At 70.3% G+C, this 84,380-nt stretch carries 94 protein-coding genes and 3 tRNA genes (1 of these 97 cut by a window edge); 12 read left to right on the plus strand and 85 right to left on the minus strand.

Features of this window, described 5'->3' with window-relative positions:
* The 6 genes from ABZ806_RS12375 to infA all read right to left on the minus strand — a co-directional run.
* Window positions 1-189 carry the start of a DNA-directed RNA polymerase subunit alpha gene (locus ABZ806_RS12375; RefSeq protein WP_131741171.1) on the minus strand. 825 nt of this gene lie to the left of the window's left edge, so the window shows 189 of its 1,014 coding nt (coding positions 1-189); the start codon lies at window positions 187-189; its stop codon lies beyond the left edge, outside the window.
* A gap of 107 nt (window positions 190-296) precedes the next feature.
* Entirely contained in the window at window positions 297-923 is a 627-nt protein-coding gene (gene rpsD, locus ABZ806_RS12380; RefSeq protein WP_500216971.1) for a 30S ribosomal protein S4, read from the minus strand.
* Between the two features lie 20 nt (window positions 924-943).
* On the minus strand, window positions 944-1,345 hold the full coding sequence (rpsK, locus tag ABZ806_RS12385) for a 30S ribosomal protein S11 (RefSeq protein ID WP_021596710.1): 402 nt from the start codon (window positions 1,343-1,345) through the stop codon (window positions 944-946).
* A gap of 53 nt (window positions 1,346-1,398) precedes the next feature.
* Window positions 1,399-1,779 (minus strand): 30S ribosomal protein S13, encoded by a 381-nt coding sequence (gene rpsM / locus ABZ806_RS12390; RefSeq protein ID WP_500216972.1) that lies wholly within the window; start codon window positions 1,777-1,779, stop codon window positions 1,399-1,401.
* A gap of 201 nt (window positions 1,780-1,980) precedes the next feature.
* The gene (rpmJ, locus tag ABZ806_RS12395; protein WP_021596712.1) at window positions 1,981-2,094 is read right to left on the minus strand and encodes a 50S ribosomal protein L36; all 114 of its coding nucleotides are present in this window, start codon (window positions 2,092-2,094) and stop codon (window positions 1,981-1,983) included.
* Window positions 2,095-2,159: 65 nt separating this feature from the next.
* Window positions 2,160-2,381 (minus strand): translation initiation factor IF-1, encoded by a 222-nt coding sequence (infA, locus tag ABZ806_RS12400; protein ID WP_371954366.1) that lies wholly within the window; start codon window positions 2,379-2,381, stop codon window positions 2,160-2,162.
* 260 nt (window positions 2,382-2,641) lie between these two features.
* Between infA and ABZ806_RS12405 the strand changes: the two genes are divergently transcribed.
* A complete protein-coding gene (locus tag ABZ806_RS12405) occupies window positions 2,642-3,199 on the plus strand; it encodes a hypothetical protein (RefSeq protein ID WP_500216973.1) in 558 nt (185 codons plus the stop codon).
* Window positions 3,200-3,213: 14 nt separating this feature from the next.
* Here the strand turns inward: ABZ806_RS12405 and ABZ806_RS12410 are convergent, their stop codons facing one another.
* Complete coding sequence (locus ABZ806_RS12410) at window positions 3,214-3,837, minus strand: GNAT family N-acetyltransferase (RefSeq protein WP_500216974.1); 624 nt, start codon at window positions 3,835-3,837, stop codon at window positions 3,214-3,216.
* Between the two features lie 200 nt (window positions 3,838-4,037).
* Here ABZ806_RS12410 and ABZ806_RS12415 point away from each other — a divergent pair, with 200 nt between their 5' ends.
* Window positions 4,038-4,853, plus strand: a complete 816-nt coding sequence (locus ABZ806_RS12415) for a phosphodiesterase (protein WP_500216975.1) — start codon at window positions 4,038-4,040, stop codon at window positions 4,851-4,853.
* Window positions 4,854-4,884: 31 nt separating this feature from the next.
* On the opposite strand, the gene ABZ806_RS12420 is transcribed toward ABZ806_RS12415, so the two are convergent.
* The 31 genes from ABZ806_RS12420 to ABZ806_RS12570 all read right to left on the minus strand — a co-directional run bounded on the left by ABZ806_RS12420 (window position 4,885) and on the right by ABZ806_RS12570 (window position 25,934).
* Window positions 4,885-5,328, minus strand: a complete 444-nt coding sequence (locus tag ABZ806_RS12420; protein WP_500216976.1) for a DUF1707 SHOCT-like domain-containing protein — start codon at window positions 5,326-5,328, stop codon at window positions 4,885-4,887.
* Between the two features lie 15 nt (window positions 5,329-5,343).
* The gene (map, locus tag ABZ806_RS12425) at window positions 5,344-6,183 is read right to left on the minus strand and encodes a type I methionyl aminopeptidase (protein WP_500216977.1); all 840 of its coding nucleotides are present in this window, start codon (window positions 6,181-6,183) and stop codon (window positions 5,344-5,346) included.
* Window positions 6,184-6,246: 63 nt separating this feature from the next.
* The gene (locus ABZ806_RS12430; protein WP_500216978.1) at window positions 6,247-6,897 is read right to left on the minus strand and encodes an adenylate kinase; all 651 of its coding nucleotides are present in this window, start codon (window positions 6,895-6,897) and stop codon (window positions 6,247-6,249) included.
* Window positions 6,897-8,192 (minus strand): preprotein translocase subunit SecY, encoded by a 1,296-nt coding sequence (gene secY / locus ABZ806_RS12435; RefSeq protein ID WP_500216979.1) that lies wholly within the window; start codon window positions 8,190-8,192, stop codon window positions 6,897-6,899. Before secY ends, ABZ806_RS12430 begins: the two co-directional genes overlap by 1 nt.
* A gap of 232 nt (window positions 8,193-8,424) precedes the next feature.
* Window positions 8,425-8,901 carry a 50S ribosomal protein L15 gene (gene rplO, locus ABZ806_RS12440; RefSeq protein ID WP_500216980.1) on the minus strand — a complete coding sequence of 159 codons (477 nt, stop codon included), beginning with the start codon at window positions 8,899-8,901 and terminating at the stop codon, window positions 8,425-8,427.
* A gap of 1 nt (window position 8,902) precedes the next feature.
* Window positions 8,903-9,085, minus strand: a complete 183-nt coding sequence (gene rpmD / locus ABZ806_RS12445) for a 50S ribosomal protein L30 (protein ID WP_021596720.1) — start codon at window positions 9,083-9,085, stop codon at window positions 8,903-8,905.
* Window positions 9,082-9,702 (minus strand): 30S ribosomal protein S5, encoded by a 621-nt coding sequence (gene rpsE, locus ABZ806_RS12450; protein WP_386874519.1) that lies wholly within the window; start codon window positions 9,700-9,702, stop codon window positions 9,082-9,084. Before rpsE ends, rpmD begins: the two co-directional genes overlap by 4 nt.
* A gap of 31 nt (window positions 9,703-9,733) precedes the next feature.
* Complete coding sequence (gene rplR / locus ABZ806_RS12455) at window positions 9,734-10,120, minus strand: 50S ribosomal protein L18 (protein WP_500216981.1); 387 nt, start codon at window positions 10,118-10,120, stop codon at window positions 9,734-9,736.
* A gap of 58 nt (window positions 10,121-10,178) precedes the next feature.
* The gene (rplF, locus tag ABZ806_RS12460; RefSeq protein WP_500216982.1) at window positions 10,179-10,715 is read right to left on the minus strand and encodes a 50S ribosomal protein L6; all 537 of its coding nucleotides are present in this window, start codon (window positions 10,713-10,715) and stop codon (window positions 10,179-10,181) included.
* 17 nt (window positions 10,716-10,732) lie between these two features.
* Window positions 10,733-11,131 carry a 30S ribosomal protein S8 gene (gene rpsH / locus ABZ806_RS12465; protein WP_148347467.1) on the minus strand — a complete coding sequence of 133 codons (399 nt, stop codon included), beginning with the start codon at window positions 11,129-11,131 and terminating at the stop codon, window positions 10,733-10,735.
* 148 nt (window positions 11,132-11,279) lie between these two features.
* The gene (locus ABZ806_RS12470) at window positions 11,280-11,465 is read right to left on the minus strand and encodes a type Z 30S ribosomal protein S14 (RefSeq protein WP_018657585.1); all 186 of its coding nucleotides are present in this window, start codon (window positions 11,463-11,465) and stop codon (window positions 11,280-11,282) included.
* A 7-nt stretch (window positions 11,466-11,472) separates the two neighbouring features.
* Complete coding sequence (rplE, locus tag ABZ806_RS12475; protein WP_500216983.1) at window positions 11,473-12,048, minus strand: 50S ribosomal protein L5; 576 nt, start codon at window positions 12,046-12,048, stop codon at window positions 11,473-11,475.
* A 4-nt stretch (window positions 12,049-12,052) separates the two neighbouring features.
* Complete coding sequence (rplX, locus tag ABZ806_RS12480; protein WP_500216984.1) at window positions 12,053-12,361, minus strand: 50S ribosomal protein L24; 309 nt, start codon at window positions 12,359-12,361, stop codon at window positions 12,053-12,055.
* Complete coding sequence (rplN, locus tag ABZ806_RS12485; RefSeq protein ID WP_021596728.1) at window positions 12,361-12,729, minus strand: 50S ribosomal protein L14; 369 nt, start codon at window positions 12,727-12,729, stop codon at window positions 12,361-12,363. The genes rplX and rplN overlap by 1 nt, the downstream gene beginning before the upstream one ends.
* A 97-nt stretch (window positions 12,730-12,826) precedes the next feature.
* Window positions 12,827-13,099, minus strand: coding sequence for a 30S ribosomal protein S17 (gene rpsQ / locus ABZ806_RS12490; RefSeq protein ID WP_131942729.1), 273 nt, complete (start codon window positions 13,097-13,099; stop codon window positions 12,827-12,829).
* A complete protein-coding gene (gene rpmC, locus ABZ806_RS12495) occupies window positions 13,096-13,338 on the minus strand; it encodes a 50S ribosomal protein L29 (RefSeq protein WP_500216985.1) in 243 nt (80 codons plus the stop codon). Before rpmC ends, rpsQ begins: the two co-directional genes overlap by 4 nt.
* Window positions 13,338-13,757, minus strand: coding sequence for a 50S ribosomal protein L16 (gene rplP / locus ABZ806_RS12500; RefSeq protein ID WP_067629401.1), 420 nt, complete (start codon window positions 13,755-13,757; stop codon window positions 13,338-13,340). Before rplP ends, rpmC begins: the two co-directional genes overlap by 1 nt.
* A 7-nt stretch (window positions 13,758-13,764) precedes the next feature.
* A complete protein-coding gene (rpsC, locus tag ABZ806_RS12505) occupies window positions 13,765-14,643 on the minus strand; it encodes a 30S ribosomal protein S3 (protein WP_500216986.1) in 879 nt (292 codons plus the stop codon).
* On the minus strand, window positions 14,643-15,026 hold the full coding sequence (rplV, locus tag ABZ806_RS12510) for a 50S ribosomal protein L22 (protein ID WP_131942725.1): 384 nt from the start codon (window positions 15,024-15,026) through the stop codon (window positions 14,643-14,645). Before rplV ends, rpsC begins: the two co-directional genes overlap by 1 nt.
* 37 nt (window positions 15,027-15,063) lie before the next feature.
* Entirely contained in the window at window positions 15,064-15,345 is a 282-nt protein-coding gene (gene rpsS / locus ABZ806_RS12515) for a 30S ribosomal protein S19 (protein ID WP_067807019.1), read from the minus strand.
* Between the two features lie 12 nt (window positions 15,346-15,357).
* On the minus strand, window positions 15,358-16,191 hold the full coding sequence (rplB, locus tag ABZ806_RS12520; protein WP_500216987.1) for a 50S ribosomal protein L2: 834 nt from the start codon (window positions 16,189-16,191) through the stop codon (window positions 15,358-15,360).
* Window positions 16,192-16,228: 37 nt separating this feature from the next.
* Window positions 16,229-16,528, minus strand: coding sequence for a 50S ribosomal protein L23 (gene rplW / locus ABZ806_RS12525; RefSeq protein WP_500216988.1), 300 nt, complete (start codon window positions 16,526-16,528; stop codon window positions 16,229-16,231).
* A gap of 12 nt (window positions 16,529-16,540) precedes the next feature.
* Entirely contained in the window at window positions 16,541-17,143 is a 603-nt protein-coding gene (gene rplD / locus ABZ806_RS12530; protein ID WP_500216989.1) for a 50S ribosomal protein L4, read from the minus strand.
* Entirely contained in the window at window positions 17,140-17,790 is a 651-nt protein-coding gene (gene rplC, locus ABZ806_RS12535; RefSeq protein ID WP_500216992.1) for a 50S ribosomal protein L3, read from the minus strand. Before rplC ends, rplD begins: the two co-directional genes overlap by 4 nt.
* 14 nt (window positions 17,791-17,804) lie before the next feature.
* A complete protein-coding gene (gene rpsJ, locus ABZ806_RS12540) occupies window positions 17,805-18,113 on the minus strand; it encodes a 30S ribosomal protein S10 (RefSeq protein WP_018657599.1) in 309 nt (102 codons plus the stop codon).
* Between the two features lie 108 nt (window positions 18,114-18,221).
* A complete protein-coding gene (gene tuf, locus ABZ806_RS12545) occupies window positions 18,222-19,415 on the minus strand; it encodes an elongation factor Tu (protein WP_500216993.1) in 1,194 nt (397 codons plus the stop codon).
* 82 nt (window positions 19,416-19,497) lie between these two features.
* The gene (fusA, locus tag ABZ806_RS12550; RefSeq protein WP_500216994.1) at window positions 19,498-21,609 is read right to left on the minus strand and encodes an elongation factor G; all 2,112 of its coding nucleotides are present in this window, start codon (window positions 21,607-21,609) and stop codon (window positions 19,498-19,500) included.
* Between the two features lie 40 nt (window positions 21,610-21,649).
* On the minus strand, window positions 21,650-22,120 hold the full coding sequence (gene rpsG, locus ABZ806_RS12555) for a 30S ribosomal protein S7 (RefSeq protein ID WP_500216995.1): 471 nt from the start codon (window positions 22,118-22,120) through the stop codon (window positions 21,650-21,652).
* Window positions 22,120-22,494: a 30S ribosomal protein S12 gene (gene rpsL / locus ABZ806_RS12560; RefSeq protein ID WP_089324469.1), complete on the minus strand. Its 375-nt coding sequence runs from the start codon at window positions 22,492-22,494 to the stop codon at window positions 22,120-22,122. The genes rpsG and rpsL overlap by 1 nt, the downstream gene beginning before the upstream one ends.
* Before the next feature lie 668 nt (window positions 22,495-23,162).
* Window positions 23,163-24,713, minus strand: a complete 1,551-nt coding sequence (locus ABZ806_RS12565; protein ID WP_500216996.1) for a hypothetical protein — start codon at window positions 24,711-24,713, stop codon at window positions 23,163-23,165.
* A gap of 240 nt (window positions 24,714-24,953) precedes the next feature.
* Window positions 24,954-25,934: an aldo/keto reductase gene (locus ABZ806_RS12570; RefSeq protein WP_500216997.1), complete on the minus strand. Its 981-nt coding sequence runs from the start codon at window positions 25,932-25,934 to the stop codon at window positions 24,954-24,956.
* A 179-nt stretch (window positions 25,935-26,113) separates the two neighbouring features.
* Between ABZ806_RS12570 and ABZ806_RS12575 the strand changes: the two genes are divergently transcribed.
* Complete coding sequence (locus ABZ806_RS12575) at window positions 26,114-26,998, plus strand: RNA polymerase sigma factor (RefSeq protein WP_500216998.1); 885 nt, start codon at window positions 26,114-26,116, stop codon at window positions 26,996-26,998.
* Window positions 26,946-27,236, plus strand: a complete 291-nt coding sequence (locus ABZ806_RS12580) for a hypothetical protein (protein WP_500216999.1) — start codon at window positions 26,946-26,948, stop codon at window positions 27,234-27,236. The genes ABZ806_RS12575 and ABZ806_RS12580 overlap by 53 nt, the downstream gene beginning before the upstream one ends.
* A gap of 68 nt (window positions 27,237-27,304) precedes the next feature.
* On the opposite strand, the gene ABZ806_RS12585 is transcribed toward ABZ806_RS12580, so the two are convergent.
* Window positions 27,305-28,126, minus strand: a complete 822-nt coding sequence (locus ABZ806_RS12585; RefSeq protein WP_500217000.1) for an EamA family transporter — start codon at window positions 28,124-28,126, stop codon at window positions 27,305-27,307.
* A gap of 34 nt (window positions 28,127-28,160) precedes the next feature.
* Here ABZ806_RS12585 and ABZ806_RS12590 point away from each other — a divergent pair, with 34 nt between their 5' ends.
* Complete coding sequence (locus ABZ806_RS12590; protein WP_500217001.1) at window positions 28,161-28,643, plus strand: Lrp/AsnC family transcriptional regulator; 483 nt, start codon at window positions 28,161-28,163, stop codon at window positions 28,641-28,643.
* Between the two features lie 194 nt (window positions 28,644-28,837).
* Window positions 28,838-29,254 (plus strand): DUF7144 family membrane protein, encoded by a 417-nt coding sequence (locus ABZ806_RS12595; protein WP_500217002.1) that lies wholly within the window; start codon window positions 28,838-28,840, stop codon window positions 29,252-29,254.
* Between the two features lie 124 nt (window positions 29,255-29,378).
* Here the strand turns inward: ABZ806_RS12595 and ABZ806_RS12600 are convergent, their stop codons facing one another.
* The 4 genes from ABZ806_RS12600 to ABZ806_RS12615 all read right to left on the minus strand — a co-directional run bounded on the left by ABZ806_RS12600 (window position 29,379) and on the right by ABZ806_RS12615 (window position 32,161).
* The gene (locus ABZ806_RS12600) at window positions 29,379-29,624 is read right to left on the minus strand and encodes a hypothetical protein (RefSeq protein ID WP_500217003.1); all 246 of its coding nucleotides are present in this window, start codon (window positions 29,622-29,624) and stop codon (window positions 29,379-29,381) included.
* A gap of 124 nt (window positions 29,625-29,748) precedes the next feature.
* Window positions 29,749-30,771 carry a DNA polymerase IV gene (locus ABZ806_RS12605; RefSeq protein ID WP_500217004.1) on the minus strand — a complete coding sequence of 341 codons (1,023 nt, stop codon included), beginning with the start codon at window positions 30,769-30,771 and terminating at the stop codon, window positions 29,749-29,751.
* A 306-nt stretch (window positions 30,772-31,077) separates the two neighbouring features.
* On the minus strand, window positions 31,078-31,449 hold the full coding sequence (locus ABZ806_RS12610; RefSeq protein ID WP_500217006.1) for a hypothetical protein: 372 nt from the start codon (window positions 31,447-31,449) through the stop codon (window positions 31,078-31,080).
* A gap of 85 nt (window positions 31,450-31,534) precedes the next feature.
* Entirely contained in the window at window positions 31,535-32,161 is a 627-nt protein-coding gene (locus ABZ806_RS12615) for a TetR/AcrR family transcriptional regulator (RefSeq protein WP_500217007.1), read from the minus strand.
* Window positions 32,162-32,233: 72 nt separating this feature from the next.
* On the opposite strand from ABZ806_RS12615, the gene ABZ806_RS12620 reads away from it, so the two are divergent.
* The gene (locus tag ABZ806_RS12620; protein ID WP_500217008.1) at window positions 32,234-33,706 is read left to right on the plus strand and encodes a serine hydrolase domain-containing protein; all 1,473 of its coding nucleotides are present in this window, start codon (window positions 32,234-32,236) and stop codon (window positions 33,704-33,706) included.
* A gap of 252 nt (window positions 33,707-33,958) precedes the next feature.
* Here the strand turns inward: ABZ806_RS12620 and ABZ806_RS12625 are convergent, their stop codons facing one another.
* The 20 genes from ABZ806_RS12625 to ABZ806_RS12720 form a co-directional block, all read right to left on the minus strand.
* Complete coding sequence (locus tag ABZ806_RS12625) at window positions 33,959-37,831, minus strand: DNA-directed RNA polymerase subunit beta' (protein WP_500217010.1); 3,873 nt, start codon at window positions 37,829-37,831, stop codon at window positions 33,959-33,961.
* A 19-nt stretch (window positions 37,832-37,850) separates the two neighbouring features.
* Window positions 37,851-41,327 carry a DNA-directed RNA polymerase subunit beta gene (gene rpoB / locus ABZ806_RS12630; RefSeq protein WP_500217011.1) on the minus strand — a complete coding sequence of 1,159 codons (3,477 nt, stop codon included), beginning with the start codon at window positions 41,325-41,327 and terminating at the stop codon, window positions 37,851-37,853.
* A gap of 367 nt (window positions 41,328-41,694) precedes the next feature.
* Entirely contained in the window at window positions 41,695-42,681 is a 987-nt protein-coding gene (locus tag ABZ806_RS12635) for an Rv1363c family protein (RefSeq protein ID WP_500217074.1), read from the minus strand.
* 2 nt (window positions 42,682-42,683) lie between these two features.
* Window positions 42,684-43,172, minus strand: coding sequence for an Rv1363c family protein (locus ABZ806_RS12640; RefSeq protein WP_500217012.1), 489 nt, complete (start codon window positions 43,170-43,172; stop codon window positions 42,684-42,686).
* Window positions 43,173-43,182: 10 nt separating this feature from the next.
* Complete coding sequence (locus ABZ806_RS12645) at window positions 43,183-44,643, minus strand: MCE family protein (protein ID WP_500217014.1); 1,461 nt, start codon at window positions 44,641-44,643, stop codon at window positions 43,183-43,185.
* Entirely contained in the window at window positions 44,640-45,962 is a 1,323-nt protein-coding gene (locus tag ABZ806_RS12650; protein WP_500217016.1) for an MCE family protein, read from the minus strand. Before ABZ806_RS12650 ends, ABZ806_RS12645 begins: the two co-directional genes overlap by 4 nt.
* Window positions 45,959-47,293: an MCE family protein gene (locus ABZ806_RS12655; protein ID WP_500217017.1), complete on the minus strand. Its 1,335-nt coding sequence runs from the start codon at window positions 47,291-47,293 to the stop codon at window positions 45,959-45,961. The genes ABZ806_RS12650 and ABZ806_RS12655 overlap by 4 nt, the downstream gene beginning before the upstream one ends.
* The gene (locus ABZ806_RS12660) at window positions 47,290-48,354 is read right to left on the minus strand and encodes an MCE family protein (protein ID WP_500217019.1); all 1,065 of its coding nucleotides are present in this window, start codon (window positions 48,352-48,354) and stop codon (window positions 47,290-47,292) included. Before ABZ806_RS12660 ends, ABZ806_RS12655 begins: the two co-directional genes overlap by 4 nt.
* A complete protein-coding gene (locus ABZ806_RS12665) occupies window positions 48,355-49,386 on the minus strand; it encodes an MCE family protein (protein WP_500217020.1) in 1,032 nt (343 codons plus the stop codon).
* Entirely contained in the window at window positions 49,383-50,690 is a 1,308-nt protein-coding gene (locus ABZ806_RS12670) for an MCE family protein (protein ID WP_500217021.1), read from the minus strand. The genes ABZ806_RS12665 and ABZ806_RS12670 overlap by 4 nt, the downstream gene beginning before the upstream one ends.
* A gap of 7 nt (window positions 50,691-50,697) precedes the next feature.
* Complete coding sequence (locus ABZ806_RS12675; RefSeq protein ID WP_500217022.1) at window positions 50,698-51,546, minus strand: MlaE family ABC transporter permease; 849 nt, start codon at window positions 51,544-51,546, stop codon at window positions 50,698-50,700.
* Entirely contained in the window at window positions 51,546-52,394 is an 849-nt protein-coding gene (locus ABZ806_RS12680; RefSeq protein ID WP_203596301.1) for an MlaE family ABC transporter permease, read from the minus strand. The genes ABZ806_RS12675 and ABZ806_RS12680 overlap by 1 nt, the downstream gene beginning before the upstream one ends.
* Window positions 52,394-53,515 (minus strand): ABC transporter ATP-binding protein, encoded by a 1,122-nt coding sequence (locus tag ABZ806_RS12685; protein ID WP_500217023.1) that lies wholly within the window; start codon window positions 53,513-53,515, stop codon window positions 52,394-52,396. Before ABZ806_RS12685 ends, ABZ806_RS12680 begins: the two co-directional genes overlap by 1 nt.
* Window positions 53,516-54,079: 564 nt before the next feature.
* Window positions 54,080-54,469 carry a 50S ribosomal protein L7/L12 gene (gene rplL / locus ABZ806_RS12690; RefSeq protein ID WP_500217025.1) on the minus strand — a complete coding sequence of 130 codons (390 nt, stop codon included), beginning with the start codon at window positions 54,467-54,469 and terminating at the stop codon, window positions 54,080-54,082.
* A 55-nt stretch (window positions 54,470-54,524) separates the two neighbouring features.
* Window positions 54,525-55,100: a 50S ribosomal protein L10 gene (gene rplJ, locus ABZ806_RS12695; protein ID WP_500217026.1), complete on the minus strand. Its 576-nt coding sequence runs from the start codon at window positions 55,098-55,100 to the stop codon at window positions 54,525-54,527.
* A gap of 354 nt (window positions 55,101-55,454) precedes the next feature.
* Entirely contained in the window at window positions 55,455-56,333 is an 879-nt protein-coding gene (locus tag ABZ806_RS12700; protein ID WP_500217027.1) for an SCO4651 family lipoprotein, read from the minus strand.
* A 105-nt stretch (window positions 56,334-56,438) separates the two neighbouring features.
* The gene (locus ABZ806_RS12705) at window positions 56,439-57,290 is read right to left on the minus strand and encodes an SCO4651 family lipoprotein (RefSeq protein ID WP_500217029.1); all 852 of its coding nucleotides are present in this window, start codon (window positions 57,288-57,290) and stop codon (window positions 56,439-56,441) included.
* 165 nt (window positions 57,291-57,455) lie between these two features.
* Window positions 57,456-58,319, minus strand: coding sequence for a hypothetical protein (locus ABZ806_RS12710; RefSeq protein WP_500217030.1), 864 nt, complete (start codon window positions 58,317-58,319; stop codon window positions 57,456-57,458).
* Between the two features lie 206 nt (window positions 58,320-58,525).
* Complete coding sequence (locus ABZ806_RS12715; protein ID WP_500217031.1) at window positions 58,526-60,298, minus strand: hydantoinase B/oxoprolinase family protein; 1,773 nt, start codon at window positions 60,296-60,298, stop codon at window positions 58,526-58,528.
* Complete coding sequence (locus ABZ806_RS12720; RefSeq protein ID WP_500217033.1) at window positions 60,295-62,385, minus strand: hydantoinase/oxoprolinase family protein; 2,091 nt, start codon at window positions 62,383-62,385, stop codon at window positions 60,295-60,297. The genes ABZ806_RS12715 and ABZ806_RS12720 overlap by 4 nt, the downstream gene beginning before the upstream one ends.
* A gap of 124 nt (window positions 62,386-62,509) precedes the next feature.
* Here ABZ806_RS12720 and ABZ806_RS12725 point away from each other — a divergent pair, with 124 nt between their 5' ends.
* Complete coding sequence (locus tag ABZ806_RS12725) at window positions 62,510-63,079, plus strand: TetR/AcrR family transcriptional regulator (RefSeq protein WP_500217035.1); 570 nt, start codon at window positions 62,510-62,512, stop codon at window positions 63,077-63,079.
* Window positions 63,076-63,663 carry a TetR/AcrR family transcriptional regulator gene (locus ABZ806_RS12730; RefSeq protein ID WP_500217037.1) on the plus strand — a complete coding sequence of 196 codons (588 nt, stop codon included), beginning with the start codon at window positions 63,076-63,078 and terminating at the stop codon, window positions 63,661-63,663. The genes ABZ806_RS12725 and ABZ806_RS12730 overlap by 4 nt, the downstream gene beginning before the upstream one ends.
* A gap of 31 nt (window positions 63,664-63,694) precedes the next feature.
* Here the strand turns inward: ABZ806_RS12730 and ABZ806_RS12735 are convergent, their stop codons facing one another.
* The 6 genes from ABZ806_RS12735 to ABZ806_RS12760 form a co-directional block, all read right to left on the minus strand.
* Window positions 63,695-65,299 (minus strand): class I adenylate-forming enzyme family protein, encoded by a 1,605-nt coding sequence (locus ABZ806_RS12735; protein ID WP_500217076.1) that lies wholly within the window; start codon window positions 65,297-65,299, stop codon window positions 63,695-63,697.
* Between the two features lie 119 nt (window positions 65,300-65,418).
* Entirely contained in the window at window positions 65,419-66,135 is a 717-nt protein-coding gene (gene rplA / locus ABZ806_RS12740) for a 50S ribosomal protein L1 (RefSeq protein ID WP_500217039.1), read from the minus strand.
* Window positions 66,136-66,195: 60 nt separating this feature from the next.
* Window positions 66,196-66,624, minus strand: a complete 429-nt coding sequence (gene rplK / locus ABZ806_RS12745) for a 50S ribosomal protein L11 (RefSeq protein ID WP_500217040.1) — start codon at window positions 66,622-66,624, stop codon at window positions 66,196-66,198.
* 124 nt (window positions 66,625-66,748) lie between these two features.
* Window positions 66,749-67,489, minus strand: coding sequence for a transcription termination/antitermination protein NusG (gene nusG, locus ABZ806_RS12750; RefSeq protein ID WP_500217078.1), 741 nt, complete (start codon window positions 67,487-67,489; stop codon window positions 66,749-66,751).
* A gap of 240 nt (window positions 67,490-67,729) precedes the next feature.
* Window positions 67,730-67,990, minus strand: a complete 261-nt coding sequence (gene secE, locus ABZ806_RS12755) for a preprotein translocase subunit SecE (protein WP_500217042.1) — start codon at window positions 67,988-67,990, stop codon at window positions 67,730-67,732.
* 116 nt (window positions 67,991-68,106) lie between these two features.
* Window positions 68,107-68,179, minus strand: a tRNA-Trp gene (locus ABZ806_RS12760).
* 320 nt (window positions 68,180-68,499) lie between these two features.
* On the opposite strand from ABZ806_RS12760, the gene ABZ806_RS12765 reads away from it, so the two are divergent.
* The gene (locus ABZ806_RS12765; protein ID WP_500217044.1) at window positions 68,500-69,711 is read left to right on the plus strand and encodes a pyridoxal phosphate-dependent aminotransferase; all 1,212 of its coding nucleotides are present in this window, start codon (window positions 68,500-68,502) and stop codon (window positions 69,709-69,711) included.
* A gap of 172 nt (window positions 69,712-69,883) precedes the next feature.
* Here ABZ806_RS12765 and ABZ806_RS12770 read toward each other — a convergent pair whose 3' ends face one another.
* From ABZ806_RS12770 to ABZ806_RS12780, 3 genes are all read right to left on the minus strand, one after another.
* Window positions 69,884-70,636 (minus strand): hypothetical protein, encoded by a 753-nt coding sequence (locus tag ABZ806_RS12770; RefSeq protein ID WP_500217045.1) that lies wholly within the window; start codon window positions 70,634-70,636, stop codon window positions 69,884-69,886.
* 3 nt (window positions 70,637-70,639) lie between these two features.
* Window positions 70,640-71,149 carry a SigE family RNA polymerase sigma factor gene (locus ABZ806_RS12775; RefSeq protein ID WP_500217047.1) on the minus strand — a complete coding sequence of 170 codons (510 nt, stop codon included), beginning with the start codon at window positions 71,147-71,149 and terminating at the stop codon, window positions 70,640-70,642.
* Window positions 71,150-71,255: 106 nt separating this feature from the next.
* Window positions 71,256-72,224: a hypothetical protein gene (locus tag ABZ806_RS12780; protein ID WP_500217048.1), complete on the minus strand. Its 969-nt coding sequence runs from the start codon at window positions 72,222-72,224 to the stop codon at window positions 71,256-71,258.
* 223 nt (window positions 72,225-72,447) lie between these two features.
* On the opposite strand from ABZ806_RS12780, the gene ABZ806_RS12785 reads away from it, so the two are divergent.
* A complete protein-coding gene (locus tag ABZ806_RS12785) occupies window positions 72,448-73,560 on the plus strand; it encodes an adenosine deaminase (protein ID WP_500217050.1) in 1,113 nt (370 codons plus the stop codon).
* Window positions 73,561-73,634: 74 nt separating this feature from the next.
* On the opposite strand, the gene ABZ806_RS12790 is transcribed toward ABZ806_RS12785, so the two are convergent.
* The 10 genes from ABZ806_RS12790 to ABZ806_RS12835 all read right to left on the minus strand — a co-directional run bounded on the left by ABZ806_RS12790 (window position 73,635) and on the right by ABZ806_RS12835 (window position 80,180).
* On the minus strand, window positions 73,635-74,213 hold the full coding sequence (locus ABZ806_RS12790; protein WP_500217052.1) for a TetR/AcrR family transcriptional regulator: 579 nt from the start codon (window positions 74,211-74,213) through the stop codon (window positions 73,635-73,637).
* 21 nt (window positions 74,214-74,234) lie between these two features.
* Complete coding sequence (locus tag ABZ806_RS12795) at window positions 74,235-74,936, minus strand: GntR family transcriptional regulator (protein ID WP_500217054.1); 702 nt, start codon at window positions 74,934-74,936, stop codon at window positions 74,235-74,237.
* Between the two features lie 78 nt (window positions 74,937-75,014).
* Window positions 75,015-75,596, minus strand: coding sequence for a TMEM165/GDT1 family protein (locus ABZ806_RS12800; RefSeq protein ID WP_500217056.1), 582 nt, complete (start codon window positions 75,594-75,596; stop codon window positions 75,015-75,017).
* Between the two features lie 236 nt (window positions 75,597-75,832).
* Entirely contained in the window at window positions 75,833-76,900 is a 1,068-nt protein-coding gene (locus ABZ806_RS12805; protein ID WP_500217057.1) for a UDP-N-acetylmuramate dehydrogenase, read from the minus strand.
* An 88-nt stretch (window positions 76,901-76,988) separates the two neighbouring features.
* Window positions 76,989-77,414: a MaoC family dehydratase gene (locus ABZ806_RS12810; protein ID WP_500217059.1), complete on the minus strand. Its 426-nt coding sequence runs from the start codon at window positions 77,412-77,414 to the stop codon at window positions 76,989-76,991.
* The gene (locus ABZ806_RS12815; RefSeq protein WP_500217061.1) at window positions 77,414-77,851 is read right to left on the minus strand and encodes a MaoC family dehydratase N-terminal domain-containing protein; all 438 of its coding nucleotides are present in this window, start codon (window positions 77,849-77,851) and stop codon (window positions 77,414-77,416) included. The genes ABZ806_RS12810 and ABZ806_RS12815 overlap by 1 nt, the downstream gene beginning before the upstream one ends.
* A gap of 319 nt (window positions 77,852-78,170) precedes the next feature.
* Window positions 78,171-78,335 carry a 50S ribosomal protein L33 gene (rpmG, locus tag ABZ806_RS12820; RefSeq protein ID WP_018654800.1) on the minus strand — a complete coding sequence of 55 codons (165 nt, stop codon included), beginning with the start codon at window positions 78,333-78,335 and terminating at the stop codon, window positions 78,171-78,173.
* Between the two features lie 120 nt (window positions 78,336-78,455).
* Window positions 78,456-78,529 (minus strand) — tRNA-Met (locus tag ABZ806_RS12825).
* Between the two features lie 323 nt (window positions 78,530-78,852).
* A tRNA-Thr gene (locus ABZ806_RS12830) sits at window positions 78,853-78,925 on the minus strand.
* Between the two features lie 127 nt (window positions 78,926-79,052).
* Window positions 79,053-80,180 carry an acyl-CoA dehydrogenase family protein gene (locus ABZ806_RS12835; protein WP_500217063.1) on the minus strand — a complete coding sequence of 376 codons (1,128 nt, stop codon included), beginning with the start codon at window positions 80,178-80,180 and terminating at the stop codon, window positions 79,053-79,055.
* Between the two features lie 79 nt (window positions 80,181-80,259).
* Here ABZ806_RS12835 and ABZ806_RS12840 point away from each other — a divergent pair, with 79 nt between their 5' ends.
* Entirely contained in the window at window positions 80,260-81,285 is a 1,026-nt protein-coding gene (locus tag ABZ806_RS12840) for a hypothetical protein (protein ID WP_500217064.1), read from the plus strand.
* A 58-nt stretch (window positions 81,286-81,343) separates the two neighbouring features.
* On the opposite strand, the gene ABZ806_RS12845 is transcribed toward ABZ806_RS12840, so the two are convergent.
* From ABZ806_RS12845 to ABZ806_RS12855, 3 genes are all read right to left on the minus strand, one after another.
* A complete protein-coding gene (locus ABZ806_RS12845; protein WP_500217065.1) occupies window positions 81,344-82,078 on the minus strand; it encodes a PP2C family serine/threonine-protein phosphatase in 735 nt (244 codons plus the stop codon).
* A gap of 157 nt (window positions 82,079-82,235) precedes the next feature.
* The gene (locus ABZ806_RS12850; RefSeq protein ID WP_500217067.1) at window positions 82,236-83,933 is read right to left on the minus strand and encodes a TerD family protein; all 1,698 of its coding nucleotides are present in this window, start codon (window positions 83,931-83,933) and stop codon (window positions 82,236-82,238) included.
* Window positions 83,934-84,106: 173 nt separating this feature from the next.
* Window positions 84,107-84,274 carry a hypothetical protein gene (locus ABZ806_RS12855; RefSeq protein ID WP_500217069.1) on the minus strand — a complete coding sequence of 56 codons (168 nt, stop codon included), beginning with the start codon at window positions 84,272-84,274 and terminating at the stop codon, window positions 84,107-84,109.
* Window positions 84,275-84,380: the final 106 nt, after the last annotated feature.

Genomic DNA, 84,380 nt, shown 5'->3' on the forward strand with positions numbered 1-84,380 from the left:
GAACTCGTGCAGGACGCCCTCGATGCGGATGCTGGTGACGGCCGCACCGGGGATCGAGGAGAGCAGGGTACGACGCAGCGAGTTGCCGATCGTGTAGCCGAAGCCCGGCTCCAGCGGCTCGATGGTGAACCGCGACCGGTACTCGTCGACCTGCTCTTCGGTGAGAGTGGGACGCTGAGCGATGAGCATGGTGGTGCCTTCTTTCCGCGGTGCCCGCTATTTGACGACCGCGTTCCGGAGTGTTCCCCGTCCTGCCGGGATCCCACGTGGAGACCCCGGCGGGACGGTACGAGCCGCTACTTGGAGTAGAGCTCGACGATCAGCTGCTCCTGGACGGGAGCTTCGATCTGCTGCCGCACGGGCAGCGAGTGGACGAGGATCCGCATCTTCTCGCCGTCGACCCCGAGCCACGCGGGGACGGGACGCTCGCCGATCTCGGCCTTGGCGACCTGGAACGGCGTCGACTCCATCGACTTCGGCTTGACGTCGACGATGTCGGCCTCGTTCACCAGGGCCGACGGGATGTTGACCTTCTTCCCGTTGACGCGGATGTGGCCGTGCCGGATGAGCTGGCGGGCCATGTCGCGGGACTTGGCGAAGCCGCCCCGGTAGACGACGTTGTCGAGCCGGCGCTCCAGGAGGGCGAGCAGGTTGTCACCCGTCTTGCCCTGCTGGCGGTTGGCCTCGACGTAGTAGTTGTGGAACTGGCGCTCCAGGATGCCGTAGATCCGCCGCGCCTTCTGCTTCTCGCGAAGCTGCAGCAGGTACTCGGTCTCCTTCGGCCGGCCGCGACCGTGCTCACCCGGCGGGTAGGGACGGATCTCGATCGGGCACTTGGGGCCCATGCACTTGCTGCCCTTGAGGAACAGCTTCATCTTCTCGCGGCGGCAGAGCTTGCAGTCCGCACCGGTGTAACGAGCCATTGTTCTAGATCTCCCCTGCCTCAGACCCGGCGACGCTTCGGCGGGCGGCAGCCGTTGTGCGGAACGGGCGTGACGTCCTGGATCGAGCCCACCTCGAGGCCGGTCGCCTGCAGCGACCGGATGGCGGTCTCGCGGCCCGAACCCGGGCCCTTCACGAAGACGTCGACCTTGCGCATGCCGTGCTCCATCGCGCGCCGGGCGGCGGCCTCGGCGGCCTGCTGCGCGGCGAACGGGGTCGACTTGCGCGAGCCCTTGAACCCGACGTGGCCCGAGGAGGCCCAGGAGATCACGTTGCCGTTGGGGTCGGTGATCGAGACGATCGTGTTGTTGAACGTGCTCTTGATGTGGGCGTGCCCATGAGCGACGTTCTTCTTCTCCTTGCGGCGCACCTTCTTGGCGCCGACACGGCTCTTAGGAGGCATCTAAGCTGCTCTCTCCACTCTTGAGGTCATCGATCCGGAGGACCGACTCCGGACTACTTCTTGCCGGCCTTCTTCTTGCCGGCCACGGTCTTCTTCTTGCCCTTGCGGGTGCGCGCGTTGGTCTGCGTGCGCTGACCGTGCACCGGAAGCCCGCGGCGGTGCCGGATGCCCTGGTAGGACCCGATCTCGATCTTGCGGCGAATGTCGGCCTGGACCTCGCGGCGCAGGTCGCCCTCGATCTTGTAGTTCGCCTCGATCCAGTTGCGGAGCTTGATCAGCTCGTCGTCGCCGAGCTGGTGCACCCGCGTGTCACCGCTGACGCCGGCCCCTTCGAGGGTCTCCAGCGCCCGCGTCCGGCCGATGCCGAAGATGTAGGTGAGAGCGACCTCCAAGCGCTTTTCGCGCGGGAGGTCGACGCCGAGGAGGCGTGCCATCGTGGGCAGTTCCCTTCATAGTGCGGAGGTATGGACGCACCGCGTCCGCACACACCCTGCCCGGGTGGCGGCCCCGGCCTCCGACGATCCGAGGGTGGTCCTCCCACACGCCGCTGCCGTACGACCCGATCATCCGAGGACGATCGCGATGCGTACGGCGACGTGCGGGAGGCTGCGGTGCGCTTGTCTGGTTGTGGAGCGTCAGCCCTGACGCTGCTTGTGGCGCGGGTCAGAGCAGATGACCATGACCCGGCCGTGCCGGCGGATGACGCGGCACTTGTTGCAGATCTTCTTGACGCTCGGCTTGACCTTCACTGGGTCTCCTAGAGATAAGGGTCACCCCCGCGCCGCCACGCACGGGGAAGGCAACCCCAGTGGGATTACTTGTAGCGGTAGACGATCCGACCGCGCGTGAGGTCGTAGGGGCTCAGCTCCACAACGACGCGGTCGTCCGGCAGGATCCGGATGTAGTGCATCCGCATCTTGCCGCTGATGTGGGCGAGCACCTTGTGCCCGTTCTCGAGCTCCACCCGGAACATGGCGTTCGGGAGGGACTCGATGACGGTGCCCTCGATCTCGATGGCCCCTTCTTTCTTGGCCATGTCCTCCGCGCTTCGCTGGTCGGCTCATTGGACGCGGTCCGGCTCTCCAGAGGAGTATCGGCCGCGACCCACTACGACGCGAGAGCGTCGGAAACGGGGAATCAGGCGGCCGGTGACGGACCGACACAGGAGTCTATGTCAACCGGACGCGCAATGCGAAATCGGCGAACGCCACGGGTCCGGAGACTGCTCCCGACACAAGCATACATCGCCTGCGCGTTGTACCTTTCCAGGAGTAGAGACGTCAGAGGAGGGTCAGCATGCCGAGCTATGACTTCGCGCTGATCCTCAGTCGCCCGCTGTACGAGGACGAGCTCGATCCGCTGTTCGACCGCACGCACGGCGCGGTCACGGTGTCGATCGTCAGCGAGCCCCAGCACGCCGACCGGCACGGCAACGCCTCCTGCTCGTGGACCGGTGCCACCCTGGCCGCCGCGATCATGGAGGTGGTCGGGCACGTCGAGGAGAGCGCGCCCGGCCTGAACGTCCTGCAGGTCGAGGCCGACCCGCTGCTGACCATCCGCGACATCGCCGAACGCGTCGGCCGCTCGCTCGACTCCGTCCGGCACGCGATCACCGGCGCGCGCGGCACGAGCGGCTTCCCGCCCTCGGAGATGTCCACCGCCGGTCACCGGCTGTGGCGCTGGTCGAAGGTGGCCGCCTACTACGGGCTGGACGACCCGCAGCTCGTCGAGGCCAAGCCGACCGTCCAGGCGATCAACGGCTGGCTCGCCCTCCGCGACGTCGTCCCCGACGTGGCCCCGGCCCCCGAGGACGTCACCTCGGCCCTGTCGCTCGTCATCCCGCACGTCGCCTGATCGACGCCGGGCCGCTACCAGCCGGAAGGGCACCACGTCGGGTTCGGTTCCGCGTTCGCGAACCAGGTGGACGGGATGACGCGGCCGTCCGAAAGGCGGTAGGGCTCCGTGCCGGGGACGGGGTCGAGGCCCGCGCGCCACAGTGAGTGGACGCTCGCCAGGTTCTCCGGCTCCGCACCGGCCCGGACCTCGGTGAAGTGCAGGTGCCGGTGCGCGAGCGCGAGGCCGGCGGTGAACAGTTCGGCCCCGAGCCCGCGGCCGCGGTAGGCGGGGGCGAGATGGCCGCCCATCTCGCAGACCTCCTCCGACAGCGGCGTCAGGCTGACCGCGCCGGCGGTCGTGCCGCGTTCGGGGTCGATGGCGATCAGCCGGGTCTCCACCCGCGGGCAGGGCAGCCCGAAACGGCCGCGGCCGCGCCCGGCGGGGGCGGCCAGGAGGCGCTCGCGCTCGGGGTCGGCGATCACCGACCCGGGCGCCCAGCCGAGCCACCGCTGCGCCTGCGGGTCACTGCCGGTGGCGGCGATGCGGCGCAGGTCCGACCAGGTCGCCGTGCGGAACACCAGCCCGGGGGTACGGATCACGTGCCCGCCTCCGGCGCAGCCTCGGACGGCCCCGTACGGGCGCTGCCGCATCGCCATCCGCGCTCCTTCCGCCGTGATCCGCCGTGATCCGCCGCGAGCAAGGTAGCGGGCGCGGGCGAGGCACGGAAGAGGCCGGTATGTCGTTATCCACGCAGTGGAGTCGACAGCCGGGCGGGCGGACGCGAAGATCGTCGGGGGGACACGGCCGGGGTGGCCGGCATGGGGGCCGTGATGTGCTTGGGGCAAGGGGAGAATCGATGGCGATCATCGCGCAGCTGAGCGACATCCATCTGGCGGCCGGGCGGGACGGCGAGGTGGACGACGGCTCCGGACCGGTGCGCGCCCTGCGGTCGGCCGTGTCGAGCCTCCTGGCGCTGCCCGCGCGGCCCGACGCGGTCGTCCTCACCGGCGACCTCGCCGACGCCGGGCTGCCCGCCGAGTACGCGCGGCTGCACGCGCTGCTGTCCCCGCTGCCGATGGCCGTCTACCCCATGTGCGGCAACCACGACGACCGCGACGAGATGCGCAGGGCGTTCGCCGACCATCCGGCGGTCGCCGCCACCGGGACGGCCCCGCGGGCACCCCTGCAGTACGCGGCGGACATCGCGGGGGTTCGGCTGATCTGCTGCGACACCACCGTGGACGGCCATCCGCACGGGCACATGAGCGAGGAGCGGCTCGGCTGGCTGGACGAGACGCTCCGGACCGCGCCCGACACGCCGACCGTCATCGCCACGCACCATCCGCCGTACCCGATCGGGATGCGGTTCATCGACGACCTGCGGTTCGTCGACCCCGCCGGGTTCGCCTCGGTGGTCGCCCGGCATCCGCAGGTCGTGCGGATCATCTCCGGGCACGTCCACCGGGCGTCGGTCGGGTCGCTCGCGGGACGGGTCGGCACCACCTGCCCGAGCACCTACCGGCAGCTGTTCCTCGACCTCACCAAGCAGGGCCGCGCCGCCGTCACCGGGGAGCCCGCCGGGTTCGCCCTCCACCTCATCGACGCGGACGGCACCGCCACCACGCACTTCGCCCCGACCGGCAACTACCGGCCGCTCATGGACGTGGAGTAGAGCCCGCAGCGGGGCCCGTCGATCGCCGTGGTCAATCGCCGTGCCGGTCACCGAAGATCGTGCGCATCAGCAGGACCGCGCCCCACGGCCCCGCCACCCAGATCCACCACGGGTACACCCCGCCCACCGTCACCAGGACGATCAGCCAGACGGTGAAGTTGATCGCGCTGACCGTCGCCCACGCGCCCCACATCGCCTTCGTGCCGCGCATGTCGAGGTCCCGCGACGGGGGCCTGGCCACGGACGCGGTGCTCTTCGGCTGCGCCGCCGGGACGGGCAACTCATAGAGGTCCTCCTCCGGCAGGTCGGAGGTGACCTCCTGGAGATCCCCGAGGGTCTTGGACGCGTACGCCGAGTCGAGCCGCTCCTGCAGCTCCTCCATCGTGATGCGGCCGAGCGCGCAGTGCTCGCGCAGGCTCGCGGCCACCCGGTCGCGGTCGGCGTCCGAGGCCCGGATGTCAGGGTTCGGCGCCATCGTTCCTCCGGCTTCTCAGGACGGGCTGTCCCTTCCATTCTGCGCGGCCGGACCGAGCTTCTGGAACCATTCGCGCCCCTCGTCCAGGGCGGTCAGGACGCGGGGGCCGTCCGGGGTGACGGCGAACGTGTGCTCGAAGTGCGCCGAGGAGCGGCCGTCGGCCGTGACGACCGTCCAGCCGTCGTCCAGTTCGTGGGTCTCCTTGGTGCCGAGGTTCACCATCGGCTCCACCGCGAAGCACATCCCCGGCTCCAGGACGGGGCCGTGCCCGGCCGCGCCGTGGTTGGGGATCAGCGGGTCCATGTGCATCTCGGTCCCGATGCCGTGCCCGCCGTAGCCCTCGACGATGCCGTAGCGGCCCTGAGAGCGGATGTAAGCCTCGATCGCGTGCGACATGTCCGTGAGGTGCGCTCCGGCCGTTCCGGCCGCGAGACCGTGCCACAGGGACGCCTCGGTGACGTCCAGGAGCGTGCGCAGCTCGTCGGTGACCTCCCCGACCGGGACGGTGATCGCCGCGTCGCCGTGCCAGCCCTCCACGATCGCGCCGCAGTCGAGCGAGATCACGTCGCCGTCGCGCAGCACCTTGTCGCCGCGCGGGATGCCGTGCACGATCTCCTCGTTGATCGAGGCGCAGATCGTCCCGGTGAACCCGTGGTAGCCCTTGAAGGACGGGACGCCGCCGTTGTCGCGGATGTGCCGCTCGGCGAGCGTGTCGAGGTCCAGGGTGGTGATCCCCGGCTTCACGGCATCGCGCAGCAGCTCCAGCGTGCGGCCGACGAGCAGCCCCGCCGCCCGCATCAGCTCGATCTGCTCGGCGGTCTTCATCTGGATGGTCGGCCTACGCCGTTTGAACATCATTCCCCCTGCACCGGGTCGGCCGCCGGGCGGGCGCGGGACCGGGGCCCCGCGCCCGCACCGTCACTTCTCCAGCGGGCGCAGCGCGTCCAGTGCGCGCTTGGTGACCTCTTCGACCGGGCCCGTGGCGTCGATGCCGACGAGGATGTTCTCGTCGGCGTAGAACTGCACCAGCGGGGACGTGTCGTGCCGGTACACCTCCAGGCGATGCATGACGACCTCTTCTTTGTCGTCATCGCGCTGGAACAGGCGACCGCCGCAGTCGTCGCAGATGTCGTCCTGCTTGTCGTCGAAGTCGACGTGCCAGATCCGGCCGCACTGGTCGCACGTGCGCCGGCCCGACAGCCGCCGGACGACCTCGTCCTCGTCGACGACGAGCTCCAGGACGATGTCCAGGCGCGCGTCCCACTCGGCGAGGATCTTCTTCAGGGTCTCCGCCTGCGGGACGTTGCGCGGGAACCCGTCCAGCAGGAACCCGTCACGGGCGTCGTCCTCGCCCAGCCGGTCGCGCACCATCGCGATCGTGACCTCGTCCGGGACGAGGTCGCCGCGGTCCATGTACTGCTTCGCCTGCAGGCCGAGTTCGGTCCCGCCGCTCACGTTGGCACGGAAGATGTCACCTGTCGAGATTTTCGGGACCGACAGATGAGATGCGATGAACTGGGCCTGCGTCCCCTTGCCCGCTCCCGGGGGGCCCACCAGCACGATACGCACTACCGGAGGAAGCCCTCGTAGTTGCGCTGCTGCAGCTGACTCTCGATCTGCTTCACGGTATCCAGTCCGACGCCGACGACGATGAGGATGCTCGCGCCGCCGAAGGGGAAGTCCTGGGTGGCGTTCAGGAGTGCGAACGCCACCATCGGGATCAGGGACACGAGCCCCAGGTACAGCGCACCGGGTGTGGTGATCCGGGTCAGCACGAAGTCGAGGTATTCGGCGGTCGGCCGACCAGGACGGATACCTGGGATGAATCCACCATACTTCTTCATGTTGTCGGCGACTTCAGTGGGGTTGAAGGTGATCGCCACGTAGAAGTACGTGAAGAAGATGATCAGGACGAAGTAGAACCCCATGTGCCAGGCGTTGTCCTGCTGCAGGTACGGCTGGACCTTCTGCAGCCACTTGGTGTTGGGCCACAGCTGGGTCGCCAGGATCGGCAGGTAGAGCAGCGAGGACGCGAAGATGATCGGGATGATGCCGGCCTGGTTCACCTTCAGCGGGATGTACGTCGACGTCCCGCCGTACATGCGCCGGCCGACCATCCGCTTGGCGTACTGGACGGGGATCCGCCGCTGCGCCTGCTCGACGAACACGACGCCCGCCATGATGGCCAGGCCCACGATGATCACGATCGCGAAGACGAAGCCGTTCTTGGCCTTGTAGATGCCCCAGAACTGGCCGGGGAAGACCGCCACCACCTGGGTGAAGATCAGGACCGACATGCCGTTGCCGACGCCGCGGTCGGTCATCAGCTCGCCCAGCCACATGATGACCGTGGTGCCCGCCACCATGCAGATGACCATCGTGATGATCGGGAAGATGTCGGTCTTGTAGAGGATGTCGCCGCTGCCGGACACGCCCTGGAACAGCTGTCCGGTGCTCGCCATCGCCACGATGCCGGTGGCCTGCAGGATCGCCAGCCCGACCGTCAGGTAACGGGTGTACTGGGTGATCTTCGTCGTACCGGCCTGGCCCTCTTTCTTGAGGGCCTCGAGCCGCGGGATGACCACCACCAGCAGCTGCAGGATGATGCTCGCCGTGATGTACGGCATGATGCCCAGCGCGAAGATCGAGAGCTTGAGAAGCGCGCCACCGCTGAACAGATCGACGAGGCCGTAGAGCTGGTTGCTCTCCTTGGCCGCGTCCGCGGTGTCCTTCAGCACCTTCACGTTCACGTTGGGGGTCGGAACGATCGACCCGATCCGGAACACCAGGATCATGAACAACGTGAACAGAATCTTTTTACGCAGGTCAGGCGTACGGAAAGCCCGAGCGAACGCGGTCAGCACCATTCCTCCTGCGTGACTGGCGGGTTCATCATGGCCACCGAGGGGCCGGTTACAGGTCCATGAGGTCGGGCGGAGGATACCCGAGGAGACGCGTAAGTGCGCAATCTCACGCGAGTCGCCTTCGCCCGTGTGACTCTAACAGCAGATGACACCGGGGCCGCCCCGCCTTTCCCGGCGGCCTCACGGCCCCGGGCGGTAGGCGAGCACGGCCCCGGCATCGAAGTGTGCTTTCTTACAGCTCGTCGGTGGTTCCGCCGGCGGCGGCGATCTTCTCCTTCGCGGCGCCGGAGAAGGCGTGCACCTTCACCTGGACCGCGACGGAGATCTCGCCGGTGCCGAGGACCTTGACCGGACGGCCGCTGCGCACCGCGCCCCGGGCCGCCAGATCGTCCGCGGTGACCTCGCCGCCCTCGGGGTAGAGCGCGGCGAGCTTGTCCAGGTTCACCACCTGGAACTCGACCCGGTTCGGGTTCTTGAAGCCCTTCAGCTTCGGAACCCGGCGGATGAGCGGCATCTGGCCGCCCTCGAACCCGACGGGAACGGTGTTGCGTGCCTTGGTGCCCTTGGTGCCGCGGCCCGCCGTCTTGCCCTTGGACGCCTCGCCGCGGCCCTTGCGGGTCTTGGCCTTGTTGGCGCCGGGGGCCGGACGCAGGTCGTGGACCTTGAGCGGGGTGCCCTCGGAGGTGTCCTTACCGAGATCAGCCGCCATGTCAGTCGACCTCCTCGACGGTGACCAGGTGCGCCACCGTCCGGATCATGCCGAGCACCTCGGGGCGGTCCTCGCGGACCACGCTCTGCCCGATCTTCTTCAGGCCGAGGGTGCGCAGCGTGTCACGCTGGTTCTGCTTCTCACTGATCACGGACTTGGTCTGCGTGATCTTCAGGTTGCTCACGACGACGCGGCCTCCGCCCTGGGCTCGGAGCCCGCGGCGCGCGCGCGCAGCATGGCCGCCGGGGCGACGTCCTCGATCGGCAGGCCGCGCTTGGCCGCGATCTCCTCCGGACGCTTCAGCGACTTCAGCCCCGCGATCGTGGCGTGCACGATGTTGATGGCGTTGTCGCTGCCCAGCGACTTGCTCAGCACGTCGTGGATGCCGGCGGCCTCCAGGACGGCGCGCACCGGGCCACCGGCGATGACGCCGGTACCGGGGCTGGCCGGACGCAGCAGGACCTCGCCCGCCGCGTCCCGCGCCTGCACCAGGTGCGGGATGGTGCCCTGGATCCGCGGCACCTTGAAGAAGTGCTTCTTGGCCTCTTCGACACCCTTGGCGATCGCCGCGGGCACCTCCTTGGCCTTGCCGTAGCCGACGCCGACGGTGCCGTTGCCGTCACCGACGATCACCAGAGCGGTGAAGCTGAAGCGCCGCCCGCCCTTGACGACCTTGGCGACACGGTTGATCGCCACGACCTTCTCGATGTACGACTGGCCCTTGTCGGCGCCACCGCGGCGGTCGTCGCGGCGGTCGCGACGGTCGCCACCCTGACCGCCGCCACGCCTCTGCGCTGCCATCAGTGGTTCCTCTCGTTCTGGTTCAGGGCCATCAGAGCTCGAGGCCCCCTTCGCGCGCACCGTCCGCGACAGCGGCGATGCGGCCGTGGTACTTGTTGCCGCCGCGGTCGAACACGACCGCGTGGACGCCGGCCTGCTTGGCCCGCTCGGCGACGAGCTCGCCGACCTTGCGGGACTTGGCCGTCTTGTCGCCGGCGTCGGCGCGCAGGTCCGCCTCCATCGTCGACGCGCTGGCCAGCGTGTGGCCCTTGTCGTCGTCGATGACCTGGACGAACACGTGCCTGCTGGAGCGGGTCACGACCAGGCGAGGCCGCGCGGCGCTGCCCACGACCTTCTTCCGGACCCGCAGGTGCCGGCGCTTGCGGGACTTGGCCCGCGCCGACGTGGCCTTCGCGGCCAGGGTCTTGGTGCCTGCCATGACTACTTACCAGCCTTTCCGACACTCGGAAACACAGCGGCGGATCTGCGCCCCCGCATCACTTGCCAGCCTTTCCGACCTTGCGCCGGATCTGCTCGCCTTCATAGCGCACGCCCTTGCCCTTGTACGGGTCGGGCTTGCGCAGCTTGCGGATGCGGGCGGCGATCTCGCCGACGAGCTGCTTGTCGATGCCCTCGACCGTCAGCTGCGTCGGCCGCTCGACGGTGAGCTTGATGCCCTCCGGCGCGTCGAACGGGATCGGGTGGCTGTAGCCGAGCGAGAACTCGACGTTCTGGCCCTTGGCCACCACCCGGTAGCCGACGCCCTGGATGACCAGGGTCTTCTTGTAGCCGTCGGTGACCCCGACGACCATGTTGTTGATCAGCGTCCGGGTGAGCCCGTGCAGGCCGCGGACCTTGTTCATGTCGTTCGGCCGGGAGACGACGATCCTGCCGTCCTCCTGGCTGACCTCGATGGGCTCGGCGACGGTGTGCGACAGCGTGCCCTTCGGCCCCTTGACGGTGACCTCCCGGCCGTCGAGGCTGACCTCGACGCCGCTGGGCACGGTGATGGGGAGACGTCCGATGCGAGACATTTTTTAGGTACCTCCCCTCACCAGACGTAGGCGAGGACTTCCCCGCCCACGCCGCGCTTGCCCGCCTGACGGTCGGTCATCAGTCCGGAGGACGTCGAGATGATCGCGACGCCCAGTCCGCCCAGGACCCTCGGCAGGTTGTCCTTCTTCGCGTACACGCGCAGACCCGGCTTCGAGACGCGCTTGATGCCGGCGATCGAACGCTCGCGGGTCGGGCCGAACTTCAGCTCGATCATGAGCTCCTTGCCGACCTTGGCGTCCTGCACGCTCCAGCCCGAGATGTAGCCCTCCTGCTGGAGGATCTCGGCGATGTGCGCCTTGATCTTCGAGTACGGCATCGCCACGGAGTCGTGGTACGCCGAATTCGCGTTCCGCAGACGCGTCAGCATGTCTGCGATCGGGTCGGTCATCGTCATGGCCTACTGGCCCTCCCTCGCCACGGTTTCCTCGGGGTGATGCGTCCCGTGGACCTTTGGCGCGGTCGTGGGCGCCCTCGCGGGCGCCCGGTTGGTTATTACAGGCCGGTGTACCGTCCCCCGGGACCGGAGGCCCCAGGGGAGGCGGTCACCAGCTGGACTTCGTGATGCCGGGCAGCTCGCCGCGGTGCGCCATCTCGCGGAAGCACACGCGGCACAGGCCGAACTTCCGGTAGACGGAACGCGGGCGCCCGCAGCGCGAGCACCGAGTGTACGCGCGCACGCCGAACTTCGGCTTCCGCGCCGCCTTGGCGATCAGCGACTTCTTCGCCATATCGTGCTCAGCTCTCCTTGAAGGGGAAGCCCAGGAGCTTGAGCAGCGCCCGGCCCTCGTCGTCGGTCTTCGCGGTCGTCACGACCGTGATGTCCATGCCCCGGGTCCGGTCGACCTTGTCCGGGTCCACCTCGTGGAACATGACCTGCTCGGTCAGCCCGAAGGTGTAGTTGCCGTTGCCGTCGAACTGCTTCGGCGACAGGCCGCGGAAGTCGCGGATGCGGGGCAGCGCCGTGGCGAGCAGCCGGTCCAGGAACTCCCACATGCGGTCGCCGCGCAGCGTGGCGTGCGCGCCGATCGGCATGCCCTCGCGCAGCTTGAACTGCGCGATGGACTTGCGGGCCCGGTTGACCGCCGGCTTCTGGCCGGTGATCAGCGACAGGTCGCGGACGGCGCCCTCGATCAGCTTGGCGTCCTTGGCCGCGTCGCCGACGCCCATGTTGACCACGATCTTGGTCAGCGAGGGGGTCTGCATGACGTTGGCGTAGCCGAACTGCTCGCGCATCTTGCCCGCGATCTCCTCGCGGTAGCGGACCTTGAGGCGCGGGGTCGGGACGGGGCGCTCGGTGACGGTCTCGGTCATCGGTTCAGATCTCCTTACCGCTACGGCGCGAGATCCGGACCTTCGTGCCGTCGTCGTCGGTGCGGTAACCGACCCGGACCGGCTTGCCGTCCTCGACGATCGCGACGTTGCTGACGTGCAGCGGCGCCTCGACCGTGACGCGGCCGCTCTCCTTGCCGGCACGCTGCTGGTCGGCCTTGATGTTCTTGGTGATGAGGTTGACGCCCTCGACGACGACGCGCTCCGCGCGCGGGTCGACGCGCAGGACCTTGCCCGTCGCGCCCTTGTCCTTGCCGGCGAGGACGATGACCTCGTCCCCCTTGCGGATCTTCATCAGAGCACCTCCGGCGCGAGCGAGATGATGCGCATGAACTTCTTCTCGCGCAGTTCACGGCCCACCGGGCCGAAGATACGGGTGCCGCGGGGGTCTCCGCCGTCCTTGATCAGAACGGCGGCGTTCTCGTCGAAGCGGATGTAGGAGCCGTCCGGGCGCCGGCGCTCCTTGCGGGTGCGCACGACGACCGCCTTGACGACGTCACCCTTCTTCACGCCCGCGCCGGGAAGGGCGTCCTTCACCGTCGCGACGATGATGTCGCCGACTCCCGCGTAGCGCCGACCCGAGCCGCCGAGAACCCGGATGCAAAGGATCTCCTTCGCACCCGTGTTGTCGGCGACCTTGAGTCGCGACTCCTGCTGGATCACGTCAACTCCTGTTCGTCACACCGGTTCTGCACCGGACCTCGTCCGGCCAGCCTGGTGGAACCAGTCATGTACATTGCGGGGCTCGCGCCCCGCGGGCCTACTTGGCCTTCTCGAGGATCTCCACCACGCGCCACCGCTTGGTGGCCGACAGCGGTCGGGTCTCCATGAGCCGGACGCGGTCGCCCACGCCGCACTCGTTGCCCTCGTCGTGCGCCTTGTAGTTCTTGGTGCGGCGGATCACCTTGTGGTACCGGCGGTGGGTCACGCGGTCCTCGACGGACACGACCACGGTCTTGTCCATCTTGTCGCTGACCACGAGGCCCTCCAGCACCTTGCGGCTGGTCCGCTTCTCCGTCTGCTGCTCGGTCATTCGTTGCCCTCCGCGGCGTCGTCGGCGACCGTGACGATGCCGAGCTCGCGCTCCCGCATCACCGTGTAGATGCGGGCGATCTCGCGCTTGACGGTGCGCAGCCGCCCGTGGCTCTCAAGCTGGCCGGTGGCGGCCTGGAAGCGGAGGTTGAACAGCTCCTCCTTGGCTTCCTTGAGCTTGGTGACCAGGACGTCCTCGGGCTCGGTCCGCAGGTCGTCGGCGGCAAGACCCTTGGCCATCAGGACTCACCCACCTCTCGCTTAACGATCTTGCACTTCATGGGGAGCTTGTGGATCGCGCGAGTAAGGGCCTCCCGGGCGATCCGCTCGTCCGGGTAGGAGATCTCGAAGAGCACGCGGCCCGGCTTCACGTTGGCCACCCACCACTCCACGGAGCCCTTGCCGGAACCCATGCGGGTCTCGGCCGGCTTCTTGGTCAGCGGACGGTCCGGGAAGATGTTGATCCAGACCTTGCCGCCGCGCTTGATGTGCCGCGTCATCGCGATACGCGCGGCCTCGATCTGCCGGTTCGTCACGTACGCGGACTCGACGGCCTGGATGCCGTACTCGCCGAACGTCACCCTCGTACCGCCCTTGGCCATGCCACGGCGCCTCGGGTGGTGCTGCTTGCGGTGCTTGACCTTGCGAGGGATCAGCATCGGTTACTCAGCTCCCCTCACCCTGCGGAGCAGCCTCGGCCGCCGGGGCCGGCTGCTCGGAAACCTGCTGCTGCTTCTGCTCGCCGCCGCCGCGGGCCTCGCCGCCGCGGGCGCCACCGCGCTCGCCGCCGCGTCCGCCACGGCCACCGCGGCCGCCGCCGCCGCGGCGCTCGCCGCCACCGCCGCCACCGCGGCGCTCACGGCCACCGCCGCCGCCCGCGGCGCGCTGCTGCGCGGCCTTCTGCTCGCGCTCGGCGCGCGTCGCCGCGGCCTCGCCCTTGTAGATCCACACCTTGACGCCGATGCGGCCGAACGTCGTCCGGGCCTCGTAGAAGCCGTAGTCGATGTCGGCGCGCAGCGTGTGCAGCGGGACCTGGCCCTCGCGGTAGAACTCCGACCGCGACATCTCGGCGCCGCCGAGACGGCCGCCGCACTGCACCTTGATGCCCTTGGCGCCCGACTTCATCGCGGACTGGATCGCCTTGCGCATGGCGCGGCGGAACGCGACCCGGCTGGACAGCTGCTCGGCCACGCCCTGCGCGACGAGCTGCGCGTCGATCTCGGGGTTCTTCACCTCGAGGATGTTCAGCCGGACCTGCTTGCCGGTCAGCTTCTCCAGGTCGCCGCGCAGGCGCTCGGCCTCCGCGCCGCGACGGCCGATGACGATGCCCGGCCGGGCGGTGTGGATGTTGACCTCGACACGGTCACGGGTCCGCTCGATCTCCACCTTGGAGATGCCCGCCCGGTCCATGCCCTTCTGCAGCATGCGCCGGATCTGGACGTCTTCCTTGACGTAGTCCTTGTAGAGCTTGTCGGCGAACCACACGGACTTGTGGTCGGTGGTGATGCCGAGCCGGAACCCGTGCGGGTTGATCTTCTGACCCACTACCGGGCCCTCCTCGTCTTCTTACCGCCGCCCGACGCCGCGACGGCGTCGTCCCGCGACTCCACGACCACGGTGATGTGGCTCGTGCGCTTGTTGATGCGGTAAGCCCGGCCCTGGGCGCGGGGACGGAAACGCTTGAGCGTCGGCCCCTCGTCCACCCACGCACGGCTCACGACGAGCGTGTCCGAGTCGAGCTTGAAGTTGTGCTCGGCGTTGGCGATGGCACTCGCCAGCACCTTGCCCACCGGCTCACTCGCGGCCTGTGGGGCGAACCGCAGCACCGCCTGAGCCTCCGCGGCAGGCAGGCCGCGGATGAGGTCCACCACGCGGCGGGCCTTCCTGGGCGTGACGCGGATGTACCGCGCCTGGGCCCTGGCTTCCATCGCTGTTCCTCTCCGTACGATCTACTGCTCTGCCTGCTCAGCCTCGGCGGCTGCGGCGGTCTTCCTTGACGTGGCTGCGGAACGTGCGCGTCGGCGCGAACTCGCCGAGCTTGTGCCCCACCATCGCGTCGGTGATGAACACCGGGACGTGCTTGCGGCCGTCGTGCACGGCGATCGTGTGACCGATCATGTCCGGCACGATCATGGAGCGCCGCGACCACGTCTTGATGACGTTCTTGGTGCCCTTCTCGTTCTGGACGTCCACCTTCTTCATCAGGTGGTCGTCCACGAACGGGCCCTTCTTAAGGCTACGTGGCATGACGAGCGACTCCTACCGCTTCTTCTTGCTGCGACGACGGACGATCAGCCGGTCGCTCGACTTGTTCGCCTGGCGAGTGCGGCCTTCCTTCTTGCCGGCGGGGTTCACCGGGTGGCGGCCACCGGAGGTCTTGCCCTCACCACCACCGTGCGGGTGGTCGATCGGGTTCATGGCGACACCGCGGACGGTCGGGCGCTTGCCCTTCCACCGCATCCGGCCGGCCTTGCCCCAGTTGATGTTCGACTGCTCGGCGTTGCCGACCTCGCCGACCGTCGCGCGGCAGCGCACGTCCACCATCCGCATCTCGCCGGACGGCATGCGCAGCGTGGCGTACTTGCCCTCCTTGGCCAGCAACTGCACGCCGGCGCCCGCGCTGCGGGCGATCTTGGCGCCGCCGCCGGGGCGGAGCTCGATGGCGTGCACGACCGTACCGGTCGGGATGTTGCGCAGCTCCAGGCAGTTGCCCGGCTTGATGTCCGAGCCCGGGCCGCTCTCCACCCGGTCGCCCTGCTTCAGGCCGCGCGGGGCGAGGATGTAGCGCTTCTCGCCGTCCACGTAGTGCAGCAGCGCGATCCGCGCGGTGCGGTTCGGGTCGTACTCGATGTGCGCGACCTTGGCCGGCACGCCGTCCTTGTCGTGCCGGCGGAAGTCGATCAGGCGGTAGGCGCGCTTGTGCCCGCCGCCCTGGTGCCGGGTGGTGATGCGGCCGTGGTTGTTCCGGCCGCCCTTCTTGGGGAGCGGACGCAGCAGCGACTTCTCCGGCTCATCGCGCGTGACCTCGACGAAGTCGGCCACGCTGGAGCCGCGACGCCCTGGAGTCGTCGGCTTGTAGTTACGGATGCCCATCTTTTTCGTTCATCCCTTAATCTGCTCCGGCGCCGGCCTAGGCCGGGCCGCCGAAGATGTCGATCCGCTCGCCCTCGGCCAGGCTGACGATGGCGCGCTTGGTGTCCTTGCGCTTGCCGTAACCGAACCGGGTGCGCTTGCGCTTGCCCTGCCGGTTGAGCGTGTTCACGTTCGTGACCTTGACGCCGAACACCTTCTCGACGGCCTGCTTGATCTGCGTCTTGTTGGCGTCCGTGCGGACGACGAAGGTGTACTTGTTCTCGTCCAGCAGGCCGTAGCTCTTCTCCGAGACGACCGGCGCGATGATGACGTCGCGGGGGTCGGCGATCTTGTTCATGTGCGACCCTCCTTACTTCTTCGCCGCGCGCGAGATGAACTCGTCGTACGCGGCCTTCGTGAAGACCACGTCGTCGTTCACCAGCACGTCGTAGGTGTTGAGCTGGTCGGAGACGAGAACGTGCACGCTCGGCTCGTTGCGCAGGCTCTTCCAGGTGAGCTCGTCCTCGCGGTCCAGGACCAGGAGGACGCGCTTGGCCTCGGTGACCTCGCGCAGGGCCTTCAGCGCCGTCTTCGTCTTCGGGGTGTCGCCCTCCAGGAGGCCGTCCACGACGTGCACCCGGCCGAACCGCGCGCGGTCGGACAGGGCGCCGCGGAGCGCGGCCGCCTTCATCTTCTTGGGCGTCTTCTGCGCGTAGTCCCGCGGCTGCGGGCCGTGCACGATGCCGCCGCCGGCGAACTGGGGCGCGCGGATCGAGCCCTGGCGGGCGCGGCCGGTGCCCTTCTGCCGGTACGGCTTCTTGCCACCGCCGCGGACGTCGCCGCGGGTCTTGGTGGCGTGCGAGCCCTGGCGCGCCGCGGCCAGCTGCGCCACCACGACCTGGTGGATCAGCGGCACGCTGGTCTTCGCGTCGAAGACCTCGGCGGGCAGTTCGATGTCGAGCTTCGAAGTCACTTGCCCGTCCCCTTCACTGCGTCGCGGACCAGCACCACGCCGCCGTTGGGACCGGGAACCGCGCCCTTGATGAGCAGCAGGTTCTTCTCCGCGTCGATGGCGTGGACGGTCAGGTTCTGCACGGTGGTACGGGCGTTGCCGTGCCGTCCCGCCATGCGGAGGCCCTTGAAGACGCGACCGGGGGTCGCGCAGCCGCCGATCGAGCCCGGGGAGCGGTGCTTGCGCTGCGTGCCGTGCGAAGCGCTGAGGCCCTTGAACCCGTGGCGCTTCATGACACCGGCGGTGCCCTTGCCCTTGCTCGTCCCGGTGACGTCGATCTTCTGGCCGGCCTCGAAGACGTCGGCGGTGATCTCCTGGCCGAGTTCGTACCCGGTGGTGTCGTCGGCCCGCAGTTCGACGAGGTAGCGGCGCGGCGTCACGCCGGCCTTCTCGAAGTGACCCGTGCGCGGCTTGTTCACCTTGCGCGGGTCGATCTGCCCGAACCCGATCTGGACGGCGCCGTAGCCGTCCTTCTCCTGGTTCTTGAGCTGGGTGACGACACACGGCCCGGCCTGGACGACGGTTACCGGAACCATCCGGCCCTCATCGTCGAAGACCTGGGTCATGCCGAGCTTCTCGCCCAGGACGCCCTTCCTCTGCGTACTCATTCTCGGTGCGTCCCTCAGAGCTTGATCTCGATGTCAACGCCGGCCGGAAGGTCGAGTCGCATCAGCGAGTCGACCGTCTTGGGCGTCGGGTCGATGATGTCGATCAACCGCTTGTGCGTGCGCATCTCGAAGTGCTCGCGGCTGTCCTTGTACTTGTGCGGCGAGCGGATGACGCAGTACACGTTCTTCTCGGTCGGCAGCGGCACCGGGCCCGCGACCTTGGCGCCCGTCCGCGTCACCGTCTCAACGATCTTCTTCGCGGAGGTGTCGATGACCTCGTGGTCGTAGGCCTTGAGCCGGATGCGGATCTTCTGTCCCGCCATGGTGGCCTCGGTGTCCTTTGCTGTAGTGCCGCTGTTTACTTCATGGTCGTGACGCGGCGGCCCGGCTTGGGGAGTCCCAGCGGCCGGGCCGCCGCGTGACGAGAGGTGCTACTTGATGACCTTGGTGACGCGACCGGCGCCGACCGTCCGGCCACCCTCGCGGATGGCGAACTTGAGGCCCTCCTCCATGGCGACGGGCTGGATCAGCTCGACGCGCATCTCGGTGTTGTCGCCCGGCATGACCATCTCGGTGCCCTCGGGGAGGTACACCACTCCGGTGACGTCCGTGGTCCGGAAGTAGAACTGCGGACGGTAGTTGTTGAAGAACGGCGTGTGGCGGCCGCCCTCGTCCTTGGACAGGATGTAGACCTGCGCCTCGAACTCGGTGTGCGGGGTGTTCGTGCCCGGCTTGATGACGCACTGGCCGCGCTCGACGTCCTCGCGCTTGATGCCGCGCAGGAGCAGGCCGACGTTGTCGCCCGCCTGGCCCTGGTCGAGCAGCTTGCGGAACATCTCGACACCGGTGACGGTGGTCGTGGTGGACTCCGGCTTGATGCCGATGATGTCGACGGTCTCGTTGACGTTGACGACACCGCGCTCGATGCGGCCGGTCACGACGGTGCCGCGGCCGGTGATCGAGAAGACGTCCTCGATCGGCATCAGGAACGGCTTCTCGGTGTCGCGCACCGGCTCCGGCACGTTCTCGTCGACGGCGGCCATGAGCTCGGCGATGGACTCGGCCCACTTCTCGTCGCCCTGCAGCGCCTGGTAGGCGGAGACGCGGATGACCGGGACGTCGTCGCCCGGGAACTCGTACTCCGACAGGAGCTCGCGGACCTCGAGCTCGACGAGCTCCAGGATCTCCTCGTCGTCCACCATGTCGCACTTGTTCAGCGCGACGACGATGTAGGGGACGCCGACCTGGCGGGCCAGGAGCACGTGCTCCTTGGTCTGCGGCATCGGGCCGTCGGTGGCGGCGACCACCAGGATGGCGCCGTCCATCTGCGCCGCACCGGTGATCATGTTCTTGATGTAGTCGGCGTGCCCGGGGCAGTCGACGTGCGCGTAGTGGCGGGCCTCGGTCTGGTACTCGACGTGCGAGATCGAGATCGTGATGCCGCGCTCGCGCTCCTCCGGCGCCTTGTCGATGTCCTCGAACGGCGTGAAGGGGTTGAGGTCCGGGTACTTGTCGTGAAGCACCTTGGTGATCGCCGCGGTAAGCGTGGTCTTACCGTGGTCGATGTGTCCAATGGTGCCGATGTTCACGTGCGGCTTCGTCCGCTCGAACTTGGCCTTCGCCACTGGTTGCTCCTTGTTGCGATCCTCGGCCGTCTAGACGACCGCTTCGATGTACGTCCTGGTGATCTGTGGGCAGGCCGGGTGCTTATTCGCCCCGCGCCTTGGCGATGATCTCCTGCGCGACGTTCCCGGGAACCTCGGCATAGGAGTCGAACTGCATCGTGAAAACAGCCCGGCCCTGGGTCTTGCTGCGCAGATCACCCACGTAGCCGAACATCTCCGACAGCGGCACCAGCGACTTGATGACGCGCATGCCGTGCCGCTCGTCCATGGACTGGACCTGACCGCGGCGGCTGTTGAGGTCGCCGATCACATCGCCCATGTTCTCCTCGGGCGTGGTGACCTCGACCGCCATCATCGGCTCCAGCAGCGTGGGGGACGCCTTGCGGGCGGCCTCCTTGAACGCCATGGAACCGGCGACCTTGAACGCCATCTCCGACGAGTCGACCTCGTGGTAGGCGCCGTCTCGCAGAGTGACCTTGACCCCCACCATCGGGTAGCCGGCCAGGACACCGAAGTCGGCGGCCTCCTGGCAGCCCGCGTCCACGGACGGGATGTACTCCCGCGGGATGCGGCCACCGGTGACCTTGTTCTCGAACTCGTAGCCGTCGGACCCGCCGCCGAGCGGCTCCAGGTCGATGATCACTCGGCCGAACTGGCCGGAGCCACCCGTCTGCTTCTTGTGGGTGTACTCGACCTTCTCGACCTTGCGGGTGATCGTCTCCCGGTAGGCCACCTGCGGCTTGCCGACGTTGGCCTCGACCTTGAACTCGCGCTTCATCCGGTCGACGAGGATCTCCAGGTGGAGCTCGCCCATGCCGGAGATGACGGTCTGGCCGGTGTCCTCCTCGGTGCGAACCTGGAAGGACGGGTCCTCCTCGGCCAGCCGCTGGATCGCGGTGCCCAGCTTCTGCTGGTCGGCCTTGGTCTTCGGCTCGATCGCGACGTGGATCACCGGCGCCGGGAAGTTCATCGACTCCAGGACGATGGGGTCCTTGTCGTCGGACAGCGTCTCACCGGTGGTGGTCTGCTTGAGGCCCATCACCGCGACGATGTCGCCGGCGCCCGCGCGCTCGATCTCGGTGCGCTTGTTGGCGTGCATCCGGTAGATCTTGCCGATGCGCTCCTTGCGCTCCTTCACCGAGTTCATCACCGCGGTGCCGGACTCCAGCACACCGGAGTAGATGCGCACGAACGTCAGCTTGCCCAGGTGCGGGTCGCTGGCGATCTTGAAGGCGAGAGCGGAGAACGGCTCGTCCTCGCTCGGCAGCCGCTTGAGCACCTTCTCCTCGTCGCGGACGGCGTGGCCCTCGATGGCCTCGACGTCCAGCGGGGAGGGCAGGTAGCGGACGATCCCGTCCAGCAGCGGCTGCACGCCCTTGTTCTTGAAGGCCGTCCCGCACATGACCGGGGTGAGCTTCGCGCCGACCGTCGCCCGGCGGATGCCGTCGTGGAGCTGCTGCACGGTGGGCTCCTCGCCCTCCAGGTACAGCTCCATGATCTCGTCGTCGTTCTCGGCCAGCGTCTCGATGAGCTTGTCGCGCCACTCGCGGGCCGTGTCGGCGTGCGACTCGGGGATGTCGAGCGTGTCGTACATCTCGCCGAGCTTGGCCTCCTCGTTCCAGACGAGGGCCTTCATGTTGACCAGGTCGATGACGCCCTTGAAGTCGGCCTCGGCGCCGATCGGCAGCTGCAGCGCGAGCGGCGTCGCGTTCAGCCGGTTCTCGATCATGTCGACGCAGCGGTGGAACTCCGCGCCGACCCGGTCCATCTTGTTGACGAAGCACATGCGGGGCACGTCGTAGCGGTCGGCCTGGCGCCACACCGTCTCGGACTGGGGCTCCACGCCCGCGACGCCGTCGAACACCGCGACCGCACCGTCCAGCACCCGGAGGTTGCGCTCCACCTCGACGGTGAAGTCGACGTGCCCGGGGGTGTCGATGATGTTGATCGTGTGATCGGTCTCGTCCACGGCCCAGTGGCAGGTCGTGGCCGCCGACGTGATCGTGATACCCCGTTCCTGCTCCTGCTCCATCCAGTCCATGGTGGCGGAGCCTTCGTGGGTCTCACCGATCTTGTAGCTCATCCCCGTGTAGTAGAGGATGCGCTCGGTCGTCGTGGTCTTGCCCGCGTCGATATGGGCCATGATCCCGATGTTGCGGACCTTGGCCAGGTCCACACCGGTTTTGGTAGCCACTGTCGTCCTCGCGTCGTCTCGTCGTTGCAGTTCGCCGGGGTTACCAGCGGTAGTGGGCGAAAGCCTTGTTGGACTCCGCCATCTTGTGCGTGTCCTCGCGCTTCTTGACAGACGCGCCAAGACCGTTGCTGGCGTCGAGCAGCTCGTTCATCAGCCGCTCGGTCATGGTCTTCTCGCGGCGCTGCCGGGCGTACACCACCAGCCAGCGCAGGGCGAGCGTGGTGCTGCGGGCCGGCCGCACCTCGACGGGGACCTGGTAGGTCGCGCCACCGACGCGGCGGCTGCGGACCTCCAGGGTCGGCTTCACGTTGTCGAGCGCGCGCTTCAGCGTGACGACCGGGTCGTTGCCGGTCTTCTCGCGGGCGCCCTCGAGAGCGTCGTAGACGATGCTCTGCGCGATCGAGCGCTTGCCGTCCAGGAGAATCTTGTTGATGAGCGAAGTGACCAGCGGCGAGTTGTACACCGGGTCAGCGATCAACTGGCGCTTGCCAGCAGGGCCCTTGCGCGGCATCAGCTCTTCTCCTTCTTCGCACCGTAGTGGCTGCGCCCTTGCTTGCGGTTCCGCACGCCCTGGGTGTCGAGCGCCCCGCGGATGATCTTGTACCGAACGCCCGGGAGGTCCTTCACACGGCCGCCGCGCACGAGCACGATCGAGTGCTCCTGCAGGTTGTGACCGACGCCGGGGATGTAGGCCGTGACCTCGATCCCGCTCGTCAGCCGGACACGGGCGACCTTGCGAAGCGCGGAGTTCGGCTTCTTGGGCGTCGTCGTGTAGACGCGCGTGCAGACTCCCCGGCGCTGGGGGCTGCCCTTGAGCGCGGGCGTCTTGTTCTTGGTCACCTTGTCCTGGCGGCCCTTTCGGACCAGCTGCTGGATCGTGGGCACCGCGTCTCCGTCTTCCTCGTACCGAGCTGGTAAGTCTTATTGCTGCAATCACCACCTCAGGCGAGGCTGTGACCTGCCGGTTTCCCGACCTCTCCGACCCCCGCGGTCGGGCGTGTCGCCAGCTCACGGAAATACACCCGCGCGAAACCGACACAGACCGCCCGGCCCGTCTCAGGGCCGAATCAAGCCGGGGAGTAGATACGGCGCTGGGGCTGGCCAACCGGCCTCGCCGACGCGCACGCACAGTGGCCCGCAGAGCGGGCGCAAGTGAAGAGATTACCGACCCGCACGGCAAAGTGCAAAACGGGGAGCGCATTACCGTGCGCGCCCCCTCCGGCGCAAGCCGGGGAGCGGTGGGGACCCTTGTCCCCGCAGTGGTCAACGACAGAGCGCCGACGGGTGTTCCCGGGCTCGCGTGCCGGGCTGGGGCGCGGTCTCGGGCGCGGGGGTCTCGGGGTCCGCGAGGGGCACCCCTCGGCATTGTGTCCCACATCCCCGCTGCTGGGGAAGATGTGGACCAACTTTTACGTCTCGCCGCCGGCGGGCTCGCAACCGATGCGTTCGCGGCCGGGCCCGGGTGGCGGCGCGCCGCCGGCCGTTCGGTGGGGGCGGGGGCGTTGCTGCGGTGGCCGCGGCCCGGTTCCCGAGGAACAGGGCCGCGGTGTCCGCTACATGAGGAACGCCACTACCACGACCACGAGGATCACGACCACGGCGACGCCGCCGACGACGAGCCAGAGCATGTTCTTGCCGCCCTTGCCCTCCTCGGCCCCGGCCCCGTAGCCGGGCTGCTGGCCGCCGTACTGGGCGGACTGCCCCTGCTGGCCGTACTGGCCGGGCTGGCCGTAGGGCTGCTGACCGTACTGCTGGCCCTGCCCCTGGCCCTGCTGGTCGTACTGGGCCTGCTGGCCGTAGCCCTGCTGCTGGCCGTACTGCTGGCCGTACTGCTCCGGCTGGCCGAACCCGCGCTGCTGCTCGCCGGGCGGCTGGCCGTAGCCCTGCTGCTGCTCGCCGGGCTGGCCGTACGCCTGCTGCTGCTGGCCGTACTGCTGGCCGGGCTGCTGCTGCGGGGCCTGCGGCTGCTGCTGTCCCCACTGCTGCTGGCCGATGTCGAGCCGGGTGCTGTCGGCCGCGGCGGGCGTCTCGGCGGCGTGCCGCCCCTGGGACTTGGACGGGTCGAACGCCTCGGTCGGACGGGCGTCCTCGACACCGCTCTCGGCGGGCGGGCCGTACAGGTCGTCCACCGACGGCGAGGCACCGGACGAGTGCGAACCCGCGCCGAAGCCCGACTCGGGCGGCGGCACCATCATGGTCCGCTCGTGGTCGACCTGGCCCTGCGCGGGCTGACCCGGCTGAGCCTGGCCCGGCTGCGGCGCCTCGGGCGTCCACGGCTCGGGGGTGGACGGCGGTGTCGGCGCCTGCCACGGCTCGGCGGGCGGGTCCTGCCGGCGCTCGGGGCCGGTGGCGACCGGCACGTCGGTGCCCGGCGACCAGTGCAGCGTCGCCTGGTCGTCGATCGCGGGCCGCTGCGGCTGCTCCGGCTCGGGCGCGCCGGCACCGGGGCCGGGCACGATCACCGTGCGGTCGCCGACGGCGTCCTGCGGGCCCGGCTGCCGGGGGGCCTGCTCAGCGGGCTCGGGCGGCGGGAACCCGCCGGGCTGCCGGCCGCCGTACTGCGGGGGCTGCTGCCCGTACTGCTCCTGCGGGGCACCGTGCATCGGCTGCTGCGGGTACCCGGGCTGCTGCGGCGGCTGCTGGCCGTACTGCGGCTGGCCGTAGCCGGGCTGGGGCTGGCCGTACTGCTGCTGCTCCCCCGGCGGCACGTACTGCTGCGGGTCCTGCGGGGGCGTGAACCCGCCCGGTGCCTGCGGCTGGCCGTAGCCGGGCTGCGGCTGCCCGTACTGCTGCTGCTCCTGCGGGCCGCCGTAGGGCTGCGGGGGCGGAGGCGGAGGCTGCTCGCCGAACTGCTGCATCGGCTGCTCGACCATCGTGGGCGGCGGCGGAGGCGGCGCGGGACGCTCGTCCTCGCGCGGCTCGGGCGGCTGCGCGCCCGCCGGGCCGGCCTGACCGGCCTGGCCGCCGAGCTGCGGAGCCCCGAACACCACGGTGCGGTCCCCCAGCGGCCGCGCGGGGGGCTCCTGGCCCTCCGCCGGGCCGGGCTGCCCCTCGTCCTCCGGCAACGGCCGCTGCGGACCCTGCGTACCGTCGTTCTCGGTCATCGTCGGGCTCCTTCAGCGCCGTCGTCCCGGGGCTCCTCAGTCCCGGAAGCCCGGAGGCGCGCGGCGCATAACGCCGCCTCCGAACTTTCAACCATGTCACCACGTGGCGGTCCTGCCATGCGTGGGCGTTCTCGTCCACAGCCTGCCCCGATCGCCCGGGGGATCGCAAATCACCACCCCCTGATAGACGCCGGACATCCCCCGTACGTTCCGTATGGGGGTGTCCGCGCCCGTGGCCCGTCAGGAGTGTCCGACGACCGTGTGCGGACGGTACGGGGCCTCCAGACGCGCGACCTCCTTCTCGTCCAGGTCCAGGCTCTCGGCGGCGATCGCGTCCTCCATATGAGTGAGTTTCGTCGCTCCGACGATCGGCGCGGTCACCCCTGGGCGTCCGAGCAGCCAGGCGAGCGCTACCTGCGCCGCCGACACGCCGCGCTCGCCGGCGACCTCGCGCACGGCGTCGACGACGTCGAAGTCGGCGTCGGTGTACAGCCCGTCCCCGAACGCGTCGTTCTGGGACCGGACGGTCTTGCGCTCACCGCCCCGCTCCCTATTGCCCGCGAGCAGTCCGCGCGCCAGCGGACTCCACGGGATGAGCCCCACGCCCTGGTCGATGCAGAGCGGGTTCATCTCCCGCTCCTCTTCTCTGTAGACGAGGTTGTAGTGGTTCTGCATGGACACGAACTTCGTCCAGCCGTGCTTCTCCGCGACGTGCTGCGCCTTGGCGAACTGCCACGCGTACATGCTGGACGCGCCGATGTACCGCGCCTTGCCCGACTTCACCACGTCGTGCAGGGCCTCCATGGTCTCTTCGATGGGCGTCTCGTAGTCCCAGCGGTGGATCTGGTAGAGGTCGACGTAGTCGGTGCCGAGCCGCCGCAGCGAGTCGTCGACGCCCGCCAGGACGTGCTTGCGCGACAGTCCCCGGTCGTTGGGCCCGTCCCCCATCGGCATGCAGACCTTGGTGGCCAGGACGTAGTCGTCCCGCCGGGCGAAGAGCTTCGGCAGGAGTCGTCCGGTGATCTCCTCACTGGCCCCCGCCGAGTACATGTCGGCGGTGTCGAAGAACGTCACGCCGCCGTCCACGGCCCGCCGGACGATCGGCTCCGCCGCATCCTCATCGAGCGCCCACTTCCGGACAGCGGGGTCGCCGTAGCTCATCATCCCGAGGCAGATCCGTGAAACCTTCAGTCCCGTGGTGCCGAGCCTTACCTGTTGCATGGGCAACTCCTCTCAACCACTCCACGGTGCCGTGCCGGCCCGCGTATCACCACCCCTGCTGGGCGACTTCCGCACCCTCCCCGAGCGCGGAGGCCGCAACCGGGGTGCGGGCTTCGGGATAGAGGAAGGTGTCAGCATCCTCTAGGCCCCCCGGAGAAGCACTCCATGAAGACTCGCGCATGCACGGGGTGAGCCGTGCCGAGAGCGATCTGGACGACGATGCCCAGATCGTCGCCGCGTCGCTGGACGATCCCGAAGCGTTCGGCGAGCTGTTCCGCCGGCACGCGCCGCGGCTGCACGCCTACATCAAGCGGCGTCTCGGGCCGGCCCTCGCGGACGACCTGGTGTCGGAGGCGTTCGCGACCGCGTTCCGGCAGCGGGCGAGGTTCGACGGCCGCCGTGAGTTCGGCGCCTGGCTGTGGGGCATCGCCGCCAACCTGATCGCGCGGCACCACCGGCAGGAGACGCGCATGTCGAAGAGGAGAGCCCCGAGCGCCTCGCTCTGCGCACCGACTGGCGGCACGGCCCGCTGGAACGTCCGGCGGAACGTCCCCGGGAACGTCGCCGGCGCGGCCTCAGGACGCCGCTGCTGGCCACGGCGACGGCCACCGCCGTCGCGGCCGGAACCGTCGGCGTCGTCACCCTGTGGCCCGGAGAGGACCGCGCTCCGGCCCCGCACGGGCAGCAGACCATCGTCACCGGCAATGTGCTGCTGGTCGCCGCGACCAACGCCCAGAAGGCGCCCGCCGGACGGTACTGGCACACCAAGACCGTCATGGGCGAGATCTTCGCGGTCGGCAAGAGCGCCGCGAACCACTACAAGGTGGACTCGCGGCAGGGGAACGAGGCGTGGACCGGCCTCGACGGCCGCCGGAAGTCGGCCCATCTCGAAATGGCCGACGTCCCCCTCACCGCGCAGGACAGGCAGAAGTGGCAGGCGGCGGGGTCGCCCGGCTGGGTCAGCGTCCCGAACCCCGAGGGCGGAGGCGGCACGGTCCAGCTGGACATGTCGTGTCGCTGCCGCTGGACACGACCACGCCGCTCGGCCTGTACACCGCGCCTAAGCAGCTCGGCACCTACCGGCGCCAGTTCATCGTCGATCCCGCCGGCGGCTCGCTGCTGGCCATCCGGGACCTCGTGGCCACCCCGCCGCACGGCAGCCTGAAGCTCCCGCCGGGGGACCGCGGGGGACCGCGCTCGCTGAAGGCGGGGGACATGCCCGACCGGTTCCATCGTCCGGGCGAGCTGGCCGCCTACCAGGCGTTCGAGATCGCCGAATGGACCGACGTTCAGGGGAACTGACGGCGGTCCGGGAGAACCGACCACGCACTACGGAGGGCCCGTCCGGGCGGACGGGCCCTCCGGCATGCTCAGCTCTCGCCACGGTGCACCGCCACTCCGGCGATCACCAGCCCCACTCCGGCCGCCTCCGCCGCCGTCGGTACCTGCCGCAGCACCAGCAGCCCGGTCACGGTGGCCGTCGCCGGCAGCAGCGAGACCATCAGCGCGTACGTCGCCCTGCTGAGCCGCGCCATGGCCAACTGATCGCACACGTAGGGGATGACGGACGACGTGATGCCAACGCCGATCCCCGCGGCGAGCACCGCCGGGTCGTCCAGCACCGGTACGGCCTGCATGCCCCCGATGGGAAGGACGAACACGGTGGCCGCGACCATCGCCATGGCCAGCCCGTCGATGCCGCCCGCATCAGAGCGCGCGGCCCTGTGCGCCACCACCACGTACAGTGCGAAGAGCGCGGCATTGGCGAACGCGAAGACGAACCCCAGTGGCTCTCCTTCGAACCGCACTTCCGTCAGCACGTACACGCCGCCGACGGCCGCCGCCAGGGCGACCAGGTTGCGTCCCGTCCGTACTCCCAGGGCGGCCAGAGCGATGACGGGCAGGAACTCGATGGCGGCGACCGTCGCCAGGGGCAGCCGCGCGATCGCCATGTAGAAGGACGCGTTCATGGTCGCGAGCACGGCGCCCCAGATGACGATCGTCCGCCACCCGTCGCCGTTGAACGTCCGCCAGGGCCTGCGCCACAGCACGAACACCACAACGGCGCTCCAGATGCGTATCCCGGCCACCCCCAGTGGTCCGACTCTGGAGAACAGCAGGACGGCGAAGGACGGCCCCAGGTAGTGGAACACCGCGCTTCCGGCGAAGTAGGACCAGGGTGGCAAGGACATGGCCGTATGGTCGGCCGATGCCTAAGTTGGGGGAATGGCGAAGCGAAGTGGTCGGCCCGGTCGCGCCTACGAACCCAAGCCGCTCGACGCGATCGACCTTCAGATCGTCACCGAGCTGCAGCGGGACGGCCGCGCGTCGCTCGCCGAGCTGGGCCGCCGTGTCAGCCTGTCCGCCCCGGCCGTCGCCGAACGCGTCCAGCGCCTTGAGGAGACCGGCGTCATCACCGGCTACCACGCGACCGTCGATCCGGTCGCGCTCGGCTTCCCGATCACGATCCTCGTCCGGGTGAGGCCGAATCCGCGGGAGCTGAGCCGCATCCCCAAGATCGCGGACGAGGTCCCGGAGATCACCGAGTGCCACCGCATCACGGGCGACGACTGCTTCTTCTTCCTCGCCCACCTGCGCAGGGTCGAGGAACTGGAGCCGATCCTCGACCGCTTCACCCCCTACGCCCGGACGACGACCTCGATCCTCCAGTCGTCCCCCGTCCCTCGCCGCCCCCTTCCGTTCACCTGACCGGCGGCCGGAGCTTCCTGCGAGAACCGAGTCTCCCCGCGCGGAGCCCGTTCCACACGGACGAGTTCTTCGTGATGCTCCAGATCTCCGTCAATAGCGAGTTAAGAGCCGATTGATCTCGGTTTGCGACCTCTGGGCTGGAGGGCACCCTCCGGTCACCAGGTCGGCATCGTCCGGCCGATGGGAGGGATCACATGACGACCAAGACCGCATCGCCCATGACGCGGGGGCGGCCCCGGACCTCGGGATGGCTGGCCTTCGCCGGCACGCTCGCAATGGTGATCGGGGCGTTCAACGTCATCGACGGCCTGGTGGGGCTGTTCCGGGACAGCTACTACCTCGTCGGCCAGAACCAGATCCTCGTCTTCGACTACACGACGTGGGGCTGGATCTGGCTGATCATGGGGATCGTCCAGATCGCGGTCGGCGCGGCGATCCTGTCGGGGAAGATGTGGGCTCGCGCGACCGGGGTCTTCTTCGCGGTCGTCGCCGCCATCGGGCATCTGGCGTTCCTGCTCGCCTTTCCGCTCTGGTCGGTGCTGACCATCGCACTGTGCGTGCTGTTGATCTACGCGCTCACCGCACCGCCGCCGGGGGCCAAGGCCGGCTGACCGGGCTGCCGGCCGGGCACCGACGCCACCGGTGCGTCCGGCACGCCGAAGGGGCCCGTCCGGGATGGGACGGGCCCCTTCGGCATGCGCCGTTCGTTATGCGCGTTCGTTATGTGCGGCGGGCTCAGGCGAAGGCGTGGCACTCCACCGTGGCGCGGCGTTCGGTCATGCCCTGCTGGACGGCCGCGTTCACGCACGCCTGCTGCTTCTCGTTGAGCTTGGGCTGCCCGCACTCGGTGACGCTGGAGTAGGTGCGGCAGTCCTGGCGCGCGCTCTGGTCCGGGGACGCCTGGGCGACGGCCGCGCCGCCGCCCACTCCCCCGATACCGACGACGGCGGCGATCAGTGCCCCGGTCATGACCCTCTTCATCTGCTTCTCCCCCGTCGCGTACAGCTGGCAACGCGAGCGTTCATCCCCGGCCCCCAAGACCACAAAACCCGACAAAGAGGTAAAAGATGGCGTTTCGCCGCAGGTCAGGCATGCAACCCTCGATTCAGCGGGGGAACTCGGCGCGGACGCCCAGGAGCCGCACCGGCCGCCGCGCCGTGAACGAGTCGAGCGCGGCGAGCGCGGCCTGCTCGATCCGGTGCGGCTCGGCCGTCGGCGCCTCCAGCGTCCGGCCGCGGGTCCGCGTCGTGAACGGCGCGTACCGGACCTTGACGACGACCCGGACGACGTCCCTCCCGTCCTCGGCGACGTCGCCGGCGACCCGCCGGGCCAGGCGGGACACTTCGCGGCTTACGTCGTCCCAATCGTCCAGATCGTGTTGGAACGTGGTCTCCCGGCCGCACGACCGCGAGACACGGGGCGCGTCGCTCACCGCCGACCCGTCCCGGCCCTGGGCCAGCCTGACCAGCCACGGCCCGGTCGCGGGGCCGACCTCTGCGGCGAGGACGCCCGGATCGGCCGCGGCGAGGTCGGCGACCGTGGCGACGCCGAGGCCCCTGAGCCGCTTGGCGGTCTTCGCGCCGATCCCCCACAGCGCGTCGGTCGGCCGGTCGCCGAGCACCTCGAACCACGTGTCCGCGGTGAGCCGGAAGACCCCGGCCGGCTTGCCGAAGCCGGTCGCCAGCTTCGCCTGGAGCTTGTTCTGCCCGATGCCCACCGAGCATTCGAGCCCCGTCGCCGCGCGCACCCGGTCGCGGGCCTCCTCCGCCACGGCCTCGGGATCGTCGCCGTCGACGGCCAGGAACGCCTCGTCCCAGCCCAGGACCTCGACCACCACGCCGAGGCTCCGCAGCGCGTCCATCACCCGCTGCGAGGCGGCCTCGTAGACGTCCCGGTCCACCGGCAGGAAGATCGCGTCCGGGCACCGCCGCGCCGCCGTCCGGAGCGGCAGCCCGGAGTGCACGCCGTACTCGCGCGCCTCGTAGGAGGCCGTGCTGACGACGCCGCGCTTCGCCGGATCGCCGTCCCCGCCGACGACGACCGGCCGCCCCCGAAGCTCAGGCCGCCGCAGCACCTCGACGGCGGCGATGAACTGGTCGAGATCGACGTGCAGCACCCAGCGAGCCACACCCCCTTGTCCCCGCGACCAGCCCGAACACACTCACGCCCGCGCGTCCGGCCGAAGGGTTCTAGGACCTCGAAGATCTCCTCTTCGCCCTCTCCGTCGGCGGCCCACTCGTCCCACTCCGCCCGCATGAACTCGGCCGGGTCACACCGGTCGATCTCCGCCGCCGACGCCGGGAGGACGTCCCCCGCCATCCAGGCGGCGCCCGCGTTCCGAGCGTGCGGGGCACGAGCAGCAGCGGCCAGAGCCCCGAGGCGGGGTGGGCCGCTCGCAGCCGGCGCCATAGATCGGCGGAGACCGGCGCGGGTGTCAGCGGTCGATCTTCCAGGGCGCGTCCTCCGGCGGGGTGTCCCGGGCGAGGATGTGCCGGACGATACGGAATGCCTCCGCCAGCGGAACCGTGTCCTCATCGGGGTATTCGTCATCCTGGCCGTTGGACAGGACGAAGCCGCCGCTCCAGCCGTCCGCTCCGGGGGCCAGCGCGTGCTCGCCGGGGTCGCCTTCGCCGTCGAGCAGCATGACCATCGCCCGCCGGGTATTGCTGACGACGGCGAGCAGCCTCCCGGACGAGCTGGTCAGCCAGGATTCAAGCGTCCCCTTCTCGATCCTCGCGCGCAGCTCATCGATCGCCGCGTCAGGGCCGATGGCCTCACCGTCGTCCAGCCTCCACGATTCGGTCATTCTCCCGCTCCTTCCAGGCGGCGCCTCGTCCCTGACCAAGTCCTTGTCCTCGCCCGGCTCCCCAGCAGCTTCGGCCCGTCCGGGGCTAGGGGTTCTTGTACTGGCGGCATTGGCCGGTGAACGTGGCGGCGAGTTCGATGTCCAGGACCGACAGGGCGAGTTCGTCGGTGGCGGCAGCGCGGTGGATCTGCAGGGCGAGGCCCTCGGTGACGGCCAAGAGGCGGACGGCGGCGGTCTCCGGGTCGGCGTCCGGTTCGACTTCGCCGCACTCCTTGCCGTTGTGGACGGCCCGCGCGAGGTCGGCGCGCACGGCCCGCGCGGTCGCGGCGTCGACCTCGGCAAGGGCGGGGGCGTCGAGCGCACGCCCGGCGAACGCCTTGGTGACGCGGAACTCGGTGCGGCGCACGGCGTCCAGCGGCAGGAACTCGGCCAGCGCCTCCGCGAGGACTCCGGCGATGGGGCGCCGGTGCTCGATGCCGGCCTGGATCCGCTGGTCGACCCTGGCCCGGATGGACGCGCCGACGTGGTCGAACGCGTGCAGCAGCATCTCGTCCTTGGTGCGGAAGTAGTGCTGCACCAGGCCGACCGAGATGCCCGCGGCGGCGGCCGTGCGGGCGACGGTGACGGCGTCCAGGCCCTGGTCGGAGATGAGTTCGCAGACGGCCGCGGCGATCTGGCGGCGGCGCTGCTCGTGGTCGGCTGTCCTCGGCACTTGATAACCATATCGTCATACGGTAAAAACCGTATCGCCATACGGTTATCCGATCTTCCCTAGGACGTCCCCATGCGCTCACTCCGTCCCTACGCGTCCGCCCAGGCCTTCGCCCTACCCGTGGTCGTCATGCTCGGCCTGCTGATGTGCGCACCCGTCGCGTCGGCCGGCGGACCACCGGATCGGGACGCGGCCATCGACGCGTACGTGCGCCACCGGATGGAGGCCACGCACACCCCGGGCCTCTCCTACGCCATCGTCGGACCGGACGGCCCGCTGCACCAACGGTCGTGGGGCACGGACGGACGGGGCGAGCGCGTCACCGCCCGGACGCCCTTCGTCTGGGGTTCGCTCGCGAAACCCGTCACGGCGACGGCCGTCATGACGCTGGTGCAGTCGGGACGTCTCCGCCTGGACGACCGGGTCGTCGGCCACCTGCCCGGATTCCGGTTCGGCGGGGCGGCGCACGCATCCCGGGTGACGGTCCGCCATCTGCTGACCCAGACTGCCGGCATCCCCGCATCGGCGACGTCCAAGGTCACCGACTGCTACGGGCGGGACTGCCCGCTTCCGGCGCAACGGCTTCGCGCGCTGGACGGCATCGCTCCGCTCGGCCCTCCGGGCACCGAGTACGCGTATTCGAGCGCCAACTATGTCGTCCTGACCGCGCTCGTCGAGGCCGTCACGGGACGTCCGCTCGCCGAGTACCTCCGGCAGGCCGTGTTCGCCCCGGCCGGGATGAACGGCGCCATCGCCGACGCCGCCTCCGCCCGGCAGCGGCGGCTGCCGCCGGGGCATCAACTCCTGTGGGGCTTCCCGGCCGCCGTCGCGGACGGTTTCGACGACCACGGCGCGGGCTACGGCTACCTGGCCGGGGACATCGGGGACCTGTCCGCCTTCGCGTCCCTCCAGCTCCGCGCGGGCAGGACGGCCGGCGGCGGCGCCGTCCTCACCACCGAATCGATCCGCCTCATGCGCGAGGAAGGCCTCGGCGGCAGCGGCTACGGCCTCGGCTGGCGTATCGGCGGGCTGGACGCGCCGCTCGACACGGCCCTCTGGCACACCGGCGGTACACCGGGCTATTCGGCCATGATGTTCGTGCTGCCGCAGCGGAATGTCGCGCTGGTCCTGGAGCAGAACCTGTACGGGCTCCTCCAGGACGCGGCGGTCATGCAGGTCGGCTTCGGTGCCGCCCGGATCCTCGCGGGCGGACGGCCGGGCGCCGAACCGTCCGCGTTCCCGTATCTGCTGACCGTCTGGGGCGTCACCGGACTGGCCGCGGCGTTCATCGTGGCCGCCGGACGCTCGGCACTGCTGCTGCGCCGCCCCACCGGCCCGGCCTCTCCGCGACTCGCCGTCACCGTCGGATGGGTCCTCGCGGGCGCGCTTCCCGCGGCCTCCGTCGCGGCACTGGTGGTCATCGACGACATGAAGGCGGCGCTGATCTGGGTACCGGACGCCGTGATCGCCCTGTGGACGGCGTCCGCTGCGGGCACCGCCGTCGTCGTACTGCGCATCGTCCGCGCACGGCGGCGGAATCCTTGACCGATCAAGCTATGGGCGTATCGGCGCAGCTCTCTTCGGCGACGTGGTGGAACATCCGGAATGGACGGTACGCACAGGTGGCCGACGGAGGTTTCTGGCCGCTGCTGCTGGTAGATAGCTCTGCTGCCGGGATCTTCTGACCCGGAACACGCGGAGGGGCCCCTCCCGGGTGGAAGGGGCCCCTCTGCGTGTCGTCAGGCACGGGTGTCCGCGAGCCGGGACGCCGCCGGAGCGGCGTCCCGGGACGGGACGCTAGCGGTTGTACTGGCCGAAGTCGTACTCCTCCAGCGGCACGGCCTCGCCGGAACCCTGGCCGAAGGCGTACTCGGCGCCGTCGTCGTAGGAACCGACGGAGTAGACCGCCGCCTTCGCCTCCTCGGTCGGCTCGACCCGGACGTTGCGGTACTGCGGCATGCCGGTACCGGCCGGGATGAGCTTGCCGATGATGACGTTCTCCTTGAGGCCCAGCAGCGGGTCGCTCTTGGCGTGCATCGCGGCCTCGGTGAGCACCCGGGTCGTCTCCTGGAAGGACGCCGCCGACAGCCACGACTCGGTCGCGAGCGAGGCCTTGGTGATGCCCATCAGGACGGGGCGGCCGGCGGCGGGCGTGCCGCCCTCGGCCACGACGTTCCGGTTCGTCTCCTCGAAGATCGGACGCTCGACCAGGTCGCCCGGGAGCAGCGAGGTGTCGCCCGACTCGAGGATGTTCACCCGCTTCAGCATCTGGCGGACGATGATCTCGATGTGCTTGTCGTGGATCGACACGCCCTGCGACCGGTAGACCTCCTGGACCTCCTGGACCAGGTGGAGCTGGACGGCGCGGGGGCCGAGGATGCGCAGCACCTCGTGCGGGTTGATCGCACCCGCGATGAGCTGCTGCCCGACGCCCACGGACTCGCCCTCCTTGACCAGCAGGCGGGACCGCATCGGCACCTGGTAGGCGATCTCCTCCGAGCCGTCGTCCGGGACGACGACGACCTTGCGGGCCTTCTCCGTCTCGTCGATCTTGACGCGGCCGGCGACCTCGCTGATCGGGGCCACACCCTTGGGGATGCGGGCCTCGAACAGCTCCTGGACGCGCGGCAGACCGTGCGTGATGTCGCCACCGGCCACACCGCCGGTGTGGAAGGTGCGCATGGTCAGCTGCGTGCCGGGCTCACCGATGGACTGCGCGGCGATGATGCCGACGGCCTCGCCGACGTCGACCCGCTTGCCGGTGGCCAGCGAGCGGCCGTAGCAGGCGGCGCAGACGCCGATCTTGGCCTCGCAGACGAGGGCGCTGCGGGTGCGGACCTTCTCCACGCCCGCCTCGAACAGCCGGGTCACGACCGCGTCCGACAGGTCGGTGTCGGCCGGGTAGATGACCGTCCCGTCGACGACGACGTCCTCGGCGATCGTGCGGCCGGTGAGGCTCGTCTCCGTCGTCGGCAGCTTGATCACACTGCCGTCCGACTGCCGCTCGACGATCTCGAACGGGATCGTGCGGTCGGTGCCGCAGTCCTCCTCGCGGACGATGACGTCCTGCGCGACGTCCACCAGGCGCCGGGTCAGGTAACCCGAGTCGGCGGTGCGCAGCGCGGTGTCGGCGAGGCCCTTGCGGGCGCCGTGCGTCGAGATGAAGTACTCGACGACCGACAGCCCCTCGCGGAAGGACGACTTGATCGGACGCGGGATGGTCTCGCCCTTGGGGTTGGAGACCAGGCCGCGCATACCGGCGATCTGGCGGAGCTGCAGCGGGTTGCCGCGGGCGCCCGACTGGATCATCATCCAGATCGGGTTGGCCTTCGGGAACGCCTTCTCCATGTCCACCGCGACGTCCGCGGTGGCCTTGTTCCAGATCTCGATGAGCTCCTGCTTGCGCTCATCGTCGGTGATCAGGCCGCGGTTGAACTCCCGCTGCACCTTCTCGGCACGCGCCTCGTAGCCGGCCAGGATGTCCGCCTTGTTCGGCGGCGTGATGACGTCGTCGATCGCGATCGTGACACCGGACCGGGTCGCCCAGTAGAAGCCGGTGCTCTTCAGCGCGTCGAGCGCGCCCGCGACGGCCACCTTCGGGTAGGTCTCCGCCAGCTCGTTGACGATCGCCGAGAGCTGCTTCTTGCTGATCTCGTCGTCCACGAACGAGAAGTCGTCCGGCAGCGTCTCGTTGAACAGGGCGCGGCCGAGCGTCGTCTCCAGCCGGTACGGCTGACCGGGCTCGTAGCCCTCCGGCGCGATCCAGTCGCGCGGCGGCGGCATGTCCTTCAGCCGGATCTGGATCTTGGCCTGCAGGTCGAGCTCGCCCCGGTCGTAGGCCATGATCGCCTCGGCGGCCGAGCCGAACGCGCGGCCCTCGCCGATGGCGCCGTCCTTCTGCGTCGTCAGCCAGTACAGGCCGATGACCATGTCCTGGGTGGGCATGGTGACGGGCTTGCCGTCCGACGGCTTCAGGATGTTGTTCGTCGACAGCATCAGGATCCGCGCCTCGGCCTGCGCCTCGGCGGACAGCGGCAGGTGCACCGCCATCTGGTCGCCGTCGAAGTCCGCGTTGAACGCGGTGCAGACCAGCGGGTGGATCTGGATGGCCTTGCCCTCGACCAGCTGCGGCTCGAACGCCTGGATGCCGAGCCGGTGCAGGGTCGGCGCGCGGTTCAGCAGCACCGGGTGCTCGGTGATGACCTCTTCCAGGACGTCCCACACGACGGGACGCGCGCGCTCGACCATCCGCTTGGCGGACTTGATGTTCTGCGCGTGGTTGAGGTCGACCAGCCGCTTCATGACGAACGGCTTGAACAGCTCCAGCGCCATCTGCTTGGGCAGGCCGCACTGGTGCAGCTTCAGCTGCGGGCCGACGACGATGACCGAACGGCCCGAGTAGTCGACGCGCTTGCCCAGCAGGTTCTGCCGGAACCGGCCCTGCTTGCCCTTGAGCATGTCCGACAGCGACTTCAGCGGACGGTTGCCCGGCCCGGTGACCGGGCGGCCGCGGCGGCCGTTGTCGAACAGCGCGTCGACGGCCTCCTGCAGCATCCGCTTCTCGTTGTTGACGATGATCTCGGGCGCGCCGAGGTCGAGCAGGCGCTTGAGCCGGTTGTTCCGGTTGATGACCCGGCGGTACAGGTCGTTCAGGTCGGAGGTCGCGAAGCGGCCGCCGTCCAGCTGCACCATCGGACGCAGGTCCGGCGGGATCACCGGGATGCAGTCCAGCACCATGCCGAGCGGGCTGTTGCGGGTGTTGAGGAACGCCGAGACGACCTTCAGCCGCTTGAGGGCGCGGGCCTTCTTCTGGCCCTTGCCGGTGCGGATGATGTCGCGCAGCTTCTCGGCCTCGGCGTCGAGGTCGAAGTTCTGCAGCCGCGCCTGGATGGCCGCGGCGCCCATGCCGCCCTGGAAGTACTTGCCGAAGCGGTCGCGCATCTCGCGGTAGAGCAGCTCGTCGCCCTCCAGGTCCTGGACCTTGAGGTTCTTGAACCGGCTCCACACCTCGTCGAGGCGGTCGAGTTCGCGCTGCGCGCGGTCGCGCAGCTGCTTCATCTCCCGCTCGGCGCCGTCGCGCACCTTGCGCTTCTGGTCGGCCTTCGCGCCGGCCTCCTCCAGCTCCGCGAGGTCGCCCTCCAGCTTCTGCTGGCGGGCCTCGACCTGCGCGTCGCGGGCCTGCTCGATCTGCTGGCGCTCCACCGAGATGTGCGCCTCCAGCGTGGGCAGGTCGCGGTCGCGCCGCTCGGAGTCCACGCTGGTGATCATGTAGGCCGCGAAGTAGATGATCTTCTCGAGATCCTTCGGGGCCAGGTCCAGCAGGTAGCCGAGGCGGGACGGCACGCCCTTGAAGTACCAGATGTGCGTGACCGGCGCGGCCAGCTCGATGTGGCCCATCCGCTCGCGCCGCACCTTGGCGCGGGTCACCTCGACGCCGCAGCGCTCACAGATGATGCCCTTGAAGCGGACGCGCTTGTACTTGCCGCAGTAGCACTCCCAGTCCCGGGTCGGGCCGAAGATCTTCTCGCAGAAGAGCCCGTCCTTCTCCGGCTTGAGGGTCCGGTAGTTGATCGTCTCCGGCTTCTTCACCTCGCCGTGCGACCACTGGCGGATATCGTCGGCGGTCGCCAGACCGATGCGAAGCTCGTCGAAGAAGTTGACGTCAAGCAACTGTTTTCCCCTTGAGTTCTCAGACCTCGTCGACGCTCATCGCGCCCTCGTTAGGACGGCGGGACAGGTCGATGCCGAGCTCCTCCGCGGCGCGGAAGACGTCCTCGTCGGTGTCGCGCATCTCGATCGACATGCCGTCGCTGGAGAGCACCTCGACGTTGAGGCACAGCGACTGCATCTCCTTGATGAGCACCTTGAAGGACTCGGGAATGCCGGGCTCGGGGATGTTCTCGCCCTTGACGATGGCCTCGTACACCTTCACGCGGCCGAGGACGTCGTCGGACTTGATGGTCAGCAGCTCCTGGAGCGCGTAGGCGGCGCCGTACGCCTCCAGCGCCCAGACCTCCATCTCACCGAAGCGCTGGCCGCCGAACTGGGCCTTACCGCCGAGCGGCTGCTGGGTGATCATGGAGTACGGGCCGGTCGAGCGCGCGTGGATCTTGTCGTCGACCAGGTGGAGCAGCTTGAGGATGTAGATGTAGCCGACGGAGATCGGGTCGCGGTAGGGCTCGCCGGTGCGGCCGTCGAACATCCGGGCCTTGCCGCCGGGCTCCACCATGCGGTTGCCGTCGCGGTTGGGCAGCGTGCTCGTGATCAGCCCGGTGACGTCGCTCTCCTGGGCACCGTCGAACACCGGAGTCGCGGTGTTGGTCCACGGCTCGGCCTCGTCGGCGCCGATGGCCTTCAGCGCGCGCTTCCACTCGGCGTCGTCGCCCTCGATCTTCCAGCCGCGGGAGGCGACCCAGCCGAGGTGGGTCTCCAGGACCTGGCCCACGTTCATGCGTCCGGGGACGCCCAGCGGGTTCAGGACGATGTCGACCGGCGTGCCGTCCTCCATGAACGGCATGTCCTCGACCGGGAGCACCTTGGAGATGACGCCCTTGTTGCCGTGCCGGCCCGCCAGCTTGTCGCCGTCGGTGATCTTGCGCTTCTGCGCGACGTACACCCGGACCAGCTCGTTCACGCCGGGCGGGAGCTCGTCGCCGTCGTCGCGGGAGAACACCCGGACGCCGATGACCTTGCCCTGCTCGCCGTGCGGCACCTTCAGCGAGGTGTCGCGGACCTCCCGCGCCTTCTCACCGAAGATCGCGCGCAGCAGCCGCTCCTCGGGGGTCAGCTCCGTCTCGCCCTTGGGCGTGACCTTGCCGACCAGGATGTCGCCGGGGACGACGTCCGCGCCGATGCGGATGATGCCGCGCTCGTCGAGGTCGGCGAGGACCTCCTCGGAGACGTTCGGGATGTCCCGGGTGATCTCCTCGGGGCCGAGCTTGGTGTCGCGGGCGTCGACCTCGTGCTCCTCGATGTGGATCGAGGAGAGGACGTCGTCCTGCACCAGGCGCTGGCTGAGGATGATCGCGTCCTCGTAGTTGTGGCCCTCCCACGGCATGAACGCCACGAGGAGGTTCTTGCCGAGCGCCATCTCGCCGTTGTCGGTGCACGGCCCGTCGGCGATGACCTGGCCGACCTCGACCCGCTGCCCCTCGTCGACGATGGGCTTCTGGTTGAAGCAGGTGCCCTGGTTGGACCGCTTGAACTTCGACACCCGGTACGTCGTCCGCGTGCCGTCGTCGTTCATGACGGTCACGTAGTCGGCGGAGACCTCCTCGATGACGCCGGCCTTCTCGGCCGTGATGACGTCACCGGCGTCGGTCGCCGCGCGGTACTCCATGCCGGTGCCGACCAGCGGCGCCTCGCTGCGCAGCAGCGGGACGGACTGGCGCTGCATGTTGGAGCCCATCAGCGCGCGGTTGGCGTCGTCGTGCTCCAGGAACGGGATCATCGCGGTGGCGACCGAGGTCATCTGCCGCGCCGAGACGTCCATGTACTGGACCTCGCGGGCGGGGACCAGCTCGACCTCGCCGCCCTTGCGGCGGACCAGGATGCGGTCGTCGATGAAGGTGCCGTCGTCGTTCAGCAGGGAGTTGGCCTGCGCGATGACGTAGCGGTCCTCCTCGTCGGCGGTGAGGTAGTCGATCTGCTCGGTGACGACGCCTTCGGTGACCTTGCGGTACGGCGTCTCGACGAACCCGAACGGGTTGACCCGGCCGAACGCGGCGAGCGAGCCGATCAGGCCGATGTTCGGGCCTTCCGGCGTCTCGATCGGGCACATGCGGCCGTAGTGGGACGGGTGGACGTCGCGGACCTCCATGCCCGCCCGCTCGCGCGACAGGCCACCGGGCCCGAGGGCGTTCAGCCGGCGCTTGTGCGTCAGCCCCGCCAGCGGGTTGGTCTGGTCCATGAACTGCGACAGCTGGCTGGTGCCGAAGAACTCCTTGATGGAGGCGACGACCGGCCGGATGTTGATCAGGGTCTGCGGCGTGATCGCCTCGACGTCCTGGGTGGTCATCCGCTCGCGGACGACGCGCTCCATCCGGGCCAGGCCCAGCCGGACCTGGTTCTGGATCAGCTCGCCGACCGTGCGCAGCCGCCGGTTGCCGAAGTGGTCGATGTCGTCGACCTCGATCGGCACGGGGACGGCCCCGAGGGTGGCCTCCTCCTCGCCGGCGTGCAGCCGGACGAGGTACTCGACCGTGGCGACGATGTCGTCCTCGGTCAGCGTGCCCTGGCGCATGTCCAGGTCGAGACCGAGCTTCTTGTTGATCTTGTAGCGGCCGACCTTGGCGACGTCGTACCGCTTCGGGTTGAAGTACAGGTTCTCCAGCAGCGTCTGCGCGGACTCGCGCGTCGGCGGCTCACCCGGACGCAGCTTGCGGTAGATGTCGAGGAGCGCGTCGTCCTGGCCGGACGTGTGGTCCTTCTCCAGGGTGACGTTGATCGACTCGTAGGAGCCGAAGCGCTCGCGGATGCGGGCCTCGTCCCAGCCGAGCGCCTTGAGCAGCACGGTGACGGGCTGCTTGCGCTTGCGGTCGATGCGGACGCCGACGTTGTCGCGCTTGTCGATCTCGAACTCGAGCCAGGCGCCGCGGCTCGGGATGACCCGGCAGCCGTAGATGTCCTTGTCGGACGCCTTGTCGAGGGCGCGGTCGAAGTAGACGCCGGGCGACCGGGTCAACTGGGAGACGACGACGCGCTCGGTGCCGTTGATGATGAAGGTGCCCTTCGGGGTCATGAGCGGGAAGTCGCCCATGAACACCGTCTGGCTCTTGATCTCACCGGTGGTGTTGTTGATGAACTCCGCCGTCACGAACAGCGGGGCGGAGTAGGTCATGTCCTTGTCCTTGCACTCCTCGACGGAGTACTTGGGCGGCTCGAACCGGTGGTCGCGGAACGAGAGGGACATGGTTCCGGAGAAGTCCTCGATGGGACTGATCTCTTCGAAGATCTCCTCCAGCCCCGACTGGGTCGGGACGCTCTTACTTCCGGCCTTCTGGGCCGCCTCGACCCGGGCCTTCCACCTCTCGTTGCCCAGCAGCCAGTCAACGGAGTTGGTCTGCAGTGCAAGGAGGTCCGGGACTTCGAGCGGCTCCTTGATGCGCGCGAAGGAGACGCGGTGCGGACCGGTTGCGGTATTCGAGGCGTTGCGCGAGGCTGCCAAGAGTGGTCCTTCCGAGGGCTCGCGGCGTAACTGACGACACGCACGCCAGACGATCCACGTCCGAGACCTACTTTTTCGGGGTCTACAACAGACCCCCGCAGGGGTGCTCTCACACGTGGATAGTCAGAGGGCAGCGCAAAGGGGCAGTGTAGCCGACTGGTACACCGCTCGCAACTCTAGCGCCGCAGTATGCATCACGTTGCCATGGAGCATCGCCCCTCAGCGCCTCTCAGTCAAGAGCGGACTTGGACTTTTCGGGCCCTGACCTGCAGTGAGGAAGGTTACAGTTTAGGCCCACGAGCGGCGTCCAAGAGAACACCCCGTGATCCGGCTGGGGATCACGGGGTGTCGGGGCTCGGGGGTGGGGTTACGAGAGGACGGTGACCTCGGAGGCCAGCCACTTGCCGTCCTTCTTGACCATCGTCATCTTGATGCGGAGCGGCTCCGGGAGGCGCTGCTCCTTGTCGCTCTTGGTGGCGGACGAGCGGTTGGCGTAGACGAGGGTCACGACCTTGTCGGGGGTCGCGCTCACGACACCGATCTTCATCACGGTCGTGTTGGAGACCGCCTGCTGCTGGACCGCGACGGTCTTGAGCTCCTCGGCGAGCTTGCCGTACTGGGTGTGCAGCTTGCCGGTCGTCAGGGCGGACGCGGCCTTCAGGTCGGTGTCCAGGGTCCGGTAGTCGTAGGACGACATCTTCTGCGCCGTGTGGGACGACGCGAACGTGGCCTCCTTGACCGCCTGCTGGGTCGCCTTCTGCTCCTTGACCTTCAGGCCCAGGACCGTCGTGCCGACACCGAGCGCGATCGTCAGGACGGCCAGGACGGCGATCACCGTCGGGAGGCCCAGGCGGCCGCGGCGAGGCTTGTCGTCCTCGTCGTCGTCCTCGTCCTCGTCGTCGTCGTCCTCGTCCTTGGGCGTCTTCTTGAGGTTCAGGCGCTTCGGCTTCGCCGGCTCCTCTTCGTCCTCGTCGTCCGCCTCGTCCTCGACGTCGGTGTCGGTGTCGGCGGTTTCGGCCTCCTCCGCCTCGGCCTCTGGGTGTTCCGGGGTGGCGGAGTCGTCCTCGGAAGGGGCTGAGTCGTCCTCTGCCGCGTTTTCGGGGGTGGGGTCGACTTCGGAGAGCTTCGCTGATTCGCGGGGCTTCTCAGTGGATTTGGCGGGCTCTTCGGCTTCGGCGGCCTCGTCGGCGGCTATCTGGGCCAGGCGGGCGGCCTCGCGGGCCCGCTCCGCGGCCTCCTCGGCCAGCTCGGCGGCCTTCGCCGCCTTCGCCGCCTTGTCTGCCTTGGTGGCCTTGTCCGACTTGGCGTCGGGCTTCTTCTTGTCCGAAGCGGAGCGCTTGCCCCGGCCGAGCATCGTCACGGGACCATCTCCATGTCGGAAACGAGCCAGCGGTCACCGACCCGCTCCAGGTCCATCAGGTACCTGTACTTGCGCGGAACGCCGTCCTTCACCTTGGGGTTCGTCACGACGCCGTCCAGGGAGACCATCACCTCGGCGGAGTCGCCGTCGATGGACACGACCGCGGCGGTGACGTCGGTGAGCGTGGACTTCGCGCCGGTCTGGGTGAGCTGGTCGATCAGGGTCTTGGCCTGGGAGCTCAAGGTGTTCTTGAAGTTGCCGGTGGCGCCCGACACGATGCGGTCGACGTCGCGCTGGGCGGTCGCCTTGTCGAGCGTCATCAGGTTGACGCCCATCTGCCGCGCCGACTGGCTCGCCTTCGCCCGCTGGTCGACGTCGTCCTTGTTGCGGAGGGAGACGACGCCGAGCCAGCCGGACGCGATGGCCAGGGCGACCACGGCGACGCTGAGCGTGATCGCGGTGACCATGGGAAGGCGGGGCCTCATCGTGTCCGCCTCACTGGCTCAACGGTCCGAGCAGGAGCCACTTCCACGAGGATTCCTCTCCCAGCTGACGGGTTCCGGCGCTGCGCGGCATCACGTATCGCTTGCCGTCGGGCCCGTAGACCGCACCGGTCGTTGGATCGTATCCAGCGAAATCAACTGAATCGGACGGATAGGAAAGGATCAGTCGGCCGTCCGTGACCTGGCCCGTCGGGGCCGCGGCGGCGGCCTTCGTCTTGGCGTCGTTCTTGCCGCCGTCCTTGCCCTTGGCCTCGGTCTTCGGGTCGGCGGTGGCGCCGCCCTCGGGGAAGCCGGCACCGGCGGTGGCGCCCGCCGGGACCTGCGGGTACGGCAGGATCTCGTTCTTCGGGAAGTTGCGGGCGCCGCGCACGGCGGTGGGCGCGTTGTGCGGGGCCTTGCAGCCGGCGTCGAGGCGCGGCTTCTTCGGGGACGTGTCCTGGGGCCAGCGGTGCTTGACCTTCTCGTAGCCCTCGGTGCACGGCGGCGGCGAGTCGATGTTGAGGTCGAGGCCCAGGTGCTGGGTTCCGTCGCCGGGCGTGACGGTGAACGCTCCGGCGACCGTCACCGGGTACAGGATGAACAGCGACCGCAGGCCCGCCTGGCGGGACGTGATGACCTGGCCGGTCGTGGTGAGGTTCGCCAGGAGGACGGGCAGCGTCGGCGCCAGCTGGTTGATGGCCTTGTGCGTCTCGTCCACCGCGCCCGGCACGGCGTCGATGGTCTTGCGCAGCGCCGGGTCGTCGTTGCGCAGGGACCGGGTGAGCTCGTTCAGGTTGCGGGCGAAGCCCTGGATGTTGGCGGCCTGCCCGCGCTGGGTGTCCAGGACGGTGACGCTGTTGTCCAAGAGCCGCTTGGTGTCGGGGTACGCCTCGTTCGCCGTCTTCAGCAGCCGGTCGGTGTCGTCCAGGATCGACTGGAGGTCCTCGGCGGAGCCGGAGAACGCCTTGTTCAGCTCGTCCACGATGACGCCGAGGTCCTTGGTGTTGACCGACCCGACGAGCGAGTCGACGTTGCGCAGCAGTTCGGCGGTGGACACCGGGAGCGTGGTGCGCTCCTTCGGGATCGTGTAGGCGTCGCCCTCGTCGAGGTAGGGCCCGCTCTTCCTGGTCGGCTCCAGGTCGATGTACTGCTCGCCGACCGCGGACCGGTTCGCCACGACGGCCTTGGTGCCCTCGCGCGGGATCCGCTCGCCGCGTTCGAGGAGCAGCTTCACCCGGATGCCGTCCTTGGTCAGCTCGAGCGGCCCGACGCGTCCGACGGGGACGCCCCGGTAGGTGACCTCCGCGTTGGTGAACACGCCGCCGGAGTCGGTGAGGTCGACGTAGGCGACGTACTGCTTGCCGAGCAGGCCGCGGCCGAGGCCGATGTAGTTCACCGAGACGATCGCCACGCCGACGACCGTGATGACCGCGAAAGCGATCAGCTGGATGATGACGCCGCGCTTGAGGATCACGAGAGGCCCCCCGTCACCAGGGTCCGCAGACCGCCGTCATCGGAGCCGAGCGAGCCCGTGCGCTCCGGTGCCGGGGTACCGGACGTCTTCTTCGTCGCCGGCGTCTTCGTCGTCGGCGTCGTCTTCGGGGCCGGCGTCGGCTGGCCGGGCAGCCCCGGGATCCCGCCGGACGTCTGCGGCAGCACGCCTAGCGGCGAGTCGGGCAGCGTGACGTTCGGGACCTGCAGCATGCCGCGCATCTGCGCGCCGTTGCCGAGCATCCCCTCCAGGTCGGTGCCGCCGAGCAGGTTCCGGGCGATGGACTCGAAGTCCAGGTCGACGGTCAGCCGGACGTTGCCGTAGTCGCCCTCGATGGTGTTCTCGAACGTGGCCGGGAACGGGAAGGTGATCAGCGACTCCAGCGACCGCGGCAGGTCGTTGCCCGCCTTGTTGAGGTTCCGCAGGATCTTGTCGACGTCCCGCAGGTTCGCCAGCAGATCGGTCTTCGACCGGTTGATCACGTTGGTGGTGGTGCGGCTGAGCTTGTCCAGCGCGACCAGCATCTTGGTGAGGTCGGCGCGGTTGCGGTCGAGGACGGCGATCGCGGGCCCCGTCTCGTCGATGGTGTCGCGGATCGTCTTGCGCTCGGCCGCGAGCTTGCCGCTCAGCCGGTCGATGCTGTCGAGCGCGCGGGTGATCGCGGCGCGGTTGCGGTCCAGCGTCCCGGTGAAGGTGTCGACCCGCTCCAGCACCGAGCGGATCGTGCCGGTCCGGCCGTTCATCGCGGCCTGCAGCTCGTGGCTGATCGTGGAGACCTGCTCCAGGCCGCCGCCGTTCAGCAGCAGCGACATCGCCGACAGCACCTCTTCGATCTCGGTGCCGCGCGAGGTGCGGTTCAGCGGGATCAGGTCACCGGTGCCGAGCCTGCCGTTCGGCGCCTCGTACCTCGGCGGCTCCAGCTGCACGAACTTCTCGCCGAGGAGGCTGGTCTGGCTGACCGTCGCCAGCGCGTTGTCGGGCAGGTTCACGTCCCCGCGCACCCTCACGGTGACGAGCGCGTGCCAGCCGCCCTGGCCGGGGGCGCCGCCCTCCAGCGTGATGTCCTCGACCTTGCCCACCGACACGTCGTTGACCTTGACCGCCGACTGCGGGACGAGGTCCAGCACGTTCGCGAACTCGATCTTGATGGTGACGGGGTTGGAGCCGAGGTCGGGGCCGCCGGGCAGCGGCAGCGACGAGACGCCGTTGAACGAGCAGCCCGACAGGGCCGCCGTCGCGGCGATCGCGGCGGCGCCCAGCAGGCGGGCGCGGCGGACCGGCCGTCTCCTGGTCCTGCTCATCGGCCACCTCCCGGCAGCAGCGCGCTGAGGTCCCCGGGCCTGCTGCGCGCCGCCGTCTTGTTGGTCGTGGTCTTCTTCGCCGTCTTGGTCGACTTGCCGGACTTGCCGCCGGGGCCGTAGGCGTCCGGCGGGATCGGGACCGGGTCGTAGTGCGTGGTCAGCGCCGTGATCCAGGACAGGTCCAGGCTGAAGCCCGTCAGCGCCGTGCCGATGCCGTTGTAGGGCTTGACGAAGTCCAGGCACTCCTTGGCGGGCGTGCCGACCGAGTACGCCAGCGAGCAGACCCAGTCGGCCAGGTCGTGGAACTGGCGGAAGTTGTTGCGGGTGTGGATGGTGCCGCTGATCGGGTCGTAGGCGCGGGCCAGGTTGTTCACGGCCAGCGGGCCGGCGGTGAGGATCTCGGCGAGCGCGTCCTTCTCCTTGACCAGGACACCGGTGATCTGCGCGAGCTGCCGGACGTTCCCGGCCAGCTCGGTGCGGTTGTCCTTGACGAACCGCTGCACGTTCCGCAGCGTCGGGGCGAGGGTGTTGAGGGCCGCGCTCAGCTCCTCCTTCTCCCCCGCGAGCTGCCCCGACACCCCGTTGAGGTGCCCGGTGAACGACTTGATCTGCTGGTCGTTCGCCTTCATCGCGTCGGTGATGATCCGCAGGTTCTTGATCGTCTCGGCGACGTCGCCGCGGTCGGTGCTGAGCGTGCTGAGCGCCTTGGACGCGTCCGCGATCGTCGCCCGGATGTCGTCGCCCTGGCCGTCCAGGTTCGCGGCGCCGACCTCCAGCAGCCGCGACAGCGACCCCTCCTGGCCGTTCGCGCCGGGCGCGTTGGCGCCCTCCGGGCCGAGCGCCTTGGTCAGGTCGCTCAGGCTGCCGCTGACCTGGTCGACCTCGACCGGGACGGCGGTGCGGCTCGTCGTCAGCGTCGCGCCGTCGGCGAGGACGGCCCCGGTCTTGTAGACGGGGGTCAGCTGGATGTAGCGGTCCGCGACGAGCGTCTGGTTGATGATCACGGCCTGCGCGTTGGCGGGCACCTTGTACTTGGCGTCGTACTTCAGCTCGACCTTGACCGCGTCGCCGACCGGCTCGACCTTCGTGACCTCGCCGACCGGGATGCCGAGGATGCGGACGTCCGCGCCCTTGTAGAGGCCGACGGTCTTGGTGAAGTAGGCCGTCAGGTGGCGCTGCTTCGGCTCCTGGAGGATCAGCAGGAGCGCGGCCACCAGCACTGCGACGGCGAGGATCGCGCCGCCGAGGCGAAGGATGGTTCCTGACCGGCGGGGGTGGGCCCCCTGCAGGGGGCTGGAGCTAACACTGCGCACTGTGACCTGCCTGCTCACGGGAGGAACGGCAACGGGTTGTCGCTGTTGCCGGTCTGCGTCTGGTTGCCGGTCTGGCCGCCCTGCTTCTTCGTCGCGGTCCCGCCATTCGCCGGGGCGTCCTGGATCGACGCGGGAATCGGGAGGAGGTTCTGGATCCACGAGTCGAACCAGCGCCCGGTGCCGGTGACGTCCGAGAACTGCCGCGCGAACGGCGCGAACAGCTTCAGGATCCGGTCGAGGTTGTCCTGGTTCCGCAGCAGGATCCCGTTGACCTTCGCCAGGTTGTCCAGCATCGGCCGCAGCTGCTTCTCGTTCTCCTTGATCAGCGCGTTCACCTGCTGGGACAGGGTCACGGTGTTGATCAGCAGCTGGTGGATGACCGCGCGGCGCGCCTGCACCGCCTGGAGCACCTTGTCGCCGTCCTGGACGAGCTTGGCGAAGTCCTGGTTGCGGTCGGCGAGCAGCTCCGAGACGTTCTTGGCCTTGCCGGCCAGCTCGTGCAGCTCGTCGTCGCGGGACGCGACCGTGTTGGACAGCCGGCGCAGGCCCTGCAGCGACGCGCGGACCTCCTCCGGCGAGTTCTTGAACGTCTCCGACAGCACGTCGAACGACTTCGCGACCTGCTGGACGTCGATCGCGCCGACCCGCCGGCTCAGCTCGCTGATCGCCGGGACGACCTCGAACGGGGTGTGCGTCCGCTCGATCGGGATGGCACGGCCGAGCCGGCCCTTCCCGCGCGGGGTCAGCTCCAGGTAGTGCGCGCCGAGGATCGTCTTGATCTTGATGCCGGCCTCGGTGCGGTCGCCCAGCTTCACGCCGTCGTCCACCCGGAAGGTGACCTTGACGTGGTCGCCGTCCAGGTCGAGGCCGGTGACCTTGCCGACCTTGACGCCCGCGATGCGGACCTCCTCGTCGGGCTTCAGCCCGGCGGCCTCCTTGAACGCGGCCGTGTGGGTCTTGCCGCCGGAGATGAACGGGATGTTGTCGAGGTTCATCGCCACCGCCAGCAGCACGGCGATGATCGCGAACGCGGCGAGACCGATGGGGACCGGGTTGCGTTCCCGGAACGGGATCCTCATCTACTTGCACCTCGCGTTCTCGTTCACGATCGCCGGCGTCTGGTAGACCGGTCCGCCGGGCAGCCGCACCCGCGCGTCGAGACCGCAGATGTACATGTTGAACCAGGACCCGTAGGAGGAGATGTTCACGAGCCCCTCCAGCCGCTTCGGCGACCGCTTGAGCCCGCCGTCGAGCGCCTTCTCGTTGGCCGCGAACGTCCCGGCGAGCTTGCTCAGCCCCGCGATGTCGTTCTTGATGTCCGGCCGCGCATCCGACAGCAGGCCCTGCGTCGTGCCGGTCAGGTCGTTGATCGCCGCGACCGAGTCGAAGATCGCCTTGCGGTCGCCGGACACCCCGCTGACGAAGCTGCGCAGGTCCCGCACCAGCCGGTCGACCTGGTCGTGCCGCTCGTCGATCGTGCCGAGCACGGTGTTGAGGTTGTCGATGACCTGGCCGATGACCTGGTCCCGGTCGGCGAGCGTGTTGGTCAGCGACGCGACGTGCGCGAGCAGGCTGTTGATCGTCCCGCCCTCGCCCTGCAGCACCTGGATGATCTGCATCGCCAGCGTGTTGACGTCCTTCGGCTCCAGCGCGCGGAACAGCGGCCGGAAGCCGTTGAACAGCGTCGTCAGGTCGAGCGCCGGCTGGGTCTGCGAGACCGGGATCGTGCCGCCCGGCTTCAGGTAGTCGTTGGCCTGCCCGGCGCCGTCGCTCAGCGCGAGGTAGCGCTGGCCCATCAGGTTCCGGTAGCGGATCTGCACCTGCGTGGACGACGGCAGCCCCGCCTTGAACGGGCCGTCCTCCTCCACCGAGAACGTCACCTCGGCCTTGTCGCCCTTGTACAGCTCGATGTGCTTGATCTGGCCGACCTGGACGCCGGCGGCGCGCACGTCGTCGTTGTCCAGCAGCCCGGTGACGTCGGTGAAGATCGCCTTGTACTCGCGGGTGTCCCGGAAGCGCATGTTGGAGATCGTCATGGCCAGCACGCCGGTGGCCACCGAGGTGATGACCACGAAGGTCAGCAGCTTGATCGCCGCGCCCGTCGTCCTCACTTGATCGTCACCACCGATCCGTCCGAGAGCAGCGGCCCGAACATCAGCTCCGACACGTCCGACATCTCATCGGCCGGGATCCGCGTCACCGGTCCGAGGACGCTCTTCAGCTGCTGCTCCGGGGTCAGCGAGCCGGTGTCGACGAACACGTTCGACAGGGCCCTGCCGCGGCCGGCGCCGCCGCCGTTCGGGTCGTCCGGGTTCTTCCACCACAGGTCGTCCTGGGTGCCGTCCAGCGCCAGGTAGTCCGGGGACGGCACCTTCGGGTTCGGCAGGCCGTAGCAGCGCGGGTTGCGCCGGTCTTTGGCCTCCGGCGCGTCCAGCGGGTACTTGTAGCCGGGCCGCGGCTTCACGATCTCGACCGTCAGGTTGAAGGTCTTGGACCCGCCCCCGCCGGCGACCCGCTCGGCCTCCGGCTTGAGCTTCATCAGCCCGGCGAACACGCACGGCAGCGACGGCGAGTACCGGGCGACCAGGCTCGCGACGTCCCGGTTCGCGATGTTCACACCGATGATCTTCGGCCCGTTGTGCCGCATGAACGCGTCGCCGTCCTGCGCCAGCGCGGTGGTGGCCGGGATCAGCTGCTCGATCGTGTCCTTCTTGGTGGTGATCGTGCGGCTGGTCACGTTGAGGTTCCGGAGGGTCTGCAGCAGGTCCGGCGCCGCCTTCGCGTAGATGTCGGAGACGTCCGCGAGCCCGTGCAGGTCGTGCACCAGCGTGCCGAGCTGCGGGTTGATCTTGCGGAGCAGGTCGTCGGCCTCTTCGAGGTTGCGGCCGAGCTGGTCGCCGCGGCCCTGCAGCGCCGTCGCGAGCGCGTTCAGCGTCGCGTTCAGCTCCGCCGGCTTCACCGCCTGCAGCAGCGGCAGCAGGTCGTTCAGCACCTTGTCGATCTCGACGGCGGCCTGCGACCGGTCCTGCTGGATGACCTGGCCCTCGCGCAGCCCCGCCGGGGCGGCCTGCGCCGGGATCTCCAGGTCCACGTACTTCTCGCCGAACAGCGTCTTCGGCAGCAGCCGCGCCTGCACGTTCCGCGGGATCAGCTTCGCCTTGCCCGGGTCGAGCGCGAGGTGCAGCGTGGCGCCGTCCGCCGTCGCGTCGGTGCCGCGCACCTCGCCGACGATCAGCCCGCGCACCTTCACGTCCGAGTGCGGCAGCAGCTGCAGCCCGGCCCGCTCGGTCTGCACCTTCACCTCGGTCACGGGCGTGAACGCCTTGTTGTACAGGGCGACGGTCAGCGCCAGCAGCAGGACGATCACGACGATCATCGAGGTGCCGAGCACCCGGTAGCGCACGCGTTCGCTCATCGCGCCGTCACCCCGCGATCCGCACAGTGGTGGTGGTGCCCCAGATCGCCATGCCGAGCAGGAGGTCCGCCACGTTGATGACGACGATGCTGGTGCGCACCGCGCGGCCCACCGCGATGCCGACGCCCGCCGGGCCGCCGGACGCGTGGTAGCCGTAGTAGCAGTGGATCAGCATCACCAGCACCGCGAAAATGATCACTTTGCCGAACGACCACAAGATGTCGTTCGGTGGTAGGAACAAATGGAAATAGTGGTCGTAGGTGCCGGTCGACTGCCCGTAGAACACCGTCACGATCACCCGCGTCGCGCCGTAGGAGGCGAGCAGGCCCACGATGTACAGCGGGACGACCGCGATCATCCCGGCGAGCATCCGGGTCGTGACGAGGAACGGCATCGACGGGACGGCCATGACCTCCAACGCGTCGATCTCGTCGGAGATCCGCATCGCGCCGAGCTGCGCGGTGAAGCCGCAGCCGACCGTCGCCGACAGCGCCAGCGCCGACACCAGCGGCGCGATCTCGCGCGTGTTGAAGTAGGACGCGACGAACCCGGTGAACGCGGCCGTGCCGATCTGGTTCAGCGACTCGTAGCCCTGCAGGCCGACCTGGCTGCCGGTGAAGAACGTCATGAAGCCGACGATCACCACCGAGCCGCCGATGACGGCGAGGCCGCCGGTGCCGAGGCTCACCTCGGCCAGCAGCCGCAGTACCTCCGTGCGGTAGCGGCGCAGCACCCGGAACACCCAGGCGAACGCGCGGGCGTAGAACGACATCTGGTGGCCGAAGTCGTCCAGCCGTGCCAGCGGCGCGCCCACCACCCGGGAGACCGTCTTGCCCGTCTTTCCAGGGGTGGCCATCACATCCCCTTCGACGGGACGAACTGGAAGTACAGCGCGGAGATCACGAAGTTCTCCAGGAAGAGCAGCATGAACGTGATGACGACGGTCTGGTTGACCGCGTCACCGACGCCCTTCGGCCCGCCCTTGGCGTTCAGCCCCTTGTAGGCGGCGACGAGGCCGGCGGTGATGCCGAACACGAACGCCTTGAACTCGGCCTGCAGCAGGTCGGGCAGCTGCGCGATCGCGTTGAACGACGCGAGGTAGGCGCCCGGGGTGCCGCCCTGCAGCATGACGTTGAAGAAGTAGCCGCCCATCAGGCCGACCACCGACACGAGCCCGTTCAGGAACAGCGCGACGAACGCGCACGCGAACATCCGCGGGACGACCAGGCGGTGCAGGGGGTTGATCCCCAGCACCTCCATGGCGTCGATCTCCTCGCGGATCTTCCGGGAGCCGATGTCGGCGCACATCGCCGACCCGGCCGCGCCCGCGACCAGCAGCGAGGTGACCAGCGGGCTGGCCTCCCGGACGATCGCGACGACCGCGGTCGCACCGGTGTAGGACTGCGCGCCGAGCTGCCGGATCAGCCCGCCGACCTGCAGCGACAGGACGCCGCCGAACGGGATGGCGACCAGCATCGTGGGGACGACGGTGACGCTGACGATGAACCAGGCCTGCTGGATGAACTCGCGCCACTGGAACGGCCACTGGAAGGTCGCGCGGGCGGTGTCGAGGCACAGGGCGAAGAAGCGTCCGGGCTCCTTGACGACCACGTTTGCCGCGCCGTCCCCGATCTTGCGGAACGTCGCCGACGACCCGCCGGTCTTCCCCTCTGCCTGGTCCGCGCCGATACCAGGAGTGGACATCAGTACCCTGCACCACCCGCATGCCGGCCGGGCGGCGGGTTGCCGGGGAACGGGCCGCCGGGGCCGGCCGGGCCGCCGGGCGGCGGGCCGGGGGGCGGACCGCCGGGGCCGCCCGGGGCGGGGGCGCCGACGGGCGCCATGGACGCCACGTACCGCGGCCACTCCTCCACCCAGTTGCGGCCGAGGTCGTCGATGAACGAGCCGGGCGGCGGGGTGACGCCGTGCGCGGCGCACCACGCGCCGGGCGCGTGCATGCCGGCCCGGATCAGCCCGTTGGTCGGCATCTGCTGCGGCGGGATCGGCGGCAGCTTGCCCGAGTCGAGGCCCATCTTGGCCTCGGCCTCCAGCTCGGAGGCGTCCTTCTCCTCCGACATGCCGATCGGGCCGACCTTGCTGGCGTTGAGGAACTGCCGGACGACCGGCTCCTCGCTGGACAGCAGCATCTCCCGCGGCCCGAACATCGCCAGGTGCCGCTGGTACAGCAGCCCGATGTTGTCGGGGAGGGTGCGGGCGGTGTTGATGTCGTGGGTGACGATCAGGAACGTCGCGTTGATCTGCGCGTTCAGGTCGATGAACACCTGGTTCAGGAACGCGGTGCGGACCGGGTCCAGACCCGAGTCCGGCTCGTCGACGAGCAGGATCTCCGGGTCGAGCACGAGCGCGCGGGCGAGGCCGGCGCGCTTTTTCATCCCGCCGGAGATCTCACCGGGAAGCTTGTTCTCCGCGCCGAGCAGACCGACGAGTTCCATCTTCTCAAGGACGATGCGCTTGATCTCGGACTCGGACTTCTTGGTGTGCTCGCGCAGCGGGAAGGCGATGTTGTCGAACAGGTTCATCGAGCCGAACAGCGCGCCGTCCTGGAAAAGGACGCCGAACAGCTTGCGGGTCTCGTAGAGCTGGGATTCGGGCAGGTGGGGGAGGTCCCTGTCGCCGATCCAGATGTGCCCGCGGTCGGGCTTGAGCAGCCCGACGAGCGACTTCAGGAAGACCGACTTGCCGGTACCGGACGGGCCCAGAAGAACGGAGATCTCACCTGCGGGAATGGTCAGCGACACGTCCTGCCAGATCACCTGGCGGCCAAAGGACTTGGTCAGGCCCTCGACTCTGATCTCGACGCCCACTCGTCACCTTTCGTCCAGGCCGGGGGGGAATCCCGAACCAATGAGCGAGTAGCACTCAGGCTCTTGCTGTCGTCACACGGCGTGTCCGCCGTGTTGCTACCGTCCGGTAGCCGCGCCGGGTTCCACTACCGTAGCGGGCCGCCGTCCAAATGGAAGGGGTTCCGGTCCAGATCAGCGGCCAAATGCGACGTCGTAAGACAATCGTTACTTACGGCGCCTATGAGACTAGTGGTCCAAGAACCAGCGGCTCAAGACCGGGGTACCGCCCGGCCTCCGGCCGCGCTCCCGCACCCGGCGCTGGGACGGGGACCGCCCAGTGTGACCACAGCGTCAGAACGGGACGGTACGCCGCCCGCCGATGGACACACAACCCGTCGCGACACACGCTTTTCCGCGGACCTTTATCACTCCGGTACAGGAAAACGACCGCGGCCGAGCAGGTGTGCACAGGCCCGAGCGGCCTCGGTCACCTGGAACGCGAAGGAGGCGGCCACCCCCGGAAAGGGGTGACCGCCTCCTTGGGAGAGCGGGTGGAGCCGCGGGCTCCGCAGCTCTGGAGCCGTCCTACTTGACGGTGACCGACGCGCCGGCCTTCTCCAGGGCCTCCTTGGCCTTGTCGGCGGTCTCCTTGTTGACCTTCTCCAGCAGCGCCTTCGGCGCGCCGTCGACCAGGTCCTTGGCCTCCTTGAGGCCGAGGCTCGTGAGCGTCCGGACCTCCTTGATGACCTGGATCTTCTTGTCGCCGGCACCCTCGAGGATGACGTCGAACTCGTCCTGGACGGCCTCCTCGGCGGCCGGGGCACCCGGGGCGCCCGGGGCGGCGGCGACGGCGGCGACCGGGGCGGCGGCCTTGACGTCGAAGACGTCCTCGAACTGCTTCACGAACTCGGAGAGCTCGAGAAGGGTCATCTCCTTGAAAGCGTCGAGCAGGTCGTCGGTGCTGAGCTTCGCCATGATGTTTCCTCCGCTATGGCTTGAAATCTCGGGGTGTACGGAACCGCGGGTGCGCCTACTCGGCGGCGGCCTCGGCGGGCGCCGCCTCGGCGGGCGCCTCGGCCGTCTCGCCGGCCTCCGCGCGCTTGGCGCGCAGCGCCTCGGCGAGCTGGGCCGCCTGCGTCGGCAGGGCGTTGAACAGCGCGGCGGCGTTCGCCATCGAGCCCTTCATCGCACCGGCCAGCTTGGCGAGGAGAACCTCGCGCGACTCGAGGTCGGCGAGCTTGGCGACCTCGGCGGCGTCCATCGACTGACCGTCGATGAAACCGCCCTTGATCACCAGCATCGGGTTCGCCTTGGCGAAGTCGCGCAGGCCCTTGGCGGCCTCCACCACGTCGCCGCGCACGAACGCGATCGCCGACGGGCCTTCGAGCAGCTCGCGGAACTGCTCGTCGACACCGGCCTCGTTCGCGGCGCGCTTGGTCAGCGTGTTCTTCACCACGCGGAACCGCGCGTTCTCGCCGAGGTTGTCGCGCAGCTCCTTGACCTGCGCGACGCTGAGCCCGCGGTACTCGGTCAGCACGGCGCCGCTGGAGCTCTCGAACTCATCCTTGAGCTCGGCGATCGCCGCGTCCTTGTGGGCCTTGGCCATAGCCCTCCTTCCGATTACCTGGGTGGTCCGATCCGCGCCCGTCCACAGGAGGGGACTGGGGCGCCGATCCACCAAAAAACGCCCCGGCGCAGGCGCACGGGGCGTCCAGGCACGGCACGGAGGCCATGCGGAAGCTCTCGTCTCACCTACGCAGGCCGCCCGAACGGTGTCGGGTCCTTCGGTCACCCCACGGGGAGGTGACGACCGGCGGTCTTCGGCATCGAACAGAATACGCGGTCGCCGTCGGACTTACCAAATCGGCGGAACGGCGGAGGGACCGCGCCCCGTGCGGGTCGCGGTCCCTCGTGGCCGAGCGGTCGGGTGGCCGGGCAGTCGGCCTGCCGGGGTCCCGGGTCAGGCGCCGCCGAGGCCGCCGCCGAGCTTGCTCATGATCTCGGCGAAGTCGGTGACCTGGCTCGCCGGCGGCTCGTCGATCTGCACCGGCTTGCCGAAGTCGTGGTACTTCATCGACATGGTCATCGTGCCCTCGGACGTCTGGGCCGACTTCATCTTCATCTGGCGGGGCAGCTGCTGCCCGTCCACCCAGAGGTCGAAGTGCATGCTCTGCATCCCGGTCGAGGCGAGGTTCTTGCGGTACGCCTCCTGCATCTCCGGGGAGAGCTTCGCGATCGCGTCCTCCATCCGGTAGGTGCCGGTGTAGTGGGTGGTCTCGACGCCGTCCAGCGTCTCCTTGCCGACCTCGCGCGCGTCCTTGGACGCCGTCAGCATCTTCGTGTTCTGGACCGGGTCCATCTGCCGGGACTGCTGCAGCAGCTCCTCGATGTTCATGCCGGACTGCTTGCCCAGCTCGTCGAGCGAGAGCTTGATCCAGGGCTTGGCGGACGCGTTGCCGCCGAGCGCCGACAGCATCGGCATCTTCATGTACATGTTCCGGCCGACGAGCCGCTGCTCCATGCCGCCCATCGACTTGCCCGCGGCGGTCATGTCGGTGAAGTTCATGCTGTAGGCGAGGTCGGGCTTCGTCCGGTACTGCATGGTGCCGTTCATCGAGACGTCGCCGTCGGTGGCGCCCGCCATACGCATCGACATGTCGGCCTTGAACGAGCTGACGTCGCCGGTCTTCTCCGCGGCCTTGCCGAGCACCTGCGCGGCCGTCAGCTTGATGTTCTTGCCGGCCTCGTCCACCTTCTGCCCGGCGTCCCCGAGGCAACCGGTCATCGAGAGGGCGAGGCCGGTGGCCAGCGCCGTGGCGGCGGCGAAACGACGGATCATCGTGGGGGTTCTCCTTGGTCTTCCAGTCGGCCGGGCGCACGGGCCGATCAGTAGTGAGACGCTGGAGAACCCGGTTCGGTTCATTTCCCCTCGGGGTGATCCGGCTCAGTTCCCGCCGAGCAGCGACCCGAGCGACAGCGTGCCCACCTGGTCGGCCGGCGGCGCGTTGACCGTGAAGGAGTCACCGTAGTCGCGGTAGAGGACGGTCACCGAGCCGGTCTCGCCCTGCGAGCCGTTCGCCTTCGACACGATCTTGCGGGGCAGGTTGTCGCCGTCCGTCCAGAGATCGAAGTTGATCTTGCCGTTGGCGCGGTCCTTCGGCAGCCACTTGCCCACCTTCTCGCGCGCCCGCGCGTCGAGGCGGTTCAGCGCGTCGTCGATGGTGACCGTGCCCGTGTAGTGGGTCGTCCGCACGCCGTCGACCGTCTCGGTCCCGACCCGGCGGGCGTCCTTGGAGCCGGTGAACATCTTCGTCTGCTCGGCCGGGTCGACCTTCTGCACCTGGTCGACCAGGCCCTGGACGTCGAACCCGGTCCGCTGCGACACCTGGTTCACGTCGATCTTCACCCACGGCTTGCCGCCGCTGACGAACTGGGCGAGCTGCGGGACCTTCGCGTAGAGCACGTTGCCGGTGAAGACCGCCTGGCCCTTGGCGCCGGGGACGCTCTGCCCGTTGCGGCTGAACTCGTCCAGCTTCGCGCTGAACTGCAGCGTCGGGCGCAGCTGGAACTGCCCCTGCGCGTGGATCCTGCCGGACTCGTTCCCGCTGTCGGCCACCGTGAGGTCGGCCTTGAACGTGTCGGCCTTCGCCGTCTGCTCGGACGTCTTGATCAGCGCCTGCCCGGCGCTGAGCTTCATGTTCTCCGTGTTCGCCGACCCGTCCCCGTTGCATCCGGACAGGACGAGCGCTGCGCCCACGGCTGTACCGCCGGCCGCCACCACGAGTCGTCGGTTCATGAGGTTCGAGCCTCCCTTGTCGCCCTTGTGATGTTCCCAGTGTTCCGGGATATCAACTTGGCGGGCATCCCCCGGTGGTACGAATGGGTGCCTCGACGGTACGACCAACGGCGTAGCCCCCGCACCGCCGGACGCCGTGACCGGCGAGGGGGCCGGCAGGGCGCGTCAGCGGTAGGAAGCGAAGGACATCGTCCCGTTGAGGGTGGCGCCGGGCGCCTGCGCGTTCAGCTGGATCGCCGTCGGGCGGCCCTTGCTGTCGGCCCACAGGTCGAGGCCGCAGCCGGTGGAGTCGGGGATCGAGGCGCGGAACCGGGTCGCGGTGTCCTGCGGCAGCAGCGCGTACACGCTGCTCATCAGCCCCTGCGCCGTGAAGCGGGTCTTGCCGGACGCGTCCGGCCCGCTCGCGGTCATGCCGGGCAGCGTCCCGATCATGAAGGTGAACTGCCGGGGGTCGGAGTCGTTCTGCAGCGCGCCAAGCTGCGCCGCGCTGAGCGTGGACTGCGTCCACTTCGCGCCGTCGTAGCCCTTGAGGACGTTCCCGCTCACGATCACCTTCTGGGTGATCTTGCTCAGCTCGCCGGCCTCGCTCGTCTGCGTGACGCCGGTGGCGCTCATCGCGAACTTCGGCCACAGCGTGAACGTGGCCGTCTCGACGGCGTGCTGGTAGTCGCCGTTCGCGCCGAGCGTCACCTTCATCTCCGTCTTGCGGACGAAGGAGTGCAGGCTCGGGCCCGGCTGGGGAGGCGCCGTGGGCAGTCCGTGCGCGGCGCCGTTACCGGGGGCGGGGGCGCCCGGCCCGGGGGTGGCGCCACCGGGCGCGCCCGGTGCGGCGGACGGCGCGACCGTGCCAGCCGCGGCGCCGTTGGAGCCGGTCCGGTCCTGCTGGGCCATGGCGGCGGCCGGGGGCATCGAGCCGGCCTCCTTCGCGGAGTCCCCGCCGACCTTGACCACCATCAGGATCGCGGTGGGCACGACGGCCACGGCGGTCACGGCGGCGATGGCGATGGCCCGGTCGGTTCGACGCTTCACAGGGACAATTCAACACCAAGTTCCCCGTAGGTAACAAAACAACCCAGGAATCAATTGTCCGCTTCCGGACCACGATCTGTGTATCCGTCGCGTCCCGTGGTAACGCCCGCGCGGAGCGCGCAGGGGCGCCCCCGGCCGTGCCGGGGACGCCCCTGCCGGGTGCCGTCCCGCCTCACCGGGCGATCCGCCTCAGCGGGCGATCCGTTTCAGCGGGCGGCCCGCCGCGCGCGCGTCGCGTCCTCGTCGACGGCGAGGGTCCCGTCCTCGGCGGCACCGGTGAAGACGACGCCGTAGACCCCCTCGGCCGCCTCGCGGGAGACGTATCCCTCCAGGTGGTCGTGCAGCACCCGTGCCGGCTCGCGCTCGGTGGGCGGGCCGTAGCCGCCGCCCCCGCCGTGCTCCCCGTACAGCCGCTCGCCCGGCCGCAGCTCGATCTGCGCCATCGGCTCGGTGCGGGTCCGCGTCCCGTCCGCGCCGATCAGGTAGGCCGCGCCGAGGCTGCCGTCCCCGCCGCCGCGGGCGCCGCGCGCCGGACGCTCGTGGCCGTCGATGTTGAACGCCGCCGTCATCGGCGCCTCCCGGGGGCCGAACTCCACCGTCGTGGACACCGCCCCGCGCCGCCGTCCCGCACCGCCGCTGTCGACCGCGATGCGCAGGTGGCGGAACAGCACCGGGTACTTCAACTCGTTGAGCTCGATGCTGTCGCGGTACACCAGGCCGGCGCCGCACGGCGCGTTGTAGGTCACCCAGCCGTCGGTGCGCGGCGTGGCGGGCCCGCCGTTGGTGCCCACGATGAGCTGGTTGATGTAGCCGCCGCCGGTGCGCGGATCCTGCCCGGCCACCACCGAGAACCCGGCGCCGGTGACCGCGCCGCCCTGGGCCAGGCCGTAGCCGTCGCCGAGCTCGGAGAACGCGTGCTGGGTGATGTTGATGATCCGGTCGGCGAGGTTGGTGGTGGCCATCGAGCAGCACGTCGGATGCAGCGGGATCCCCACCACGCAGTTCTCCCGCAACCGCACGGTGATGCGGCGGAACGTCCCCGAGTTGACCGGGACGCCGGACCCCACCACGTTCAGGACGCCGGTGATGGCGTTGTTGATCGCGCACGCCTCCGACTGGTTGATGCCGGCGGGCACGCAGTCGATGTTGTCGCGCAGGTCGACCTCCACCGTCCCGGCCTCCGGGTCGACCGCCACCTTGACCTTCACGGGGACGCCCTCGGTGAGCGGCCCGAACGGGTCGTGCGCCCCCTCGCCCTCCACCGCCGCCGCGGGCAGCTTCGCGATCGCCGCGCGCATCCGCCGCTCGGAGTAGTCGAGCCACTCGCCGACGAACTCCCGCAGCGTGTCCACGCCGTACCGCTCGGCGGCCTGCTTCAGCCGCCGCTCGGCGATCCGGGCGGCGCCCAGCATCGCCAGGTAGTCGCCGTACCACTGGTCGGGGACGCGGATCCGGCGCCGGCACATCCGGATGACGTCGTCGATGTCGGTGTAGTCGTGCTGGACCTGGGTCATCGAGAAGCACAGCGCGCCCTCCTCGTAGATGTCCTTCGCCAGCGGGTGGTACGTCGAGGGGATGCTGTTGCCGGTGTCGGCCTGGTGCGCCTTGGCGGCGGCCGTGAACACGTGCTCCCCGCCGATGAACACCGGGACCAGGATGGTGTGGTCCGCGTGGTGGGTGTTGCCGATGTACGGGTCGTTGTCCAGGTAGGCGTCGCCCTCGGCGAAGCCGGGATGCATCCTGCGCATCGCGGCCGTCTGCAGGTGCGTGCCGAAGACGTGCACGGGCAGCGCCTCCGCGCTGGACAGCAGCTCGTCGTCGGCGGTGACGATGGCGCACGAGAAGTCCCGGGCCACCGACATCACCGTGGACCGTCCGGTGCGCAGCAGCGTGTTGGTCATCTCGCGGACGATCGCGTCGAATCGGTTGGCCAGCACCGCCAGCAGCGCCGGGTCCATGGTGTTCGTGGCTCCGCTCATCGGGTGCTCTCCATCAGGTAGTTGCCGTCCCCGGTCACCGTCACCGTCCACTCCGGCTGGACGACCAGGGTGCTCGTCCGGTCCGCGATGATCGCCGGGCCGGTCAGCACGGTGCCGCCGGGCAGGTCGGAGCCGGTGTGGATCGGGGTGGTCACCAGCCCGTGCCCCGGGAAGTACGCCTGCGCGCTCTCGGCCGCGGTCTCCCCAGCGGTCTCCCCCGAGCCGGCGGGGGCGGCCATGCGGGGGCGGCGGTCGTCGCCGACCGGCGCGGTCAGCCGCAGCCGCCAGGTCAGCGTCTCGACGGTCTGCCCCGGCTCCGCCACCGCGAAGATCCGCTCGTGCTCGGCGTCGAACGCCGCCGACAGCGCCTTCACGTCCTGCGGCCCGTCGAACCGGGCGGACGGGACGGGCAGCTCGATGTCCCACACCTGGAACGCGTAGCGGGCATCGACGAACAGGTCGCGGCGGGTGTCGCGGATCCCGCGCCCGGCGAGCCGCGCCGCGAACGCGTCGGCGCGGGCGTTCAGCTCGTCCAGGACGGCGTTCACCCCGTCGTGGTCGAACGCCGCGGTGGTCGTCGGGCGGCTTCCGGTGAACTCGGCGACGATGTCGGAGTACTGGCCGCCGACCGCCGACAGGGCGCCCGCCGTGCGCGGGACCAGCACGCGGCCGCAGCCCAGCTCGGCCACGATCCGCCCGATGGTGAGCCCGGCCGCGCCGCCGCCGGCGACGAACACGCTCTCCCTCGGGTCGAGGCCCTCGTTCACCGTGATGTCCCCGATCGCGCCGACCATCACCTCGGACGCGACCGCCAGCACCGCGTCCGCGGCCCGGTGCGGGTCCAGCCCGAGCCGCTCGCCCAGCTCGCCGACGACCTTCCAGGCGGCGTCCGCGTCCAGCGTCATCCGGCCGCCGAGGAAGTGCGCGGGGCTGAGGTAGCCGAGCACGACGGCGGCGTCGGTGACCGTGGGGCGGGTACCGCCCCGCCCGTAGCAGGCCGGGCCGGGCCGCGCGCCCGCCGACTGCGGGCCGACGCGCAGCAGCCCGCCGTCGTCGACCCAGGCGATCGAGCCGCCGCCCGCGCCGACGCTGCGCACGTCCACCGACGACGTCGCCACCAGGTGGCCGAGGAACCGCTCCCCCAGCCACGTCTCGCGGGTGAAGTTGATCGCGCCGTCGCGGACGAGGCTGACGTCGAAGCTGGTGCCGCCCATGTCGCACACGACCACGTCGCCGGCCGACAGCTCGGCCTCGGCGTAGGTCCGCCCGGCGACCGGTGCCAGCGCGGGCCCGGACTTCACCGAGAAGATCGGCCGTTCGGCCAGGTCGGGGATGTGCATGATGCCGCCGTAGGACGTCGCGGCCACCAGCTCGCCGGTGAACCCGGCCGCGGCGAGGTCGTCGGCGACGGCCGAGAGATGCGCGCCCATCAGCGGCTTCAGCGACGCGTCCAGCGCGGTGGCCGACGCCCGCCGGTACTCCCGCACGACCGGGTTCAGCCGGTGCGACAGCGTGACCGCGACGTCCGGCAGCTCCGCGGCGAGGATCTCGCCGACCCGCAGCTCGTGCGCCGCGTTCGCCACCGACCACAGCAGGCAGACCGCCACCGCCTCGACGCCCAGTCCGGCCAGGCGCCGGGCGATCCGGCGGACCGCCGCCTCGTCCAGCGGGGTCACGACGCCGCCCTCGGCGTCGATCCGGCCGGGCACCTCGAACGTCAGCCGGCGCGGCACGTACGGCTCGGGGTAGGGGACGTCGAGGTCGAAGGGGTTGGACTTGCCGCCCTCCCGCAGGACCAGCACGTCCGGGAAGCCCTCGGTGGTCAGCAGCGCGGTCTTCGCGGTCGTCCGCTCCAGGACGGCGTTGGTGGCGCGGGTCGTGCTGTAGACGAACAGGTCGGTGCCGGCCAGCACGTCCGGTGCGGCGACGCCGAGGGAGGCCGCGGCGTTCTCCAACGCGTCCCGGACTCCGGTGAACGCTCGCTCAGGGGTGGTCGGAGCCTTGCCGATGAGCAGCTCGCCATCGGCGCCCACCACGACGACGTCGGTGAACGTCCCGCCGACGTCCACGGTGATTCGGTAACCCATCCACTCTCCCGAGGGCCTGGATTGAATAATGGTTCAGGCGGTGAATCTATATTCGGCCAGCTCGTCCGGTCAATCCCCCGTCCGACAGGTTTGCCTGGGTCGACGGCTGCTATCGTCCTGAACCATGATTCAGACCGGCACCCGGCGGGCGCTGATCGACGCCGCCCGGGAGGTGTTCGTCTCCAAGGGCTACACGGCGGGACGCGTCGCCGACGTCACCGCGGCGGCGGGCGTGTCCGTCGGCACCTTCTACACGCACTTCGGCGGCAAGCGGGAGTTGCTCGACGCCCTGCTCGCCGAGCTGGCGTCGGAGATGTTCGAGGCCCCGGACGGCGACCGCCCCGTCGAGGAGCGCCTGCGCCTGCTGAACCGGAACTACCTCGGCGCCTTCGCGCACGACGCCGCGCTCTGGTACGCGGTCGAGCGCGCGGCCCTCACCAGCGACGAGGTCGCCGGCCTCCTCGCCGCCCACCGGGAGCGGCAGGTCGCCCGCGTCGCCGGGCTCATCCGGGACTGGGCGGGACGCGGCCTGCTCGCGCCGCCCGCCGACCCCGGGTTCACCGCGTTCGCGCTGATCGCGATGACCGAGGAACTGTCCTACATCTGGTTCGTGTACGAGTCCGCACCCGACCTCGACGACGCGGCGCGGCACCTGGCCGTCCTGTGGTCCCGGCTGCTGGGGCCGGTCCGATGACCCGGCAGGCGAGGCGCACCCGCGGCGCGCTGCTGCGCGCCGGGCGGAAGGTGTTCGAGGACAAGGGCTACTACGGCGCCCGCGTCGCCGACGTCGCGGCGGAGGCCGGGATGGCCGTCGGCAGCTTCTACACCTACTTCGACTCCAAGGAGGCCCTCTTCCGGGAGGTGCTGATCGAGGTGGAGGACGAGGTGTACGGCGAACTGGCCCCGGCCGGCCCGCAGCCGGAGGACCCGCGCTCGCGCATCCATCAGACCAACCTGCTGTACTTCACCGCGTTCCGGCGCAACGTCGGCTTCTGGCGCGCCGTCGAGGAGTCGGCGCTCACCAACCCCGACGCCCGCCGGGTGCTCGCCGAGCGGCGCCGCTACTACCGGGGCCGGACCCGCCGGGCGCTGGCCCGGTGGCAGGACCGCGGCCTGATCGGCGACGACCTCGATCTCGACTTCGCCGCCGCCGCGCTGGGCGCGATGACCGAGCGCTGCGCCTACCTGTGGTTCATCTTCGGCGACCCCGTCGACCCGGAGGAGGCCGCCACCAAGATCACCGACCTGTGGCTCACCACCCTCGGCGTCACCGCGTAGCCGCACCTCGCCGGGGTGCCCGGCGCGGGCCTCATCCGGCGGCGGACGAGGGCGGCACCCCGCGGGTCAGCGCGTCGCGGAGGGCGGATTTGCGAATCTTGCCGGTGCCGGTGCGGGGCAGCGCGTCGGCGTACTCGATACGGCGGGGCGTCTTGAAGCCCGCGAGGCGGGCGCGGCAGGCGGCGATCAGGTCCTCCTCGCCCGGCCGGGCACCGGCGGGGACGATCACCGCGCAGACCGTCTGGCCCCAGCGCGGGTCCGGCAGCCCGACCACCGCGACCTGCGCGACGCCCGGGACCGTGCGCAGGACGTCCTCGACCTCCAGCGAGGAGACGTTCTCCCCGCCGGTGATGATCACGTCCTTGATGCGGTCGACCAGGTACAGGTAGCCGCCGGCGTCGACGCGGCCGGCGTCGCCGGTGCGGAACCAGCCGCCGGTGAACGCCTCGGCCGTCGCCGCCGGGTCGTCCCAGTAGCCGGGCGTCACCTGCGGGCCCCGGACGGCGACCTCGCCGAGCCCGCCCGGCGGGAGCCGCGTGCCGTGCTCGTCGAGGATCGCGATCTCGGCGCCCGGCGCGGGACGTCCCGCCGACCCGGCCAGCTCCGGCCTCGTCGTGATCGCGGCGCGGTGGTCGTCCGGCGACAGGAAGACCGCGTTGCCGGACAGCTCCGTCATCCCGTAGCCCTGGTTGAAGTCGCAGCCGAGCACGTCGCCGGCGCGGCGCAGCAGCGGGACCGGCATCGGCGCCGACCCGTAGGCGATCACGCGGATGCCGCCGCGCAGGACCTCCAGGGCCGCCGGGTCGTCCGCCGCGTGCGCGAGCAGGTCCTCCAGCATCGTCGGGGCCAGCGACAGGTTCGTGATGCCGTGCCGGCGGGTCGCGTCCACGAGCGCGGATGGGGTGAACCGGCGCAGGACGACGGCGTGGCGGCCGAACAGGTGGTGCAGGACGACCTGGTATCCGGCGACATGGCACAGCGGGAACGGCGTGCAGAAGACGTCGCCGGGACGCACAGGCCGGCCGGACGCCGTCGCGGCGATGCCCGCGAGCAGGCTCCGGTGCGTGAGGCGCACCCCCTTGGGACGGCCGGTCGTACCGCTGGTGAACATCAGCCACGCCACATCGTCCGGGCCACCGCCGGACTCGGCGACGGGGGCGGGCGCCGGGCCGGGAGTGGCGCCGGACTCGGCGGTGGGGTCGGGGGCCGGGGCGTGCCAGGGCAGGTCGGCGATGTCGGCCAGCGGCGGGTGGTCGGGCGGCAGGTCGCCTTCGGTGGCGAGGCGGTCGAGCAGGTCGGGCTCGCCGAGGACGAGTCCGGCGCCGCTGCGGGCGATCTGGTCCGCCCATTCGCGCGGATGCAGCCGCTGGTTGAGCGGCACGAGGATGCGGCCGCCGCGCGGAACCCCGTAGTAGGCGGCCACGTACTCCGGCCGGTTGTGCGCCAGCAGTGCCACCCGCGCGCCGGGCGCGCAGTGCGCGGAGAGGTAGGCGCCCAGTGCGTCCGCGCGGGCGCGGAGCTCCCGGAACGTCCAGGTGGTGCCGTCCACCGACAGCGCCGGGGCGTCGGGCGCGTCCGCCGCCGCGGCGTCGAGCACGTCGTAGAGCCGGCGCCGCGAACCGTCCATCACACTCATCGCCACCTCGGTGAATGTACCGACCGCGGCGCGGTCCGGGTCCGGCTGTACCGCTGGGTGGACGCGGGACGGCGAAAGGGCGCCCCCGCCGCTGCGGGGACGCCCTTCCGGTAGAGCGATCAGGCGGTCTCGAACTCCGCCGCCAGGTTGCGGACCGCGTTCGGGTCCACCGGGATGCTCGGGCCCATCGACGTCGCCAGCGACGCCTTCTTCACGTACCGGCCCTTCGCGGCGGACGGCTTGAGCCGCTGGATCTCATCGACCGCGGCCGCGTAGTTCTCCACCAGCTGGCGCTCGTCGAACGACGCCTTGCCGATGATGAAGTGCAGGTTCGCGTGCCGGTCGACCCGGAACTCGATCTTGCCGCCCTTGATGTCGGTCACGGCCTTGGCCACGTCCATGGTGACGGTGCCGGTCTTCGGGTTCGGCATCAGGCCGCGCGGGCCGAGGACGCGGCCGAGCCGGCCGACCTTGCCCATCTGGTCCGGCGTGGCGACGACCGCGTCGAAGTCCAGGAAGCCGCCCTGGATCCGCTCGATCAGGTCGTCCGAGCCGACGATGTCGGCGCCCGCGGACTCCGCCTCCTGCGCCTTGGCGCCGACGGCGAAGACCAGCACGCGGGCGGTCTTACCGGTGCCGTGCGGCAGGTTGACGGTGCCGCGCACCATCTGGTCGGCCTTGCGCGGGTCGACGCCCAGCCGCAGCGCGACCTCGACGGTCGCGTCGAACTTGGTGACCGCGGTCTCCTTGGCCAGCTTCACGGCCTCGACCGGGCTGTACAGCCGGTCCCGGTCGATCTTCTCCGCTGCCGCGCGGTAGCCCTTGCTGCGCTTCATGATCGTTCCTCCCATGGAACTCGTGGTACGGGCCAGCGCCGGCCCTGCCACAGACGGGTGCTACTTGACGTCGATGCCCATCGACCGGGCGGTGCCGGCGACGATCTTCTCGGCGGCGTCCAGGTCCTTGGCGTTCAGGTCGGGCATCTTGGTGGTGGCGATCTCGCGGACCTGGTCGCGGGTCACCGAGCCGACCTTGGTCTTGTGCGGCTCGCCGCTGCCCTTCTCCACGCCCGCGGCCTTCAGGATGAGCTGCGCGGCCGGCGGCGTCTTCGTGACGAAGCTGAACGACCGGTCCTCGTAGATGGTGATCTCTACGGGGATGACGTTGCCGCGCTGGGACTCCGTGGCAGCGTTGTACTGCTTGCAGAAGTCCATGATGTTGACGCCGTGCGGGCCGAGCGCCGTACCGACCGGCGGCGCCGGCGTGGCCTGCCCCGCCTGGAGCTGGACCTTGACGAGCGCCGCGATCTTCTTCTTCGGAGGCATGTGAAACCCCTATGTCCCATTTAATGGTGGTTCCGACTCCCGGTCGTCCGGGCAACACGGCGGCTGGGACGCATCCACCGTGTAGGAACCGCTTGGACCGCCGTCCCGCGAGCGCGGGACGCGGTCAGATCTTGGAGACCTGGTTGAAGCTCAGCTCGACCGGGGTCTCGCGGCCGAAGATCGACACGAGCACCTTCAGCTTCTGCTGCTCGGCGTTGATCTCGTTGACCGTGGCGGGGAGGGTGGCGAACGGGCCGTCCATGACGGTGACGGACTCGCCGACCTCGAAGTCGACGGCGGCCGGGACCCTCGCCTCGGACTTGGCGGCCTTGACGGCGCCCTCCTCCGGCTCGGGGGCCAGCAGGTTGGCGACCTCGTCGAGGCTCAGCGGGGACGGCTTGTTCAGCAGGCCGACGAAGCCGGTGACGCCCGGGGTGTTGCGGACCGCGGCCCACGACTCGTCGGTCAGCTCCATCCGGACGAGGATGTAGCCCGGCAGGACCTTCTCGTTGACCTTCTGCCGCTTGCCCTGCTTGATCTCCATGACCTCGTGCTGCGGGACCTCGATCTGGAAGATGAAGTCCTCCATGTTGAGGGTCTGCGTGCGGGTCTCGATGTTGGTCTTGACCCGGTTCTCGTAGCCCGCGTAGGAGTGCACGACGTACCAGTCGCCCGGCTGGAGGCGGAGCTGCATCTTGAAGTCGGCGTAGGGGTCGGCCGGCGGCTCGGGCGCGGCCTCCTCCTCGTCGTCGTCATCGCCCTCGGCCGCCTCGGCGTCCTCGGCGGCGGCGTCCTCGCCCTCGACGGCCTCGGCCAGGTCCGCGGCGTCCTCGGCGGGGTCGGGCGCGGGGCCCTCGCCCTCCAGCTTCGTGTCCGCGGGCTCGGCGTCGCCGACGGAGACGACCGCCTCGGCCGCCTCGTCGGCGGGCTCGGCCGCCAGGTCTGCCGCAGCAGCCGCAGCGGACTGGGCCTCTTCAACGGCCTCGTCGTAGGGCTGTGAGGACTCGGACACGGTGACTCTTTCTCTCGGTCTGCGGTGGGAATTACCAGGTTACTGCGGGTGCCCGGACGTCCGGGGACCCCGCGGCGTCAGCCGGCGACGGCGTCAGCCGAAGATGGCGTAGACGCCCTTCTGCAGCCCGTAGTCGAAGCCGGAGACGATCGCGACCATGACCAGCACGAACGCCAGCGCCGCGGTCGTATAGGTGATCAGTTCCCGCCGCGTGGGCCAGATGACCTTGCGCAGTTCGGCGATGACCTGGCGCACGAACAGCGCGGGCGAGGTCCGCCTGGACGGGGACTTCTTGCCGCCCTTGCCCTTGCCCTCGTCCGTGGCCTCGGGCTCGTCGCGAGTCTCAGTCGCCATTTGCCGCCGTTCACCTCATAGGTCGTGATCCAACCACCCTGTGGTTGCCGCACGGTCCGGGCCCTGCCACGGCGCCGCCGTGACGCGACCGGCACGGGTGCGCGCACCGCACCTCGCAGGGCAGGAGGGACTCGAACCCCCAACCGCCGGTTTTGGAGACCGGAGCTCTACCAATTGAGCCACTGCCCTTCATTCTCCGGCTAAGGAGAACACCCGACCATGGGATCGGGATGGTGCCGCGCCCCAGCTTACGACCTACTGGCGGTGCCCGGGTCCGGACAGCCTCGTATACCGGTGACGCGTCACTTGGAGGGTGAGTCTACGTGCCGGAGGCCCCCGCGTCGAACCGATACCCACGGTTCGTTGCACGGGCGGCGGCACGCCCCGTCCGACCTGCCCGTCCGGTCGGCCGCCGGCCGGCCCCGCCGGGCGCCGCCGCGCGGACGGGCTCCGGCCGGCGTCCGGATATATGGCCCGGGTCACGGAAGGCGATCTGTAACGATGGGGGTATGAGCATCGACCGTCCTCGCATCTCCAAGCGCATCGCCGCGATATCCGAATCCGCCACGCTGGCCGTCGACGCCAAGGCCAAGGCGCTGAAGGCGGCGGGCCGCCCGGTCATCGGGTTCGGCGCGGGCGAGCCCGACTTCCCCACTCCGGACTACATCGTCGACGCGGCGGTCGCCGCCTGCCGGGTGCCCCGCTTCCACAAGTACACGCCGGCGGGCGGGCTGCCCGAGCTGCGCGCCGCCATCGCCGAGAAGACCGAGCGCGACTCCGGCTACAAGGTCGAGGCGAACCAGGTCCTGGTGACCAACGGCGGCAAGCAGGCGGTGTACGAGGGGTTCGCGGCGCTGCTCGACCCGGGCGACGAGGTGCTCGTCCCGACCCCGTACTGGACGACCTACCCCGAGTCGATCAAGCTGGCGGGCGGCGTGGCCGTGGACGTCGTCGCCGACGAGACCACCGGTTACAAGGTGAGTGTCGAGCAGCTGGAGGCGGCCCGCACCGACCGGACGAAGGTGCTGCTGTTCGTGTCGCCGTCCAACCCCACCGGTGCCGTGTACACGCGCGACGAGGTCGAGGCCATCGGACGCTGGGCCGACGAGCACGGCCTCTGGGTCGTCACCGACGAGATCTACGAGCACCTCGTGTACGGGGACGCCGAGTTCCACTCGATGCCCGTCGTGGTGCCGGAGCTGGCCGACCGGACGCTCGTCCTGAACGGCGTCGCCAAGACGTACGCGATGACGGGCTGGCGGGTGGGCTGGCTGATCGGCCCGGCGGACGTGGTCAAGGCCGCGCAGAACCTCCAGTCGCACGCGACGTCGAACGTGGCGAACGTGTCGCAGGCCGCCGCGCTCGCCGCGGTGACCGGCGACCTGTCGGCGGTGGCGGAGATGCGCCGGGCGTTCGACCGGCGCCGCCAGACGATCGTGCGGATGCTGAACGAGATCCCCGGCATCGTGTGCCCCGAGCCGGAGGGCGCGTTCTACGCCTACCCGTCGGTGAAGGCGCTGCTGGGCAAGGAGCTGCGCGGCAAGCGCCCGCAGACGTCGGTCGAGCTGGCGTCGCTGATCCTGGAGGAGGCCGAGGTCGCGCTGGTGCCCGGTGAGGCGTTCGGCACGCCCGGCTACTTCCGCCTCTCCTACGCGCTGGGCGACGACGACCTCGTCGAGGGCGTCTCGCGCGTCGCGAAGCTGCTCTCCGAAGCAACCTGACCCGCACACGACCGACCCGGACGCGAGTAGGGGAACCGGCCCCGGGCTGCACACAGCCCGGGGCCGGTTCTCCTGTGGACGGGGCATGCCCGGCCCCGTCCCGGAGCACCCGGACGGGAGGCCCCGCGGCGGCCCCTCTCCGCCGCGAACCGTCCCGCCCGGGCGGGGTCTGCTACGGGCGCACGCCCTCGGCGATGCGCATGAGCTGCTGCCTGGCCGAGCCGGCGGCGGTCACCGTGACGCCCACCCCGGGTCGCGCCAGCCACGAGATCTGGCGCGCCGAGTCGGGACGATCACCGGTCAGCGCGGGCATTCCGTGGACGGACGTGCGCCCGGGGACGCCCGGTGTCCGCAGCAGGTCCGCCGGGCCGGTGAGCTTGCCGCCCTTGATGAGAGCGATCTCCACCCAGCCGGTGTTCCCGCGCCAGGCGCACGTCGTGGTCTCGCGCCCGGCGTCGTGGGTCACGGCGCACGGCGCCGCGGCGGCCAGGCCGTCCGGGATGTAGGTGATCCATCGCGGCAACTTGCCGACCGCCTCGTCCACCCCCGGCCGGTGCGGCTGCGCCGCGCCGCCGGACGACGCGTGCGGCTCGGGTTTCGGTGAGGCTCCCGTTCCAGGCCCGCCCGCTGACGGCGGGGACACGGGCGGGCCCGGAGCGGAAGGTCGCTCCGGCGGCGGGGACGCCGTGACGGCGGCGCTGGGACGGGCCGTCTCGGAGTTCCCGGCCGGTGTGGCCCGGAACGACTGATAGGTGGGCACGAGGGCGAGCGCGGCGACGGAGGCGGCGGCCACGCCCGCGGCGGCGTGCATCCGCGCCTTCCGGCGCCGGTACCGCCGTTTGACGTCCGTGACGAGCGACGGCGACGCGGACGCCCCGGCCACCTGCTCGGCCATGGCCTTCCGCAGTTCACTCTCCAGATCCATCGCTCATCTCCCCAGTGGCGCCAGGTTCGTGTCGAGGCGCTCCCGGAGCCTGGCGAGCCCCCGGGACGCCTGGCTCTTGACCGTTCCGACCGAGCAGCCGAGCGCCTGCGCCGTCTCCGCCTCCGAGAGGTCCTCCCAGAAGCGCAGCACCAGCACCGCGCGCTGGCGCGGGCCGAGCTTGCGCAGCTCCTCCATGAGCGTCCCCCGCAGTTCGACGGCGTGGTTCGGCGAGGCGGCCGGCGTCTCCGGCAGCCGCGCCATGTTGATCTCCCGGAGCACCTTCCAGCGGCGGGCGCGGCTGATCACGAGGTTGACCAGGATCCGCCGGACGTAGGGCTCCGGATCGCTGTCCGCCTCCAGCCGCCCCCAGTGCCGGTAGGCCTTCTCCAGCGCGGTCTGCAGGATGTCCTCGGCGTCCTGCCGGGCCCCGCACATCAACGCCGCGGTGCGCAGCAGGGCATCGCCGCGCGCCGCCACGAACTCCACGAACGACTCGTCGTCTCGACGCCCCACTGTGCTCCGTCCCGGCCGATGGGGTTCCGGTTCCTTCTCGGGTCATCGGACGGGCGGCCCCCGCGCCGGGGCCGCCCGTCCGGGCCTTGTGCTACTGCGCCTTGTGCTACTGCGCCTTGTGCAGCGCGGCGGTCACGTCCTGCAGCCCGCCGGCGAGGACGGGGCTGCCGTTGACGAACATCGAGTAGCCGCTCGGGTCGAACAGCAGCACGCCGCCGCCGTTCGGGCTCTGCCAGCCGGCGACGCCGGCCACGGTGACCGGGGTGCCGCCCGCGGGCAGCTTCAGCGCCTGCCGGAGCTGATTCTGCGTCATACCGGCGGGCGTCTTCAGGGTTTCGACGGTGAGCCACTGGCCGGCCTTGCCGGTCCACTTCTGGGTGACCGCGCAGATCTGCTGCTTGCGCAGCTCGGCGGTGCCGGGGACGGACGAGACGTAGCGCAGGCCCTTCGGCAGCACGACGGCCTTCTCGACCGCGCCGCCGACCTGCACCGCGGGCCGCAGCTTGCCGCAGTCGAGCCTGGGAACGGCGGGCAGGCCCGGCTTGGCGGGGACGCGCGCGGGCGGCTCGGCGGCGCGGGCGTTGCCCGGCACCTCCTTGGCGGACGGCGCGCAGGTCGGCAGGTTCGCCGGGACCTTGCCCTTGAGGTCGGGAACCTGCGCGTCCGGGAGCTTGGCGTCGGGCAGCTTGGCGTCCGGGAGCTTGGCGTCGGGGAGCTTCGCGTCCGGGGCCGGGACGCCCGGCGCCCCCGCCTTGGGCAGCTCCGCCTCCGGCACGCCCGGCCGGGGCAGGTTCTTGGTGACGGGGTTGTCCTTGAGCCGCTGCTCGACCTGCTTCTTCGCGGCGGCGTCGGGGAGCTCGGCGCCCGGCAGGCCGGGCTTCGCCGGCAGGCACGTCGGGAGCGTCTTCGGCGCGGCGGCGTCCGAGGCCTGGCGGGCCGCGGCCGCAGGCTTGGCGGCGCTCGACTGGAGGCCGGCCTCGTGGTGGGTGCCGGTCATCGCCCACGTCGCGCCGCCGCCGACGGCGACGGTGCCGACTGCGGACGCGGCGATCAAGGCGGCCTTCAGCGTGATCATGGTGTGTCCCTCTCTACCGTGTTCTTCCGCGGGGGGTGGCCCGTTTCTCTCTGGCGCCCCTCGTATACGCACGGTGCCCGGGGAGGGTTGCACGCGGTTCCCAAGTTTTTTTTCCGAGATGCCCATGCACGGGATGGCCGCCGCGAGTCATGCGAGGTAGTCCGGTGTGGTGATACCGCGTGTACGGGGTTCGACCGGCCCGATGATCCGGCAACATTGGCTCATGGAGGCCCGTACCGTTTCAGCCCGTCCGGCCGGGAAGCAGCCGCCGCCGGACCGTCCCTCGCCGAACCAGGGAGAGCCCGGCGCCGCGCGCCGCGCCGCCCGCCCGGACGTGGCCCTGCTCCCGAAGGCCCACCTGCACCTGCACTTCACCGGGTCGATGCGGCACTCCACCCTGGTGGAGCTCGCCGGCCGGCGCGGCGTCCACCTGCCGGACGCGCTCGTCGAGGACTGGCCGCCGAAGCTGCACGCGACCGACGAGCGCGGCTGGTTCCGGTTCCAGCGCCTGTACGACATCGCGCGCTCGGTGCTGCAGACGCCGGACGACCTGCGCCGGCTGCTCCGCGAGACCGCCGAGGACGAGGCGGCGGAGGGTTCGGGCTGGCTGGAGATCCAGGTCGACCCGAGCGGCTACGCGGCGAAGTTCGGCGGGCTGACCCCGACCGTGGAGCTGGTGCTGGACGCGGCGCGGGAGGCGTCGCGGGCGTCCGGCGTCGGCATCGGCCTGGTGATCGCGGCGAACCGGACCCGGCATCCGCTGGACGCCAAGACGCTCGCGCGGCTGGCCGTCCGGTACGCGGGCCGGGGCGTGGTCGGGTTCGGGCTGTCCAACGACGAGCGGCGGGGGCGCGCCTACGACTTCGAGGGCGCGTTCCGGATCGCCAAGCGCGGCGGGCTCCTGTCGGACCCGCACGGCGGCGAACTGCTCGGCCCGGCGAGCGTCCGGGAGTGCCTGGACACCCTCGACGCCGACCGGATCGGGCACGGCGTCCGCGCCGTGGAGGACCCGCGGCTGCTGGGGGCGATCGTCGACCGGGGCGTGACGCTGGAGGTGTGCCCGGCGTCGAACGTGGGGCTCGGGGTGGCGGCGACGGCGGCGGACGTCCCGGTGCGGCGGCTGTTCGAGGCGGGCGCGTCGATCGCGCTCGGCGCCGACGACCCGCTGCTGTTCGGGTCGCGGCTGGCCCGCCAGTACGACCTGGTCCGCGCCGAGCACGGGTTCTCCGACGCGGAGCTGGCGGAACTGGCCCGGCAGTCGATCAGAGCGTCCGCTGCCCCCGACGACCTGCGAAAGCGCCTCCTGGCCGGAGTCGACGCCTGGCTGGCCGGCTGACCGCCGCACAGGCCGACCGCCGCGCGGGCCGACCGTGGCACGGGCCGGCCGCCGCGCGGTCAGCAGTCGCGCGGTCAGGCGTCGGGGGTGTTGGTGTGGGGGTCGGTGGTGCGCAGGTCCTCGGCCCAGGCCGCCGTCGCGCGGGCCGGGTCGGGGCCGGCCGGGGCGCCGAACGCGGCCTGGACGTTCACCAGCAGGCCGGTCGACAGGAACCGGGCGATCTCCTCGGGCGGCGCGCCGGACAGGTCGTGCACGAGCCGCCACAGCCGGGCCCAGCGGACGCGGCCGAGCCCGCGCACGTCCTCGTCCCGGACGGCGATCGCGTAGATCTTGAGCTGGAGGCGCGGCAGCGCGGGCGCGTCGCGCGGCAGCCGCGCGAACGCCTCGGCCATCGCGGCCATCGCGTCGCCGCCGCGCAGCCCCCCGGCGGCGTCCCGCAGGACGCCCTCGATGTCGTCGAAGCAGCGCTCCGCGGCGGCGAGGAACAGGTCGTGCTTGGACGGGAAGAGCCGGAACATGTAGGGCTGGGAGACGCCGACCCGCCGGGCGATCGTCCAGGTGGACGTGCCGTCGTAGCCGCCGTGGGCGAACTCGGCCATCGCGGCCCGGATCGCGAGCTCGCGGCGTTGCGCGGCGCTCATCCTCGGGCTCATCCCCCCACGGTAGTGGGGCGTTCATCCGGACGGGCGCCACATGCCGCGGCGTTCGAGGTGGGCGGTCAGCAGTTCCCCGGCGCGCACGACATGGCCGCGCATCTCGGTGCCGGCCGCCGAGGGGTCCCCCGCGCGCAGCACGGCCAGGACCTGCTCGTGGTCGCGGACGGCGAGGGCGGGCCACCCGGCCAGCCGCCCGTACAGCCCGCGCGGGACGTACCGGGCCGCCGCCGCGAGCGACCACGCGAGCTTCGGGGAGTCGGCGGCCAGGTTGATCTCCCGGTGGAAGAGGTGGTGGTACTCCTCCAGGAGGTCGGGGCGGTGCGCGGTCAGGGCGCCTCCCATGGCGCGCCGCAGGCCGTCCAGTTCCCGGAGGGTGCCGGCGCCGATCCGGGGCGCGGCACGGGCGGTGAGTTCGGCGGCGATGCCGGCCTGCACCCAGAACAGGTCTTGGACGTCGCGCTCGGACAGCGGCGCGACGACGAACCCGCGCCTCGGCTCCAGCACGACGAACCCCTCGCTGCGCAGCGACTTCAGCGCCTCCCGGACGGGCGTGACGCTGATGCCGAACTCCACGGCGAGCCGTTCCAGCCGCAGGTAGTCGCCGGGCCGGACCCGGCCGTCCATGATCAGGTCGCGGATGCGGGCGGCGGCCTCGTCGCCGAGTTGCGGCCGGGTGCCGAGCGCCCGCCGGGGCGGGGGAAGGGGGGCGGGTAGGGCCACGGTCGTACTTCCGTTCCGGGCCCTTCCGCGGCGGGCCCGCGGCCGACAGGGGCCCTACCCTTGATGGTTCCCGTTCCGTCAGGCGGCGATGCCCTCGGCGAGCAGGATGACGCCGAAGACGGCGAATCCGGCGGCCGCGCCGTACCTGATGATGTGTTCGGGGAGCTTGCGGCCGAGCATCTGGCCGACGACGATGGCGAGCGCGTCGGCGGCGACCATGCCGATCGTCGAACCGGCCCACACGCCGGTCAGGGCGAGGAGCCCGCCGTGGTCGGCGGCGAGGGTGACGGTGGCGAGCATCGTCTTGTCGCCGAGTTCGGCGAGGAAGAACGCCCCGCCGACGGCGAGGATCGCCGATCCCTTCGCGCGGCGGGCCTTGTCGCGTTCGTCGTCGTTCAACTCGTCCCCGCGCAGCGTCCACAGGGCGAACCCGAGGAACGCGATGCCCGCGATGATCGAGATGGGGCCGGTCGGCAGCGCGGCGCCGAGCGCCGCGCCGAGCGCGACGCTGGCCAGGTGGACGATCGCGGTCGCGGCCGTGATGCCGATCAGCACGTGCAGGGCACGGAAGCGGGTGGCGAACGTCATGGCCATGAGCTGGCTCTTGTCGCCCAGTTCGGCGACGAAGATGACGGCCAGGCTGATGAGGAAGGCGGACACCGGATCCCTCTCGCTCGGATGCCGGGCGAAGGGCGGCGATTCGGGACGCGCAACCTCGGCCCGGCATGACTGCCAGGCCGAAGGTCTCGTCCGCCGCGATCTGGATCGGGCCCGCGTGACCGGGCGCCGGTGGCGGCGCCAGTATGTCGATCACGCGATTGGGACTACTCCCCCTCGACGCCGTTCACCCTACCAACGCCTCGGCGGCGGGACGATGTACGACGCGTCACACCAGCTCAGAGGGCGACGCCGACCATGACGGGCTCGTTGACGAGGGTGACGCCGAAGGCGGCGTGGACGCCGGCGCGGACCTCGCGGGCCAGCGCGAGGAGGTCGGCGGTGGTGCAGCCGCCCGGGTTGGTGAGGGCGAGCGTGTGCTTGGTGGAGATGCGGGCGGGGCCGAGCGCGTGGCCCTTGCCGAATCCGGCGCGGTCGATGAGCCAGGCGGCGGACGTCTTGGCCCCGCCGCCGGCCTCCGGGTAGCGGGGGAACGTCGCGTCCGGGCCGAGGCGCTCGGCGACGCGGCGTTCCAGTTCGGCGAGCTGGGCGGCGCCGAGGATCGGGTTGGTGAAGAACGATCCGGCGCTGCGGGTGTCGGGGTCGGCGGGGTCCAGCACCATGCCCTTTCCGCGGCGCAGTTCCAGGACGGCGTCGCGGGCCTCTTTGAGGGTGACGCGGTCGCCCGGCTCGACGCCCAGCTTGCGGGCCAGTTCGGCGTAGGCGACCGGCTGCGACTCCTCGGCCTCGTGGAGCGCGTACGTCACGTCCAGGACGACGTACCGGTCGTCGCCCTTGAAGACGCTGTGCCGGTAGGTGAAGCGGCAGGCGTCGCGGTCGAGGACGACGACGGCGCCGGCCTCCCGGTCGTAGGCGCGGACCTCGACGATCGTCTCGCCGACGTCCTGCCCGTAGGCGCCGACGTTCTGGATCGGGGTCGCGCCGACGCTGCCGGGGATGCCGGACAGGCACTCGACCCCCGCGAGGCCGTCGGAGACGCAGCGGGCGACGAACGGGTCCCAGTCCTCGCCGGCCTGGACGCGGACGTGGATCCGGCCGCCGTCGGCGGCGGTGCGCTCGGTGCCGCGGGTGCCGGCGTGCACGACGGTGCCGGGGAAGCCCGCGTCCGCGACGACCAGGTTGCTGCCACCGCCGAGCACGAGGACGGGCTCGCCCGCGTCGTCGGCCTTGCGGATCGCGGCGACCAGCTCCGCGTCGGTCGTCGCCTCGACGAAGCGGCGGGCGGGGCCGCCCAGCCGCAGCGTGGTGTATCCGGCCAGGTTCACGTCTTCGGCGAACACCGCCACGTCGTCTTCCCCTCCCGTACGTGCCCCCCGGCCCCGGCAGCAGCCCCGGCATCGGCCGGGGCGGACCCGGCCGATGCGGCGCTTCCCGTCAGGCGAGCTTGACGACCGCCCTCGCGCGCGTGAGGACCTTCTGGTCGTTCGACCTGGCGGTGAGCGCCACGACGACCTTGCCGTCGTCCAGCTTCTCCTCCACCTTGCCGCTGATCTCCAGCGTCGCGCCGCCCTCGTCGGGGACGACGACCGGAGAGGAGAACCGTACCCCGTAGTCGACCACCGCACCCGGGTCGCCGGCCCAGTCGGTGACGAACCGGCCGCCCTGCGCCATCGTGTACATGCCGTGGGCGATCACGTCCGGGAGCCCGACGGCCTTCGCGAACGACTCGCGCCAGTGGATCGGGTTGAAGTCGCCGGACGCGCCCGCGTACATGACGAGGTTCGCGCGGTCGATCTGGTACGTCTGCGCGGGGATCTCGGAACCGACCTCGACGTCGGCGTAGTTCACCTTGGCGGTCATCAGGCCCCCCGCTCCACGATCGTGTTGTAGGTCTTGCAGACCAGTTCGCCCTCGGTCGTCGTGACGTCGGTCTCGATGACCATCTTCTCGTTGTTCCCGATCGACTTGATCTCGGTGATCGTCGCGGTGCAGGTCACGACGTCCCCGGCCCGGAGCGGGCGGGTGTACTCGAAGCGCTGCTCACCGTGCACGACCATCGCGTAGTTCAGCCCGAGGTCGGGGTCGGCGAGGCCGGCGTTGCCGAGCGAGACGACGATCGGGAAGGTCGGCGGGGCGATGACGTCGGGGTGTCCGGCCGCCTTCGCCGCCTCCTGGTCCCGGTAGAGCGGGTTGCGGTCGCCGATCGCGTCCGCGAACTCGCGGATCTTCACCCGGCTGACCTCGTACGGCTCGCTGGGCGGGAAGCTCCGCCCGATGAAATCACGGTTGAGTGCCATGCAATCCGTCCCTCTCCAGGTCGAACGGGGCCGCGATGCCCGGGCGCCCGCCCTGGGCACGCCTGTTCCATCTTCGGTCGGACGCTAACAGAACGACGTTCAGCCCGCCCCCGCCGGGTCTCACTGGCGGGGACGGGCTGATGGTCGTCTGAGCAAGCGCGCGAAGAAGTCGCCGTCATGCCTGCCTTGCGGCACTGTGCCGGCGGGTTCCGGGGCGGTCTCCCGGTGCGGCGGACGCCCCATCGATCCGGCTCGTCGTCAGCGCGGCGGGGCGGGGCGGTTCGTCGCCGTCCGGAACCTCGGCCGGCGGAGACCTCGGCTAGCGGGTCTCGCGGTGCGCGCGGTGGCACCGGCAGTTCGGGCAGTACTTCTTGATCTCGAGGCGGTCCGGGTCGTTGCGCCGGTTCTTCCGCGTGATGTAGTTGCGGTGCTTGCACTCCTGGCAGGCCAGCGTGATCTTCGGCCGGACGTCAGTGGCAGCCACGATGGAGTGCCTTTCTGGGTAAGGGACACGGATCTACGGACCACGGCCGCCCGAGGAGGGCGGCCGGTGATTCGACCCCAGCCTGCTCACCCCCGGGACGGAGGTGAGAGACATGGGTAGTAGCGAGGGCCGGACTTGAACCGGCGACACAGCGATTATGAGCCGCTTGCTCTGCCTGACTGAGCTACCCCGCCGCGATGGTCGGTGTGGACCGGATTGCAAGGATACCGGATGCTCACCGAACCCTGGAAACACGAAAACCTGGATCGAGATCGGGGTTTCGGTTTCGCGGGTTCCGCCGGACCGCCTCCCAGGTTACCGGCTGTGCCGGGTGAGCTGCGAAACGCCCTGCTGGAACCGGTGGGACGGTACCACAGGGCCCGGTATGGAGCGAATCAGCGCGATCCGGCCGCGGCCGGGGAACCTGCCCCCCCCGGGGAGCCGGTCCGGTGGACCTGGTCCCGGGGACGACGAAGGCCGCCGTCCGATGGTGCCGGATGGCGGCCGGTTTGCCGTGAGCCCCTTTACGGAATCGAACCGTAGACCTTCTCCTTACCATGGAGACGCTCTGCCGACTGAGCTAAAGGGGCCTGCGTCGTTCGCGCAGTGAAACCATACACGGCCTGGGCGGGTGTTGCGAACCGGATTGGACCGCCGGCGTACGCGCTGGTCAGCCGCCCGGCCGGCCCCCCTGCCGCCGGCCGGTCGGCCGTCCGGTCAGCGCAGCAGGTCGCGGGCGATGACGAGCTGCTGGATCTGGCTCGTCCCCTCGTAGATGCGGAACAGCCTGACGTCGCGGTAGAAGCGCTCGACGGCGACGCCGCGCATGTAGCCCATGCCGCCGTAGACCTGGACGGCCCGGTCGGCGACGCGTCCGACCATCTCGGAGCAGAAGTACTTGGCGCAGGACGGTCCCCGCTTGGTGTCCTCGCCGGCGTCATAGGCGCGGGCCGCTTCCAGGACCATCGAGCGTCCGGCGTACAGCTCGGTCTGGGAGTCGGCGATGAGCCCCTGGACGAGCTGGTATTCACCGATGTTCTTTCCGCCCTGGCTCCGTTCCTTGGCGTAGGCGACGGTCTCGTCCAGGATCCTCTGCGCGAGACCGACGCAGACGGCGGCGATACTGACCCGCCCATGGGCGAGTGACGCCATGGCGGTACGGAAACCCGTCCCCTCGGTGCCGACCATCGCGTCGGCGGGAACGCGCACGTTGTCGAAGAAGACCTCGGCCGTGTGGGCTCCGCGCTGGCCCATCTTCTGGTCGGACGGGCCGACGCTCAGGCCGTCCGTGCCCTTCTCGACGAGGAACGTGGAGATTCCGCGCGAGCCGGTACCGCCGGTCCTGGCGAAGACCATGAAGACGTCGGCCTCGGGGGCGTTGGTGATGAAGCGCTTCGCGCCGTTGATGACGTAGTCGCCGCCGTCGCGCGCGGCGCTCGTGGTGAGCGTGCTGGGGTCGGAGCCGGCCTCGGCCTCGGTGAGGGCGAACGCGCCGACAACCTCGCCGGAGGCGAGTTTGGGCAGCCAGGCGTCCTTCTGGGCGTCCGTACCAGAGTTCACCAGGACCTGCCCGGCGATGCCGTTGCTGGTGCCGAACATGGACCGGAACGCGGGGCTGGCGTAGCCGATCTCGAAGACGAGGCGGACCTCCTCGCTCAGCGACAGGCCGAGCCCGCCGTACTCCTCGGGCAGCGCGTAACCGAACAGGCCCATGTCGCGGGACGTGCGGCGCAGCGCCTCCGGGATCGCGTCGCTCTCCTCGATCTCCTCCTCGCGGGGGACGACCTGGTCGCGGACGAAGGCGCGGACGGCCGTGAGCACGTCGGCGAAATCCTGTGACTCCATGGAGGCCATTCTAGAATCAGATTCCAAGATGGGGGCGGAGTTCTCCGGTTGTCCTACCGCTGTGCCAGGGTGATCATCCATGCCGCTCCAGCATGTCGTCGACGACATCGTCCGGGCCGCCGTCGCCGAGGACCAGGCGTTCGGCGAGCTCCTCCCGCAGCTCATGCAGGCGTCCCAGACCGCCGCCCCCGCCGAGATGAGCGCCGCCATGCCCCGGCTCGCCGAGGGCATCGCGCAGGCCCCGCCGAACCTCGGCGGCCTCCTCGCCATCGTCTCCGGCGCCTGGACCGAGAACGGCGCCGACCCCGCGCCGGCCGGCCCGGCCGTCGTCCAGCGGATCACCGAGGTCACCGCGGCGGCGCTCGCGTTCGCGAACACGTGGCGGGAGGCGACCGGCGGCGAGCCGCCCGACATGGAGGGCCAGCCGTCCCAGCAGGTCTTCGACACCGTCGCGCCGGGGCTCGGGGACGGCGCGGTCGTCGCGATGATGGCGTGGTTCGCGCTGCCGAAGTACGCGCTCGCCGGCTGCACGATGCTGCAGATGGCGCCGCTCGTCCGGGCCTCGCTCGACGATCGCGACTTCCGCGCCAGGGTCGCCGGGCAGGCCGCCCGGCATCTCGGGCAGATGGAGCACTACCAGGCGCTGCTGCGCGTGCTGGACGGCGAGCGGCTCCTCGTCCTCGACCGGGCGACCGGCAAGGGCTGGACGGTCGAGATCAGCGGCGTCGGCGACAACTTCCAGCTGCACATGCTGCTCGGCGGGGCCCTGATCGGCCGTCCGGGCGGGCTGGACGGGGAGCGGCCGGCACCGGAGATCCTCGCCTGCTTCCTCGACGCGGACGCCCCGCCGGGGCCGCCGGTCGTGTCCAGCCCGTGGAACCTCGTCGACGCGCACGGCGAATGGATCTGGAACGAGGGCGTCCCCGCCGACATCCCGGTGGTGAACGGCACCCGCGTCGTCGTGATCGACCCGCCGTCCTACCAGCGGACGTTCCCGGCCGGGCGGCGCTTCCCGCTGATGCCGGCCACGCTCCGCGTCGAGGGCATGCACCTGCCGGAGGACCTCGGCGACTGGTGGCCGCACATCAAACCGGCGACCCGCTGAGGCGGGGCCGCTCGACAGGCGGCCCGCTCGACAGGCGGCCCGCCAGGCCGGCGGCCCGCTAGAAGCGCACGAGCACCGCGGTGGCGTCGTCGTACTGCTTGCCGCGCGGTCGGCCGCCCAGTCCGGCGCCCGCCGCCTCGGCGGCCCTGGTCCTGCGGACGAGTTCCCGCGGGCCCTCCTCGTCGAGGAGCTGGAGCAGCTCGTCCCAGCCCATCTGGCCGAACCGCTCCACGAGCCTGGACGCGCCGTCGCTCAGCACCGCCGCCCTCGTCAGGCCCTCGACCGCGACCTCGCCGGTCAGCCCCTCGTAGGCGGCCTCGGGCTTCGTGCTCGCCACCCAGAACCCGCCGGGGCTGTTCCGCGACTCGCGCACGCCTTCGAGGGTGTAGCTCGGCAGGTGGTCGACCCGGTCGTCCCGGAAGACCCGGACCTCGCCGACGTCCACCACGATCGGGGAGTCGGCGAGGACGAACCACTCCACCACCGCGTCGCGGCGCCGGAGCAGCGACACCGTCGCGGACGGGCTGTCCGGGTTCCGCAGGTCGCACGTCCCGGCGTGCGCCTCCCCCGTCACCTTGACGGCCTCGGCGACCAGGTCGGGCAGCGGCTGCCCGTCCTCCAGCGCGAGCAGCGCCGCGATCCGGCCGCCGAGCCGGCGCACCAGCCACGCCGGGTCGTGCCGGCACCCGCTGTCCACTCCCGGCGGCGCCGTCGCCCCGTCCAGCAGCACGACCCAGCCGGGGCCGGCCGCCACGAAGTCCTCGTTCTCCCGCCCGGGCGCCGCCTCACTCACATAACTCACCTGCACGGATGCAGGTCTACCCGGTGCGCGGCCGGGCCGGGACCGGTAGACCAAACCCGCACACCCCGCCCGCCGGCCCGCCGGTCTCCTGTATCGCGCGCCTCCGCGGGTCACGCGCGCCTCCGCGGGTCACGCGCGCCTCCGCGGGTCAGTCGTCGACGTCGACGCCGAAACCGCGGGCCAGCTCGGCGAGCCCGAAGTCGTGGCCCTGCCCGACGACGCGGAGCCGCCAGCGCGGACCGCGCCGGTAGATCTCGGCGAGCAGCATCGTCCGCTCGGTCGTCCCGGCGTCGAGGGTCGCCTGCGCGAGGGCCCGCTCGGCGGTGCCGAGGCCGGTGGCCAGTTCGATGGGGCCGAGGTCGCCGAACGTCACCGCGCCGTCGATGGCGGCCGCGATCGTCACCTTCCGGACGGCCTCGGGGAGCGCGGCCAGATCGATGGTGATCACCTGCTCGGTGGGGCCGTCGGCGGCGAGCCGGACCGTCCCGTCCGGGGATTCGGCGGCGCCGTAGAACACGAAGTCCTCATCGCAGGACACCTGGCCGTCCTCGTCGAGCGCGAACGCGACCACGTCCACCTCGCAGGACGCGTGCTGCACCCACGACGCGGCGACCGTCCACCGCTGCGCGTCCGGCAGGTCGACGGCCGCGCCGCGCGGCAGCACCATCGGCGACACGCGCTCCGCCTCCACTCTTTCCGGCGCCCCGAGCCACTGCTCCTCGTGGACGGGCAGTTCCAGGTCGACGACCCGTTCCATACGCCGATCATTCTCGCCGCCGTTCAGCGCGACGACGTCGGTGACGCCGGCGGAGAGGTTCACGGCCGCCGCCCCGCCGAGCTCGACGACACGGCTTCTCGCGGCGGACGAATCAGGGTGCGTTCCGCCGAGGACCAGCACGCGGCGTCCGTCGAGCGGGCCTGTGCGCACGACCGGCTTCTCGGCCGGCTTCTCGGCCTGCGGCGCGGTTTCCCTTGTTCCGTGCGGTGTCCCGGGGAGGACGTTGCCGAGGAGTGCGAGGAACGTCCGCTCGTCGATGACGGGCACGCCTTCCTGCAGCGCTCTGCGCGCTTTGGCCGTTCCGGAGCCGGGCTCGTTCGTGACCAGCGCGCTCGTATGCCGGCTCACGGACGTCATCACGTTCAGTCCCTCGGCAACGGCGCGCTCGACGAGCTTTTCCCGCGGCACTTCGGTTTCACCCGTGATGGCGACCTTCATTCCCTGGACGAGTTCGGCGCACAGGCGTCCGGGGCAGCGGAAGGCGCACCGGGTCTTCGGAATGTTCGGCCTGGCCATCTGCTTCGGCGGGCACGCGACGAGAGGCAGTGTGAGGCCCAGTCTCATCGCCTCGGAGAGGGATCCGCGGAGCACTCCGGCGAGCGTCCGGACGTCCTCCAGGGCATCGTGCGCTCGGCGTTTCTCAACGCCGTAGTGGGCAGCGAGCGTCGCCAGTTTCAGGTCGCGTGTCGCCGGGGAGAGCCGCCGATTCAACGCCAGCGTGCACAGCCGCTGCTCCACCGGGAACCGAATGTTCGCGCGCATGAACTCCTGGAAAAGGAAACCGTAGTCGAACGGCGCATTATGCGCGACCAGCACTCGCCCTTCGAGCATTCCCGCGACGCGGCCGGTGACGTTCTCGAACCTCGGCGATCCTTTCAGCCGGGCGGCCGTCAACCCGTGGACGTGCACGGGGCCGGGATCGCACCCCGGGTCGAGCAGGGTGGAGAACTCCCCGTTCGGCCGCCCGTCGCGTCCGACCGTGACGACGGCCAGCGACAGGACCCGGTCCCGGACGGCCCGCAGCCCGGAGGTCTCCACGTCCACAAGTGCCCACTCATGCCGGAACATGGCGGCAGGCTAAGGCCGTGCATCAACCGTGCGCAGATATTCCTGCCCTCCTGCCCACATACGGCCACCCCGCCATTCCCCTGGGGGCGCATGGCTAACTCCCCTAGCCGGGCTATGCGGTCAACTGAACTCGGTGAAAATGTAGGAGGCAACGTCCCGGTCAACGGCGTCCGTCAGGCGATGACGGACGCGATGGCGACGAACAACTCCTCGCCGCTTTCGAGTTCGACGCTGAACATGCCCGTCTCGTCCTCCACGACGGCCGTCCGGACGGCACCGGGGAAGTCCCCGGCGGCCGCGACGAGGTAGTCACGGAGTTCGGCGATCGTCTGTCTTCCCACGGAGACCTCCTAGTACGGCAGTCCGAGATCGTGATTTGAGCTGGTAGCGGCCGGTTCGTAACGCAGGACAGCCGCCCGATGATCTTCGAGTTGTGACGCAAGAAGA

Origin of the sequence: Spirillospora sp. NPDC047418, from assembly GCF_040643275.1 — a bacterium.
Classification (GTDB): domain Bacteria; phylum Actinomycetota; class Actinomycetes; order Streptosporangiales; family Streptosporangiaceae; genus Spirillospora.

What these genes read in the sequence shown, in the direction of transcription:
- rpsD (WP_500216971.1), bottom strand. Translation starts at nt 923, where the DNA reads ATGGCTCGTTACACCGGTGCGGACTGCAAGCTCTGCCGCCGCGAGAAG.
- rpsK (WP_021596710.1), bottom strand. Translation starts at nt 1,345, where the DNA reads ATGCCTCCTAAGAGCCGTGTCGGCGCCAAGAAGGTGCGCCGCAAGGAG.
- rpsM (WP_500216972.1), bottom strand. Translation starts at nt 1,779, where the DNA reads ATGGCACGCCTCCTCGGCGTCGACCTCCCGCGCGAAAAGCGCTTGGAG.
- infA (WP_371954366.1), bottom strand. Translation starts at nt 2,381, where the DNA reads ATGGCCAAGAAAGAAGGGGCCATCGAGATCGAGGGCACCGTCATCGAG.
- ABZ806_RS12405 (WP_500216973.1), top strand. Translation starts at nt 2,642, where the DNA reads ATGCCGAGCTATGACTTCGCGCTGATCCTCAGTCGCCCGCTGTACGAG.
- ABZ806_RS12410 (WP_500216974.1), bottom strand. Translation starts at nt 3,837, where the DNA reads ATGGCGATGCGGCAGCGCCCGTACGGGGCCGTCCGAGGCTGCGCCGGA.
- ABZ806_RS12415 (WP_500216975.1), top strand. Translation starts at nt 4,038, where the DNA reads ATGGCGATCATCGCGCAGCTGAGCGACATCCATCTGGCGGCCGGGCGG.
- ABZ806_RS12420 (WP_500216976.1), bottom strand. Translation starts at nt 5,328, where the DNA reads ATGGCGCCGAACCCTGACATCCGGGCCTCGGACGCCGACCGCGACCGG.
- map (WP_500216977.1), bottom strand. Translation starts at nt 6,183, where the DNA reads ATGTTCAAACGGCGTAGGCCGACCATCCAGATGAAGACCGCCGAGCAG.
- rplO (WP_500216980.1), bottom strand. Translation starts at nt 8,901, where the DNA reads ATGGCGGCTGATCTCGGTAAGGACACCTCCGAGGGCACCCCGCTCAAG.
- rpsE (WP_386874519.1), bottom strand. Translation starts at nt 9,702, where the DNA reads ATGGCAGCGCAGAGGCGTGGCGGCGGTCAGGGTGGCGACCGTCGCGAC.
- rplR (WP_500216981.1), bottom strand. Translation starts at nt 10,120, where the DNA reads ATGGCAGGCACCAAGACCCTGGCCGCGAAGGCCACGTCGGCGCGGGCC.
- rplF (WP_500216982.1), bottom strand. Translation starts at nt 10,715, where the DNA reads ATGTCTCGCATCGGACGTCTCCCCATCACCGTGCCCAGCGGCGTCGAG.
- rpsH (WP_148347467.1), bottom strand. Translation starts at nt 11,131, where the DNA reads ATGACGATGACCGACCCGATCGCAGACATGCTGACGCGTCTGCGGAAC.
- ABZ806_RS12470 (WP_018657585.1), bottom strand. Translation starts at nt 11,465, where the DNA reads ATGGCGAAGAAGTCGCTGATCGCCAAGGCGGCGCGGAAGCCGAAGTTC.
- rplE (WP_500216983.1), bottom strand. Translation starts at nt 12,048, where the DNA reads ATGACCGAGACCGTCACCGAGCGCCCCGTCCCGACCCCGCGCCTCAAG.
- rplX (WP_500216984.1), bottom strand. Translation starts at nt 12,361, where the DNA reads ATGAAGATCCGCAAGGGGGACGAGGTCATCGTCCTCGCCGGCAAGGAC.
- rpsQ (WP_131942729.1), bottom strand. Translation starts at nt 13,099, where the DNA reads ATGACCGAGCAGCAGACGGAGAAGCGGACCAGCCGCAAGGTGCTGGAG.
- rpmC (WP_500216985.1), bottom strand. Translation starts at nt 13,338, where the DNA reads ATGGCCAAGGGTCTTGCCGCCGACGACCTGCGGACCGAGCCCGAGGAC.
- rplP (WP_067629401.1), bottom strand. Translation starts at nt 13,757, where the DNA reads ATGCTGATCCCTCGCAAGGTCAAGCACCGCAAGCAGCACCACCCGAGG.
- rplV (WP_131942725.1), bottom strand. Translation starts at nt 15,026, where the DNA reads ATGGAAGCCAGGGCCCAGGCGCGGTACATCCGCGTCACGCCCAGGAAG.
- rpsS (WP_067807019.1), bottom strand. Translation starts at nt 15,345, where the DNA reads ATGCCACGTAGCCTTAAGAAGGGCCCGTTCGTGGACGACCACCTGATG.
- rplB (WP_500216987.1), bottom strand. Translation starts at nt 16,191, where the DNA reads ATGGGCATCCGTAACTACAAGCCGACGACTCCAGGGCGTCGCGGCTCC.
- rplW (WP_500216988.1), bottom strand. Translation starts at nt 16,528, where the DNA reads ATGAACAAGATCGCCGACCCCCGCGACGTCATCATCGCGCCGGTCGTC.
- rplC (WP_500216992.1), bottom strand. Translation starts at nt 17,790, where the DNA reads ATGAGTACGCAGAGGAAGGGCGTCCTGGGCGAGAAGCTCGGCATGACC.
- rpsJ (WP_018657599.1), bottom strand. Translation starts at nt 18,113, where the DNA reads ATGGCGGGACAGAAGATCCGCATCCGGCTCAAGGCCTACGACCACGAG.
- rpsG (WP_500216995.1), bottom strand. Translation starts at nt 22,120, where the DNA reads ATGCCGCGCAAGGGCCCTGCTGGCAAGCGCCAGTTGATCGCTGACCCG.
- ABZ806_RS12565 (WP_500216996.1), bottom strand. Translation starts at nt 24,713, where the DNA reads ATGACCGAGAACGACGGTACGCAGGGTCCGCAGCGGCCGTTGCCGGAG.
- ABZ806_RS12570 (WP_500216997.1), bottom strand. Translation starts at nt 25,934, where the DNA reads ATGCAACAGGTAAGGCTCGGCACCACGGGACTGAAGGTTTCACGGATC.
- ABZ806_RS12575 (WP_500216998.1), top strand. Translation starts at nt 26,114, where the DNA reads ATGCACGGGGTGAGCCGTGCCGAGAGCGATCTGGACGACGATGCCCAG.
- ABZ806_RS12585 (WP_500217000.1), bottom strand. Translation starts at nt 28,126, where the DNA reads ATGTCCTTGCCACCCTGGTCCTACTTCGCCGGAAGCGCGGTGTTCCAC.
- ABZ806_RS12590 (WP_500217001.1), top strand. Translation starts at nt 28,161, where the DNA reads ATGGCGAAGCGAAGTGGTCGGCCCGGTCGCGCCTACGAACCCAAGCCG.
- ABZ806_RS12595 (WP_500217002.1), top strand. Translation starts at nt 28,838, where the DNA reads ATGACGACCAAGACCGCATCGCCCATGACGCGGGGGCGGCCCCGGACC.
- ABZ806_RS12600 (WP_500217003.1), bottom strand. Translation starts at nt 29,624, where the DNA reads ATGAAGAGGGTCATGACCGGGGCACTGATCGCCGCCGTCGTCGGTATC.
- ABZ806_RS12610 (WP_500217006.1), bottom strand. Translation starts at nt 31,449, where the DNA reads ATGACCGAATCGTGGAGGCTGGACGACGGTGAGGCCATCGGCCCTGAC.
- ABZ806_RS12620 (WP_500217008.1), top strand. Translation starts at nt 32,234, where the DNA reads ATGCGCTCACTCCGTCCCTACGCGTCCGCCCAGGCCTTCGCCCTACCC.
- ABZ806_RS12635 (WP_500217074.1), bottom strand. Translation starts at nt 42,681, where the DNA reads ATGCTCGGCCGGGGCAAGCGCTCCGCTTCGGACAAGAAGAAGCCCGAC.
- ABZ806_RS12640 (WP_500217012.1), bottom strand. Translation starts at nt 43,172, where the DNA reads ATGAGGCCCCGCCTTCCCATGGTCACCGCGATCACGCTCAGCGTCGCC.
- ABZ806_RS12650 (WP_500217016.1), bottom strand. Translation starts at nt 45,962, where the DNA reads ATGAGCAGGACCAGGAGACGGCCGGTCCGCCGCGCCCGCCTGCTGGGC.
- ABZ806_RS12660 (WP_500217019.1), bottom strand. Translation starts at nt 48,354, where the DNA reads ATGAGGATCCCGTTCCGGGAACGCAACCCGGTCCCCATCGGTCTCGCC.
- ABZ806_RS12670 (WP_500217021.1), bottom strand. Translation starts at nt 50,690, where the DNA reads ATGAGCGAACGCGTGCGCTACCGGGTGCTCGGCACCTCGATGATCGTC.
- ABZ806_RS12675 (WP_500217022.1), bottom strand. Translation starts at nt 51,546, where the DNA reads ATGGCCACCCCTGGAAAGACGGGCAAGACGGTCTCCCGGGTGGTGGGC.
- ABZ806_RS12680 (WP_203596301.1), bottom strand. Translation starts at nt 52,394, where the DNA reads ATGTCCACTCCTGGTATCGGCGCGGACCAGGCAGAGGGGAAGACCGGC.
- rplL (WP_500217025.1), bottom strand. Translation starts at nt 54,469, where the DNA reads ATGGCGAAGCTCAGCACCGACGACCTGCTCGACGCTTTCAAGGAGATG.
- rplJ (WP_500217026.1), bottom strand. Translation starts at nt 55,100, where the DNA reads ATGGCCAAGGCCCACAAGGACGCGGCGATCGCCGAGCTCAAGGATGAG.
- ABZ806_RS12700 (WP_500217027.1), bottom strand. Translation starts at nt 56,333, where the DNA reads ATGATCCGTCGTTTCGCCGCCGCCACGGCGCTGGCCACCGGCCTCGCC.
- ABZ806_RS12705 (WP_500217029.1), bottom strand. Translation starts at nt 57,290, where the DNA reads ATGAACCGACGACTCGTGGTGGCGGCCGGCGGTACAGCCGTGGGCGCA.
- ABZ806_RS12715 (WP_500217031.1), bottom strand. Translation starts at nt 60,298, where the DNA reads ATGAGCGGAGCCACGAACACCATGGACCCGGCGCTGCTGGCGGTGCTG.
- ABZ806_RS12720 (WP_500217033.1), bottom strand. Translation starts at nt 62,385, where the DNA reads ATGGGTTACCGAATCACCGTGGACGTCGGCGGGACGTTCACCGACGTC.
- ABZ806_RS12725 (WP_500217035.1), top strand. Translation starts at nt 62,510, where the DNA reads ATGATTCAGACCGGCACCCGGCGGGCGCTGATCGACGCCGCCCGGGAG.
- ABZ806_RS12730 (WP_500217037.1), top strand. Translation starts at nt 63,076, where the DNA reads ATGACCCGGCAGGCGAGGCGCACCCGCGGCGCGCTGCTGCGCGCCGGG.
- ABZ806_RS12735 (WP_500217076.1), bottom strand. Translation starts at nt 65,299, where the DNA reads ATGAGTGTGATGGACGGTTCGCGGCGCCGGCTCTACGACGTGCTCGAC.
- rplA (WP_500217039.1), bottom strand. Translation starts at nt 66,135, where the DNA reads ATGAAGCGCAGCAAGGGCTACCGCGCGGCAGCGGAGAAGATCGACCGG.
- rplK (WP_500217040.1), bottom strand. Translation starts at nt 66,624, where the DNA reads ATGCCTCCGAAGAAGAAGATCGCGGCGCTCGTCAAGGTCCAGCTCCAG.
- secE (WP_500217042.1), bottom strand. Translation starts at nt 67,990, where the DNA reads ATGGCGACTGAGACTCGCGACGAGCCCGAGGCCACGGACGAGGGCAAG.
- ABZ806_RS12765 (WP_500217044.1), top strand. Translation starts at nt 68,500, where the DNA reads ATGAGCATCGACCGTCCTCGCATCTCCAAGCGCATCGCCGCGATATCC.
- ABZ806_RS12770 (WP_500217045.1), bottom strand. Translation starts at nt 70,636, where the DNA reads ATGGATCTGGAGAGTGAACTGCGGAAGGCCATGGCCGAGCAGGTGGCC.
- ABZ806_RS12780 (WP_500217048.1), bottom strand. Translation starts at nt 72,224, where the DNA reads ATGATCACGCTGAAGGCCGCCTTGATCGCCGCGTCCGCAGTCGGCACC.
- ABZ806_RS12785 (WP_500217050.1), top strand. Translation starts at nt 72,448, where the DNA reads ATGGAGGCCCGTACCGTTTCAGCCCGTCCGGCCGGGAAGCAGCCGCCG.
- ABZ806_RS12790 (WP_500217052.1), bottom strand. Translation starts at nt 74,213, where the DNA reads ATGAGCCCGAGGATGAGCGCCGCGCAACGCCGCGAGCTCGCGATCCGG.
- ABZ806_RS12810 (WP_500217059.1), bottom strand. Translation starts at nt 77,414, where the DNA reads ATGACCGCCAAGGTGAACTACGCCGACGTCGAGGTCGGTTCCGAGATC.
- ABZ806_RS12815 (WP_500217061.1), bottom strand. Translation starts at nt 77,851, where the DNA reads ATGGCACTCAACCGTGATTTCATCGGGCGGAGCTTCCCGCCCAGCGAG.
- ABZ806_RS12835 (WP_500217063.1), bottom strand. Translation starts at nt 80,180, where the DNA reads ATGGAGTCACAGGATTTCGCCGACGTGCTCACGGCCGTCCGCGCCTTC.
- ABZ806_RS12840 (WP_500217064.1), top strand. Translation starts at nt 80,260, where the DNA reads ATGCCGCTCCAGCATGTCGTCGACGACATCGTCCGGGCCGCCGTCGCC.
- ABZ806_RS12850 (WP_500217067.1), bottom strand. Translation starts at nt 83,933, where the DNA reads ATGTTCCGGCATGAGTGGGCACTTGTGGACGTGGAGACCTCCGGGCTG.